At 71.9% G+C, this 114,486-nt stretch carries 102 protein-coding genes, 8 tRNA genes and 1 riboswitch (2 of these 111 only partly in view); of the genes, 71 read left to right on the top strand and 39 right to left on the bottom strand.

The genetic code is table 11. The features are described from left to right. Positions 1–1,248, top strand: the 3' portion of a protein-coding gene (gene glgP / locus GLX25_RS15265) for an alpha-glucan family phosphorylase (protein ID WP_166548884.1). It extends 1,317 nt beyond the left edge of the window; 1,248 of the gene's 2,565 nt are visible here — the last part of the coding sequence; its start codon lies beyond the left edge, outside the window; it ends in the stop codon at positions 1,246–1,248. Positions 1,249–1,375: 127 nt separating this feature from the next. On the opposite strand, the gene ybaK is transcribed toward glgP, so the two are convergent. Further along, positions 1,376–1,873 (bottom strand): Cys-tRNA(Pro) deacylase, encoded by a 498-nt coding sequence (gene ybaK, locus GLX25_RS15260; RefSeq protein WP_155843370.1) that lies wholly within the window; start codon positions 1,871–1,873, stop codon positions 1,376–1,378. Then, complete coding sequence (gene glgX / locus GLX25_RS15255; RefSeq protein WP_155843369.1) at positions 1,873–4,047, bottom strand: glycogen debranching protein GlgX; 2,175 nt, start codon at positions 4,045–4,047, stop codon at positions 1,873–1,875. Before glgX ends, ybaK begins: the two co-directional genes overlap by 1 nt. A 50-nt stretch (positions 4,048–4,097) precedes the next feature. Between glgX and GLX25_RS15250 the strand changes: the two genes are divergently transcribed. Beyond that, positions 4,098–5,333: a cysteine desulfurase family protein gene (locus tag GLX25_RS15250; protein WP_155843368.1), complete on the top strand. Its 1,236-nt coding sequence runs from the start codon at positions 4,098–4,100 to the stop codon at positions 5,331–5,333. Positions 5,334–5,396: 63 nt separating this feature from the next. On the opposite strand, the gene GLX25_RS15245 is transcribed toward GLX25_RS15250, so the two are convergent. Continuing rightward, positions 5,397–5,960, bottom strand: coding sequence for a class I SAM-dependent methyltransferase (locus tag GLX25_RS15245; RefSeq protein ID WP_205719910.1), 564 nt, complete (start codon positions 5,958–5,960; stop codon positions 5,397–5,399). Positions 5,961–6,164: 204 nt separating this feature from the next. Between GLX25_RS15245 and mnmA the strand changes: the two genes are divergently transcribed. The 16 genes from mnmA (at position 6,165) to GLX25_RS15165 (ending at position 23,428) form a co-directional block, all read left to right on the top strand. Further along, positions 6,165–7,304 carry a tRNA 2-thiouridine(34) synthase MnmA gene (gene mnmA, locus GLX25_RS15240; RefSeq protein WP_155843366.1) on the top strand — a complete coding sequence of 380 codons (1,140 nt, stop codon included), beginning with the start codon at positions 6,165–6,167 and terminating at the stop codon, positions 7,302–7,304. Between the two features lie 88 nt (positions 7,305–7,392). Continuing rightward, positions 7,393–8,133 carry a hypothetical protein gene (locus GLX25_RS15235; RefSeq protein WP_155843365.1) on the top strand — a complete coding sequence of 247 codons (741 nt, stop codon included), beginning with the start codon at positions 7,393–7,395 and terminating at the stop codon, positions 8,131–8,133. Between the two features lie 192 nt (positions 8,134–8,325). Continuing rightward, on the top strand, positions 8,326–9,135 hold the full coding sequence (locus tag GLX25_RS15230; RefSeq protein ID WP_155843364.1) for a hypothetical protein: 810 nt from the start codon (positions 8,326–8,328) through the stop codon (positions 9,133–9,135). 158 nt (positions 9,136–9,293) lie between these two features. After that, the gene (ligA, locus tag GLX25_RS15225; protein ID WP_166548883.1) at positions 9,294–11,627 is read left to right on the top strand and encodes an NAD-dependent DNA ligase LigA; all 2,334 of its coding nucleotides are present in this window, start codon (positions 9,294–9,296) and stop codon (positions 11,625–11,627) included. A gap of 13 nt (positions 11,628–11,640) precedes the next feature. Next, positions 11,641–13,416, top strand: a complete 1,776-nt coding sequence (locus GLX25_RS15220) for an alkaline phosphatase family protein (RefSeq protein ID WP_155843363.1) — start codon at positions 11,641–11,643, stop codon at positions 13,414–13,416. 36 nt (positions 13,417–13,452) lie between these two features. Beyond that, positions 13,453–13,752, top strand: coding sequence for an Asp-tRNA(Asn)/Glu-tRNA(Gln) amidotransferase subunit GatC (gene gatC / locus GLX25_RS15215; protein ID WP_155843362.1), 300 nt, complete (start codon positions 13,453–13,455; stop codon positions 13,750–13,752). Then, the gene (gatA, locus tag GLX25_RS15210; RefSeq protein WP_166548882.1) at positions 13,749–15,278 is read left to right on the top strand and encodes an Asp-tRNA(Asn)/Glu-tRNA(Gln) amidotransferase subunit GatA; all 1,530 of its coding nucleotides are present in this window, start codon (positions 13,749–13,751) and stop codon (positions 15,276–15,278) included. Before gatC ends, gatA begins: the two co-directional genes overlap by 4 nt. Further along, complete coding sequence (gene gatB / locus GLX25_RS15205) at positions 15,278–16,795, top strand: Asp-tRNA(Asn)/Glu-tRNA(Gln) amidotransferase subunit GatB (RefSeq protein WP_155843361.1); 1,518 nt, start codon at positions 15,278–15,280, stop codon at positions 16,793–16,795. Before gatA ends, gatB begins: the two co-directional genes overlap by 1 nt. Positions 16,796–16,914: 119 nt before the next feature. Beyond that, on the top strand, positions 16,915–17,610 hold the full coding sequence (locus GLX25_RS15200) for a hypothetical protein (protein WP_155843360.1): 696 nt from the start codon (positions 16,915–16,917) through the stop codon (positions 17,608–17,610). Between the two features lie 32 nt (positions 17,611–17,642). Next, positions 17,643–18,929 (top strand): DNA polymerase IV, encoded by a 1,287-nt coding sequence (locus GLX25_RS15195; protein WP_166548881.1) that lies wholly within the window; start codon positions 17,643–17,645, stop codon positions 18,927–18,929. 115 nt (positions 18,930–19,044) lie between these two features. After that, positions 19,045–19,377 (top strand): hypothetical protein, encoded by a 333-nt coding sequence (locus tag GLX25_RS15190; RefSeq protein WP_155843359.1) that lies wholly within the window; start codon positions 19,045–19,047, stop codon positions 19,375–19,377. An 86-nt stretch (positions 19,378–19,463) separates the two neighbouring features. Continuing rightward, a riboswitch (TPP riboswitch) is annotated at positions 19,464–19,574 on the top strand. Between the two features lie 37 nt (positions 19,575–19,611). Continuing rightward, complete coding sequence (locus GLX25_RS15185; protein ID WP_271192383.1) at positions 19,612–20,265, top strand: ECF transporter S component; 654 nt, start codon at positions 19,612–19,614, stop codon at positions 20,263–20,265. A 3-nt stretch (positions 20,266–20,268) separates the two neighbouring features. Continuing rightward, positions 20,269–21,780 (top strand): ABC transporter ATP-binding protein, encoded by a 1,512-nt coding sequence (locus GLX25_RS15180; protein ID WP_166548880.1) that lies wholly within the window; start codon positions 20,269–20,271, stop codon positions 21,778–21,780. Next, a complete protein-coding gene (locus GLX25_RS15175; RefSeq protein ID WP_155843357.1) occupies positions 21,777–22,574 on the top strand; it encodes an energy-coupling factor transporter transmembrane component T family protein in 798 nt (265 codons plus the stop codon). The genes GLX25_RS15180 and GLX25_RS15175 overlap by 4 nt, the downstream gene beginning before the upstream one ends. Then, positions 22,571–23,134 carry an AAA family ATPase gene (locus GLX25_RS15170; RefSeq protein WP_155843356.1) on the top strand — a complete coding sequence of 188 codons (564 nt, stop codon included), beginning with the start codon at positions 22,571–22,573 and terminating at the stop codon, positions 23,132–23,134. Before GLX25_RS15175 ends, GLX25_RS15170 begins: the two co-directional genes overlap by 4 nt. A gap of 48 nt (positions 23,135–23,182) precedes the next feature. Continuing rightward, positions 23,183–23,428 carry a hypothetical protein gene (locus tag GLX25_RS15165; protein WP_155843355.1) on the top strand — a complete coding sequence of 82 codons (246 nt, stop codon included), beginning with the start codon at positions 23,183–23,185 and terminating at the stop codon, positions 23,426–23,428. A gap of 1 nt (position 23,429) precedes the next feature. Here GLX25_RS15165 and GLX25_RS15160 read toward each other — a convergent pair whose 3' ends face one another. From GLX25_RS15160 to orn, 4 genes are all read right to left on the bottom strand, one after another. After that, a complete protein-coding gene (locus GLX25_RS15160) occupies positions 23,430–24,680 on the bottom strand; it encodes a D-alanyl-D-alanine carboxypeptidase family protein (RefSeq protein ID WP_166548879.1) in 1,251 nt (416 codons plus the stop codon). A 25-nt stretch (positions 24,681–24,705) separates the two neighbouring features. Next, complete coding sequence (locus tag GLX25_RS15155; RefSeq protein ID WP_155843353.1) at positions 24,706–25,053, bottom strand: metallopeptidase family protein; 348 nt, start codon at positions 25,051–25,053, stop codon at positions 24,706–24,708. Between the two features lie 25 nt (positions 25,054–25,078). Further along, positions 25,079–25,154 (bottom strand) — tRNA-His (locus tag GLX25_RS15150). 40 nt (positions 25,155–25,194) lie between these two features. Further along, a complete protein-coding gene (gene orn / locus GLX25_RS15145; protein WP_155843352.1) occupies positions 25,195–25,836 on the bottom strand; it encodes an oligoribonuclease in 642 nt (213 codons plus the stop codon). Between the two features lie 88 nt (positions 25,837–25,924). On the opposite strand from orn, the gene GLX25_RS15140 reads away from it, so the two are divergent. Then, positions 25,925–25,997 (top strand) — tRNA-Arg (locus GLX25_RS15140). Here the strand turns inward: GLX25_RS15140 and GLX25_RS15135 are convergent. Next, on the bottom strand, positions 25,959–27,140 hold the full coding sequence (locus tag GLX25_RS15135) for a cation:proton antiporter (RefSeq protein WP_271192403.1): 1,182 nt from the start codon (positions 27,138–27,140) through the stop codon (positions 25,959–25,961). The genes GLX25_RS15140 and GLX25_RS15135 overlap by 39 nt on opposite strands. A gap of 133 nt (positions 27,141–27,273) precedes the next feature. Between GLX25_RS15135 and nadE the strand changes: the two genes are divergently transcribed. Then, positions 27,274–28,098, top strand: a complete 825-nt coding sequence (nadE, locus tag GLX25_RS15130) for an ammonia-dependent NAD(+) synthetase (protein WP_155843865.1) — start codon at positions 27,274–27,276, stop codon at positions 28,096–28,098. Between the two features lie 45 nt (positions 28,099–28,143). On the opposite strand, the gene GLX25_RS15125 is transcribed toward nadE, so the two are convergent. Together GLX25_RS15125 and GLX25_RS15120 are read right to left on the bottom strand one after the other, a co-directional pair. Continuing rightward, a complete protein-coding gene (locus GLX25_RS15125) occupies positions 28,144–28,827 on the bottom strand; it encodes a cation:proton antiporter (protein ID WP_155843351.1) in 684 nt (227 codons plus the stop codon). Positions 28,828–28,928: 101 nt separating this feature from the next. Next, positions 28,929–29,936 carry an aldo/keto reductase gene (locus GLX25_RS15120; protein ID WP_155843350.1) on the bottom strand — a complete coding sequence of 336 codons (1,008 nt, stop codon included), beginning with the start codon at positions 29,934–29,936 and terminating at the stop codon, positions 28,929–28,931. Positions 29,937–29,956: 20 nt separating this feature from the next. Here GLX25_RS15120 and msrA point away from each other — a divergent pair, with 20 nt between their 5' ends. The 5 genes from msrA to GLX25_RS15095 all read left to right on the top strand — a co-directional run bounded on the left by msrA (position 29,957) and on the right by GLX25_RS15095 (position 34,070). Continuing rightward, complete coding sequence (gene msrA / locus GLX25_RS15115; RefSeq protein WP_155843349.1) at positions 29,957–30,481, top strand: peptide-methionine (S)-S-oxide reductase MsrA; 525 nt, start codon at positions 29,957–29,959, stop codon at positions 30,479–30,481. Between the two features lie 179 nt (positions 30,482–30,660). Beyond that, positions 30,661–31,233, top strand: a complete 573-nt coding sequence (locus tag GLX25_RS18620; protein WP_205719909.1) for a single-stranded DNA-binding protein — start codon at positions 30,661–30,663, stop codon at positions 31,231–31,233. Between the two features lie 49 nt (positions 31,234–31,282). Next, positions 31,283–31,819, top strand: a complete 537-nt coding sequence (locus tag GLX25_RS15105; RefSeq protein WP_205719908.1) for a DUF6993 domain-containing protein — start codon at positions 31,283–31,285, stop codon at positions 31,817–31,819. A gap of 87 nt (positions 31,820–31,906) precedes the next feature. Further along, on the top strand, positions 31,907–33,589 hold the full coding sequence (ettA, locus tag GLX25_RS15100; protein ID WP_166548878.1) for an energy-dependent translational throttle protein EttA: 1,683 nt from the start codon (positions 31,907–31,909) through the stop codon (positions 33,587–33,589). 1 nt (position 33,590) lies between these two features. Then, positions 33,591–34,070 carry an acyl-CoA thioesterase gene (locus GLX25_RS15095; protein WP_155843348.1) on the top strand — a complete coding sequence of 160 codons (480 nt, stop codon included), beginning with the start codon at positions 33,591–33,593 and terminating at the stop codon, positions 34,068–34,070. 73 nt (positions 34,071–34,143) lie between these two features. Here the strand turns inward: GLX25_RS15095 and GLX25_RS15090 are convergent, their stop codons facing one another. The 3 genes from GLX25_RS15090 to GLX25_RS15080 all read right to left on the bottom strand — a co-directional run bounded on the left by GLX25_RS15090 (position 34,144) and on the right by GLX25_RS15080 (position 36,170). After that, a complete protein-coding gene (locus tag GLX25_RS15090) occupies positions 34,144–34,704 on the bottom strand; it encodes a hypothetical protein (RefSeq protein WP_155843347.1) in 561 nt (186 codons plus the stop codon). Next, positions 34,701–35,177: a Rieske (2Fe-2S) protein gene (locus GLX25_RS15085; RefSeq protein WP_155843346.1), complete on the bottom strand. Its 477-nt coding sequence runs from the start codon at positions 35,175–35,177 to the stop codon at positions 34,701–34,703. The genes GLX25_RS15090 and GLX25_RS15085 overlap by 4 nt, the downstream gene beginning before the upstream one ends. A gap of 111 nt (positions 35,178–35,288) precedes the next feature. Then, positions 35,289–36,170, bottom strand: coding sequence for an acyl-CoA thioesterase (locus GLX25_RS15080; protein WP_155843345.1), 882 nt, complete (start codon positions 36,168–36,170; stop codon positions 35,289–35,291). Between the two features lie 94 nt (positions 36,171–36,264). Here GLX25_RS15080 and GLX25_RS15075 point away from each other — a divergent pair, with 94 nt between their 5' ends. Beyond that, positions 36,265–36,945 (top strand): DUF8185 domain-containing protein, encoded by a 681-nt coding sequence (locus tag GLX25_RS15075; RefSeq protein ID WP_155843344.1) that lies wholly within the window; start codon positions 36,265–36,267, stop codon positions 36,943–36,945. 19 nt (positions 36,946–36,964) lie between these two features. Here the strand turns inward: GLX25_RS15075 and GLX25_RS15070 are convergent, their stop codons facing one another. The 5 genes from GLX25_RS15070 to pepN (GLX25_RS15050) form a co-directional block, all read right to left on the bottom strand. Further along, complete coding sequence (locus tag GLX25_RS15070; RefSeq protein ID WP_166548877.1) at positions 36,965–38,650, bottom strand: FAD-binding dehydrogenase; 1,686 nt, start codon at positions 38,648–38,650, stop codon at positions 36,965–36,967. Positions 38,651–38,680: 30 nt separating this feature from the next. Continuing rightward, complete coding sequence (locus GLX25_RS15065) at positions 38,681–39,064, bottom strand: globin (protein ID WP_155843862.1); 384 nt, start codon at positions 39,062–39,064, stop codon at positions 38,681–38,683. Between the two features lie 14 nt (positions 39,065–39,078). After that, the gene (locus tag GLX25_RS15060) at positions 39,079–40,194 is read right to left on the bottom strand and encodes a mechanosensitive ion channel family protein (RefSeq protein ID WP_155843343.1); all 1,116 of its coding nucleotides are present in this window, start codon (positions 40,192–40,194) and stop codon (positions 39,079–39,081) included. A 114-nt stretch (positions 40,195–40,308) separates the two neighbouring features. Further along, positions 40,309–42,861: an aminopeptidase N gene (gene pepN / locus GLX25_RS15055; protein WP_155843342.1), complete on the bottom strand. Its 2,553-nt coding sequence runs from the start codon at positions 42,859–42,861 to the stop codon at positions 40,309–40,311. Next, positions 42,862–45,414 carry an aminopeptidase N gene (pepN, locus tag GLX25_RS15050; RefSeq protein WP_166548876.1) on the bottom strand — a complete coding sequence of 851 codons (2,553 nt, stop codon included), beginning with the start codon at positions 45,412–45,414 and terminating at the stop codon, positions 42,862–42,864. 121 nt (positions 45,415–45,535) lie between these two features. Between pepN (GLX25_RS15050) and GLX25_RS15045 the strand changes: the two genes are divergently transcribed. The 7 genes from GLX25_RS15045 (at position 45,536) to GLX25_RS15015 (ending at position 53,061) form a co-directional block, all read left to right on the top strand. Continuing rightward, positions 45,536–46,063, top strand: coding sequence for a ribose-5-phosphate isomerase (locus GLX25_RS15045; RefSeq protein WP_155843341.1), 528 nt, complete (start codon positions 45,536–45,538; stop codon positions 46,061–46,063). Between the two features lie 3 nt (positions 46,064–46,066). After that, on the top strand, positions 46,067–47,071 hold the full coding sequence (locus GLX25_RS15040) for an Fpg/Nei family DNA glycosylase (protein ID WP_166548875.1): 1,005 nt from the start codon (positions 46,067–46,069) through the stop codon (positions 47,069–47,071). Between the two features lie 12 nt (positions 47,072–47,083). Next, positions 47,084–47,785 (top strand): FMN-binding negative transcriptional regulator, encoded by a 702-nt coding sequence (locus GLX25_RS15035; protein WP_155843340.1) that lies wholly within the window; start codon positions 47,084–47,086, stop codon positions 47,783–47,785. Further along, complete coding sequence (locus tag GLX25_RS15030) at positions 47,782–49,311, top strand: amidohydrolase (protein ID WP_155843339.1); 1,530 nt, start codon at positions 47,782–47,784, stop codon at positions 49,309–49,311. Before GLX25_RS15035 ends, GLX25_RS15030 begins: the two co-directional genes overlap by 4 nt. 117 nt (positions 49,312–49,428) lie before the next feature. Continuing rightward, the gene (locus GLX25_RS15025; RefSeq protein ID WP_155843338.1) at positions 49,429–50,997 is read left to right on the top strand and encodes a multicopper oxidase family protein; all 1,569 of its coding nucleotides are present in this window, start codon (positions 49,429–49,431) and stop codon (positions 50,995–50,997) included. After that, positions 50,981–52,396 carry a sensor histidine kinase gene (locus GLX25_RS15020; protein ID WP_155843337.1) on the top strand — a complete coding sequence of 472 codons (1,416 nt, stop codon included), beginning with the start codon at positions 50,981–50,983 and terminating at the stop codon, positions 52,394–52,396. The genes GLX25_RS15025 and GLX25_RS15020 overlap by 17 nt, the downstream gene beginning before the upstream one ends. Continuing rightward, the gene (locus GLX25_RS15015) at positions 52,393–53,061 is read left to right on the top strand and encodes a response regulator transcription factor (protein WP_271192381.1); all 669 of its coding nucleotides are present in this window, start codon (positions 52,393–52,395) and stop codon (positions 53,059–53,061) included. The genes GLX25_RS15020 and GLX25_RS15015 overlap by 4 nt, the downstream gene beginning before the upstream one ends. A gap of 22 nt (positions 53,062–53,083) precedes the next feature. Here GLX25_RS15015 and GLX25_RS15010 read toward each other — a convergent pair whose 3' ends face one another. From GLX25_RS15010 to GLX25_RS14995, 4 genes are all read right to left on the bottom strand, one after another. Then, positions 53,084–53,794: a hypothetical protein gene (locus GLX25_RS15010; RefSeq protein WP_240898387.1), complete on the bottom strand. Its 711-nt coding sequence runs from the start codon at positions 53,792–53,794 to the stop codon at positions 53,084–53,086. Between the two features lie 69 nt (positions 53,795–53,863). After that, positions 53,864–54,370, bottom strand: a complete 507-nt coding sequence (locus tag GLX25_RS15005; RefSeq protein WP_155843335.1) for a Dps family protein — start codon at positions 54,368–54,370, stop codon at positions 53,864–53,866. 120 nt (positions 54,371–54,490) lie between these two features. Beyond that, positions 54,491–54,561: transfer RNA gene (locus GLX25_RS15000), tRNA-Gly, on the bottom strand. 106 nt (positions 54,562–54,667) lie between these two features. Beyond that, a complete protein-coding gene (locus tag GLX25_RS14995; protein WP_155843333.1) occupies positions 54,668–58,351 on the bottom strand; it encodes an SCO7613 C-terminal domain-containing membrane protein in 3,684 nt (1,227 codons plus the stop codon). 197 nt (positions 58,352–58,548) lie between these two features. Between GLX25_RS14995 and GLX25_RS14990 the strand changes: the two genes are divergently transcribed. The 6 genes from GLX25_RS14990 to clpX all read left to right on the top strand — a co-directional run bounded on the left by GLX25_RS14990 (position 58,549) and on the right by clpX (position 63,504). Beyond that, positions 58,549–58,623, top strand: a tRNA-Pro gene (locus GLX25_RS14990). A gap of 52 nt (positions 58,624–58,675) precedes the next feature. Beyond that, complete coding sequence (gene tig / locus GLX25_RS18960) at positions 58,676–60,097, top strand: trigger factor (RefSeq protein WP_155843331.1); 1,422 nt, start codon at positions 58,676–58,678, stop codon at positions 60,095–60,097. A 94-nt stretch (positions 60,098–60,191) separates the two neighbouring features. Then, positions 60,192–60,698: a tetratricopeptide repeat protein gene (locus GLX25_RS18955; RefSeq protein WP_166548874.1), complete on the top strand. Its 507-nt coding sequence runs from the start codon at positions 60,192–60,194 to the stop codon at positions 60,696–60,698. A gap of 64 nt (positions 60,699–60,762) precedes the next feature. After that, positions 60,763–61,395, top strand: a complete 633-nt coding sequence (locus GLX25_RS14975; RefSeq protein ID WP_271192402.1) for an ATP-dependent Clp protease proteolytic subunit — start codon at positions 60,763–60,765, stop codon at positions 61,393–61,395. Positions 61,396–61,414: 19 nt separating this feature from the next. Further along, positions 61,415–62,086 carry an ATP-dependent Clp protease proteolytic subunit gene (locus GLX25_RS14970; RefSeq protein WP_155843329.1) on the top strand — a complete coding sequence of 224 codons (672 nt, stop codon included), beginning with the start codon at positions 61,415–61,417 and terminating at the stop codon, positions 62,084–62,086. A 140-nt stretch (positions 62,087–62,226) separates the two neighbouring features. Next, positions 62,227–63,504: an ATP-dependent Clp protease ATP-binding subunit ClpX gene (clpX, locus tag GLX25_RS14965; protein WP_155843327.1), complete on the top strand. Its 1,278-nt coding sequence runs from the start codon at positions 62,227–62,229 to the stop codon at positions 63,502–63,504. 67 nt (positions 63,505–63,571) lie between these two features. Here clpX and GLX25_RS14960 read toward each other — a convergent pair whose 3' ends face one another. After that, on the bottom strand, positions 63,572–63,856 hold the full coding sequence (locus tag GLX25_RS14960; protein WP_155843325.1) for a hypothetical protein: 285 nt from the start codon (positions 63,854–63,856) through the stop codon (positions 63,572–63,574). 153 nt (positions 63,857–64,009) lie between these two features. Next, a complete protein-coding gene (gene sepH, locus GLX25_RS14955) occupies positions 64,010–65,149 on the bottom strand; it encodes a septation protein SepH (RefSeq protein ID WP_155843323.1) in 1,140 nt (379 codons plus the stop codon). Between the two features lie 193 nt (positions 65,150–65,342). On the opposite strand from sepH, the gene GLX25_RS14950 reads away from it, so the two are divergent. Then, positions 65,343–65,636, top strand: coding sequence for a DUF4193 domain-containing protein (locus tag GLX25_RS14950; RefSeq protein ID WP_129233012.1), 294 nt, complete (start codon positions 65,343–65,345; stop codon positions 65,634–65,636). Here GLX25_RS14950 and GLX25_RS14945 read toward each other — a convergent pair. Beyond that, positions 65,633–66,097 (bottom strand): DUF3093 domain-containing protein, encoded by a 465-nt coding sequence (locus GLX25_RS14945; RefSeq protein ID WP_155843321.1) that lies wholly within the window; start codon positions 66,095–66,097, stop codon positions 65,633–65,635. The genes GLX25_RS14950 and GLX25_RS14945 overlap by 4 nt on opposite strands. A 38-nt stretch (positions 66,098–66,135) precedes the next feature. On the opposite strand from GLX25_RS14945, the gene dut reads away from it, so the two are divergent. The 5 genes from dut to dxs all read left to right on the top strand — a co-directional run bounded on the left by dut (position 66,136) and on the right by dxs (position 73,033). Then, positions 66,136–66,594 carry a dUTP diphosphatase gene (dut, locus tag GLX25_RS14940; RefSeq protein ID WP_166548873.1) on the top strand — a complete coding sequence of 153 codons (459 nt, stop codon included), beginning with the start codon at positions 66,136–66,138 and terminating at the stop codon, positions 66,592–66,594. Further along, positions 66,591–67,211 carry a DUF3710 domain-containing protein gene (locus GLX25_RS14935; protein WP_166548872.1) on the top strand — a complete coding sequence of 207 codons (621 nt, stop codon included), beginning with the start codon at positions 66,591–66,593 and terminating at the stop codon, positions 67,209–67,211. The genes dut and GLX25_RS14935 overlap by 4 nt, the downstream gene beginning before the upstream one ends. Beyond that, positions 67,208–67,972 carry a DUF3159 domain-containing protein gene (locus tag GLX25_RS14930; protein WP_166548871.1) on the top strand — a complete coding sequence of 255 codons (765 nt, stop codon included), beginning with the start codon at positions 67,208–67,210 and terminating at the stop codon, positions 67,970–67,972. The genes GLX25_RS14935 and GLX25_RS14930 overlap by 4 nt, the downstream gene beginning before the upstream one ends. Before the next feature lie 157 nt (positions 67,973–68,129). Further along, positions 68,130–70,958 (top strand): aconitate hydratase, encoded by a 2,829-nt coding sequence (locus tag GLX25_RS14925; RefSeq protein ID WP_166548870.1) that lies wholly within the window; start codon positions 68,130–68,132, stop codon positions 70,956–70,958. A gap of 131 nt (positions 70,959–71,089) precedes the next feature. After that, the gene (dxs, locus tag GLX25_RS14920) at positions 71,090–73,033 is read left to right on the top strand and encodes a 1-deoxy-D-xylulose-5-phosphate synthase (protein WP_155843317.1); all 1,944 of its coding nucleotides are present in this window, start codon (positions 71,090–71,092) and stop codon (positions 73,031–73,033) included. Positions 73,034–73,086: 53 nt separating this feature from the next. On the opposite strand, the gene GLX25_RS14915 is transcribed toward dxs, so the two are convergent. The 5 genes from GLX25_RS14915 to GLX25_RS14895 all read right to left on the bottom strand — a co-directional run bounded on the left by GLX25_RS14915 (position 73,087) and on the right by GLX25_RS14895 (position 78,895). Continuing rightward, entirely contained in the window at positions 73,087–73,617 is a 531-nt protein-coding gene (locus GLX25_RS14915; RefSeq protein WP_271192380.1) for a dihydrofolate reductase family protein, read from the bottom strand. A 64-nt stretch (positions 73,618–73,681) separates the two neighbouring features. Continuing rightward, the gene (locus GLX25_RS14910) at positions 73,682–75,820 is read right to left on the bottom strand and encodes a 3-hydroxyacyl-CoA dehydrogenase NAD-binding domain-containing protein (protein ID WP_155843313.1); all 2,139 of its coding nucleotides are present in this window, start codon (positions 75,818–75,820) and stop codon (positions 73,682–73,684) included. An 11-nt stretch (positions 75,821–75,831) separates the two neighbouring features. Continuing rightward, positions 75,832–77,040: a thiolase family protein gene (locus tag GLX25_RS14905; protein ID WP_166548869.1), complete on the bottom strand. Its 1,209-nt coding sequence runs from the start codon at positions 77,038–77,040 to the stop codon at positions 75,832–75,834. A gap of 78 nt (positions 77,041–77,118) precedes the next feature. Then, positions 77,119–78,315, bottom strand: a complete 1,197-nt coding sequence (locus GLX25_RS14900; RefSeq protein WP_166548868.1) for a ribonuclease D — start codon at positions 78,313–78,315, stop codon at positions 77,119–77,121. After that, positions 78,308–78,895: a DUF3000 domain-containing protein gene (locus GLX25_RS14895; protein WP_166548867.1), complete on the bottom strand. Its 588-nt coding sequence runs from the start codon at positions 78,893–78,895 to the stop codon at positions 78,308–78,310. The genes GLX25_RS14900 and GLX25_RS14895 overlap by 8 nt, the downstream gene beginning before the upstream one ends. 102 nt (positions 78,896–78,997) lie before the next feature. Between GLX25_RS14895 and GLX25_RS14890 the strand changes: the two genes are divergently transcribed. Beyond that, the gene (locus GLX25_RS14890) at positions 78,998–80,179 is read left to right on the top strand and encodes an alpha/beta hydrolase family protein (protein WP_155843311.1); all 1,182 of its coding nucleotides are present in this window, start codon (positions 78,998–79,000) and stop codon (positions 80,177–80,179) included. A gap of 42 nt (positions 80,180–80,221) precedes the next feature. Here the strand turns inward: GLX25_RS14890 and GLX25_RS14885 are convergent, their stop codons facing one another. Together GLX25_RS14885 and GLX25_RS14880 are read right to left on the bottom strand one after the other, a co-directional pair. Next, positions 80,222–80,662: a SufE family protein gene (locus tag GLX25_RS14885; RefSeq protein WP_155843309.1), complete on the bottom strand. Its 441-nt coding sequence runs from the start codon at positions 80,660–80,662 to the stop codon at positions 80,222–80,224. A gap of 36 nt (positions 80,663–80,698) precedes the next feature. Next, the gene (locus GLX25_RS14880; RefSeq protein WP_155843307.1) at positions 80,699–81,598 is read right to left on the bottom strand and encodes a sulfurtransferase; all 900 of its coding nucleotides are present in this window, start codon (positions 81,596–81,598) and stop codon (positions 80,699–80,701) included. A 144-nt stretch (positions 81,599–81,742) separates the two neighbouring features. On the opposite strand from GLX25_RS14880, the gene zapE reads away from it, so the two are divergent. The 3 genes from zapE (at position 81,743) to GLX25_RS14865 (ending at position 84,855) form a co-directional block, all read left to right on the top strand. Next, positions 81,743–82,798, top strand: coding sequence for a cell division protein ZapE (gene zapE, locus GLX25_RS14875; protein WP_155843305.1), 1,056 nt, complete (start codon positions 81,743–81,745; stop codon positions 82,796–82,798). A 231-nt stretch (positions 82,799–83,029) separates the two neighbouring features. Next, positions 83,030–84,253: an ammonium transporter gene (locus tag GLX25_RS14870; protein ID WP_155843303.1), complete on the top strand. Its 1,224-nt coding sequence runs from the start codon at positions 83,030–83,032 to the stop codon at positions 84,251–84,253. Between the two features lie 41 nt (positions 84,254–84,294). Further along, positions 84,295–84,855, top strand: a complete 561-nt coding sequence (locus tag GLX25_RS14865; RefSeq protein ID WP_271192379.1) for a type II toxin-antitoxin system PemK/MazF family toxin — start codon at positions 84,295–84,297, stop codon at positions 84,853–84,855. Positions 84,856–84,922: 67 nt separating this feature from the next. On the opposite strand, the gene GLX25_RS14860 is transcribed toward GLX25_RS14865, so the two are convergent. Next, positions 84,923–84,998 (bottom strand) — tRNA-Val (locus GLX25_RS14860). Between the two features lie 294 nt (positions 84,999–85,292). Here GLX25_RS14860 and GLX25_RS14855 point away from each other — a divergent pair. The 3 genes from GLX25_RS14855 to GLX25_RS14845 all read left to right on the top strand — a co-directional run bounded on the left by GLX25_RS14855 (position 85,293) and on the right by GLX25_RS14845 (position 85,594). Further along, positions 85,293–85,365: transfer RNA gene (locus GLX25_RS14855), tRNA-Gly, on the top strand. Positions 85,366–85,417: 52 nt separating this feature from the next. Beyond that, positions 85,418–85,488: transfer RNA gene (locus tag GLX25_RS14850), tRNA-Cys, on the top strand. 31 nt (positions 85,489–85,519) lie between these two features. Continuing rightward, positions 85,520–85,594, top strand: a tRNA-Val gene (locus GLX25_RS14845). A gap of 46 nt (positions 85,595–85,640) precedes the next feature. Here the strand turns inward: GLX25_RS14845 and GLX25_RS14840 are convergent. Further along, on the bottom strand, positions 85,641–87,701 hold the full coding sequence (locus GLX25_RS14840; RefSeq protein ID WP_155843302.1) for a glycosyl hydrolase family 28-related protein: 2,061 nt from the start codon (positions 87,699–87,701) through the stop codon (positions 85,641–85,643). A 354-nt stretch (positions 87,702–88,055) separates the two neighbouring features. Here GLX25_RS14840 and thrS point away from each other — a divergent pair, with 354 nt between their 5' ends. Next, positions 88,056–89,966: a threonine--tRNA ligase gene (thrS, locus tag GLX25_RS14835; protein ID WP_240898412.1), complete on the top strand. Its 1,911-nt coding sequence runs from the start codon at positions 88,056–88,058 to the stop codon at positions 89,964–89,966. After that, positions 89,963–90,526 carry an HIT family protein gene (locus GLX25_RS14830; RefSeq protein ID WP_155843298.1) on the top strand — a complete coding sequence of 188 codons (564 nt, stop codon included), beginning with the start codon at positions 89,963–89,965 and terminating at the stop codon, positions 90,524–90,526. The genes thrS and GLX25_RS14830 overlap by 4 nt, the downstream gene beginning before the upstream one ends. A gap of 104 nt (positions 90,527–90,630) precedes the next feature. On the opposite strand, the gene pdxY is transcribed toward GLX25_RS14830, so the two are convergent. Then, positions 90,631–91,482 carry a pyridoxal kinase PdxY gene (pdxY, locus tag GLX25_RS14825; RefSeq protein ID WP_166548866.1) on the bottom strand — a complete coding sequence of 284 codons (852 nt, stop codon included), beginning with the start codon at positions 91,480–91,482 and terminating at the stop codon, positions 90,631–90,633. A gap of 7 nt (positions 91,483–91,489) precedes the next feature. After that, positions 91,490–92,830, bottom strand: a complete 1,341-nt coding sequence (locus GLX25_RS14820; RefSeq protein ID WP_240898385.1) for an aminotransferase class I/II-fold pyridoxal phosphate-dependent enzyme — start codon at positions 92,828–92,830, stop codon at positions 91,490–91,492. Positions 92,831–92,952: 122 nt separating this feature from the next. On the opposite strand from GLX25_RS14820, the gene pdxS reads away from it, so the two are divergent. From pdxS to GLX25_RS14770, 10 genes are all read left to right on the top strand, one after another. After that, a complete protein-coding gene (gene pdxS, locus GLX25_RS14815) occupies positions 92,953–93,843 on the top strand; it encodes a pyridoxal 5'-phosphate synthase lyase subunit PdxS (RefSeq protein ID WP_155843292.1) in 891 nt (296 codons plus the stop codon). Then, positions 93,837–94,481 (top strand): pyridoxal 5'-phosphate synthase glutaminase subunit PdxT, encoded by a 645-nt coding sequence (gene pdxT, locus GLX25_RS14810; RefSeq protein ID WP_155843290.1) that lies wholly within the window; start codon positions 93,837–93,839, stop codon positions 94,479–94,481. The genes pdxS and pdxT overlap by 7 nt, the downstream gene beginning before the upstream one ends. Before the next feature lie 81 nt (positions 94,482–94,562). Continuing rightward, on the top strand, positions 94,563–95,321 hold the full coding sequence (locus tag GLX25_RS14805; RefSeq protein ID WP_155843288.1) for a YebC/PmpR family DNA-binding transcriptional regulator: 759 nt from the start codon (positions 94,563–94,565) through the stop codon (positions 95,319–95,321). Positions 95,322–95,331: 10 nt separating this feature from the next. Then, entirely contained in the window at positions 95,332–95,967 is a 636-nt protein-coding gene (gene ruvC, locus GLX25_RS14800) for a crossover junction endodeoxyribonuclease RuvC (RefSeq protein WP_271192378.1), read from the top strand. After that, on the top strand, positions 95,964–96,584 hold the full coding sequence (ruvA, locus tag GLX25_RS14795; RefSeq protein ID WP_166548865.1) for a Holliday junction branch migration protein RuvA: 621 nt from the start codon (positions 95,964–95,966) through the stop codon (positions 96,582–96,584). The genes ruvC and ruvA overlap by 4 nt, the downstream gene beginning before the upstream one ends. Further along, the gene (gene ruvB, locus GLX25_RS14790) at positions 96,581–97,624 is read left to right on the top strand and encodes a Holliday junction branch migration DNA helicase RuvB (protein ID WP_155843286.1); all 1,044 of its coding nucleotides are present in this window, start codon (positions 96,581–96,583) and stop codon (positions 97,622–97,624) included. Before ruvA ends, ruvB begins: the two co-directional genes overlap by 4 nt. Before the next feature lie 69 nt (positions 97,625–97,693). Further along, positions 97,694–98,071: a preprotein translocase subunit YajC gene (yajC, locus tag GLX25_RS14785; protein ID WP_155052134.1), complete on the top strand. Its 378-nt coding sequence runs from the start codon at positions 97,694–97,696 to the stop codon at positions 98,069–98,071. 62 nt (positions 98,072–98,133) lie between these two features. Continuing rightward, entirely contained in the window at positions 98,134–99,876 is a 1,743-nt protein-coding gene (gene secD / locus GLX25_RS14780) for a protein translocase subunit SecD (protein WP_166548864.1), read from the top strand. After that, the gene (gene secF, locus GLX25_RS14775) at positions 99,876–100,889 is read left to right on the top strand and encodes a protein translocase subunit SecF (protein WP_155843284.1); all 1,014 of its coding nucleotides are present in this window, start codon (positions 99,876–99,878) and stop codon (positions 100,887–100,889) included. Before secD ends, secF begins: the two co-directional genes overlap by 1 nt. Before the next feature lie 74 nt (positions 100,890–100,963). Next, complete coding sequence (locus GLX25_RS14770) at positions 100,964–103,219, top strand: RelA/SpoT family protein (RefSeq protein ID WP_155843282.1); 2,256 nt, start codon at positions 100,964–100,966, stop codon at positions 103,217–103,219. Here GLX25_RS14770 and GLX25_RS14765 read toward each other — a convergent pair. From GLX25_RS14765 to GLX25_RS14755, 3 genes are all read right to left on the bottom strand, one after another. Further along, positions 103,189–103,773 (bottom strand): type IV toxin-antitoxin system AbiEi family antitoxin, encoded by a 585-nt coding sequence (locus tag GLX25_RS14765; protein WP_166548863.1) that lies wholly within the window; start codon positions 103,771–103,773, stop codon positions 103,189–103,191. The two genes, GLX25_RS14770 and GLX25_RS14765, sit on opposite strands and share 31 nt — an antisense overlap. A 156-nt stretch (positions 103,774–103,929) precedes the next feature. Next, positions 103,930–105,162, bottom strand: coding sequence for a DUF349 domain-containing protein (locus GLX25_RS14760; protein ID WP_271192377.1), 1,233 nt, complete (start codon positions 105,160–105,162; stop codon positions 103,930–103,932). A 109-nt stretch (positions 105,163–105,271) separates the two neighbouring features. Then, positions 105,272–106,039, bottom strand: coding sequence for a peptidylprolyl isomerase (locus GLX25_RS14755; RefSeq protein WP_166548862.1), 768 nt, complete (start codon positions 106,037–106,039; stop codon positions 105,272–105,274). A gap of 118 nt (positions 106,040–106,157) precedes the next feature. Between GLX25_RS14755 and GLX25_RS14750 the strand changes: the two genes are divergently transcribed. The 7 genes from GLX25_RS14750 to GLX25_RS14720 all read left to right on the top strand — a co-directional run. Beyond that, complete coding sequence (locus GLX25_RS14750; RefSeq protein WP_155843274.1) at positions 106,158–107,627, top strand: replication-associated recombination protein A; 1,470 nt, start codon at positions 106,158–106,160, stop codon at positions 107,625–107,627. Positions 107,628–107,812: 185 nt separating this feature from the next. Then, complete coding sequence (gene rpsD, locus GLX25_RS14745; protein WP_166548861.1) at positions 107,813–108,436, top strand: 30S ribosomal protein S4; 624 nt, start codon at positions 107,813–107,815, stop codon at positions 108,434–108,436. Positions 108,437–108,573: 137 nt separating this feature from the next. Continuing rightward, on the top strand, positions 108,574–108,762 hold the full coding sequence (locus tag GLX25_RS14740) for a hypothetical protein (RefSeq protein ID WP_155843270.1): 189 nt from the start codon (positions 108,574–108,576) through the stop codon (positions 108,760–108,762). Between the two features lie 69 nt (positions 108,763–108,831). Then, a complete protein-coding gene (gene alaS / locus GLX25_RS14735; protein WP_155843268.1) occupies positions 108,832–111,489 on the top strand; it encodes an alanine--tRNA ligase in 2,658 nt (885 codons plus the stop codon). A 2-nt stretch (positions 111,490–111,491) separates the two neighbouring features. Further along, positions 111,492–111,962 carry a Holliday junction resolvase RuvX gene (ruvX, locus tag GLX25_RS14730; RefSeq protein WP_166548860.1) on the top strand — a complete coding sequence of 157 codons (471 nt, stop codon included), beginning with the start codon at positions 111,492–111,494 and terminating at the stop codon, positions 111,960–111,962. 136 nt (positions 111,963–112,098) lie between these two features. Then, positions 112,099–113,703: an endolytic transglycosylase MltG gene (gene mltG / locus GLX25_RS14725; RefSeq protein ID WP_166548859.1), complete on the top strand. Its 1,605-nt coding sequence runs from the start codon at positions 112,099–112,101 to the stop codon at positions 113,701–113,703. Positions 113,704–113,709: 6 nt separating this feature from the next. After that, on the top strand, positions 113,710–114,486 hold the 5' portion of the coding sequence (locus tag GLX25_RS14720; protein ID WP_155843262.1) for a shikimate dehydrogenase. 99 nt of this gene lie beyond the right edge of the window; 777 of the gene's 876 nt are visible here — the first part of the coding sequence; the start codon lies at positions 113,710–113,712; its stop codon lies beyond the right edge, outside the window.

Below are 114,486 nucleotides of genomic sequence, written 5' to 3'. Positions count from 1 at the left end.
CACGCCGACTGGATGAGCGCCGCGGTCAGCGACGCCGAGCTGTGGGGCGTGAAGCGCGGCATGCGGCTGCAGCTCGTGGAGGACGCCCGTCGACGCCTCGCGAGCGCCTGGGCCGACCAGCACGGCGGCGCCGTGGCGCCCGACTGGGTGCGCCGCGTGCTCGACCCCGACGTGCTGACCATCGGGTTCGCCCGTCGCGTGCCCACCTACAAGCGGCTGACGCTCATGCTGCAGGACCCGGACCGCTTCGCGGCGATCCTCGCGAACCCCGACCGCCCGGTGCAGTTCGTGATCGCCGGCAAGGCGCACCCGGCCGACGACGAGGGCAAGCGGCTCATCCAGCGCCTCGTGCAGTTCGCGCAGCGGCCCGAGCTCCGCGAGCGCATCGTGTTCCTGCCCGACTACGACATGGGCATGGCCGAGCGGCTGTACCCGGGATGCGACGTCTGGATGAACAACCCGCTCCGCCCGCTCGAGGCCTGCGGCACGTCGGGCATGAAGGCCGCCATGAACGGCGCCCTCAACCTGTCGATCCTCGACGGCTGGTGGGCCGAGTACGCCGCCGACGACCACGGGTGGGTGATCCCGACGGCGGATGCCGCGGGCGACCAGGCCGAGCGCGACCGGCTCGAGGCATCCGCCCTCTACGACCTCATCGAGCACCGCATCACGCGGCTGTTCTACGACCGCGACCGCGACGGCGTTCCGACCGAGTGGATGGCGCGCGTGCGCCGCACGCTCGCGCACCTCTCGCCGGAGCTCGGAGCCGACCGCATGGTGCGCGAGTACGTCGAGCGGCTGTACCGCCCGGCGGCCGAGCACGCCGCCGTGGTCGGCGCGGACGGGGCGAAGCCCGCGCGCGAACTCGCCGCGTGGGGCGCGCGCGTGCGCGCGGCCTGGCCGGGCGTCCACGTGGCACACGTCGAGTCGGGCGGCCTCGAGTCGACGCCGCACGTCGGCGACGAGCTGCACCTCCGCGCGCACGTCGCGCTGGGCGCGCTGACGGAGGCGGACGTGGCCGTCGAGGTCGTCTACGGCCACTCGCACGGCGACGACCGCATCGACGACGCGCGCGTCGCCGACCTCGTGCCCGACGGGGCGTCGACGACGGATGCCGCGACCCGCGTCTACGTCGGCACGGTCACGCTCGACCGGGCCGGCGCGTTCGGCTACACCGTGCGGGTCGTGCCGCGGCATCCGCTGCTCGTCTCGCCGGCCGAGCTGGGCCTCGTCGCCGCCGCCGGCTGAGCCCTCCGGCCGGTCGTCGGACGTGCCTGCCGGCGCGCCGACGAGGGTCGGCGTGTCGCGCGGATCGTCCGACGACCGGCCGCCACGCGACCGCGACCGCGACCGCGACCATGAGCGGGTCAGCGGGTCAGCGGGCCCGGGCGATCGGGGCGTAGCGGCCCTTCACGACCGCGAGGAGGTCGTCGGGCGCGAGCTCCAGGTCGAGCCCGCGGCGCCCGCCCGAGACGAGGATCGTCTCGAACAGGATCGCGCTCTCGTCGAGCACGGTCGGCAGCGCGGCCTTCTGGCCGATCGGGCTGATGCCGCCGACGACGTAGCCCGTCTTCCGCTCCGCGAGCGAGGGATCGGCCATCTCGGCGCGCTTGCCGCCGAGGGCCGCGGCGAGCGCCTTGAGGTCGAGCTGGTCGGCGACCGGGACGATGCCGACGGCGAGCGCGCCGTCGACGCTCGCGAGGAGCGTCTTGAAGACGCGCTCGGGCTCGATGCCGAGCTTCTCGGCGGCCTCGAGGCCGTACGCGGCGGCCCGCGGGTCGTGCTCGTACGGGTGCGCCGTGAAGCGGATGCCCGCACGTGTCAGCGCGACCGTCGCGGGCGTGCCGGCCGAGGCATCCGCTCGCTTCGCCATCAGCGGCGCGGCTCCGGGGCGTCGTCGGCGCGGCGTCCGTCGCCCGCGTCATCGGCCTCGTCGGCCCCGGCGCCGAGCGAGCCGGCCGCGGCATCCACCAGCACCGGCGCCGGGTCGCCCGACGCCAAGAAGAGCCGCATCGACTGCGGCGCCATCGCGAGGCGGGTGCCGGGCTCGTGCCGTGCGCCGAGTTCGTCGCCGGGCTCGTCCACCGCCGAGTCCCACAGCAGTTCGTAGTCGTCGACGCCGGGGTGCTCGGGGAGCAGCACCTCGACCTCGCGCTCCGAGGCGTGCACGACGAGGAGGATGCGGTTGAACCCCTCGAACTCCGGCGTCGAGGCCGCGAGGAACTGCAGGGTGCGCTGCGACGGGTCGTGCCAGTGCTCGATCGTCATGGTCTCGCCGTCGGCGTTGTACCAGTCCATCTGCGACGCGCTCGGCACTCGCTCGCCGAACCGGCCGTAGCGCACGGGCCGCAGCGCGGGGTGCTCGCGGCGCAGGCGGAGCAGGTGCCGGGTGGTCGCCTCGAGCGCGGCATCCCGTTCGCCCGCCGACCACGCGAGCCAGGTCAGCTCGGAGTCGTGGCAGTACGCGTTGTTGTTGCCGCGCTGGCTGCGGCCGTACTCGTCGCCGGCCGTGAGCATGGGCACGCCCGCCGAGAGCAGCAGGGTACCGAGCAGGTTCCGGATGCTGCGGCGTCGCGCCGACACGACGTCCGGGTCGTCCGTGGGGCCCTCCACGCCGTGGTTGTACGAGTTGTTGTGATCGGCGCCGTCGCGGTTGTGCTCGCCGTTGCCGAGGTTGTGCTTGACGTCGTAGGCGGTGAGGTCGGCGAGCGTGAAGCCGTCGTGCGCGGTGATGAAGTTCAGGCTCGCGAGGGGGCCGCGCTCGGCGGCGAACGTGTTCGACGAGCCCGCGAGGCGGGTCGCGAAGCGGCCGATGCCGCTGCCGTGCTCGCCGTGGCGTTCGCGTCGCAGGTCGCCGAGCCAGAAGTCGCGCATGCGGTCGCGGTAGCGGTCGTTCCATTCGCTGAAGCCGGGCGCGAAGTTGCCGGTCTGCCATCCGAACGGACCGACGTCCCACGGCTCGGCGATGAGCTTGCCCGCGCCGATCACGGGATCGGCGAGTATCGCCGCGAGCAGCGGATGGTGGGGGGAGTAGGCGCCGAGCGCGTCGCGGCCGAGGGTCGCGGCGAGGTCGAGGCGGAAGCCGTCGACCTGCAGCTCCTCGGCCCAGTACCGGAGGGAGTCGAGGACGAGGCGCGCGGGCGCGTCGTGGCCGAAGTCGAGCGTGTTGCCGCAGCCCGTGGTGTCGACGTACCGTCCGTGCGCGTCGTGCCGGTAGTAGGAGGCGTTGTCGATGCCGCGGAAGCTGTACGTCGGCCCCTGCCGGCCCTCTTCCGCGGTGTGGTTGTAGACGACGTCGAGCACGACCTCGAGGCCCGCCTCGTGCAGGCGCTTGACCATGCCCGCGAACTCGCGCCGCACGGCGGCCGGCCCGGCGGCCTGCGCTGCGGCGCTCGCATACGGCGCGTGCGGCGCGAAGAAGCCGAGCGTGTTGTAGCCCCAGTAGTTGACCTGCCCTTGGCGGACCAGCCGTTCCTCGGCGACGAACGCCTGCACCGGCAGCAGCTCGACCGTCGTGACCCCGAGGCCGGCCAGGTACTCGAGCGACGCGTCGTGCGCGAGTCCGGCGTAGGTGCCGCGCAGCGGCTCGGGGATGCGCTCGTTGAGGCGGCTGAACCCCTTCGGGTGCGCCTCGTAGACGACGGTGTGGTCGAGGGGCACACGGGGCTTGCCGACGCCGCCCCAGTCGAAGCCCTCCGACGCGAGCGAGTCCATCACGACCCCGCGCCACGACCCGTCCGCCGCGGCCTGCAGGCCCCGCGCCCACGGGTCGAGCAGGGTGTGCGCGGGATTGAATGCGTGCTCGAGCCCGGCCGGTCCGTCGACGCGCAGCCCGTACCGGGCACCGGGCACCAGCCCGGCGGAGGTCGCCTCCCACACGCCGTCGGCGCCGCGCATGAGCGGCAGCCGTTCGACCGCCCAGTCCAGGTCCTCGGCGGCGAAGACCTCGAGGTCCACGGAGGTCGCGTGCTCGGACCAGACGCGGATCGTGCCGCCGCCCGGTCCGGTGCGCACGCCCATGTCGCGGAGCGGATCGGCCGGAGACATGCGAACTACAGTAGTTCGTGGGGAACCGGTTCCCGGTCAGGAGGTGCTCGATGCCCCGCCCCGACCCCGTCTACCTCGACCACGCCGCCACGACGCCGCTCCGGCCGGAGGCGATCGACGCGATCACGCATGCGCTGCGGCTCGTCGGGAACCCGGCCTCGATCCACAGCGCCGGGCAGCACGCGAAGCGGCTCCTCGAGGAGTCCCGCGAGCAGGTCGCCGCGACGCTCGGCGCCGACCCCATCGAGGTCGTCTTCACCGGCAGCGGCACCGAGGCCGTGAACCTCGCGATCAAGGGCCTCTTCTGGCGACGACGTGCGGAGGCATCCGCTCGTCGCATCCTGCTGCCGGGCGGCGAGCACCACGCCACGCTCGACACGGTCGAGTGGCTCGCGGGCATGGACGGCGCCGAGGTGGTCGAGCTGCCGCTCGACGGGCTCGGGCGGCTGCGGATCGACGCGCTCGCCGCCGAGCTCGCGCGGGACGCGGCATCCGTCGCCCTCGTCACGATGCTCTGGGCGAACAACGAGGTCGGCACGATCGAGCCCGTGCTCGAGGTCGCCGAGCTGTGCGCCCGCGCGAGCGTGCCGCTGCACGTCGACGCGATCGCCGCGTACGGGCACGTGCCCGTCGACCTGCACGCGATCCGTCGCGAGACCGCGGCGCCCGCCGGTGCCGGGCTCGTGGCGATCAGCGTGTCGGCGCACAAGATCGGCGGGCCGGTCGGCATCGGCGCGCTCGTGCTCGACCGGTCGACGCGCATCGAGCCGCTCCTGCACGGCGGCGGACAGCAGCGACGCATCCGCTCGGGCACGCAGGACGTCGCGGCGGCCGCCGGGTTCGCGGCGGCGGCCGTGGCGACGGCGGCGCGCGCCGCGGAGGAGGACGAGCGGATGTCGCGGCTCCGCGACCGGCTCGTGGCGGGGGTCGCGGCATCCGTGCCCGACGCGCGCCTCTCGGGCGACCCCGACCCCGCCGGGCGGCTGCCCGGCAACGCGCACTTCTCCTTCCCCGGGTGCGAGGGCGACTCGCTGCTGTTCCTGCTGGATGCCGCGGGCGTCGCGGTCTCGACCGGGTCGGCGTGCCAGGCGGGCGTGCCCGAGCCCTCGCACGTGCTGCTCGCGATGGGCCGCACCGAGCCGGAGGCGCGCGGCGCGCTGCGCATCACCGTCGGCCGCACGACCACCGACGCCGACGTCGACGCCGTGCTCGAGGCGCTGCCCGCCGCGGTCGACCGCGCGACCCGCGCCGGCATGGCCGACCGCGTGACGAGCTTCGACCGCTGAGCTGCCGCACCGCGAGCGCGGCGATACCCGAGATCGACAGGCGCTCCGCCGCCGCGGCCCACGTCACCGAAGGCGGAACAGATACGCGAACGCGGAGCGCGTGTAGGCGATGCCGCGGCCGGTTCGGCGGATGAGATCGGGGTCGGCCGCGGCCGGCTTCTTCGGAACGAGGTACCCGTCCAGACTCCGAGCATCGAGGCGATATCGATCGCCGCGGTGGTGCACGGCGGCGACCAACTCGACGTCGGGATCCAGCGCGGCGAGACTGGCATCGCCATGGCTCGTGTTCGCGAGCAGCAGGCCGTGCGCGCGGAGATGGCGCCGGCAGTGTTCCCAGACCGGACCTGCGTAGAGGGAGATGAGGAGATCGAACGCGCCATCCGCGAGCGGAAGCGACATGGTGTAGTCGGCGTGCAGGAAATCGACCCGGGCCGCCGATTCCGTCCTCATCGCACGGGCGAGCTCCGCGCGGACGAAATCGGAATCGGCGAAGTAGCGCGCGGCGCGGCGGTCGGTGTCGACATAGGTGACCGACGGGATCGCCGTGGACGGCGAGAGGTCGAGGTAGGAGCCGGGATACAGCGCGTTCTCGACATGCCAGGTCTCGGCGATCGCCGCGAACATCATCGATCGGTCGCCGATCGACGTCCGATACGACTCCCACGACGGCGACGGCGCGGGAGTCATCCGGCCCTCCGCGGACGAGGTCGACGCAGGGTGCGTTCCGGCGGCCCGTGGTCAGTCACCTGCATCCGCCAACGCTATCGTCGCGGCGATGGGTCGGCACGCGGTGCGGCATCCGCTCAGGAGGGGGTTCGTAGACTGGGACGCATGCGAGTCCTGGCAGCGATGAGCGGCGGCGTCGACAGCGCCGTCGCGGCCGCGCGCGCCGTCGAGGCCGGGCACGACGTCGTCGGCGTGCACCTCGCGCTCAGCCGCATGCCGGGCACGCTCCGCACCGGCAGCCGCGGCTGCTGCACGATCGAGGACTCGATGGACGCCCAGCGCGCCGCGAACGTCCTCGGCATCCCGTACTACGTGTGGGACTTCTCCGAGCGCTTCAAGGCCGACGTCGTCGACGACTTCATCGCCGAGTACGCTGCGGGCCGCACGCCGAACCCGTGCATGCGCTGCAACGAGCGCATCAAGTTCGCCGCGCTCCTCGAGAAGGCGCTCGCGCTCGGCTTCGACGCCGTGGCCACGGGCCACTACGCGAAGATCACGACGGATGCCGCGGGCCGCCGCGAGCTCCACCGCGCGAGCGCGGAGGCGAAGGACCAGAGCTACGTGCTCGGCGTCCTCACCGCCGAGCAGCTCGCGCACGCGTACTTCCCGCTCGGCGACACGCCGTCGAAGCAGCTCGTGCGCGAGGAGGCCGCGCGCCGCGGCCTGTCGGTCGCGCAGAAGCCCGACTCGTACGACATCTGCTTCATCTCCGACGGCGATACGAAGGGCTGGCTCGCCGAGAAGGTCGGCACCGCGCCGGGCGACATCGTCGACCGCTCCGGTGCCGTCGTCGGCGCGCACGAGGGTGCGCACGCCTACACGGTCGGCCAGCGGCGCGGGCTCCGGCTCGGCACGCCCGCGGCCGACGGCAAGCCGCGGTTCGTGCTGGAGGTGCGCCCGAAGGAGCGCACGGTGGTCGTGGGCCCGAAGGAGGCGCTCGCGGTCGGGCTCATCGCGGGATCGCGATACTCGTGGGCGGGCGCCGACCCGGTGGCATCCGGTCTCGTCGCCGCCGACGGCGACGACTTCCACTGCGAGGTGCAGATCAGGGCGCACGCCGACCCGGTCCCGGCGGTCGCGAAGGTCGCGACGGATGCCGCCGGCGCCGCCGAGCTCGTGATCACGCCCGCGTCGCCCCTCGACGGCGTCGCGCCGGGCCAGACCGCCGTCGTGTACGTCGGCACGCGCGTGCTCGGCCAGTGCACGATCGACCGCACTGTGAGCGCGGTCCCGGTCGACGCCTGACGGAATCTGTACCCCATTCGGGGGACGAATCGCGTAGGGTCGGCTCGGTGGCGTCGCATCCCCCGGCGACGTGCCGTGAGGAGTTGCCGTGACCTATCCGCTGTACCCCGCCGACGCGGCGAACGACGTCGCAGACCCGTTCCGCAACCTCGACCCGCCGCCGACCACGGGATCGACGGCGGTCATCGACGCCGGCCCCGACGGGTTCGACGGCCTCGTCGAGCGGCCGCCCACCCGGGAGGAGATCGCCGAGCGCCAGGCCGAGGAGTTCGGCGGGCCGAAGGTCGGCGCGGGCTTCTTCGGCGTGCTGGTCGCCGTCGCGACGGGCTCCGGGCTCGTCGGTGCCCTGGTGCTCGCAGACGCGCTGCTCGGCGTCGGCGTGATCCCCGATCCGTGGGGAACGGGCGGGATCGGTCCGCTCGACCCGACCACGGTCGGTTGGGTCGTCGTCGGCGTCCTGCTCGCGATCGTGCTCGCCGCCTCGTACTGCGGCGGGTACGTGGCGGGACGGATGGCGCGCTTCAGCGGCGTCGCGCAGGGCCTCGCCGTCTGGGTGTGGGCGATCGCGATCGCCATCGCCGCGGCCATCGGCGTCGTGCTGCTCGACGACCGGTACGATCTCCTCGCGCGTGCCATGGCGGCGCTCCCGAGCCTCCCCGTGCCGCCGGACGCCCTCGTGGTCGTGGGCGTCGTCGCCGCGGCCTCGGTCGCCGCGATCACGCTCGGCGGCGCCGTGCTGGGCGGGGTCGTCGGAGTCCGGTTCCACCGGCGCGTCGACCGCGTCGGGTCGGACGACTCGGCCGGACGTCCGGCGTCGGCCGGGTGGTGAGCGGGCGGGGATCGGTCCCGCACGCAGGGAGCCGTCGACGCCTGAGCGCCCGCTGAACGTTCACTGCACGTGCCGAGTGCGCCATCGCGCGCTTTGTCAAGGCCTGCGCGCGTCGCGCGAGTGCCGCGTATGGTCTCAGGCGCGCCGACGGGGCATCCTCCTGCGGCGACGACGACGAGAGGGGACCACGACATGAGTACCTCCACCAACCGCCCCGGATCGGATCCGGACCGCGATCCGCGCACGGGAGCGACGCGCACGGACCGGCCGGTCGACGCGGACGGCGACGGCATCCGCGACGATCGCGAGGTCGCGGCATCCGATCGGGCCGACGGCCGCACCGCCGCCCACGATCGCACCCTCGACGAGCGGGCCGCGGAATCCGACCGCGGCCCGGCCGACCGGCACGCGGTGCGCGACGACCGGCTCGTCGCCGATCCCGCGGTGCGGGCCGCGGTCATCGACCGCGAGCGCGAGCGGTTCGGCGGCATCAAGTTCGGCGCCGCGTTCTTCGGCTGGCTCACCGCGCTCGGGCTGGGCGCACTGCTCACCGCGCTCCTCGCGGGCACCGGTGCCGCGCTCGGACTCGGCGACGTCGGGGCCGCGGTCGACGAGGCGGTCGCGGAGGACCCGCAGACGATCGGCGTGATCGGGGCGATCGCCCTGCTCGTCGTGCTGTTCGTCGCGTATTTCGCGGGCGGCTACGTGGCCGGGCGGATGGCGCGCTTCAACGGGCTGAAGCAGGGCGTCGCGGTCTGGCTGTGGGCGATCGTCATGGCGGTCGTCGGCGCGGCGATCGCGGCGCTCGCGGGCACGCGCTACGACGTGCTCGCCACGCTCAACACCTTCCCGCGCATCCCCGTCAACGAGGGCGAGTTGACGGTGGCGGGCATCGTCACCCTGCTGCTCCTCGTCGTCGTCACGCTCGGCGGCGCGATCCTCGGCGGCAAGGCGGGCACCCGCTACCACCGCAAGGTCGACGCCGCCGGGTTCGGCGCGTAGCCGGCAGGGCGTCGACGACGGTCGGGGCGCGCGGGGATCCGCGCGTCCCGATCCGCGTTCCCGGGCGATGGGCACCGCGCACCGCGCACCGCGCACCGGCCGTCGCGCCGCGCGCCGACCTCCGCTCCGACGTCGGTGGAGGCTCCTAGGATGACTGCGTGAGCGACATCCCCACCGAGTTCGACGACGCCCGCAGCGAGTCCGAGGCGCTCCGCGAGCGCATCGAGCGGTACCGGACGACGTACTACTCCGAGGGCGTGAGCCTCGTCAGCGACGCCGAGTACGACGCCGACTTCCATCGGCTCGAGGCGCTCGAGCGGGCGTTCCCCGAACTGGCCGGGCAGGACAGCCCGACCCAGCAGGTCGGCGCGGCGCTGGTCTCCGTCGGCTTCCCGTCGCACGAGCACGCGGAGCGGATGCTGAGCCTCGACAACGTGTTCAGCCTAGACGAGTTCGCCGAATGGGCGACGAAGGCGCAGTCCGCCGCCGGGCGCCCGGTGCGCTGGCTCTCCGAGCTCAAGATCGACGGGCTCGCGATCAGCCTCGCGTATCGCGACGGCGTGCTCGAGACCGCGACGACGCGCGGCGACGGCCGCGTCGGCGAAGACATCACCGAGAACGTCGAGTTCATCCCGGCGATCCCGCGCCGGCTCGACGGCGAGGGGTTCCCGTCGTTCTTCGAGGTGCGGGGCGAGGTCTTCCTCCGATCCGAGGACTTCGAGGCGCTCAACGAGCGGCAGCACGCACTCCAGGCCGAATTCGCCGCCGAACAGCGCGCGAAGGGGCGGGCGGAGGAGGCGATCCCGACCCGCTTCCCGGAGTTCGCCAACGCCCGCAACACCGCCGCGGGCAGCCTGCGGCAGCGCCGCGAGAACAAGTCCCCGCTCCAACTCGAGCTCATGCGCGATCGGCTCGGCCGCCTCGCCCTCTACCTGCACGGCATCGGCGCGTGGGAGCGCCCGCCCGTGTCGAGCCAGTCCGACGTCTACGGGCTGCTGTCCGGGTGGGGGCTGCCCGTCTCACCGCACTCGCGCGTGTTCGACACGATCGACGAGGTCACGGCCTTCATCGCCGATCGCGGCGAGCACCGTCACGACGTCGAGCACGAGATCGACGGCATCGTCGTCAAGATCGACGAGCTCGCCCTGCACGACGAGCTCGGCGCGACGAGCCGGGCGCCGCGGTGGGCCATCGCCTACAAGTACCCTCCGGAGGAGGTGCACACGAAGCTCCTCGACATCCGCGTCGGCGTGGGCCGTACGGGCCGGGCGACGCCGTACGCGGTCATGGCGCCCGTGAAGGTGCAGGGCAGCACGGTGGAGCAGGCGACGCTCCACAACCAGGAGGTCGTGAAGGCCAAGGGCGTCCTGATCGGCGACACGGTCGTCCTGCGCAAGGCGGGCGACGTCATTCCCGAGATCCTCGGCGCGGTCGAGGAGCTGCGCGACGGCAGCGAGCGCGAATGGCGGATGCCGGAGCGCTGCCCCGAGTGCGGCACGCCGCTCCGCCCAGCCAAGGCGGGCGACATCGACCTCCGGTGCCCGAACGCCCGCAGCTGCCCGGCGCAGGTCCGCGGCCGGGTGGAGCACATCGGCTCGCGCGGCGCGCTCGACATCGAGGCGCTCGGCGAGGTCACCGCCGCCGCGCTCACCCAGCCGTTCGTGCCGTCCACGCCGCCGCTCGTGACCGAGGCGGGGCTCTTCGACCTCACCGTCGACGAGCTCGTCCCGATCGAGGTCGTCGTCCGCGACGCCGAGACCGGCGAGCCGCGGACCGACCCGGTCACCGGCGAGGAGATCCGGCGCGCGCCGTTCCAGAAGGTCCGGATCACCTATCCGCCGGGCAGCGAGCGGATGTCGGCCGCCGAGCGGCGGGCCGCCGGGATCCGGAAGGACCATCGCGAGCTGCTCCCGTCGGAGGCGGCCACGAAGCTCCTCTCCGAGCTCGAGAAGGCCAAGACCAAGCCGCTCTGGCGGATCCTGGTCTCGCTCAACGTCCGGCACGTCGGACCGGTCGCGGCGCGCGCGCTCGCCGACCACTTCGGCTCGCTCGCGGCGATCCGCGCCGCGAGCCGTGAGGAGCTCGCGGAGGTCGAGGGCGTGGGCGGCATCATCGCCGATTCGCTCATCGAGTGGTTCGGCGTCGACTGGCACCAGGAGATCGTCGATCGGTGGCAGGCGGCGGGCGTGCAGTTCGCGACGCCCGGACACCCTGGCCCGGGGCGGGCCGCCGACGCCGGCGGCGTGCTCGCCGGGCTCACCGTCGTCGCCACCGGCAGCCTCGAGGGCTTCACGCGCGAGGGGGCGCAGGAGGCGATCATCGCGGCGGGCGGCAAGGCGGCGTCGAGCGTGTCGAAGAAGACCGACTTCGTCGCGGCGGGCCCCGGTGCCGGATCGAAGCTCGCGAAGGCAGAGGAGCTCGGCGTTCGGGTCATCGATGCCGCCCAGTTCGCGATCCTGGTGACGGAGGGGCCCGACGCGCTCGTCGGGTGAGAGGGGGCGGGGGATGCAGGCCGAGGAGCACGACGAGTCGCCCGAGGCCGCGCGCCCGGAGGGCGCCCCGGGCACCACGCGCCGCGACTTCCTGCGCTACGGCGGCGTGGCGGGGGCGAGCGCGATCGTCGCGGGCGGCGGAGCCGCCGCGATCGCCGCCTCGGCCGGGCACTCGGCCGGAGTCGAGCAGGGAGCGGCCGGGGTCGCCGCGTTGCCGCCCCCGCCGCCCATCCGATCGAAGCCCGGCTTCGACCACCTCGTCGTCGTGATGGGCGAGAACCGGTCGTTCGACAACCTCCTCGGCTGGCTCTACGACACCGGCGACCTTCCGGACGGCGTGACCTACGACGGCCTCGCGTTCGGCGAGTTCGCGAATGCGACCGCCGACGGCGAGCAGATCCCCGCGCACGTCTACGACGGCCCGACCGACTCCATCATGCGGCGCCCCGACCCCGACCCGGGCGAGGAGTACCCCCACGTCAACACGCAGCTCTTCGGCACCATCCGTCCCGCCTCGAACGCGACCGCGGAGGTCGACGACATGAGCGCACCGTTCAATGCGCCGGATGCCGGCGCGACGCCGGGCATGGACGGCTTCGTGATCGACTACGCCGACCACGTCGAGCATCGTCGTCGCGACCCGGAGGACCGCGACATCCGGCAGATCATGGGCTCGTTCTCGCCCGAGATGCTGCCCGTGCTCTCCACGCTCGCGAAGGGGTTCGCGGTCTACGACGCCTGGCACTGCGCGGTGCCGTCGCAGACCTTCTGCAATCGGTCGTTCTTCCACGCGTCGACCTCGCACGGATTCGTGACCAACCGGGGCGACGGCGGCTACCGCAAGTGGCTCGACGCCGACGCGAGCCCCACGATCTTCAACCGGCTCGACGACGCGGGCATCGACTGGCGGATCTACTTCGACGACCTGCAACTCGTCTCGATGACGGGGATCATCCACGCGCCCGCGCTCGAGGAGTTCTGGCGCACCGCCCACTTCGCGCCGATGTCGCAGTTCTGGAGCGACGTCGCAGACGGCGAGCTGGCGCCGTACAGCTTCGTCGAACCGCGCATGATCTTCGACCACAACGACTTCCACCCGCCGGTCGGGCGGCTGCGCGAGTCCGACGTCGACGGCGACGAGGTGACGGACGGCGCGATCTCCGACGTCCGGGCGGGAGAGGCCCTCCTGCACTCGATCTACTCCGCGATCCGCGAGAGCGCGGCCGACTCCGGCTCCAACGCGATGAACACCATGCTCCTCGTGACCTTCGACGAGCACGGCGGCACGTACGACCACGTGCCGCCGCCCGGCGCCACGCCGCCGGGCGCGAGCGACGGCGCCGGCGAGATGGGCTTCACGTTCGACCGGCTCGGATGCCGCGTCCCCGCCATCGCGATCTCGGCGTACACGGCCGAGGGCACCGTCATCCACGACCCCATGCACCACGGCTCGGTCATCGCCACGCTGTGCGCGGCCCACGGGCTCGACCCGCTCACCGACCGGGACGACGGCGCGCCCACCATCCGGAACGCCGTGACGCTCGACGCGCCGAGGCATCCGCTCACCTGGCCGGCCACCACGCCGCAGTACACGCCGCCGAACCCCGAGGCCGAACCGCTCCACCCCGGCGACGCGCACCGCACCGCCCCGCTCAGCCCGCCCGCGAAGGGGCTCCTCGGCCTCCTCATCGCGAAGTACGGCGACGGCGAACCCGAGCCGACGACGTACGGCGAGGCGTACGAGCTGCTGCAGAAGTACGGCGTCGGCCTGTTCGGCACGCCTCGGTAGGATTGCTGCATCCCCATTCCCGGACGACGGAGCAGCATGTCTGAAATCAGCGCCGAGCAGGTCGCGCATCTCGCGAACCTCGCACGCATCGCGCTCACGGAGGAAGAGATCGAGCACCTCACGACGGAGCTCGGCCAGATCATGCAGGCGGTCGAGAAGGTGAGCGAGGTGGCCACGCCCGACGTGGTGCCGACCAGCCACCCGATCCCGCTGCACAACCCGCTTCGCGAGGACGTGCCGGCCGACGTGCTGAGCGTCGAGGAGGCGCTCTCGGGCGCCCCGGAGCACGACGGCACGCGCTTCGTGGTCTCGGCGATCCTGGGGGAGGAGCAGTGAGCGACCTGATCCGGCTGAGCGCCGCCGACCTCGCCGCGAAGCTCGCCTCCGGCGAGGTCTCGTCGGTCGAGGCGACCAAGGCCCACCTCGACCGCATCGCCGCCGTCGACGGCGCGGTGCACGCGTTCCTCCACGTGAACGCCCAGGCACTCGAGACCGCCGCCGACGTCGATCGCCGTCGCGCGGCCGGCGAGGCGCTCGGTCCCCTCGCGGGCGTGCCGATCGCCGTGAAGGACGTGCTCGTCACCGAGGGCATGCCGTCGACGTCGGGCTCGCGCATCCTCGAGGGCTGGATCCCGCCCTACGACGCCACCCCGGTGCGCAAGGTCCGCGAGGCCGGCATGGTCCCGCTCGGCAAGACCAACATGGACGAGTTCGCCATGGGCTCGTCGACCGAGCACTCGGCCTACGGCCCCACCCACAACCCGTGGGACCTCGACCGCATCCCCGGCGGCTCCGGTGGCGGCTCGGCCGCGGCCGTCGCGGCCTTCGAGGCGCCGCTCGCGCTCGGCAGCGACACGGGCGGCTCGATCCGCCAGCCCGCGCACGTCACGGGCACCGTCGGCACCAAGCCCACCTACGGCGGCGTCAGCCGGTACGGCTCGATCGCCCTCGCGTCCTCGCTCGACCAGGTCGGCCCCGTGAGCCGCACGGTGCTCGACGCGGCGCTGCTGCACGACGTCATCGCCGGGCACGACCCGCACGACCAGACCTCGATCCCCGACGCGTGGCCGTCGATGGCCGAGGCGGTGCGGCGGGCGGATGTCTCGGGCCTCCGCATCGGCGTCGTCAAGGAGCTCGACTCCGACGGCTTCCAGGCGGGCGTCCGCCAGCGCTTCCACGAGTCGCTCGAGCTGCTCGCGGCGAACGGCGCGGAGATCGTCGAGGTGAGCGCGCCGAACTTCGAGTACGCGATCGCCGCGTACTACCTGATCCTGCCCGCCGAGGCGTCGTCCAACCTCGCGAAGTTCGACTCGGTGCGCTTCGGCCTCCGCGTCGTCCCCGAGGGCGGCGGAACGGTCGAGGAGGTCATGGCGGCCACGCGCGAGGCGGGCTTCGGCCCCGAGGTCAAGCGCCGCATCATCCTCGGCACCTACGCCCTGTCGGCCGGCTACTACGACGCCTACTACGGCAGCGCCCAGAAGGTGCGCACGCTCGTGCAGCAGGACTTCGACGCCGCGTTCGCGAAGGTCGACGTGCTCGCGACGCCGACGGCGCCGACCACGGCGTTCAAGCTCGGCGAGAAGCTGCACGACCCGCTGTCGATGTACCTGAACGACGTCGCCACGATCCCCGCGAACCTCGCGGGCGTGCCCGGCATCTCGGTGCCCGCGGGCCTCGCGCCGGAGGACGGCCTGCCGGTCGGCATCCAGTTCCTCGCGCCGGCTCGCGAGGACGCGCGCCTGTACAACGTCGGCGGTGCGCTCGAGGCGCTCCTCGTCGACCGCTGGGGCGGCCCGCTGCTCGCGCAGGCGCCCGACCTGTCCACCCACGAACTCATGGCGACCGAGGAGGGCGTGGTCTGATGGCACGCGCGGCACTGATGGACTTCGACGAGGCACTCGAACGCTTCGATCCGGTGATCGGCCTCGAGGTGCACGTCGAGCTCAACACGAGGACGAAGATGTTCTCGTCGGCGCCGAACCCGGCGAACGACGAGTTCCACGGCGCGGAGCCGAACACGCTCGTCGCGCCCGTCGACATGGGCTTGCCGGGGTCGCTCCCGGCCGTCAACGGCACCGCGGTGCGCTACTCGATCTCGCTCGGGCTCGCCCTGGGCTGCGGGATCGCGCCGTCGAGCCGCTTCGCGCGGAAGAACTACTTCTACCCCGACCTCGGCAAGAACTACCAGATCTCGCAGTACGACGAGCCGATCGCCTTCGAGGGCACGGTCGAGGTCGAGCTCGAGAACGGGCGCACCTTCGAGGTCGCGATCGAGCGCGCGCACATGGAGGAGGACGCCGGGAAGCTCACGCACGTGGGCTCGACGGGCCGCATCCACGGTGCCGAGTACTCGCTCGTCGACTACAACCGCGCGGGCGTTCCGCTCGTCGAGATCGTGACGAAGCCGATCGTTGGGGCCGGGGCGGATGCTCCGGCGCTCGCCCGCGCGTACGTGGCGACGATCCGCGACATCGTGCTCTCGCTCGGCATCTCCGAGGCGCGCATGGAGCGCGGCAACCTCCGCTGCGACGCGAACGTCTCGCTGCGCCCGAAGGGCCAGGAGAAGTTCGGCACGCGCACCGAGACGAAGAACGTCAACTCGATGCGCTCGGTCGAGCGCGCGGTGCGCCACGAGATCCAGCGCCAGGCGGCGATCCTCGCCGACGGCGGCACCATCACGCAGGAGACGCGGCACTGGCACGAGGACACCGGGACGACGAGCCCGGGTCGTCCGAAGTCCGACGCCGACGACTACCGCTACTTCCCCGAGCCCGACCTGCTGCCGGTCGAGCCCGACCCGGCCGTCATCGAGGAGCTCCGTGCGGCGCTGCCCGAGCCGCCGGCCGCGCGTCGTCGTCGGCTGAAGGCCGAGTGGGGCTTCACCGACCTCGAGTTCCAGGACGTCGCCAACGGCGGGCTGCTGAACGAGGTCGCCGCCACCGTCGAGGCCGGTGCGACGCCGGCCGCCGCCCGCAAGTGGTGGACGGGCGAGCTCACCCGCATCGCGAACGCGCAGGGCGCGGATGCCGCGGGCCTCGCCGAGCCGGCGCACGTCGCCGAGCTCGCGGCGCTCGTCGACGAGGGCACCCTCACCGATCGCCTCGCCCGCCAGGTGCTCGAGGGCGTCATCGCCGGCGAAGGCTCGCCGCGCGAGATCGTCGACGCCCGCGGCCTCGCGGTCGTCTCCGACGACGGCGCGCTGATCGCCGCGATCGACGAGGCGCTCGCCGCGCAGCCCGATGTGCTCGCGAAGATCCGCGACGGCAAGGTCCAGGCCGCCGGCGCCGTGATCGGCGCGGTCATGAAGGCCATGCAGGGCAAGGCCGACGCGGCGCGCGTGCGCGAGCTCGTGCTCGAACGGGCGGCCGCCGACAGCTAGGTCGACACCGTCGACGGCTGCCGCGGCGCGCGAGTTCGCGCCGCGGCATCCGTCGTCTCACAGCCCGTTCTTGGCCGGCGTCAGTAGCCTGAGCCACCCCGAACACTTGCGAGGACATCATGGGATTCCTGGACCGACTCTTCGGCGGCGGCGACCGCACCGCACGACCGGCCCCGCCCGTGCCGCAGGCGCCTCAGGCGAACCGGCTCAGCGAGGACGAGCTCGCGATCGAGCGCTACCGCTACCTGCTCCGCACGGCCCCGCCCGAGTCGATCGAGGCGGTGCACGCCGAGGCGTTCGCGAAGCTCACCCCCGAGCAGCGGCAGCAGGTGTTCCGATCGCTCGCCGAGCAGGCGCCCGAGGGGGAGCGCGTGGCCTCCGACGACCCGAACGCGCTCGCTCGCGCCGCGACGCGGCAGGAACTGCGGCAGCCGGGCTCGATGGAGCGGGCGTTCGCGGGCGCTCCCGGTGCGGCCGGCGCCGCGCCGGGCGGCGGCGGACGCGGTGCCGGCCCGTCGTTCGGGTCGATGGTGGGCGGCTCGATGCTCGGCACGATCGCGGGCGTCGTGGTCGGTTCGGCGATCGCGCAGGCGTTCCTGCCCGACCCGTCGGCGTTCGATGCGGCCGGGGCGACGGATGGCGGCGCCGATGCGGGCGCGGACGCCGGCGCGGACGCCGGTGCCGACCCGGGTGCCGATGCGGGGTCGGTCGACGCCGCCGGCGCCGGCGACGCGGGCGGCGACTGGGGCGGATTCGGCGACTTCGGCGGCGGCGGGGACTTCGGCGGCGGCGACTTCGGCGACTTCGGGTTCTGACCGTTGTCGGCGGCGGGCGCTAGGGTCGCTGCGTGAGCAAGCAGGACGGCTCGTCGAGGCAGGTCACGACCGGGCCGGTCGACGACTCGGCGACGCCCATCCTGCACGTCGACATGGATGCGTTCTTCGTGTCCGTCGAACTCCTGAGTCGACCCGAGCTGCGCGGCAAGCCGGTGCTCGTCGGCGGCACCGCGGGGCGCGGCGTCGTCGCCGCCGCGAGCTACGAGGCGAGGCGCTTCGGCGTGAACTCGGCGATGCCGATGTCGGTCGCGCTGCAGCGCTGCCCGAACGCCGTCGTGCTCCGCGGCGACTACCGACGCTACTCCGAGTACTCCGAGCGGGTGATGACGATCTTCCGCGAGCTCACGCCGCTCGTGGAGCCGCTGTCGATCGACGAGGCGTTCCTCGACGTCTCGGGGGCGCGTCGCCTGCACGGCAGCCCGGCCGAGATCGCCTGGACGCTCCGGCGCCGCGTGCGCGACGAGACGGGCCTCACGTGCTCGGTCGGCGTCGCGGCGAGCAAGTACGTCGCGAAGGTCGCGTCCTCTCGCGCCAAGCCCGACGGCATGCTCGTGGTGCCGGCCGTCGAGACGACCGCGTTCCTCCACCCGCTCCCCGTGTCGGCACTCTGGGGCGTCGGCCGCGTGACCGAGGAGTCGCTCCTGAAGCTGGGGCTCCGCACGGTCGGCGACGTGGCCGAGATGCCCGAGGACGCGCTGGCCAGAGCGGTCGGCCCGGCGCTCGCGGCACGGCTGACCCGGTTGGCGAACGGCATCGACCCGCGCGACGTCGAGACGCGGCGGGTCGAGAAGAGCATCGGGCACGAGACGACGTTCCACCACGACCTGGTGGCGCACGACGAGATCGCACGCGAACTCCTGCGACTCGCGACCGACGTCGGGGTGCGCCTGCGCCGCGCCGGCATGCTCGCGCGCACGGTGACGTTGAAGCTCCGGTACGGCGACTTCACGACGGTCACGCGGTCGCGCACGCTCGCCGAGCCCACCGACGTCGCGCGGCGCATCTACGAGGAGGCGCTGGTTCCGCTCGGCGACCTCGTCGGCGACGGGCGCCGCGTCCGGCTCGTCGGGGTGCGTGCCGAGCACCTGCGGCACGCCGGCGACGGCGCGCCGCTCTGGGACCCCGACGAGGAGTGGCGCGACGCCGAGCGGACGATCGACGAGGTCGTGCGGCGGTTCGGCCGCGGCGCCGTGCGGCCAGCAGCGCTCGTCAGACCGGCGGTCGAATCGGCGGCGCCCACCGTGCGCGATGGCGCAGAGGAGGAGGAACCGCCGCCGGGGCCGCGGTCGTTCTGGTGACGTGGCGCCCCGCGCTCGCACGGCGCGCGTGATCGCCGGACATCCGGGCGGGCACGGGCCCGCGGCATCCGTCAACGCCCTTCCCGGTGCCGCGCGGCCCCGGTAGCGTGGCCGCATGGCTGATTTCGTGCTCGAGCTCGCAGACAAGGTCGCCGGCGTCGGCGTCCGCACCTCCTACGCCGACAAGGTCGAGATCGGCGGTGCCGAGGTCGTGCCGGTCGCGCTCGGCGCGTACGGCTTCGGCGGGGGCGCCGGCACCGACGACGAGCAGAACGAGGGCTCCGGTGGCGGTGGCGGCGGCTGGTCCGTCCCGCTGGGCGCGTACGTGGGGCGCGGCGGCGACGTCCGGTTCGAGCCGAACGTGCTCGGCCTCCTCATCGTGTCCATCCCGCTCGTGGTGGTGACCGGGAAGGCGCTCCGCATGGTGATCCGCGCGCTGAAGAAGTAGCGCGCGCCGGCGGCATCCGCCCACCGCGCCCGCGAAGGCGCACGGCGTCATCGACGACGTGAGGCCCTCGCGGCGCGCGTATACTCGTGCTCGAACACGGGAGTCCGGTGAGCCGGGCTGAGAGGAAGGTTCTCCAACCTTCGACCGTCGAACCTGATCTGGGTCATGCCAGCGCAGGGAGGGCATTCGATCTCATTTCCCGTGCCGCTTTCCACGAGACGAAAGGGCACGACAGTGCACGATTCATCCACCGACCAGACCCCCACGGCCGGCACGACCGACGCGCGCGAGGGCGCGGCGCCCCGCAGCACCCGCTGGCGGGTCGTCGACATCGTCGTCGCGAGCGTGATCGGCGTCGCGACGGGACTGGTCTTCCTCTTCTGGAACAACGTCGGCTACGCGTGGTTCAGCGCCGCCGACGCACTGACCCCGGGTCTCGGCGGCATCGCCGTCGGCATCTGGCTCATCGGCGGCGTGCTCGGCGGGCTGATCATCCGCAAGCCCGGCGCGGCGCTCTACGTCGAACTGCTCGCCGCGATCGTCTCGGCGCTCGTCGGCAACCAGTGGGGCATCGAGACGATCTACTCCGGCCTCGCGCAGGGCCTCGGTGCCGAGCTGGTCTTCCTCGCGACCGGGTACCGCCGGTTCGGCGTCGTGACCGCGATGCTCGCGGGTGCCGCGGCGGGTGCCGCGGCGTGGGTCCTCGAGCTGTTCCTCTCGGGCAACCTGCAGAAGTCGGCCGAGTTCCTCGCGCTCTACTTCGGCACCGTCGTGGTCTCCGGGGCGGTCCTCGCGGGCCTCCTGGGCTGGATCGTGGTGCGCGCGCTCGCGGCGACCGGCGCGCTCAGCCGGTTCGGCGCGGGACGGGACGTCACCGGGCGGGTCTGACCCGTGGACCGATCACCGGGAGCCGCCGGTCCCGCCCGCGTGGATGCCACGGGGTGGGGCTGGCGGCACGCCGGCCGCCGTCGTGCGGCGCTCCGGGGCATCGACCTCCGCATCCACCCGGGGGAGCGGGTGCTGCTGCTCGGCCCGTCCGGGTCGGGGAAGTCGACGCTGCTGCACGCCCTCGCGGGCGTGCTCGGCGGCGACGACGAGGGCGAGCACCACGGTCGGCTGCTCATCGACGGCCGGCCGGCGTCCGAGGCGCGCGGACGAGCGGGCCTCGTCCTGCAGGACCCGGACTCGCAGGTGGTCCTCGCCCGCGTCGGCGACGACGTCGCGTTCGGCTGCGAGAACCTCGGCATCCCGCGCGAGGAGATCTGGGACCGCGTGCGCGCGGCGATCGACGCGGTCGGCCTCGACCTGCCGCTCGCCCATCCCACGTCGCGACTGTCGGGCGGCCAGAAGCAACGGATGGCGCTCGCCGGCGCGATCGCGATGCGTCCGGGCCTGCTGCTGCTCGACGAGCCCACGGCGAACCTCGATCCGGCCGGCGTCGCCGAGGTGCGCGACGCCGTCGCGCGCGTGCTGGATCGCACCGGCGCGACCCTCGTCGTCGTCGAGCACCGCGTCGACGTCTGGCTCGACCTCGTCGACCGGGTCGTGGTGCTCGGCGCCGATGGTCGGCTGCTCGCCGACGGCCCGCCCTCGGTCGTGCTCGACGAGCGGCGCGAGGCGCTCGCCGCCGCCGGCGTGTGGGTGCCCGGCGTGCCGCTCGAGGTGCCCGATGCGACGGATGCCGCGGCCCCCGACGCGCGGCCCGCCCTCTCGACCGAGTCTCTCGCGATCGGGCGGCCGCGCGGCGCGGTGCTCCACGAACGGCTCGGACTCGTGGTGCCCGAGGCGTCCTCGACCGTGCTCACGGGCCCGAACGGCGCGGGCAAGTCCACGCTCGCGCTCACGCTCGGCGGCCTGCTCGCGCCCCGCGCCGGTCGCGTCATCGCGGCACCGGCCCTCGCGCGAGGCATCGGCGACGCACCCCTCCGATGGCGTTCGCGGGAACTGCTGACGCGGATCGGCACGGTGTTCCAGGAGCCCGAGCACCAGTTCGTCGCCTCGACCGTCCGCGACGAGGTCGCGGTCGCTCCGCGGGCACTCGGACTCGGGGCGGCCGACGTGGACGCGCGCGTCGACGAGGTGCTCCAGCGCCTCCGCCTCGACCACCTCGCGGCCGCGAACCCCTTCACGCTCTCGGGCGGGGAGGCGCGCCGGCTCACGGTCGGCGCGGTGCTCGCGACCCGTCCGGGCGCAGTCATCCTCGACGAGCCGACCTTCGGCCAGGACCGCCTCGGCTGGGTGGAACTGGTCCGGCTGCTGCACGAACTCGTCCGGGAGGGCACGACGCTGCTCTCGGTGACCCACGATGCGGCGTACATCGCGTCGCTCGGAGCCCACCGGATCCGGCTCGACGCGCGCGCCGCAGCGGGAACCGGCGTCGCGACACGGGGCGGACCCGCATGAGCGCGATCGACGTCGCCGAACCGGCCCCCGCACCGACCCTGCGATTCGTCGACCGGGTGAACCCCGCAACGCGACTCGCCGCCGCGATGGTGCTCACGACGCCCCTGCTCGTCACGGTCGACTGGGTCAGTGCCGCGATCGCGCTCGCGATCCAGCTCGTGCTCTTCGCCCTGGCGGGCGTGACGCCGGCCCTGCTCGTGCGACGCACGTGGCCGATCCTCATCGCCGCGCCGCTCGCCGGCATCAGCATGCTGCTCTACGGACGCCCGTCGGGCACCGTCTACTGGGAGTTCTGGCTGGCGAAGGTCACGGACGGCTCGATCCAGCTCGCGATCGCGGTCACCCTCCGCGTGCTCGCCATCGGCCTGCCGGCGGCGCTCCTGTTCCTCCGGGTCGACCCGACCGACCTCGCCGACGGGCTCGCGCAGGTGTGGCGCCTGCCGGCGAGGTTCGTGCTCGGCGCCCTGGCGGCGACGCGGCTCGTCGGCCTCTTCGTCGAGGACTGGCGTGCCATGGCGCTCGCCCGCCGGGCCCGCGGCATCGGGGACCACGGCGCGGTGCGGCGCGCGGCGACGATGGCCTTCGCACTGCTCGTGCTCGCCATCCGACGCGGCTCGAAGCTCGCGACCGCGATGGAGGCCCGCGGCTTCGGCGCGGACACCCCGCGGACGTGGGCGCGCCCGTCCACCGTCGGCGCGCCCGACGCCGTGCTCGTCCTGATCGCGGCCGCGGTCGCGGCGATCGCGATCGCGGGTGCCGTCTGGGCGGGGACCTACCATCCGGTGTGGGCGTGAAGGCGCGGGAGGCGCTGGCCCTCCGTCCCGCGCTCGACGTCGTGCTGCGTGCGACGCGCGCACGGAGTCATCCGCTCGTCCTCGTCGACGGGCCCAGCGGAGCCGGGAAGAGCACGTTCGCGGCCGCGCTGGTCGCCGCCTGGCCGGGACGGCCCCCGCGCCTCGTCCGCGTCGACGAGGCGATCCCCGGATGGCGCGGGCTCCGTCGCGGTGCCGCAGCCCTCGGTCCTCGACTCGTGCGCCCGCACGGGGCCGACCTCGTCGGCGCGCTCGACCGCTGGGACTGGCACGCCGACCGCCGGGGAGCCGTCGAACGCGTCCCGCCGGGCCGCCCGCTCGTGCTCGAGGGGTGCGGCGCCTTCCTCGCCGGCGCCGAGGCGACCGACGCCGTCCGCGTCTGGCTCGACGCGCCGTACGAGACGCGGCGCGAACGGGCGCTCGAACGCGACGCGGGCGCGTTCGACGAGTTCTGGGCATCGTGGGAGTCCGACTGGCGACGGTACCGACGCCAGTCCGGCGCCGACCGACGGCCGGCGATCCGCGTGCGACTCGGAGCCTGATCAGCGCGGATGCTGTGCCGCGGACCCGGCCGGGACTACGCTCGGCACATGGGTGATGCGACGTATGTGGCGGAGTTCATCGACGGTCCGCTCGAGGGCGACTTCGAGCAGCGGGCCCTCGTCCGCGGCGAGCCGGAGAAGCGGGTCGGCATGGTCGCCGCCGTCGACGGGCTCGAGTCCCTGTTCTGGTACGACGCCGTCGAGCAGAAGGATGTGGGCGGCCAGCTGCGCGTCCGCTTCCGCTTCGACGCGTCGGACTCCGATCCCGTCGAGTCCGACGAGGAGAACGACTGACTCAGGCGTTCCCGTCGAGGAACGCCCCGATGAGCAGGCCCGGGTGGGTGAGTCGCCAGATCGGACCGGGATCGGTGATCGCCCGGTCGAGTTCGAGCGCGGAACTCACCTCCCGCTCGCCGATCGCGACCGTCACGGTGCCCACCTGACGCCCCACCGGTGAGGTCGTGAAGGGCTCCACGTCGACGCTGGCGTCCTCCGCGACCGCCCCGAACGCGGCATCCGTGCGCCCGGCCGTGGCGATCAGCTGCGCGCGGTCGCCCCACGCCGAGGTGACCTCGCCGTAGCTCGCGCCGGCGGCGATGACCTCGATCGGCTCGGATGCCGCCTGCATGCCCTCCACGGCGGCGATCACCGCGGGGTCGAGGGTGTCGTAGTCGTCGACGCCCGTCATCGCCCCGACCATCGTGCGTCGCTCGTCGCCGGAGCGCAGCTCGGCGGTCCACACGAACGTGATGGCCGCCTCGTCGGTGAAGCTCCGGCTGATGGCGCGGATCCCCTCGTCGCCGAGGTGGGCGATCGCGTCGGGGATCCGCCGATCGTCGCTCGGCGTCGGCGCACCCGAGTCGCCCTCCAGCATCGCGGCGAGGGTCGGTTCCGCGAGCGCGAGCCCGGCGAGGCGCGTGAGCTCCGTCGCGGTGCCGACGTTGTCGCCCGAGAGTCCGGTGGCGTCCGCGACCGAGGTCGAGGTCAGCCCCTGCTCGTCGAGCCATTCGTTGGCCGTCGTCACGTAGGCGTCCACGCTGCCGAACGCCCACCGGGCAAGCGTGTCGGCGTGGTTGTTGCTCGAGGCCAGGAGGACGGCGCGGACCACGTCGCGCTCGGTCCAGGAGTCGCCGGGGGAGACCTGCACGGTCCGCGACCCCTCGGCGGAGTACCTGAGGTAATCGGTGTAGTCCTCCGGCCCGATCCGGATGTCCGGGCCGTCGTCGTCTGCCGTGAGCGGGAGGGTGTCGAGCACCACCAGCGCCGTGACGAGCTTCGCCGCGCCGCCGATGGGGGCGGCCTCGTCGTCGGCGGAGGCAGCGACGAGTGCGGCCTGGCCGTCGTCCTCGATGAAGGCGACCGCCGACGCGTCGTCCGCGGGGAGGACGACCGAGGTCGTCGCCGGCGCGGACGCCTGCGCCGTGTCGACGCGGACCTGGACGTCGGGGAGCGGGCCGAGCAGCATCGCCGGGCCGTACACGCCGATGCCGAGGATCGCGAGCGCGCCGACGGCGATGCCGATGACGCGTCCGGGGGAGGGACTCATGCGAATCAGGCTAGCGCGGCTTCGCTCACGCCCAGCCGAGCTCGTGCAGCCGGTCGTCGTCGATGCCGTAGAAATGCGCGATCTCATGCACGAGCGTGACGTGGATCTCGTCGCGGAGCTCGTCCTCGGTGTCGGCGATCGCGAGCAGCGGCTCGCGGTAGAGCACGATCCGGTCGGGCATCTCGCCGAAGCCGTACCGGTCGCGCTCCGTCAGCGAGACCCCCTCGTAGAGGCCGAGGAGGTCGAGGGAGCCGTCCTCCGGGCGGTCCTCGACCACGAAGACGATGTTCTCGAGGCCCTCGACCATGTCGTCGGGCAGTTCGTCGAGTTCGTCGACCACGAGCCGTTCGAAGGCTTCGGCGTCGAGCTCCACGACTGGCTCCGATCTGGAGTCGAATTGGGGTGAGTAACGGGGCTTGAACCCGCGACCTCCTGGACCACAACCAGGCGCTCTACCGACTGAGCTATACCCACCATGCACCGACTCGTTCGCACGAGCGGCAACCCTACGAGATTACACCACGTTCGGGGCGCTCGTTGACACGGCGGCCCCCTCGGCGGCCACCTCGGCGGAGATCGCCTGCAGTTCCTGGCTGGTCGGCCCGGGGTCGCCGACGAACACCGCACGCCGGTAGTACTGCAGTTCTCGGATGGACTCGAGGATGTCGGCGAGCGCTCGGTGCCCGCCGTCCTTGGCGGGCGCGTTGAAGTACGCCCGCGGGAACCAGCGCTTCGCCAGCTCCTTGATCGAGGAGACGTCGACGTTGCGGTAGTGCAGGTGCGCGTCGAGTCGGGGCATGAACCGGCTGATGAAGGCACGATCGGTGCCGATCGAGTTGCCGGCCAGCGGTGCCCGCTGCTCCTCGGGGACGTGCTTCAGGACGTACTCGAGCACCTGGTACTCGGCGTCGGCGACCGACACGCCGTTCGGGATCTCCTCGATGAGTCCGGACTGCGTGTGCATGGCGCGGACGAAGTCGCCCATCGCCTCGAGCGCGCTCGCGTCGGGCTTGATGACGATGTCGAGGCCCTCGTCGACCGGTCGGAGGTCGTAGTCGGTGATCACGACCGCGATCTCGACCAGTTCGTCGACCTCGAGGTCGAGCCCGGTCATCTCGCAGTCGATCCAGACCAGTCGGTCGCTCGAGGATGCCATGCGGCGAGTCTAGCCGCGCGGGCCGACACGGCCGCGTCCGGCGTGCCCGGGGAGCGCCCGGAACCCTGGGGTATCGTGGTGGCGATCGGCCCTCGTAGCTCAGCGGATAGAGCAGGAGCCTTCTAATCTCTTGGTCGCAGGTTCGATTCCTGCCGAGGGCGCCGGGACGCGGCGCGGGTGATCGCGATCGCGATGAGCGGGTAGAGCACGAGCGAGAGCAGGCCCGCCCCGACGAGCGCCGAGGCCGTGCCCGAGTCCATGTCGCCGGCCTCCACGCCGATCGTGGTCACGGCGACGATGATCGGCAGGGCGGTGGCCCCGAACAGCCCGGTGGCGATCCGGTCTCGCAGGTGCGAGCCGGGCGGTGCGAGCAGCGCCGACGGCACTCCGCGGACCACGAGCAGCAGCCCCGTGAAGAGCGGCAGCAGGAGGAAGGTCCGCGCGTCCTCGACGAGCGCCTCCAGGTCGAACGTGACGCCGGTGTAGATGAAGAAGACGGGCACGAAGACGCCGAAGCCGATGCCGTCGAGCTTCACCTCGATGGTGCGGCGGTCCTGCTCGGGAGCGCCCTCGAGCAGGAGCCGTGCGATCACGCCCGCGGCGAAGGCGCCGAGCAGCATGTCGATGTCGAGCACGATCGAGAGCCCCACGAGCGCGAGCATGACCATGATCACCAGGCGGATCGCGAACTGCCCGCTGGTGTGGAGCGTCGCGCCGATCGCCGCGTGCAGCCGGCGGCCGTCGCCCCTCGAGGCGCGCCAGATCGCGAGGCCCGTGATCACGGCGAAGGCCAGCAGGACGATCGTGGCGTGCAGCGGCGAGCGCCCCGAGAGGAAGATCGAGATCGCGATCAGCGGCAGGAACTCGCCCGCCGCCCCGACCGCGAACACCGAGACGCCGAAGGGCGTCCGGAGCATGCCCGCGTCCCGCAGGATCGGCAGCAGTGCGCCGAGCGCGGTCGACGTGAGCGCGATGCCGATGAACACCGCGCCGGCGTCGGGATCGACCAACCACCCTGCGGCGAGGCCGAGCGGCACGGAGATCAGCCAACCGAGGCTCGCCCGGACGAGCGGCCGCCCGCGGATCGCCTCGAAGTCGATCTCCTGCCCCGCGAGGAAGAAGAGCATCGCGAGCCCGAAGTCGGAGAGCAGCTCGATGAACGGGTCCGGCTGGACCCAGCCGAGCACCGACGGGCCGAGCGCGATGCCCAGCACCAACTCGAAGATGACGACGGGGATCGCGATCCACTTGCCGAACGCCCTCGTGGCGAGCGGCGCGATCGCGGCGATCGCCGGGATGAGCACCAGTGTGGGTACGTCGACCTCCACGCGGACCCCCTTCGTCGGTGGGAATGCTATCCGACGGCACGGTCGGAGCCCCGGAGGGCGGGGGCGGATGCGTCATCCGCTCGTCACACGCGTGTCGTATCGTCGTGGCATGCGCGACCTCCAGGCACGGATCATCGAAGAACTGCACGTCGAGCCCACGATCGACCCGGCCGAGCAGGTCCGTCGACGCGTCGACTTCCTCAAGGCCTACCTCGCCGCCTCCGGCGCGAACGGCCTCGTCCTCGGCATCAGCGGCGGGCAGGACTCCTCGCTCGCCGGTCGGCTCTGCCAGCTCGCCGTGGAGGAGCTCGCAGCCGAGGGGCGCCCGGCACGGTTCATCGCCGTCCGGCTGCCGTACGGCGTGCAGCACGACGCCGCCGACGCCGCCGTCGCGCTCGGATTCATCCGCCCGTCGGAGACGGTGGAGTTCAACATCAAGGGCGGGGTCGACGGGCTCGCGGCCGAGTTCGAGGCCGCCGTCGGCGGCCCGGTCAGCGACTTCGGCAAGGGCAACGTCAAGGCGCGCATGCGGATGGTCGCGCAGTACGCGCTCGCGGGCGAGGGAGCCCTGCTCGTGGTCGGCACCGACCACGCGGCCGAGGCGGTCACAGGCTTCTTCACGAAGTTCGGCGACGGCGGCGCCGACCTGCTGCCGTTGTCCGGGCTCACGAAACGCCAGGGGCGATCGATCCTGGAGCACCTCGGCGCGCCCGAGCGCCTGTACCTGAAGACCCCGACGGCCGACCTCCTCGACCACGATCCCGGTCAGGCCGACGAGGCCAACCTCGGGCTGTCCTACCGCGACATCGACGACTTCCTCGAAGGTCGGCGGGTCGACGACCTGGTCGCCGAGCAGATCGAGGCGCGCTTCCTTCAGACCCGGCACAAGCGGGCGGAGCCGGTCACGATGTTCGACGCGTGGTGGCGCGCCTGACGCGATGAGTGGGGCCGGCAGGCCTCGAACCCGAGGCGGCGGCCGTCAGTCGCGCTGGGGGACCGCTCGGCGGTCCGTGTCCGCGTCGGCGACCTCGTCTGCGGGCTCCTCGGTCGAGGTCGTGACGGGCTGCGTCGCGGCGTCCTCGACGAGGGGAGGCTGCGCGTAGCGCTCGTGGTGCTGTTCGGCGACCCAGGTGTCCTGCTCCGCCGCGAGCTCCTGGACCGGCTCGTCGCGCTGCAGCCGCCACCGCTCGAGGTCGTTGCGGAAGTCGCGACGGGTCCGCGACGGATGCCGCTGCCACTCGAGCATGCGCTCGCGGAACTCGGCGACCGCCGGGTCGAGCTGGTAGCCGAACGTCGCCGAGGCGCGCTTCAGCTCGTGCAGCTGGTGCGCCGCCCAGTCGGCGGCGACGTCGGCGCCGCGGAGCGGCAGCAGGCGGACCTGGATGTCCGCCTGGCCGACCGCGCGGTCGGCGAGGACCTGCTCCTGGGGGGTGAGCGAGTTCCAGACGGATGCCTCGGTCGCGGCGTCGATGAGAGTCGCGATCGCGGCGCGGCGCAGTTCGCGGTCCCGCTGCCGGATGAGGCCGCGCACGGCCGATCGGGCGATCCACGCCGAGAGCACGCCGGAGACGAGGACCGAGACGAACACGACGCCGGCCGTGAACAGCACGGGACGGTTCTCGTCCGAGAGGAGCCAGGCGACGAAGTCATTCCACCACTGCATGTGCGCAGGCTAGCGCTGCGCGGCACCGGCGGGACGCAGCCGGCCCGGCGTGCCTCGCGACCGTCGCAGGCCGCGAGGCGCGCCGGGCTCGCGGCATCCGCTCAGCCCAGGGCCGTGCCGTCGGCGGCGTGCGGTTCGATCGCGGCGATCTCGTCGTCGGCGAGCGGCGCCGCATCGAGCGCGGCGACGTTCTGCTCGAGCTGCGCGACGCTCGAGGCGCCGATCAGGGCGCTGGCGACCTGCGGCACCCGGAGCACCCACGACAGGGCGAGCTGGGCGAGCGACTGGCCGCGACCCTCGGCGATCGCGTTCAGGGCGCGAGCGCGCTCGAGGTACTCCTCGCTGATGCGCTCGGCCGGCAGGAAGTGGCTCGTCGCGGCACGCGATCCCGCGGGCACGTCGCCCGAGAGGTAGCGATCGGTGAGCAGGCCCTGCGCGAGCGGCGAGAAGACGATCGCCGACGCGCCCACCTCGTCGAGCGCCGGGAAGAGGCCGCCTTCGATGTGCCGGTCGAACATCGAGTAGCGGGGCTGGTGGATCGTGAGCGGCACGCCCTCGGCGGCGAGCGCCTCGGCGGCGGCGATCGTCTGCTCGGGCGAGTAGTTCGAGATGCCCGCGTACAGCGCCTTGCCCTGTCGGACCGCGTGCGCGAGCGCGCCCATGGTCTCCTCGATCGGCGTCTCGGGGTCGGGCCGGTGCGAGTAGAACACGTCGACGTAGTCGAGGCCGAGCCGGCCGAGGCTCTGGTCGAGCGAGGCGAGCAGGTTCTTGCGCGAACCCCACTCGCCGTACGGGCCATCCCACATCAGGTAGCCCGCCTTGGACGAGACGATGAGCTCGTCGCGATAGGGCTTCAGGTCGGTCGCGAGCAGGCGGCCGAAGTTCTCCTCGGCGCTTCCGGGAGGGGGGCCGTAGTTGTTCGCGAGGTCGAAGTGCGTGATGCCGAGGTCGAACGCGCGGCGGACGATGGCGCGCTGGGTGTCGAGCGGACGGTCGTGGCCGAAGTTGTGCCAGAGCCCGAGGGAGAGTGCGGGCAACTTCAGGCCGCTCCGCCCGATCCGGTTGTAGGTCATCTGGTCGTAGCGGTCGGGGGAGGCGACGAAGGTCATGCCGGTAGCCTATGGCCGTGATGGAAAGCTTCGTTCTCGCCGGCGGCTGCTTCTGGTGCCTGGATGCCGTCTACCGCACGCTCCGCGGCGTGCACGACGTGGTGTCGGGCTACACGGGCGGTGCGATGCCGAACCCGTCGTACGAACTCGTCTGCACGGGTGCGACCGGGCACGCCGAGGCGGTGCGCGTCGACTTCGACCCCGAGGTGCTCCCGCGCGAGGTCGTGCTCGACGTCTTCTTCACCCTGCACGACCCGACGCAGTTGAACCGCCAGGGCGCGGACGTCGGCACGCAGTACCGCTCGGCGATATTCTTCGCCGGGGACGAGCAGCGCGAGCTCTTCGAGGCGGCGCGCACGCGCGCGGCCGACTGGTGGCCGGGCGAGGTGGTGACGACCATCGAGCCGCTCGGCGACTTCTTCCCGGCCGAGGAGTACCACCAGGACTTCTTCGCGAAGAACCCCGGCCAAGGCTACTGCCTCGCGGTCGCCCTGCCGAAGGTGAACAAGATCCGCCGCTCGTACGCAGACTACATCGTCGCCTGACTCCTCCTCACCATCTCGGCAGGGGAGCGACGCCGTCCACGGTCCGGATGCCCGCCCGCGGATGCCGCATCCCCGGCCGCCACGCTGTGGTGAGCGGCATCCGGGGTCGTTCCGGCACGAGGGCCCCGGATGCCGCGAGCCGCCGATCCGCGGCGGCGTCGAGCCCTGAGGAGCACCCCATGTCCGACCTCGTGACCATCACCGGCGTCATCGGCAGCGATCCCCGACACACCGTCACCGCGACCGGCCTGCCGATCACCAACTTCCGACTCGCCTCGACGCGGCGGTTCTTCGATCGCGCCACCGGGGCCTGGACCGACGGGGAGACCAACTGGTACACGGTCTCGTCGTTCCGGCAGCTCGCCCTCAACACCGCGCGCTCGCTCCGCAAGGGCGAGCGCGTCGTCGTGCACGGCCGTCTCCGCATCCGGGCGTGGGAGACGGGCGAGCGCTCGGGCACCGCGATCGAGATCGATGCGGACGCGATCGGCCACGACCTGTCGTGGGGCGTCGCGGTGTATTCGAAGACCTCAGGGGCCCGCCTCGTCGACCCGGCCGGCGAGGCCGAGGAGACCGCGGCGATCGCCGAGGGCGACGCGATCGCCGAGGGCGACGCCGTCGCCGAGGGCCGCACCGACGTGCCCGACTGGGCCGAGGGCGCCGACTGGTCGGTGCCGTCGGTCGACGGCGACGACGAGCCCCGCGCGCTCGGAGCCGACGACGCCGTGCTCGAACCGATGTCGGGGTCCTGATCCGCACGTCCCCCGGTCCCGCGGGCGCCGCGTCGTAGACTCGGCCTCCGTGGAGACCGATCGGGAGCGGAAGGCGGATGGGGCCCGCCGACGCGCGCGCCGATCGACGATCGCGGCGTGCGTCGCGGCGTGCGTCGCGGCCGCCGGGGTGGCGCTCGCCCTCGCGGGATGCACCGGCTCCGATGCGCGCGACGCGGCGTCGACGCCCGGGCCCCCGACGTCGCCGGCTCCGACGGCGACGGACGGCGACGCACCGGCCGACGAGCCGGCGACGGGAGCCCTCGACGAGCTCGGCCGCTTCGACGAGGTGAACCGCGCCGTCATCGCCGCGGACGCCGCGGCCGGCGGGCGCGCCTTCCTCGACGCGCTCGCCGCGGCGGGGTTCGACCGCTCGGCGATGCAGGTCACCTCCGACACCACGACGCTCGGCGAGCCGGCCGATTCGATCCAGTTCTCCGTCCGGATCGGCGACCGGTGCCTCATCGGCCAGTACGGTCCGGCCTCCGACGGCTACCGGAGCGCCGAGCGTCCCGGCCTCGGCTCGGGCGGATGCCTCGTCGGTGCGACCGTCGACACCGGCGGGTAGTGCGGGGCGGACCGTCACGGCTCGACCCGCCGACGCGGGCCGCTAGGCTGGAGGGCTGAACCGCGCACTCCCGACGTGAGGAACCCAGTGGCTGACTACATTTACTCGATGGTCCGCGCCCGCAAGGCGGTCGGTGACAAGGTGATCCTCGACGACGTCACGATGGCGTTCCTCCCCGGAGCGAAGATCGGCGTCGTCGGCCCGAACGGCGCCGGCAAGTCGACGATCCTGAAGATCATGGCCGGACTCGACCAGCCCTCGAACGGCGAGGCTCGACTCACCCCCGGCTACTCTGTCGGCATCCTCATGCAGGAGCCCGAGCTCGACGAGACCAAGACCGTGCTCGAGAACGTGCAGGAGGGCGTCGGTCCGATCAAGGCGAAGATCGACCGGTTCAACGAGATCTCCGCCGAGATGGCGAACCCCGACGCCGACTTCGACACGCTGCTCGCCGAGATGGGCACGCTCCAGGAGGAGATCGACGCCGCGGACGCGTGGGACCTCGACTCGCAGCTCGACCAGGCGATGGACGCCCTGCGGTGCCCGCCGAGCGACACGCCCGTCTCGGTGCTGTCGGGTGGTGAGAAGCGACGCGTCGCGCTCTGCAAGCTGCTGCTGCAGAAGCCCGACCTGCTGCTGCTCGACGAGCCCACGAACCACCTCGACGCGGAGAGCGTGCTGTGGCTCGAGCAGCACCTCGCCAAGTACCCCGGCGCCGTGCTCGCGGTCACGCACGACCGGTACTTCCTCGACCACGTCGCCGAGTGGATCTGCGAGGTCGACCGCGGCCGGCTCTACCCGTACGAGGGCAACTACTCGACGTACCTCGAGAAGAAGGCCGAGCGCCTGCAGGTGCAGGGTAAGAAGGACCAGAAGCTCCAGAAGCGCCTGAAGGACGAGCTCGAGTGGGTCCGCTCGAACGCGAAGGGGCGCCAGGCGAAGTCGAAGGCCCGACTCGCGCGGTACGAGGAGATGGCGGCGGAGGCCGAGCGCACGCGGAAGCTCGACTTCGAGGAGATCCAGATCCCGGCGGGTCCGCGCCTCGGCGACGTCGTGCTCGAGGCGAAGAAGCTCGAGAAGGGCTTCGGCGACCGCCTGCTCATCGACGGGCTCAGCTTCACGCTCCCGCGCAACGGCATCGTCGGGATCATCGGTCCGAACGGCGTCGGCAAGACCACGCTCTTCAAGAGCATCGTCGGCTTCGAGCCCCTCGACGGCGGGAACCTCAAGATTGGCGAGACCGTGAAGATCTCGTACGTCGACCAATCGCGGACGGGCATCGACCCGAACAAGACGCTGTGGGAGGTCGTCTCCGACGGGCTCGACTACATCCAGGTCGGCAAGACCGAGGTGCCGAGCCGAGCGTACGTCTCGACCTTCGGCTTCAAGGGCCCCGACCAGCAGAAGCGGGCCGGCGTCCTGTCGGGCGGTGAGCGCAACCGCCTGAACCTCGCGCTGACGCTCAAGCAGGGCGGCAACCTGCTGCTCCTCGACGAGCCGACCAACGACCTCGACGTCGAGACGCTCTCGAGCCTCGAGAACGCGCTGCTCGAGTTCCCGGGCTGCGCCGTGGTCATCACCCACGACCGGTGGTTCCTCGACCGCATCGCGACGCACATCCTCGCGTACGAGGGCACCGACGAGAGCCCGGCCGACTGGTACTGGTTCGAGGGCAACTTCGAGGCGTACGAGGCCAACAAGGTCGAGCGACTCGGCCCCGAGGCGGCCAAGCCCCACCGCTCCACCTACCGCAAGCTCACGAGGGACTGAGATGCGCCTGCACGTGCCGACGCCGCTCCGCTGGAGCGATCTCGACGCGTACGGCCACGTGAACAACGCCCGGATGCTGAGCCTCCTCGAGGAGGCTCGCATCCAGGCGTTCTGGGTCAACGACGACGGCACCGCCGAGCACGCCGTCGGCGCCTCGACCGCGGTGATCGACGCATCGCCGGGCTCGGCGACCCTCTCGCTCATCGCGCGACAGGAGGTCGAGTACCTCGCGCCGATCCCGTACCAGCGGCTGCCGCTCGACATCGAGCTGTGGATCGGCCGGATGGGCGGCGCGAGCCTCGAGGTCTGTTACGAGGTGTACTCGCCCGAGGGCGCCGCGCCGCGCACGCTCTACACGCGCGCCGCGACGACGATCGTCCTCGTGGATGCCGCGACCGAGAAGCCGCGGCGCATCACCGACGCCGAGCGGGTGGCGTGGGAGCCGTACCTCGGCGACCCGATCGGGTTCCGGCGACGCTGATCCCGCCCGCGGCTGCGCGGTCGCGCCCCCGCGCGACGGGTCGCCCGAACGGGCCGCGCCGCGGCATCCGCCCCTACCGGTCCTCGAGCGGCTCGTCGCTGAAGGAGCCCTCCCAGACGGCACGGCTGCCCGCCTCGCCGATCCGGACCGTGGTCCAGACGGCGCCGACGCCGACGCCGACCGTCGCGACGAGCAGCAGGATCGCGATCACGATGCGGGCGGGGCTCCGTCGCGCAGGCGTCGACACGCCGCGTGCGGCGGCGACCTCGGCGTCGGTGACCCGGCGGTCCGCGGAACGCTCGACGAGCGCGAGTGCGCCGATGAGGGCGGCGACCACCGCGAGCGCGACGACCCACGGCAGGATGTCCTCGCCCTGGTCCGCGTGCTCCTCGATGAGCGGCGTCTCGGGGACCCGCTCGACGAGCCACTTGCCGGCCTCGACGGTGAGCCAGGTCAGGCCGAGCAGGGCGACGGCGCCGACGAGCGTCGGGATCCAGAGCACGCGTCGAGCGGCCGGCCAGGCGGCGAGCACGACGAGCAGCACGGCGAGCAGCGGCACGCCGACCACGACGACGTGCACGAGCAGGACGTGCACCGGCAGGCCGGCGACCTGGAAGTCGAAGAGCTCGCTCATCCGGCGATCACGCGATCCCCGTCGACGCTGACCGGCACCGACGGCAGCGGGTCGAGCGCCGGGCCCTGTTCGACGTCGCCGGTCGCGGCATCGAAGGTCGAGCCGTGGCACGGGCACACGAAGGTCGCCCCCTCGGCCGCGACCGTGCAGGCCTGATGCGTGCAGACCGCGCTGAAGGCGACGACCTCTCCGGCCGTCGGCTGCGACAGCAGCACCGGTTCGCCGCCGATGGTCGCGCTGATGCTGCCGCCGACGGGGATGTCGGCGAGGGCGGCGACGTCCTCGCCCGCGGCATCCGTCGGAGTCGAGCCGCCGCCGGCGTCGGCTCCCGTGCCGTCGGAGGCGCCGGAGTCGTCGCCGCCGTCGGAATCGGAGCCGGGCGCGCACCCGGCGAGGATCAGCGCGCCGCCGAGCGCACCCGTCCCGCCCAGGGCGAGCGCCGTGCGGCGCGAGAGTTCACGAGCGTCGTCCATGTGCTGCCTCCTCATCGGCCGCGCGGCGCGGCGGTGGTGCCCATTCTGCGGCACCGCGCACGGCGGATGCCGCATTCGCCGCGATCGCTCAGGGATCGCGGCGGCCATCGGTCAGCCGAGCGCGTCCGGATCGGGCACGCGGACCATGCCCTCCTGCGCCACGCTCGCGACGAGCACGCCGTCGCGCGTGTAGATGCGGCCGAGCGAGAGACCCCGGCCGCCGCCGGCCGACGGCGAGTCCATCGTGAACAGCAGCCACTCGTCGACGCGCGCATCGCGGTGCCACCACATGGCGTGGTCGAGGCTCGCGACCTTGAGTCCCGGCGTCGCCCACGCGACGCCGTGCGCGCGCAGCACCGGCTCGAGGATCGAGTAGTCGCTCGCGTAGGCGAGGGCCGCGCGGTGCTGTCGCAGGTCGTCGGGCAGGCGGCCGAACGCCTTCATCCAGACGACCTGGTGCGGCAGTCGTTCGCCCTCGACCGTGAGGTACACGGGCGACGGGATGTGCCGGACGTCGAAGGCCCGTTCGCTCGACCAGTACCGGGCGACGTCGTGGTCGAGGTGGCCGAGCACGTCGGCGGTCGACGGCAGCGTGTCGGGTTCGGGCAGGTCGTGCGGCATCCCGATCTGGTGCTCGAAGCCGTCGTCGCGGGTCTGGAACGACGCGATCAGCGAGAGGATGGGCAGGCCGTGCTGGAACGCCTGCGTGCGCCGCGTCGAGAACGAGCGGCCGTCGTGGATGCGGTCGACCGAGAACGTGATCGGGTGCTGCACGTCGCCCGGCCGGAGGAAGTAGCCGTGCATCGAGTGGATCGGACGCTCGTCGGGCACCGTCTGGGTCGCGGCGATGATCGACTGGGCGAGCACCTGTCCGCCGAAGACGCGGCCGCGCGGCATCCACTGCGAGGGCCCCGTGAAGATGTCCTCGTCGGTGCGGGCCCCGGTGTCGGTGAGCCGCAGCGTGCTCAGCAGGCCCTCGATCGAACCGCTCATCGTTCCTCCGTCTGGTCGGTCGGCCATCGCGCGGCCGATCGGCGGGTGGGCGACGGGCGGGGCCGCGGCGCTCTCTCGGTAGTCTAGACAGGCCATGGTCCAGCAATTCACGCTTGCCGACAGCCTGTCGCTCGGCGATCTGCACACGTACCTCCAGCGCGCGTCGCGCGTCGAGGACGGCTCCGTGCGCCTCGTCGCGGCGAACGGGATCCTGGCCGTGTACACCGCGATCCTGTACCCGCGCGGCATCCTCGACGAGAGCCCGACCGTGCTGGGGCTCCGGACCTTCCAGCTGTTCGAGACCGACGACTTCGACGTCGTCGTCCCGATGCGCTCGGTCGTCGACCGCATCGTCCGCGCGCGCGGCGAGCTCGGCGACGACGACGAGTCGCGTCCGGTCACCATGACCCGACCTCCCGAGGTGAACACCGTCACCTGGGCGGGCATCTCGCCGCCGCGGGGTGGCTGGCGACCGCTCGGCGAGACGGATGCCGCGACGCTCGAGCGCGCGGCCCGGGCGGGCATCGACGAGGTCGCGGCGACGATCCCCGACGGCACCGGCGAGCAGCTCGTGCAGCGCGTGCGCTCCGAGGTGTGGGGGCGCGGCATCGAGGGGCTGGAGTACGTGCCGGCCGGCGCGGCGTTCGCGGCGTTCAGCCTCGGCTTCCTCGGCGACGACCCGACGGCGCTGTTCGAGACCGGACCGTGGACGCGCCTGAGCTCCCGGCGGGGGCACGTGCTCGTGCGGCGGAAGGCCTGGACGCTGAAGGCGTAGCCGAGGCATCCGCCCCGGCTCACCGCGCGGCGATCGCGCGTCCCGCCGCGCGTCCCGTGAACAGGCAGCCGCCGAGGAACGTGCCCTCGAGCGCGCGGTAGCCGTGCACGCCGCCGCCGCCGAAGCCGGCGGCCTCGCCGACCGCGTACAGGCCGGGCACCGGTGCGCCGTCGGCGCCGAGCGCACGCGAGTCGAGGTCGGTCTGGATGCCGCCGAGGCTCTTGCGCGTCAGGATGTGCAGTTTCACGGCGATGAGCGGGCCGGCCTTCGGATCGAGCAAGCGGTGCGGGGGCGCCACGCGGATGAGCTTGTCCCCGCGGTAGTTCCGGGCGCCTCGCACGGCCGTCAGCTGCAGGTCCTTCGAGAACTCGTGCTCGACCTCGCGGTCGCGGGCGACGACCTCGCGCTCGACGTTGTCCGTGTCGAGGACGTCGCCGGGGGAGAGCCGGCGCATCCCGTCGAGGAGTTCCGGGAGGGTGTCGGCGACCACGAAGTCGACGCCGTGCTGCTTGAAGGCCTCGACCGGGCCGGGCGCGCCCGAGCCGAGGCGGTCCGCGAGCAGGCGAAGGTCCTTGTTCGTCAGGTCCGGGTTCTGCTCGCTGCCGGAGAGCGCGAACTCCTTCTCGATGATGCGCTGCGTGAGCACGAACCAGGAGTGCCCGTGGCCGGTGTGCGAGAGGTGCTCGAGCGTGCCGAGCGTGTCGAAGCCCGGGAAGAGGGGCGCCGGCAGCCGTGCGCCGGTCGCGTCGAACCACATCGAGGAGGGGCCGGGGAGGATGCGGATGCCGTGGCGGGCCCACACCGGATCCCAGTTCGTGATGCCCTCGGTGTAGTGCCACATGCGGTCCCCGTTGACGAGGCGCGCACCGGATGCCGCGGCGATGCCGAGCATTCGCCCGTCGACGTGCGCCGGCACGCCCGAGAGCATCTCCGCCGGCGGAGTGCCGAGGCGCTCCGGCCACGCCGCGCGCACGAGGTCGTGGTCGCCGCCGATGCCGCCGGAGGCGACCACGACGGCGGGCGCGCGGAGCTCGAAGTCGCCCACGACGTCGCGGTTCGAGCCGACGCCGCGCTCGACGTCGTCGGGTGCCAGGCGTGCACCGCGCACGCCGACGACCCCGCCGTCCTCCACGACGAGCTCGTCGACCCGGTGGCGGAACCGCAGCGACACGAGCCCGGCGGCCTCGCCCGCCCGCACGCGCGCGATGAACGGCTCGAGGACGCCCGGACCCGTGCCCCAGGTGATGTGGAACCGCGGCACCGAGTTGCCGTGCCCGACGGCCATGCCCGCCCCGCGTTCGGCCCAGCCGACGACCGGGAAGAACTTCAGGCCCTTCTCGCGGAGCCACGACCGCTTCTCGCCGGCCGCGAACTCGAGGTACGCCTCCGCCCACCGTCGGCCCCATTCGTCCTCGTCCCGGTCGAACGCGGCCGTGCCGAGCCAGTCCTGGCGGGCGAGCTCGAGCGAGTCGCGGACGCCGAGCCGCCGCTGCTCGGGCGAGTCGACGAGGAACAAGCCGCCGAACGACCACCACGCCTGCCCGCCGAGGCTCGCCTCGGGCTCCTGGTCGACGATGACGACGCGCCTGCCGGCGTCGACGAGCTCTGCGGCGGCGACGAGGCCGGACAGGCCGCCGCCGACGACCACGGCGTCGAACTCGGTGCGTGCGGCGGGCGCCGCCGGGGGAGTGGTCGGGTCGGCCACGGGGGGACTCCTTCGTCTCGGGCGGGGCGGCTACTCCTCGAAGGTGTTCACCATCGCGAAGGCCGCACGCTGGAGATAGTCCCACAGCGTGGCCTCGGCAACCGGCGGCAGGTCGAGCGTGTCGACGGCCGCGCGCATGTGCGCGAGCCAGCGGTCGCGCGCCTCGGGGTTCACCTTGAACGGCTGGTGGCGGAGCCGGAGCCGGGGGTGGCCGCGCTGTTCGCCGTACGCGGTCGGTCCGCCCCAGTACTGCTCGAGGAACATGAGCAGGCGCTCCTCGGCGGGGCCGAGGTCCTCCTCCGGGTACATGGGCTTCAGCACCGGGTCGCCGGCCACGCCGCGGTAGAACTCGTGGACGAGCCGCGCGAAGGTCTCGTGGCCGCCGACCTGGTCGTAGAAGCTCGGCGAGGGCAGGTTGTCGGGCAGGCTCACGGCGTGTCCTTCGGGGTCGGGTCGTCGGTCGCGGTCGGGACGCTTCCCGTGCCCGTCACGGTGTTCGCGGCGCGCATCGCGCGGAGCAGGCGCTTGCTCGGCGCCTTCCGCTCCACGACCGGGCTCGGTTCGGTCTTCGGCGGCTTCGCACCCTTCACGCGCGTGACGCCGTCGAAGCCGGAGAGCACGACGCTCGACAGGCTCGGCAGCGTCAGGTCCATGTCGTCGAGCGTGCGCTTCAGTCGCATCCGCAGTTCCCGGGCGACGTCGTCCTTCGACGACGTGCGGACCTTCATGACGATGCGGATGACCATGGCGTCGGCCGAGACGGACTCGAGACCCCAGACCTCGGGCTTCTCGAGCACGCGCGAGCGCCACTTGCCCGACCGGGCCATCTCGTTCGCCGTGCCGAGCATGGCCGCCTCGACCTCGTCGACGTCGGCCGTGTACGGCACCGCGAGGTCGATGATCACGCGCGCCCACCCCTGCGACATGTTGCCGACGCGCGTGATCTCGCCGTTGCGCACGAACCAGAGCGTGCCGTTGACGTCGCGGACCGAGGTCACGCGGATCCGGACCTCCTCGACGATGCCCGACGCGTGGCCGAGGTCCACGATGTCGCCCACGCCGAGCTGGTCCTCGACGACCATGAACATGCCGTTCAGGGCATCCTTCACGATGTTCTGCGCGCCGAAGCCGAGGCCGGCGCCGATCGCCGCCGAGAGCAGCGTGAACGAGCCGAGGATGTCGGGCCAGAGCGTGCCGACCACGAGGATCACCACGAGGATGCCGATCGTCACGTTGACGATGTTCTTCAGCACGGACCCGAGCGTGCGCGTGCGCTGGACGACGCGCACGGCGGCGAGCGGGGAGGCGGCGTTCAGCGCCTGCGTGTCGGAGACGTCCTGCTTGCGCTTCACGCCGGTGACGACCTGGTTCACCGTGCGTCGGATCACGAAGTGCAGGAGCCAGCGGATGAGGAGCGCGACCGCGACGATGATGGCGATGTCGATGACGTTGAAGAGGGCCTGGCCGTACCAGGTCTCCTGGAAGGCGTCGATCTGCACGGAGATGTCGACCTGCTCGGGGCCGGGTTCTTCGAACGGTCGCATGATGAGACGAAGTGTATCCGCGGTCGACCGGGCGCACGCTGGGACGGCGCACGACGCGGGGCCCGTCGGGTCCGATGCGGTGCCCGACGGGCCTCGGCAGTGCGAGGCGACGGCCTACGCGGTCGTGGCGTCCCGATCCCGTGCGGCCAGCGCACGCTCGAGCTCGCTCAGCTGCTCCGCCACGAGCCGGTGCAGCGGCGCCGGCTCGTCGTGGACGTCCAGCCAGGCGCGGACGCGGCCGGCGAGTCCGGCATCGACGACCGGCGCCGGGAACAGCCTCCGCACGATGAGCGAGGCCATCGTGAAGCTCCGCTCGGCCCAGACGCGTTCGAGCAGGGCGAGGTAGTCGTCGGCGGTGCCGGCGAGGAGCGACGGGTCGGTCGTCCGCTGCCAGCCGTCGGCGATCGCGCGCGCGAGGTCGTTCGACAGCGTCGTGTCGGTCGCGACCCGCCGCCACGCGGCATCCTTCACCGCCTGGTCGGGGCGCGCGGCGCGCGCGGTCTCGGCGAGCTGGCGGCCCTTCGCGGTGTCGTCCGCGGCGAGCGCCGCGTCGACCTCGTCGTCGGTCGCCGCGCCGAGCGCCGCCCGGGCGATCGTGATCTCCCAGCGCAGGTCGAGGTCCACGACGAGGCCCGGGAGCCTCGTCTCGCCGCCGGCGAGCGACTCGAGGACGTCGGCGTGCGCGGGCACGCAGGCGAGTCGCGTGAACGCCTTCACGAACTGCAGCTGCGCATCCGAGCCCTCTGGCGCGAGTTCGGCGAGCGCCCAGACGGCGTCGGCGGCCTCCTCGGCCAGCACGTCGCGGTGGTGGTCGGCGAGGTAGCGCGACACGGCGAGCTCGAGTCGGGACAGCGCGAGGCCGCGGGCGGCCGACTGCGTCTCGTGCCCGACGTTCGCCACGACGAGGCGCACGAAGTCCGCCGCGGGGATCTCCGCGTCGCGGACCCCGTCCCATGCCGATCCGAAGACGACCGCGCGGGCCACGGGGTCGACGAGGTCGGACAGCCGGTCGCGCGCGACCGCGAACGACGGTTCGTCGAGGCGGACCTTCGCGTAGGTCAGGTCGTCGTCGTTCACCAGCAGCAGCGCAGGGCGCGGACGACCGACGAGCTCCGGCACGTCGGTCGAGGCGCCGTCGACGTCGAGCTCGACCCGGTGCACGCGCTCGAGCGACCCGTCGACGTCGTCGTAGGACCCGATCGCGACGCGGTGCGGGCGGAGGGTCGGGTGCGAGGCGGCCGCGGTCTGCACCACGCGCGCCGCGGTCACGAGCCCCGCGGCATCCGTCTCGACCTCGAGCCGCAGCGTGTTCACGCCCGCGGTCTCGAGCCATTTCGCCGACCAGTCCGCGAGGTCGCGGCCGCTCGCGCCCTCGAGCTCGACCAGCAGGTCGGCGAGGGTGGCGTTGCCGCCCGAGTGCCGGGCGAGGTAGGCGCCGACGCCGCGCTGGAACGCCTCGAGTCCGACCCACGCGACGAGCTGCTTCAGCACCGACGCACCCTTGTCGTAGGTGATCGCGTCGAAGTTCACCTCGACGTCGCCGAGGTCGTGGATCTCGGCGACGATCGGATGCGTCGAGGGCAGCTGGTCCTGCTCGGCCGCGTGCGTCTTCTCGTCGGTCGCGAACGTCGCCCAGACGTCGGTGAACTCGGTGACCCGCGACGTGGCGAGGGTCGACGCCCACGTCGCGAACGACTCGTTCAGCCAGAGGTCGTTCCACCAGCGCATCGTCACCGAGTTGCCGAACCACATGTGGCTGAGCTCGTGCAGCACGACGATCGCGCGCTGCTCGCGCCGGGCGTCGGACACGCGCGAGCGGAACAGGTAGCCCTCGTTGAAGGTGACCGCGCCGACGTTCTCCATCGCACCCCAGTTGTACTCGGGCACGAAGACCTGGTCGTACTTGCCGTACGGGTACGGCACGCCGAACGCGTCCTCGTAGAACGCGAGCCCGCCCTGCACGAGCTCGAACATGACCTCGGGCTCGGCGTACTGCGCGAGCGATTCGCGCGTGAAGAGGCCGAGGGGCACCTCGCGCCCGTCGCGGCTCGTCGCCGACGATCGCCATGAGGCGTAGGGGCCGGCGATGATCGCGACGATGTAGCTCGAGATGACCGGCCCGGTCTCGAAGGCCCACACCGCGGTGCCGGATGCCGCGGGGTGCGGCTCGGGCGTGGGCGCGTTGCTCAGCACGCTCCAGTGGTCGGGCGCGGTGATCGTGAAGCGCACGGACGCCTTGAGGTCGGGCTGGTCGAAGACGGCGTACACGCGGTTCGCCTCGGCGACCGCGAACTCGGTGTAGAGGTAGGCCTCGCCGTCGACGGGGTCGACGAAGCGGTGCAGTCCCTCGCCGGTGTTCGTGTACTCGCGCGTCGACACGACGAGCAGTTCGTTCTCGGCGTCGAGGCCGTCCAGGCGGATCCGGTAGCCGTCCGACACGGATGCCGCATCGAGCGGCCGTCCGTTCAGGACCACCTCGTGCAGTTCGGCGGTGGTGGCCTCGATGAACGTCGACGCACCCGGCGTCGCGGTGAACCGCACGAGCGTGTCGGACCGGAACCGGCCGTCGTCGCCCGTGAGGTCGAGCGTGACCTCGTACGCGGCGGGGCCGAGGAGCGACGCGCGCTCCTCGGCCTCCGACCGCGTCAGGTCGGGGCGCCCCGACATTCAGGCCTCCCGCGCGTCGCGCGCCTGCGCGGCCAGCGCGCGGTCGACGCCGGCGAGCCTCTCGACGACGAGTCGGCGCAGCGCCGCCGGAGCGTCCGGGTGCCCGTCGAGCCAGGCGCGGCTCGCGTCGGCGAGACCCCGGTTCGCGAGCGGCGACGGGTAGAGCCCGTCGACGAGCTTCTCGGCGATCGCGTAGCTGCGAGCCTCCCAGATGCCCTCGAGCATGCCGAAGTACCGCGTGACGAAGGCCTCGAGCAGGGCGGGGTCCGAGGCACGGAGGAACCCCTCGGCCGTGTCGCGCACCACCGAGTTCGACGCGGTGTCCGAGTCGACGATCGACGCCCAGGCACGCTCCTTGGCGGCGGACGTCGGGATCGCCGCACGTGCCTTCGCGGCGGCCTCGCGCCCGGTCACGGTGTCGTCCTCGGCGAGGCGGGCGTCGATCTCGGGGTCGGCCGAGCGACCGGCGGCGGCCAGCGCGATGAGCAGCTCCCAGCCGAGGTCGGTGTCGACCGCGAGCCCCTCGAGTGAGATCGTGCCGGCGTAGAGCTCCTCGAGCGCGTCGAGGTTCGAGCCGTGCTCGGCGATCGCGGCGAACGACTTGACGAACTGGAACTGCGCGTCGCTGCCGGCCTCGGCCTCGTTCGCGAGGTCCCAGAACCCGTCGGCGAGGAGGCGCAGCGCGTCGTGCCGTCGCCCGGGCTCGGTGTACGCGTTCGCCGCGAGGATCGCGTTCGCCAGGACGATGCGCAGGGTCGTCGACTCGGTCTCGCTCGCGATGTTGCCGAGCACGAGTGCGAGGTAGTCGCTCGCGCGCGTCTCGGCGTCGCGCGTGGCATCCCAGACGGAGCTCCAGACGAGGGCGCGCGCGAGCGGGTCCTCGATCTCGGACAGGTTCGCGAGGGCGACGCCGTGCGAGGCGCCGTCGAGGCGGATCTTCGCGTACGCGAGGTCGTCGTCGTTCAGCAGCACGAGGTCCGGGCGCTCGAGGCCGACGAGGTCTGCGACCTCCGTGCGCTCGCCGTCGACGTCGAGCTCGACGCGGTGGTCGCGCACGAGCTTGCCGCCGGTGAGGCTGTAGAAGCCGATCGCGAGGCGGTGCGGACGGATGGTCGGGTGCTCCTCGATCGCCGACTGGAGCACGGCGAACGAGGTGATCCGACCGTCGTGGTCGGTCTCGATCTCGGGGCGCAGCGTGTTCACGCCGGCCGTCTCGAGCCAGAGCCCGCCCCACTCGGACAGGTCGCGGCCGCTCGCGGCCTCGAGCTCGGCGAGCAGGTCGGCCAGGGTCGTGTTGCCCCAGGCGTGCTTCCGGAAGTACGCCGAGACGCCGGCGAAGAAGGCCTCGACGCCGACCCAGGCGGCCAGCTGCTTGAGCACCGACCCGCCCTTGGCGTAGGTGATGCCGTCGAAGTTCACGAGCACGTCCTCGAGGTCGCGGATCTCCGCGACGATCGGGTGCGTCGAGGGCAGCTGGTCCTGTCGGTAGGCCCAGGCCTTCTCCATCGAGTTGAAGGTCGTCCACGCGTTCTTCCACTCGGTGGCCTCGGCGGTCGCGATCGTCGACGCCCACTCGGCGAACGACTCGTTCAGCCAGAGGTCGTTCCACCACTTCATGGTCACGAGGTCGCCGAACCACATGTGGGCGAGCTCGTGCAGGATCGTCACCACCCGGCGCTCGCGGACGGCATCCGTCACCTTCGAACGGAACACGTAGAACTCGGTGAACGTGACCGCGCCCGCGTTCTCCATGGCGCCAGCGTTGTACTCGGGCACGAACAGCTGGTCGTACTTGGCGAACGGGTAGGGCACGCCGAACTTCGCCTCGAAGTACTCGAAGCCCTGCTTGGTCTTCTCGAACACGTAGTCCGCGTCGAGGTACTCCGAGAGGCTCTTGCGTGCGAACACGCCGAGCGGGATGACGCGGCCGTCGGCGCTCGTGAGCTCGTCGCGCACGACGTCGTAGGGGCCGGCGACGAGCGCGGTGATGTAGCTGGAGATGCGCGGGGTCGGCTCGAACGCCCAGGTCTTCGCACCCTCGTGCGCGTCGACGGGCTCCGGCGTCGGCGAGTTCGACACGACCTGCCAGTGCGCGGGCGCGGTGACCGTGAACCGGAACGCGGCCTTCAGGTCGGGCTGCTCGAACACCGCGTACATGCGGCGCGAGTCGGGCACCTCGAACTGGGTGTACAGGTAGACCTCGTCGTCGACCGGGTCGACGAAGCGGTGCAGGCCCTCGCCCGTGTGCATGTATCGGCCGTCGGCGACGACGGTCAGCTCGTTCTCGTCCTCGAGGTCGGCGAGCCGGATGCGCACGCCGTCGCTGACCTCGGCCGGGTCGAGCTCGCGGCCGTTGAGCGTGACCGAGTGCACGGTCGCGGTGATCGCGTCGATGAAGGTCGACGCACCCGTCCGGGCGGCGAAGCGCACCGTGGTCTCCGAGCGGAACACCTCCGGCCCGGTGGTGACGTCCAGGCGGACGTCGTAGTCGTGCACCGTGACGAGCGCGGCGCGCTCCTCGGCCTCGATGCGGGTGAGGTTCTCTCCAGGCACTCAGGTCTCCATCTGCGTCGAACGGATGCGTCGGCCCCGCGTTCGTGGCGCGGGCAACCCGATCAGCCTAGTCGCGCGACATGCGGCCCGGGAGGGGAGCGGCGATCCCTAGACTTGCCGCATGCGCATCCACATCGCGACCGACCATGCCGGCCTCGAGTTCAGCCGGACGCTCCAGGCGCACCTCGTCAACGGCGGCCACGAGGTCGTCGACCACGGCCCCGTCGAGTACGACGCGCTCGACGACTACCCGGCCTTCTGCATCAACGCCGCGCTCGCCGTGGCGCGCGACCAGGCCGCGGGCGTGAAGACGCTCGGCGTGGTCTTCGGCGGTTCGGGCAACGGCGAGCAGATCGCCGCGAACAAGGTGGCGGGCATCCGCGCGGCCCTCGTGTGGAGCATGGACACCGCGATCCTCGCGCGCCAGCACAACGACGCGAACGTCATCTCGATCGGCGCGCGCCAGCACACCGTGGAGGAGGCGATCCGCTACATCGACGCCTTCATCGCCGAGCCGTTCTCGGGCGACGAGCGGCACGTGCGCCGCATCGGGCAGCTCGCCGAGTACGAGACGACGGGCGACATCGCCGGCAAGGGCGTCGACGTCGACGGTTCGACCGGTCGCGTCGTCGGCGCGCCCGCGGAGTAGCCGGTGCCCGAGGGCCATTCCGTCCACCGCATCACCCGCCAGTTCGAGCGCAACTTCGTCGGCCGCATCGTGCGCGCCTCGAGCCCGCAGGGCCGGTTCGCCGAGGGCGCGGCCGACCTCGACGGGCGACGGATGGTCGACGCCCGTGCCGTCGGCAAGCAGATGTTCCTCGGCTTCGAGGGCGACCGCTGGCTCAGGGTCCACCTCGGCATGTACGGGGCGTGGGACTTCGCGGGCGACATCCTGATGGATGCCACGATCGCCTCGTCGAACGGGCGCATGGGGCAGACGAACCAGAAGGGCACCTTCCTCGACGGCCCCAACCCCGACGCGGTCGTGTTCGACACCGCGGGCGAGAACTCGGTCACCTCGATCGGCGCGCCCCGCCGCACGAGGCTGCGCATGTCGGAGTCGGAGAAGGAGGGGGCGGCGCTCGAGACCTTCCCGCCCGAGCCGATCGGGCAGGTGCGCGTGCGCCTCCTCACCGACGCCGTCGTCGCCGACCTCCGCGGGCCCACCGCGTGCGAGGTGCTCGACCCCGCGCAGGTCGAGTCGGTCGTCGGCAGGCTCGGCCCCGACCCGCTCATCGACGTCGGTGCCGACGCCGAGGAGCGCTTCACGAGCGTCGTCCGCCGGAAGCCCACGCCCATCGGCCTGCTGCTCATGGACCAGAACGTCGTCTCCGGCATCGGCAACGTCTACCGTGCCGAGCTGCTCTTCCGGGCCCGCCTGAACCCGCACACGCCCGGCCGGATCGTGCCCGAGGACACCGTCCGCGAGCTCTGGCGCGACTGGTCGAGGCTCCTCCGCATCGGCGTCGAGACCGGCCAGATGATGACGATGGACGGGCTCGAGGGCGAGGCCTGGCGCGCCGCCATGGCCAACCGCGACGACCGCCACTGGGTGTACAAGCGCGAGGGCCTGCCCTGCCGGGTGTGCGGTACGAACATCGCCCTCGAGGAGATGGGCGCCCGCAAGCTGTACTGGTGCCCGAACTGCCAGGCCTAGGAGTCGAACCGCATGAGACAGAACCCGAGCTTCACCCTCGCGAGTGAGGAGGGCGTCAAGCGCCTGGTCCGCGAGCACCCGTGGGCGATCATCGTGTCGATGACGGATGCCTCGGGACTCGTGGCCTCCCACTACCCGGTGCTCCTCGACGAGACCGCCGAGGGCATCGTGCTCCTCACCCACGTCGGACGCCCCGACGAGGTCGTCCACGAGCTCGGCCGGCACGAGGTGCTCGTCATCATCCAGGGGCCGCACGGGTACATCTCACCGGGGTGGTACGACGCGAACCCCGCGGTGCCGACCTGGAACTTCGTCACCGCGCACCTGCACGGCACCCCCGAGCTGCTCGAGCCCGACGAGAACCTCCGGGTGCTCGACGCGCTCGTCGACCACTTCGAACAGCGGATGCCCGAGCCGCGCAGCATGCGATCGACCCCCGAGAACGCCGCCTACGCCGAGCGCATCGCCGCGGGCACCGTCGGCCTCCGCATCCCGGTCGCGCGGTTCGTCGCCAAGAACAAGATGAGCCAGAACCGGCCCGACGAGACGGTCGACCGCATCATCGCCGAACTCGACGGTGACGGGCCGTACGCGAGCCCCGCGCTCGCCGAGGAGATGCGTCGCACGCACGAGGTGCTGCGCGCCGCGCGCGCAGAGCGGGCCGGTGCGACGAGTGCTGACGCGTCGGCGCCGGCAGTGGGGGAGCGCGCATGACCGGGGCGGATGCCGCGGCGCGCCGCTCGGCCCCGAAGTCGCTCGTGCTCGCCGGCGGGCGCCTCCCCGGCGAGGCGCTGCCCGTCGACCTGCACCTGGACGGCGGCGTCGTCCGCGCCGTCGCGCCGGCGGGAAGCCTGCCACCCGCCCCCGGCGCCCGGCGCCTCGAGCTGGCCGGACGCTGGGTCGTGCCCGGGCTGTGGGACCGTCACGTGCACCTCTCGCAGTGGGCCATGGTGTCGCGGCGGCTCGACCTCGGCGACGTCGGGTCGGCGGCCGAGGCGGTCGCGCTCGTCGCGGCATCCGTCACCGGCGGAGACGACGAGATCGTCGGCTTCGGCTACCGCGACGGCCTCTGGCCCGACGCGCCGACGATCGACGCGCTCGACGCCGTATCGGGCGACGTGCCGGTCGTGCTCGTCTCCGCCGACCTGCACTCGTGCTGGGTGAACCGCACTGCGGCGCGGCGGCACGGGCTCGCCGAGGCGGCGGGGGAGAGCGGGGTGCTCCGCGAGGACGACTGCTTCCGGCTCGTGCGCGAACTCGACGACCTCCCCGACGACGTGCTCGACGCGTGGGTCGACGAGGCGTCGCGCGCGGCGGCGGCACGGGGCGTGGTCGGTGTGGTCGACCTCGAGATGCGCTGGAACCGCGACGACTGGGCGCGCCGCGCGGCGAACGGCGCCGATGCGCTTCGCGTGCGGTTCGGCGTCTACACGCGCGACCTCGACCGCGCCGAGGCCGAGGGCCTCCGCACCGGCGACGAGGTGGCGGGCACCGGCGGGCTCGTCCGCGTCGGCCCGTACAAGGTGATCACCGACGGCTCGCTGAACACGCGCACCGCGTGGTGCGTCGACCCGTACCCCGGGCTCGGGCCCGACGAGCACCCGTACGGCCTCGTGAACGTGCCCTACGACGAGCTCGTGCCCCACCTGCGGCGCGCCGACCGGATCGGCCTCGCACCGGCCGTCCACGCGATCGGCGACCGGGCGAACGAGCGCGCGCTCGACGCGCTCGAGGCCGTGCGGCACGGCGGATGGCACGGGCGTGCGTCGATCGAGCACGCGCAGCTGCTCCGACGCGACGACCTGGCCCGCTTCGCCGCGCTGGGCATCGTCGCGAGCGTGCAGCCCGAGCACGCCATGGACGACCGCGACGTCGCCGACGTCTACTGGGCGGGGCGCACCGACCGTGCGTTCATGCTGCGCGACCTCGCCGCGGCGGGCGTCGACCTCGCGCTCGGCTCGGACGCGCCCGTGGCACCGCTCGACCCGTGGATCGCGATCGCCGCGGCGGTCGGCCGCTCGCGCGCCGGGCGCGAGCCGTGGCATCCGGAGCAGTCCCTCGACGCCCGCGCGGCACTCGACGCCTCGACCGACGGCGTCGGCGCCGAGGTGCGCGAGGGCATGGTCGCCGACCTCGCCGTCGTCGAGCACGATCCGCTCGCGGCATCCGTCGACGACCTCAGGGGGATGCCCGTGGCGCTCACGCTGCTCGGCGGACGCGCGACGCACGACGCCCTCTGATCCGCCGGCACGCGCGCCTGCCTCCGGTCCACCCCCGCGCCGAGGGGGGCGAACCCCCGTGCCGATCCGGGTGGCCGTCGGCTGGGGCGCGTGCGCGTCGCCCGCGAGGCTCGAAGCATGATCCACCGGACCGCCCGACCACCCCGCCCCGAACCCCCGCGACCCCGCCCGCGACGGCCCCGCGCGCTCGCCGTCACGGCCGCGTCGGTCGCCGTCGGCGCGGGCGTCGCCCTCGCCTTCGCGGGCTGCGGACTGGTCGGCCCGACCCCGGTCTCCACGATCGGGATGGTCGACTTCGACACCCCGCTTCCCGTGCCGCCGATCGCCGAGTCGACCGTCGCCGCCGACGGCACGCGCGTGTTCTCGCTCGAGGCGCAGGCCGGCACGACCGAGTTCGCGCCGGGCGTGCCGAGCGAGACCTGGGGCTTCGACGGCGCCTACCTCGGCCCCACGATCGTCGCCGAGCGCGGCGAGCGGATCCGCGTCGACGTCGCCAACGCGCTCGACGAGCCCACGACCGTGCACTGGCACGGCATGCACCTGCCCGCCGAGATGGACGGCGGACCGCACCAGATGGTCGACCCCGGCGAGACCTGGTCGCCCGAGTGGGAGGTCGACCAGCAGGCTGCGACGCTCTGGTACCACCCGCACCCGCACGGCGAGACCGAGCAGCACGTCGCGCGCGGCCTCGCGGGCATGTTCCTCGTCCGCGACGACGTCGAGGCGGCACTGCCGCTGCCGCGCGAGTACGGCGTCGACGACCTTCCCGTCATCGTGCAGGACGCCGCGTTCACGGACGACGGCCGGCTCGAGTCGGCACCGCGAGGGTTCGCGGGCCGCATGGGCGACGAACTCGTCGTCAACGGCGCCCGCGCCCCGTACGCGGAGGTCGAGGCCGAGGTCGTGCGGCTCCGCCTCCTCAACGCCTCGACCGCGCGCACCTACGCCTTCGGTTGGGAGGACGGGCGGGCGGTCGACGTCATCGCGACCGACGGCGGGCTGCTCGAGGCATCCGTCGCCCTCGACCGCGTCGTGCTCTCGCCCGGCGAGCGCGCCGAGGTGCTCGTGCGGATGACGCCCGGCGAGGAGCTGCGACTGCAGTCGGTGATGACGCCCGAGGCGGCGGGCCTGAAGCCGCCCATCGCGGCGATGAACGGCGCGACCGACGCGTTCGACGTGCTCGAGCTGCGCGCGGCCGAGGCACTCGATCCGGCGCCGGACCTGCCCGAGCGGCTCCGCGAGCTGCCGGAGGTCGCCGAGGACGCCGTCGCGACGACGCGCACCTTCCGGCTCGACGGGTTCGAGATCAACGGCGGCACCATGCGCATGGACCACGTCGACGAGACCGTCACGCTCGACACCACCGAGCGCTGGATCGTGGAGAACGCCGGCGAGATGCCGCACAGCTTCCACGTGCACGACGTGCAGTTCCGCATCGGGGCGATCGACGCCGCGCCGCCGCCCGCCGAGCTCGCCGGGTGGAAGGACACGATCCTCGTCCGGCCCGGGAGCCGCTACGAGCTGATCCTCCGGTTCGAGGACTTCGCCGACCCGGCGACGCCGTACATGTACCACTGCCACCTGCTGCAGCACGAGGACCAGGGGATGATGGGCCAGTTCGTGGTCGTCGAACCCGGTCAGCGTGCGACGATGACCGAGGAGACGAACGATGACCACGCTCACTGACCCCGCTGCGACCGGCCCGACGGTGCCGGCGACGTCGACGGATGCCGCGCCCCGGCGCCGCGGGTACGGCCGCCTCTGGGCGGGCCTGCCGCGCGAGCTCGGCTACCTGCTCCTCGGATTCCCCGTCGCGCTCGTCGCCTTCGTCACGCTCGTGACGCTGTTCTCGACCGGTGTGAGCCTGCTCGTCGTCGTCGTCGGACTCGTCATCGTCGTCGCCTCGCTGTACACGGCGCGCGGGTTCGGCATGTTCGAGCTCGTCCGCCTCGGCTGGGCGGGGCGGCCCGCGATCCGCCGCCCCCAGTGGGATGCCGCGGCACCCGTCGGCGACGGGCCGTGGCGGGCGTTCTTCGCCCCGTTCGTCGACGGCCACTACTGGCTGTACCTGCTGCACGGCATGGTCGTCGCGCCGATCGTGTCGCTGTTCAGCTGGACGGTGACCGTCGTGTGGCTCTCCGTCGCGCTCGGCGGCGTGACGTACTGGATCTGGGCCCTGTTCCTCCCGCAGGGATCGCGCGACGTATGGCCGGTCGAGTGGTTCCTCGATCGCGTCTGGCCCGGCGGTTCCGCGGCGGTCGCCCTCGACCCGCTGGCGATCGAGGTCATCGCGCAGTTCGCGCTCGGCCTCGCCTTCCTGCTCACGCTGCCGCTCGTGACCGCCGGACTGACGTTGATGCACGACGGCATCGGTCGGGGCATGCTCGGCGCCTGGCGGTCCGAAGCGCTCGAGCGCCAGGTGCAGCACCTCGCCGCCTCGCGCGGCGCCGCGGTGCAGGCCGAGGACGCCGCACTGCGACGCCTCGAACGCGACATCCACGACGGCCCGCAGCAGCGGCTCGTGCGCCTGCAGATGGACCTCGCGGCGATCGAGCGCAAGCTCGACGCCGATCCCGACGCCGCGAAGGGCCTGCTCTCGGAGGCGCGCGACCAGGCGCGCGACACCCTCGACGAGCTCCGGGCGCTGTCGCGCGGGTTCGCGCCGCCGCTGCTCCAGGATCGCGGGCTCGCCAGCGCGCTCGAATCGCTCGCCGCGCGGAGCCCGGTGCCGGTCGAGCTCGAGTGGCTGCTCCCGACGGATGCCGCGCTGCCCGCCGCCATCGAACGCAACGCCTACTTCATCGCCGCAGAGCTCCTGACGAACGCGGCCAAGCACTCGGGTGCGAGCGCCATCCGGCTGCGCCTCGCCCAGCGCGACACCGGTGCGACGGGGTTGTGGCTCGACCTCTGGGTGACCGACAACGGGCACGGGGGAGCGGTGGCGCTCCCGGGGCACGGGCTGGCGGGCCTCGACGAGCGCGTGCGCGGCCTCGGCGGCGTGCTGCTCGTGGACAGCCCGAGCGGCGGCCCCACCATCATCGGCGCCCACTTCCCGTTCACGCCCGTCGATAGGGTGGGCGCGTGAGCGAGACCGCACCGCCCGCCCGGCCGATCCGCGTGGTCCTCGCGGAGGACTCGATGCTCCTCCGCGAGGGGCTCGTGCGGCTCTTCGACGAGGCCGGGTTCGAGACGGTCGGCGCGTACGGCGACGCCGAGGCGCTGCTCGACGACCTCGAGTCGGTGGAACCGGATGTCGCGGTGCTCGACGTGCGCATGCCGCCGACCTTCCGCGACGAGGGCGTGCGAGCCGCGATCGAGCTTCGTCGGCGACGCCCGGGGACGGGGGTGCTCCTGCTCAGCCAGTACGTCGAGGGCACGTACGCGCACGAGCTCCTGTCGTCGGCCGACGGCGGGATGGGCTATCTCCTGAAGGACCGCGTCGCCTCGCTCGACGACCTGCAGGACGCGGTGCTGCGCATCCGCGACGGCGGCACGGTGCTCGACCCGCAGGTCGTGCGCGAGCTGCTGGCGCGCCGCGGCGACCCGCTCGCCTCGCTCACTCCGCGCGAGCGCGAGGTGCTCGAGCTCATGGCGGAGGGGCGCACGAACGCCGGCATCGCGTCGCAGTTGTTCATCGGCGTGGGCGCGGTCGAGAAGAACGTCACCTCGATCTTCCAGAAGCTCGCGCTCGAGGACTCGGGCACCGATCACCGCCGCGTGCTGGCGGTGCTCGCCTGGCTGCGGCGCTAGATCCGTCGAGCGGTGGTCTCCTTCACGCGTCGCTCGCGGTTCGCAGGGGCTCATGCCGTTCGAAGAGATCGCGATATCCGCGGAAGCCGACCACCATCCAGATGATGAGCGACCCGACGCCGGCGATCGCGCCGAGCGTGATCGCCAGCCAGATCGCGCCGCCGAGGCCGAGCACGACCCCGCCGGCGAAGAGCCCCAGCACGGCTGCCTCGACCACGGAGATGATCATCGCGGAACTCGCCAGGATCTGCCCGGGACGCGGACCGAACGCGTAGTACGTGCGGATGCTGCCCGCTTCGTCGTCGTCCGCCGAGGAGATGAAGTAGGGCGCGAGGCCGGGATCGAGGTCGAGGTACGCCCCGCGCAGGCGATTCATCGCGACGACGTACATGAGGTCGTCGAGCGATGCATTGAATGCCCGCTTCTGCGTGATCAGGCCCAGGATCACGAGCAGCAGCAGCACCCCGAGGGCGGCGACGCCGAACCAGCCGCGGAACTGCGTGGCGTTGCCGAGCACGCCGAGCGTCACGAGGCCCGCGGAGACGAGCGTCAGGAAGATCGCGATGCGGGTGAGCACCTCGCTCTGCGTCGTGCTGCGCGATGCCAGGAGGCTCCAGTGCTCGGTCGCGAGCATCTGCGCGCGCAGCGACTTCTGCGCGTCGGTCAGCCCGCTGGTCTCCGGAGGGCTCGCCTCCGACTCGTGAGACGGCTCGGGCCCGGATGCGTCCGCCATGTCGGCATTCTGCACCCGGGCCCGTCGAACCGCGGCCTTCGGCCCGGAGTTTCGGGGCTCGCGCCTCGTCTACTTCACGCTGACGTGCGCCGCGAGGAACCACCGGTCCTTGTCGAGGCCCTGGCGGATCGCGATCGCCACGTCCTGGCTCGCCGGGTCGAGCTCCTCGAGGCCCTTGATCGCGGCGTTCACGCGCGCCGTGGCGACGTCGATCTGCGCGACGACGTCGGCGATCGTGTCATCCGACTGCTTGAAGCCGGCCTTCGGGTTCGCGGCCTCGGTGTCGGAGGCGATCGTCGCGAGGCGCGCGTCGATCGGCAGCCCGAGTGCGACGACGCGCTCCGCAGCGAGGTCGGCCCACTCCTGCGCGTGGTCGACGACCGTGTCGAGGAACTCGTGGACCTCGAGGAAGTCGCGGCCCCGCACGTTCCAGTGCGCCTGCTTGCCGTTGACCGCCAGCACCGTGAGCTCGTGGACGAGCGGCGTGAAGAACTGTGAGACGCCCGAGGCGACCTCGGGGTCGGCGCCGCTCATCGGCGCCGTGGTGGACTTCGATGCGGTCTTCGAGTCGGTCATGTGGTCCCCTTCCACTCGTATCCGTACGGATGCCACGGTAGGGCCAACGCCGAGCGCTGTCGCGGGATTCCCCACGGACTCGCAGGGGCTTGACACACGACGGGTCAGGACATCGATCGGAGGGGATGACGGGAATCGAACCCGCACCATCAGTTTGGAAGACTGAGGCTCTACCATTGAGCTACATCCCCGAGCGCCCGCACGCGGGCACCCGATCATGGTACACGTCGGCAGGCCCGTGGTCGTGCACGGCGACCGGCCGGTGCGTCCGTCGCGAGCCCGTTCGCCGTCTGTGCGTCAACGCAGCGCCGCGATGCTCCGGAACACGCCGCGGGCCACGCGCATCTGCCGTTCGTACGTCGCGGCGATCGCGATCAGCAGTGCACCGGCGATCCCGAGCCACAGCCACCACCAGACCGCCTCGTAGAGGCGCGTGATCCACGGCCAGAGCTGCGCGACGGCGTGGACGAGCAGCACGCCGCCACCCAGGAGCAGCGGCGCCTGGAGCCGGAACGCCGCGCCGGCGACGACGGCCACGACCGCGGCCACCCCGAGCGCGACGAGGCGCCAGAGCACCGGATCGGTCCAGTCCGCGATGAGCGCGGGGACGAGCAGCACCGCGAGCCCGGGTCCGAGCGTCGGCCAGCTGCCGTGGTCGGGCGAACGACGAAGGCGGATGGCCCCGGCCGCGACGAGCGTCGCGCCGATCGGCACGGTCACCAGGTCGAACGGATCGACCGCGCCCGAGGTGATCGCGAGCCCGCCGGCGATGACGGCCACGGCCAGGCTGGTCCAGCCGAGCACGGGCCCGGCGAACGGGCGCGCCCGGACGGCCGTGCTGACGACGTGCGCGGCCCCGACGACGAGCAGGAGCACCAGGGCTCGCGTGTCGGCATCCACGCCGCCGGCGATCGCCAGGGTGGTCGGCACCGCGGCTGCGGCCAGTGACGCCGCGAGCGCCGCCTCGGCGGCGACGGTCGGCTCCACCCGGTCCCGAACCCACAGCAGGCTCGCCACGAGTCCGATCGACAGGGCGATCACCGGCCAGAACTCGACCGGGAGGTCGCCCGGGCGACCGGTGGCGATGGCCGACCCCCGGACGAGCGCCGCGCCCGTCGCGGCCACCCATCCGGTGCCCACGACGAGCATGCGGATGGGGACGCCGCGCACCAGGTCGGGTGCGAAGCTCCCGGCGATCACGAGCACGGCGCCCGCCGCGACGAGCACGAGCGTGCGCAGTTCGGACCCGCCCGAGAGGGCCACGCTCGGCAGGACGGCCACCGCCGCCGCCGCCGCGAGGAGCGCCGTCCGCCCCGCAGCCGTCGAGTCGGGGACGGTGCGCCTCCAGGTCAGCAGTCCCGCCGTCACCAGGAGGCCGGCCGCGAGCGGCAGCGTGTACGGCTCGACGTCGTCGATGCCGCGATCGCCCGTCCACGCCCAGACGGTCCCGACGCCGAGCACGAGCGATCCCCACGACGCGTTCACCGCGGGCGAACGACCCGCGATCGGATCCCCGAACAGCGTGGCGATGAGCACGGGAACGGGTGTCAGCAGCAGGAGGACCAACCAAGCCTCGCCGGAGGGCACGGATCCCGACAGGCCGACGACCGTCGCCGCCATCGCGACCACACCGATCGTGCCGCCCCAGACGCGTCGCACGAGCTGATCCGCCGCGAGCGCGAGCGGCGCGACGCCGGCGGCCGCGAGGATCGCGGCGGCGAGCCCGATCGCGACGTTGCCGTCCTCGAGGTCCGCGCTGATCCCCGCACCCGCGAAGACGGCGGCGAGCGGGACGCCCCCGGCGAACAGCACGCGCATGGGCGGGAGATCCGAGCGGACCCAGACGAGTCCGACGACGGCGAGGGCGATCGCCGGCGCCCAGGCCCACGGCGTGGAGAAGGTCACGGCGAGCCAGGTCGTCCCGATCATCGCCCCGGTGAACGACGCGGCGGCGGCCGTCAGTCGATCGTCCTCCGGCAGCCGGCGCGCGACGACGAGGAGGCCGAGTGCGAGCGTCGCGACCGCGGCGGAGAGGAACGCGGGTTGGTCCCAGGGCGTCGGGATCGCCATGCCGTCGGCTTCGGCCCGACTCGGGAAGGCGACCGTGGCCAGCAGGGCGACGAGCGCTGCGGCGATCACGTGCAGGATCCGCGTGGTCGGCGCCGCCACCCGTGACACACGATCGGCGAGCACCCGACCCGCGATCGAGATCGCGAACACGGCCGGAACCACCCACCACCAGAGGCTCGTCGCGGCGTGCGCGAGCCCCCAGGCGAGCACGGCCGCCGGGATCCCACCCGCCGCGAGCACCGGCGTCGCGCCGGTGACGCGCCGAACCGCCGGGATCGCCGCGGCCGACAGCGCGGCGGCGGCGACGACGAGGAGCGCGGTCGTCGCCGCGGCCACCGTCGGCATGAGCACGGAGGCGGCGAGTGCGGTCGCGAGTCCCGTGGCGATCGCCGTTGCGACGAAGCGCCGCAGGCGACCCGCCAGGGCGAGCACGCCCACCAGCGCGAGGGTCGCGATGCCGAGCGCGAGCACCGCACCTCCCGCCTCGTCGGGCAGGTCCCGCGGCGCGGTCGCACCGAGTTCGCCCATGCCCATCGCCTCCGACGTGAGGGTGCCGAGGCCCCCCAGCGCGACCACCAGCGCCGGAAGCGTCGCGACGACCGCGACCGCGGAGGCGGTGAGGAGTGCGGGGAGTGCGTTGCGGCGCGCTGCGCGGATCCTCATCGCCGCCGCGATGGCGCAGGCCACGAGTGCCGCGAGCCCGGGCGCGAGCCAGATGGACGTCGCGGTCTCCCGGTCGAGTGCGATGCCGAGGACGAATGCGAGCGGGACGCTCAGGCCGATGGCGACGGACGAGAGCACGCGCCATCCACCGGGGCCGGTCACGGATGACGGCAGCGAGAGGAGGACGACGACCCAGACGCCTGCGACCGCGAGGAAGGACCACATCGTGCCGAGTCCGACGGTGGGGAGCGCCCACGCGGCGGCCGCGAGGGCGATGCCGCCGCCGGCGAAGCCGAACGTGCGGACGATGGTCCGCTCGGCCTCGGGCCGGATGAACCGGGATGCGGTGCCGACGAGGGCGAGCGCCAGCCCGCCGAGCCACAGCCCGGTAGCGCCCTCGTCGTCGTGTGCGATGGCGTAGGCGCCGACGAACGCGCCCGCCGGTGCGAGCGCCGACGCCGCGAGCCTCGGGAGACGCAGGCGGCTGACGATCCCCGCGCCGGCGAGGACCGCCGCGACGACGAGCAGGGCCACGCCCCAGTAGGCGGCGGCGTCGACGCGGTCGGCCCCGAAGAGGCCGTTGGCCTGGACGATCCACGCGTCGAGGACGAGCAGGACCGCGCCGACGGCGGACACGCCCTCGGCCGTGCCGGGGAGGCGTCGGGCGCGGAGGAACCAGGCGAGGACGAGGACGATCACGCTCACGACGGCGGTGATGAGCGAGCGCAACTCGAGGTCGGCGACGACGAACGCGAAGAAGAGGAAGACCATCGCCGCGACCGAGAGCAGCACGACCCCGAGGGTGAGGAGCAGCAGTTGGACCCCGGAACGGCGGGGAGCCGCCGGGGGCATGGCGATCGGTTCCGCAACGGGGTCGGAGCCGTCGGGGATGGGCGGCGCCGGCGACGGCAGCGGCGGGGCGGCCACCGGAGGCACCGCGATCGGCACCTCGATAGAGGACACGGCGCCGGTCGTCGGGGTCGCCGGGGTCGCAGTCGTCGGCACGGCCTGCTCCGCGCGCATGCGCGTGATGATCGACTGCCGATCGGCCTCGGCCTCGCGCACGCGCACGCCCGCGGCGAGGAGGTCGCTCGCCGCCGCCACGTCGAGCCGGAGCCCGCAGACGTCGCAGGCGGCTCCGAGGAGGCGCGAGAAGCACGCGGGGCAGAGGGTCGTGTCGGCGAACCGGGCGGGATCGTCCGGCCATCGACGCAGGTCGGGCGCGGCGGGGCGCGACGGGTCGGTCATGGCCACACTCTGGCACCGGGAGGGAACCGGGCACCATAGGGACCGCACTGAGCGTGTTCTCCACAGGTCTCGCGGGCGGGTCGGGCCGGCGCTTCGGGCGCACCACGCCTCGTGCAGTAGACTTTCCCGGGTCCATTCCGCGCTACGTCGTGCTTCGGCGCGCCGACGCGCAGGACCGGCGAGTCAAGCCGGCGACTCGGGGCGTAGCTCAGCTTGGCTAGAGCGCCCGCTTTGGGAGCGGGAGGTCGCAGGTTCGAATCCTGTCGCCCCGACGAGTCGCATCGGCTCGACCACGTACTTCCACCAAACAGGAGAAACTTCCCCATGCCGACCACTTCGGTTGAGAAGCTGAGCCCGACGCGCGCCAAGCTCACCATCTCGGTGACGCCCGAGGAGCTGAAGCCCAGCATCGCCCACGCCTACGAGCACATCGCCGAGCAGATCAACGTTCCCGGCTTCCGCAAGGGCAAGGTGCCCGCGCCCGTCATCGACCAGCGCGTCGGCAAGGCCGCCGTCCTCGAGCACGCGGTCAACGAGGGTCTCGACAGCTTCTACCGCGCCGCCGTCACCGAGCACGAGCTGCGCCCGCTCGGCCGCCCGTCGGCCGACATCGTCGAGTGGCCGAACGAGAAGGACTTCTCCGGCGACCTGCTCCTCTCGATCGAGGTCGACGTCCGCCCCGAGATCGAGCTGCCCGAGTACGCGGGCCTCGAGGTGACCGTGGACTCGGTCGAGGTCGCCGACGACGAGGTCACCGCAGAGCTCGAGCGCCTCCGCAGCCGGTTCGGCACGCTGATCACGGTCGACCGCCCGGCGAAGACGGGCGACTTCGTGACGCTCGACCTCGTCGCGAAGATCGAGGAGGCCGAGGTCGACACCGCCAGCGGCGTGTCGTACGAGCTGGGCTCCGGCGAACTGCTCGAGGGCATCGACGAGGCGCTCGACTCGCTGACCGCCGGTGAGACCACCACCTTCTCGTCGAAGCTGCTCGGCGGCGACCACGAGGGCGAGACCGCCGAGATCACCGTCACCGTCACCGCGGTCAAGGAGCGCGAGCTCCCGGAGGCCGACGACGACTTCGCCCAGATCGCGAGCGAGTTCGACACGCTCGACGAGCTGACCGCGAGCCTCAAGGACCAGGTGGCGAAGAACAAGTCGTTCGGCCAGGGCACGCAGGCCCGCGACCTGCTCGTCGACAAGCTCCTCGAGCTCGTCGAGGTCCCGGTCGCCGACAGCGTCATCGAGGACGAGGTGCACCGCCACCTCGAGTCCGAGGGTCGCCTGGAAGACGATGAGCACCGCGCCGAGGTGACCGAGGCCAGCACGAAGGCCTTCAAGACCCAGATCGTGCTCGACGCGATCGCCGAGGCCGAGAAGGTCCAGGTCAGCCAGGAGGAGCTCACGCAGTACCTCGTGCAGGGCGCCGCGCAGTACGGCATGGACCCGAACGAGTTCGTGCAGGTCCTGAGCCAGAACGGCCAGATCCCGGCGATGGTCGGCGAGGTCGCGCGCAACAAGGCGCTCGCGATCGCGCTGGGCAAGGCGAAGGTCGCGGATGCCGCGGGCAACGCGGTCGACCTGTCGGAGTTCACCGCCGTCGCGGGCGACGACGAGGCCGCCGAGGAGGCGACGACCGACGCCGCTGCCGGGGAGACTCCGGCCGAGGAGGCTCCCGCCGAGGAGGCTCCCGCCGAGGAGAAGAAGCCGGCGCGCAAGCGCACCGCCAAGAAGGCCGACGCCGAGTAGTCGGCGGTCGAGGCGAGCGGGGTCGGGCAGCACTGCCCGGCCCCGTCGTCGTCTTCCGGCGGAGTCGGAGCGATCGAGGGAACGAGGACGAGTGGTGGACGATTGGCAGCGACGGGTCGACGAGGTCTGGGGCGCGGCATCCGAGCTGGGGGAGCACGGGGTGATCGAGCGGATCGACGCACTCGCCGCCGAGCTTCCCGACGACGACCCTCGCGGGCCGTTCGAGGCGGCAGGCGCCCGCGACTCGGCCGGGCTCGAGGAGGAGGCCGAGCCGCGCTACCGCCGCGCGCTCGAGCTCGGGCTGTCGGGGCGCGCCAGGGTCGAGGCGCACATCCAGCTCGCCTCGACGGTCCGCAACCTCGGCCGCCCTGCCGAGTCCCTCGCCCTGCTCGACGAGGTGGCGGACGACGCGGGCGACCTCGCCGACGCCGTGGCGGCGTTCCGCGCGCTCGCGCTCGCCTCGAGGGGTGAGGCGGATGCCGCGGCATCCGTCGCCCTCGTCGCCCTCGCCCCGCACCTGACGCAGTACCGCCGCGCGGTCGACGCCTACGCGCGCGATCTCGTCGCGCGAGCGCAGGAGGGCCGGCGGCCCGGCGCCTGACGCGCCTCGCCGCGGCGCGGCATCCGCCGACGGCGAACAGCCCGGTTCCCGCGTGTTGCACCGGATAGATTCGAGACCAACGAAGCAACGGAACGGAGCGAAATCCATGGCCGAACCGACACTGCAGCCCAGTGTGTTCGATCGACTGCTGAAGGACCGCATCATCTGGCTCGGCTCCGAGGTGCGCGACGACAACGCGAACGAGATCGCCGCGAAGCTGCTGCTCCTCGCCGCCGAGGACCCGAAGAAGGACATCTACCTCTACATCAACTCGCCCGGCGGCTCGATCACGGCGGGCATGGCGATCTACGACACCATGCAGTTCGTCCCGAACGACATCGTCACGGTCGGCATCGGCATGGCGGCCTCCATGGGGCAGCTGCTCCTCACGGCCGGAACGAAGGGCAAGCGCTACATCACCCCGAACGCGCGGGTGCTGCTGCACCAGCCGCACGGCGGGTTCGGCGGCACCGCGAGCGACATCCAGACGCAGGCGCAGCTGATCCTCGACATGAAGAAGCGACTCGCCGAGATCACGGCGGCGCAGACCGGCAAGACCGTCGAGCAGATCAACGCCGACGGCGACCGCGACCGCTGGTTCAACGCGCAGGAGGCGCTCGAGTACGGCTTCGTCGACCACATCCGCGAGTCGGCGCTCGACGTCTCGGGCGGCGGCGGGACCGACCAGGCTGCGTAGGAAGAGAGAGACAGTGAGCATGAACATCCCCGCCTTCGGCGGCACCGCCTTCTCGGGTGGTCGGCAGGCCCCGGGCTCGCGCTACATCCTGCCGAGCTTCGAGGAGCGCACGGCGTACGGCTACAAGCGCCAGGACCCCTACGCGAAGCTGTTCGAGGACCGCATCATCTTCCTCGGCGTGCAGGTCGACGACGCGTCGGCCGACGACATCATGGCGCAGCTGCTGGTGCTGGAGTCGATGGACCCCGACCGCGACATCATGATGTACATCAACTCGCCGGGTGGATCGTTCACCGCGATGACGGCGATCTACGACACGATGCAGTACATCCGGCCGCAGATCCAGACGGTCGTGCTCGGGCAGGCCGCGTCGGCCGCGGCCGTGATCGCCGCGGCGGGCACGCCGGGCCGTCGCCTCGCGCTTCCGAACGCGCGCGTGCTGATCCACCAGCCCGCGATGGGCGAGGCCGGGCACGGCCAGGCCTCCGACATCGAGATCCAGGCGGCGGAGATCCTGCGGATGCGCACGTGGCTCGAGGAGACGCTCTCGCGGCACTCGAACCGCACGATCGAGCAGGTGAACGCCGACATCGACCGCGACAAGATCCTCTCGGCCGAGGAGGCGCACGAGTACGGCCTCATCGACCAGGTGCTCTCGTCGCGCAAGACGCTGCCGGCGCTGAGCCGCTGACCCTGAGCGACCGACGAGGGGCGGGTGCGGATGACGCATCCGCCCCTCGTCGTGTCGTTTCCGCCAAACCGCGGCGGATCGGCCCCGGGCGCCCCACGTCCGGCTAGGCTCGGAGCAGACTCGGTTCGAGGGAGGAAGCGATGGCACGCATCGGGGAGAGTGCTGACCTCTTGAAGTGCTCCTTCTGCGGCAAGAGCCAGAAGCAGGTGCAGCAGCTCATCGCCGGTCCCGGCGTGTACATCTGCGACGAGTGCGTCGAACTGTGCAACGAGATCATCGAGGAGCGTCTCGCCGAGGCCGGGGAGCCCGAGTCGGGCGAGTTCGAACTGCCGAAGCCGAAGGAGATCTTCTCCTTCCTGGAGGAGTACGTCATCGGGCAGGACGCGGCCAAGCGCGCCCTCGCCGTCGCGGTCTACAACCACTACAAGCGCGTCCGCGCGAAGGCCGCGATCACGCCCGCCGACCGCGCGCACGACGACGTCGAGATCGCGAAGTCGAACATCCTGCTCATCGGCCCGACGGGGTGCGGCAAGACCTATCTCGCGCAGACGCTCGCGAAGCAGCTCAACGTGCCCTTCGCGGTGGCCGATGCCACGGCCCTGACCGAAGCCGGGTACGTCGGCGAAGACGTCGAGAACATCCTCCTGAAGCTCATCCAGGCCGCCGACTACGACGTCAAGCGCGCCGAGACGGGCATCATCTACATCGACGAGGTCGACAAGATCGCGCGAAAGGCCGAGAATCCCTCGATCACACGCGACGTGTCGGGCGAGGGCGTGCAGCAGGCGCTGCTGAAGATCCTCGAGGGCACGGTCGCCTCCGTCCCTCCGCAGGGCGGGCGCAAGCACCCCCACCAGGAGTTCATCCAGATCGACACGACGAACGTCCTCTTCATCGTCGCCGGCGCGTTCGCCGGCCTCGAGGAGATCATCTCCTCGCGCGCGGGCAAGCGCGGCATCGGCTTCGGGGCCCCGTTGCACTCCAAGCAGGACGAAGCCGAGCTCTTCAGCGAGGTCCTTCCGGAGGACCTGCACAAGTTCGGCCTGATCCCGGAGTTCATCGGCCGCCTGCCCGTCGTCGCGACGGTGACCCCGCTCGACCGCGCCGCGCTCATGGAGATCCTCACCGAACCGCGCAACGCGCTCGTCAAGCAGTACCAGCGGATGTTCGAGCTCGACGGCGTGCAGCTCGACTTCGACCACGCCGCTCTCGAGGCGATCGCCGACCTGGCGGTGCTGCGTCAGACCGGCGCCCGCGGTCTGCGCGCCATCATGGAGGAGGTGCTCGGGCCGATCATGTTCGAGGTGCCGTCCTCGACCGGGGTCGCCCGGGTGGTCGTCACGAAGGAGACGGTCATCGACAACGCCGCCCCGACCATCGTGCCCTCGAAGCCGCGCCGGGCCGAGAAGTCGGCCTGACCCGCCGGTCCCGGGACCGGGCAGGCGAACTGCGGCCGCACCGGCGCTCTCGCCGGAGCGGATCGGTTCAGTCGAACACCCGCAGCACGTGCCAGTGCGTGCCGTCGTGGCCGACGTCGAACACGTGCGTCTCGCCCTCGGGGCTGCTCGCCTGGAAGCGCCATCCGGTGATCGCCAGCGGCGCGCGCCCCGCGCCCGTATCGCTTCCCGCGAACGCGAGCCACCAGTCCGCCGGCCCGACGAGCGGCGTGGGCATGTCGTCGACCCGGAAGCGGCGAGCGCGCCACACGAGCCGCTCGGGAGCGCCCGAGGCGCTCGTCCACACTTCCGCCGGTTCCGTCGTCCGCTGCATCCCGACCTCCGACATTCGAAACTCTGTTCGAATGGTAGCACCGGTGGCCGAGTGACGGAACGGCTCGAGCCGGCCCGTTCGGGGATGCCGGGACCCGTCGCCGACCGGGGTCGGCCGCCCGAGGCTCCGCGCCCCGCGCGTGCGTCTCGTGGACTACGCCAGGTCGTCGTCGCTGCGGGCGCCGAAGACGATCTCGTCCCAACTCGGCATGGCGGCGCGACCCTTCTTCTGGCGGGTCGACTGGCCGGGCTTCCCGCCCCACAGCGCCCGCGCCGCGGCGCCGGCACGCTGCTGGGCCTCGTCCGACTCGGCCTCGGCCTCCGGGGCCGTTCGATGCTCGGCATCCGCCCGCGGCGATGCCGCCTCCGGGGTCGCGTCCGGCGATTCCGGGGCCACGGGCGCCTGGACCGTCGCGATCCGCTCCGGCACCGGGCCCGTCTCGCGCTCGCCGCGCCGTCGGCGGAGCGCCTCCAGCAGGTCGGCCGTCTCGCCCGTCGGCGGTGCCGGCTCGTCGGCTCGCTTGATCGCGGCGCGAGCGACGGCGGCGCTCGAGGCGGCGCCCGTCGCCGACGCGCCGGGCGCGGTCGGGGCGGACGTCGGTCGGGCGACCAAGAGCTCCGGCTGCGGAGCGGTGTCGTCGTCCGCGGTGTCGCCGACGTCGAACGTGAACGCGCCGCTGTCGAAGCGGGAGGCGTCGTCCGACGCGGAGACCGCGCGCAGTCGCGGGATCATCCCGCCGCGCACCTCGCCCTGCTTCGAGAGCGTCGTCGCATCCGCGTTCTGGGGGTGCAGCGCCTGCTTGCGGGGCTCGAAGGACCATCTCGCGTCGTGGTCGATGCCGTCCGCCGTGAACTCGAGCTTGACCATCCAGCCACGCTCCTCGTCCTTCCAGCTGGCCCAGCGCTCGCCGTGAGCGCCGAGGCCGGCGAGGCGCTCGCGCACCATCGAGCCGAACGACGTCGGTTCGTCGCCCTCGGCGACCTCGCCGTGGGTCGGGACGGCCAGCGCCGAGGTGACCATGTGTTCGCGCTCGGCGATCACGGGTCCCTCGAATCGCCGGATGTACTCCACCGACGCGCCGGTGAGCTCGGCGACCTCCTCGGCCGACAGGCCGGAGCGGATGTGCGCCTGCACCTCGCGCGGGGAGAGCTTCGGTCCGGTGTGCGTCTCGGGCACCGCCTGGCGGATCCGCGACTGCAGCACTTCGTCGACCTCGATCCGGAATCGCGCGCCCTCGTCGGAGGCCGCGATGAGGGCGCCGCTCTCGACCCCGATCACCTTGAGTTCCTGCATGGCGAGAAGCCCTTCCGTGCCCTTGATCTCCGCCCAAGGATGCCACGCGGGTTCCGGTCGCGCTGGGAATACGCCGGGCGTGCCGTGAGTTGTGCATTCCGACGGTTCGGACGGCCGACGGATGGTTTGCTTACGCACTTGATTTCGTGCAGACTATGGCCGCCGAATCCTCGGCAACGGAAAAAGGATGGGAATGGCAACGGATTACGACGCGCCGCGGAAGACCGAAGACGACTCGGAGTCGATCGAGGCCCTCAAGGAGCGCGTGCCCGACAAGATGTCGGGAAGCGTCGACGTCGAGGACGCCGACAACCCCGGCAGCTTCGACCTGGCGGGAGCCGACCTGTCCGACGTCGAGCTCGACGTCGTCGTGCTGCCGCCGCAGGCGGACGAGTTCACCTGCGTCAGCTGCTTCCTCGTGAAGCACCGCTCGCAGATCGACCACGAGACCAAGCTCGGGCCGATCTGCCTGGAGTGCGCCGCCTAGGCAGGCTCCCCACCGACACGAGGCCGTCGCGATCCGTTGATCGCGGCGGCCATTTCGTGCGGATGCCGCGTCGAGACGAGCCAGTACGGCGCCGGGTCCGCGGCATCCTCGATCGGCACTCGCACGACGTCGCGGATCCAGCCGCGGATCACGAGGAACGCCCGCGCGTCGAGGCCCGTGCCGCGCTCGGTCCGGGCGGCCTCGCCCTCGGCGGCGAAGGCCCGCCCGGTGAGCTCGAGCGGGACCACGGCGCGTCCCGCGCGGAGCCGGCCGTCGGCGACCTCGATCACCGGCGAGGTGAGCGTCAGCGAGCCCGCGACCGCGACGTAGAGGATCACGCCTGTGACGATCCCGGCGGGCAGCGACACCGGCGCGAGCACGAGGATGCTCGCGGGCACGAGCAGGAGGCTGATGAGGTAGATCCAGGGCGTCGGCCAGAGCCGTTCGCGGTAGTCGGGCATGGAACTATCAGACCAGACTTCTGCACTACCCTCGAACGGTGACCGATTCCGTCGATGTGCTGATCACGGCCGACCACGTCCCCTCCTACGCCCATCCGGGCGATGCCGGGGCCGACCTCCACGCCGCCGAGTCCGTGGTACTCGAGCCGGGGGAGCGCGCCACCGTGGGCACGGGCGTCGCGATCGCGCTGCCCGACGGCTACGTCGCCTTCGTGGTGCCGCGGTCGGGGCTGGCGTTCAAGCACGGCCTCACGATCGTGAACGCGCCCGGCACCGTCGACGCCGGCTACCGGGGCGAGATCAAGGTCGCACTGCTGAACACCGACGCCCGCGAGGCGTACCGGATCGAAGCCGGCGACCGCATCGCCCAGCTGGTGGTCATGCCGGTCAGCCGAGCGCGTTTCGTCGAGGTCGAGAAGCTGCCCGGGAGCCTTCGCGGCGAGGGAGGATTCGGGTCCACCGGATTCGGGGCGAACCAGTCAGGAGCACACGCGTGAGCGACATCGAGAACATCGACGACATCCCCGTCGACCACCCCAAGTCCGCGCCGGAGGACCGCGCGACGAACGGCCCCCTGGACGAGGCCGAGGCCAACCCGGTCCGCCCGTACGTCGACCTCGGCGGCGTCAAGGTCCTGCCCCGCGAGGGGCTGCACCTCCGCCTCGAGGTCGAGGAGGGCACGAAGCGCGTCGTCGCGGTCGGCCTCGACTACGCCAACTCGACGCTGCAGGTCCAGCCCTTCTCGGCTCCCCGCTCGAGCGGCCTCTGGCACGAGATCCGCGGCCAGATCGCCGACCAGATCGCGCGGCAGGGCGGCACCACGCAGGTCCGCGAGGGCACGTTCGGCCCAGAGCTGCTCGCGCAGATCCCCGTCACGACGGCCGACGGGCAGGCCGGCCAGATGCGACTCGCGCGCTTCATCGGCGTCGACGGTCCGCGCTGGTTCCTGCGCGGCGTGATCGCGGGCGAGGCTGCGGCCGACCCCGTGGCCGCCGCGAAGATCGAGGACCTGTTCCGCTCAATCGTCGTCGTGCGCGGCAACACGCCCATGCCGCCGCGCGACCTGATCCCGCTGCGGATGCCGGCGCCGTCCTCGGGCGGTCAGCCCGCGTGAGCGAGGACCACGCCGCGGACGACGCGGACCGGGTTCGGCCCGACTCGGCGGGGCGCTCGAACGGCGAGACGGATGACGCGGCCGGCGAGTTCGGACGCCAGGTCGCCGCGGCCGCCGAGAAGTCCGGCCTCGGCCGGATCGCGCGCGACGAGACCCTGACCCCGGCCGACCTCGTCGGGGCGCTCGGCGGCATCCGGGGTCTCGCCGAGGCGATCCTGCCCGGCCTCGTCTTCCTCGTCGTCTACACGTTCACGCGCGAGCTCGGCTGGGCGCTCGGGGCCTCGCTCGGTCTCGCGGTGGTGTTCACCGCGGTTCGCCTCTTCGCGCGGAGCCAGCCGACGCAGGCGATCGCCGGGCTCATCGGCGTCGCGGCATCCGCTGCACTCTCGCTCTGGACGGGTCGGGCCGAGGACAACTACGTCATCGGCTTCTACACGAATGCGGCGTACGCCGTCGCCATCCTCATCTCGTTGCTCGTGCGATGGCCGCTCGTCGGCCTCGTCGTCGGCTTCCTGATGGGCGACGGCACCGCATGGCGCGGCGAGCGTCGGAAGTACCGGGCCCTGCAGTTCCTGACCGTCGTCTGGCTCGGCATGTTCGTCGCACGCCTGCTGGTGCAGGTGCCGTTCTACTACGCGGGCAACGTCGAGGCGCTCGGCGCGACGCGGCTGCTCATGGGCGTGCCGCTGTACGCGCTGCTGCTGGTGTTCTCGTGGTTGGTCGTGCGCGCGGTGTACCCCGCGAAGCGCGCCGCCGAGTGATACAGTTATCTCGACATCAAGATAAATCACGGGTGCGGCCGGCGGCCTGTCGGCCGGTGACGCGGTTGGGCTAGCCTTGCTGGGGCGGGCCCCGGCGAACCTCGGCGGGTGACGCCGGAAGGGCCGCGTCCGCGGCATCCGCGAAGGAGAGGACATCGTGTCTGCAGTGAACAGTTTCGGGGCGAAGGACACGCTCCAGGTCGGGGACACCTCCTATGAGATCTTCCGGATCGACACCGTCCCCGGGTACGAGAAGCTCCCGTTCAGCCTGAAGGTCCTCCTCGAGAACCTGCTGCGCACCGAGGACGGCGCGAACGTCACGCGGGAGCAGATCGAGGCGCTCGGCTCGTGGGTCCCGACGGCCGAGCCCGACACCGAGATCCAGTTCACCCCCGCACGCGTCGTGATGCAGGACTTCACCGGCGTGCCCTGCATCGTCGACCTCGCCACGATGCGCGAGGCGGTCACGGCGCTCGGCGGCGACCCGAACAGGATCAACCCGCTCTCGCCCGCCGAGATGGTCATCGACCACTCGGTCATCGCCGACCTCTTCGGCACCGAGAACGCGCTCGAGCGCAACGTCGAGATCGAGTACGAGCGCAACGGCGAGCGCTACCAGTTCCTCCGCTGGGGCCAGACGGCGTTCGACGACTTCAAGGTCGTGCCGCCGGGCACGGGCATCGTGCACCAGGTCAACATCGAGCACCTCGCCAAGGTCATCTACGACCGCACCGTCGACGGCGTGCTGCGCGCCTACCCCGACACGTGCGTCGGCACCGACTCGCACACCACGATGGTCAACGGCCTCGGGGTCCTCGGCTGGGGCGTCGGCGGCATCGAGGCGGAGGCGGCCATGCTGGGCCAGCCCGTGTCCATGCTGATCCCGCGCGTCGTCGGCTTCAAGCTGAGCGGCGAGATCCCCGCGGGCGTCACCGCGACCGATGTCGTCCTCACGATCACCGACATGCTCCGCAAGCACGGCGTGGTCGGCAAGTTCGTGGAGTTCTACGGCGCCGGCGTCGCCTCGGTGCCGCTCGCCAACCGCGCCACGATCGGCAACATGAGCCCGGAGTTCGGCTCGACCGCGGCGATCTTCCCGATCGACGACGTCACGCTCGAGTACCTGCGCCTCACCGGCCGCGACGAGCAGACCGTCGCCCTCGTCGAGCAGTACGCGAAGCTGCAGTCTCTGTGGCACGACGCCGACAACGAGCCCGCCTACAGCGAGTACCTCGAACTCGACCTCGGCACGGTCGTGCCGTCGATCGCCGGGCCGAAGCGTCCCCAGGACCGCATCCTGCTCTCCAACGCCAAGGAGCAGTTCAACGCCGACCTGACCAACTACGCCGACGCCGACCACGACCTCGTCGACCTCACGATCTCCGAGTCGTTCCCGGCCTCCGACCCGCCCGGCTTCACGCCGGAGGACGAGCACAGCCACCACGAGCACCACCACCACTCGCACGCACCGCACACGGTCTCGAAGCCGACGCCGGTCACGCTCGCTGACGGCCCGTCGTTCACGCTGAACCACGGCTCGGTCGCGCTCGCGGCGATCACGTCGTGCACGAACACCTCGAACCCGTCGGTCATGATCGCCGCCGGCCTCCTCGCGAAGAAGGCGCTCGACAAGGGCCTGACGTCGAAGCCGTGGGTCAAGACCACGCTCGGCCCGGGTTCGAAGGTCGTCACCGACTACTACGAGAAGTCGGGCCTCGACAAGTCCCTCGAGGGCCTCGGCTTCTACACCGTCGGCTACGGCTGCACGATCTGCATCGGCAACTCGGGTCCGCTGATCGAGGAGGTCTCCTCGGCGATCAACGACAACGACCTGGCGGTCACCGCGGTGCTCTCGGGCAACCGCAACTTCGAGGGCCGCATCAGCCCCGACGTGAAGATGAACTACCTCGCGTCGCCGCCGCTCGTCGTCGCCTACGCCCTCGCCGGATCGATGAACTTCGACTTCGAGACCGACCCGCTCGGGACCGACGCCGACGGCAACGACGTGTTCCTCAAGGACGTCTGGCCCGCGCCCGAGGAGGTCCAGGAGATCATCGACTCCTCGATCTCCCGCGAGCAGTTCATCAAGCAGTACGCCACCGTGTTCGACGGCGACGAGCGCTGGAAGAGCCTGCCGACGCCGGCCGGTCCGGTCTTCGAGTGGGACGACTCGTCGACGTACGTGCGCAAGGCGCCCTACTTCGACGGCATGTCGATGGACCTCACGCCGGTGGCCGACATCACGGGCGCGCGTGTCATGGCCACGCTCGGCGACTCGGTCACCACCGACCACATCAGCCCGGCGGGCAACATCAAGGCCGGCACCCCGGCCGCGCAGTACCTGACCGAGCACGGCGTGGCGCAGAAGGACTTCAACTCCTACGGCTCGCGACGCGGCAACCACGAGGTGATGATCCGCGGCACGTTCGCGAACATCCGACTGAAGAACGAGCTCGTCGCCGCGGTCAACGACGGCCAGGTCGTCGAAGGCGGCTTCACGCGCGACTTCACGCAGGAGGGCGGCCCGCAGTCGTTCATCTACGACGCGTGCATGAACTACCAGGCGCAGGGCACGCCGCTCGTCGTCTTCGGCGGCAAGGAGTACGGCTCGGGCTCGTCGCGCGACTGGGCGGCGAAGGGCACCAACCTGCTCGGCGTGAAGGCCGTCATCACCGAGAGCTTCGAGCGGATCCACCGCTCGAACCTCATCGGCATGGGCGTCGTCCCGCTGCAGTTCCCGGCGGGCGAGAGCTGGAAGTCGCTCGGCCTCGACGGCACCGAGGTCGTCTCGATCACGGGCCTCGAGCAGCTGAACGAGGGCGTCACGCCGAAGACCGTGCGCGTCACGGCCGAGCCGAGCGAGTTCTCGCCCGAGGGCAAGCAGACGGTGGAGTTCGACGCGGTCGTCCGCATCGACACGCCGGGTGAGGCCGACTACTACCGCAACGGCGGCATCCTGCAGTACGTGCTGCGCAGCCTCGTCTGACGACGGCGCGCGACGGGGGCGACGGGCTTCGGCTCGCCGCCCCCGATCTCTGCCCGGGCTCTCAGGTCGCCCGGCGTACACTCGAACGAAACCCGGGCGCACGGCGCCCCTCGCACCCGGAGGCACGACGGATGAGGCTGCTCGACACGATCCGCGGACCGCGCGACCTCGATGCGCTGTCCTACGACCAGGTGGAGGAGCTCGCCCGCGAGATCCGCGAGGTGCTCGTCGCCGACGTCTCGAAGACGGGTGGGCATCTCGGTCCGAACCTCGGCGTCGTCGAGCTCACGCTCGCGATCCACCGCGTGTTCCAGTCGCCCCGCGACCCGATCATCTTCGACACCGGTCACCAGTCGTACGTGCACAAGCTCCTCACCGGACGCAAGGACTTCTCGACCCTTCGGCAGACCGGCGGCCTCGCCGGGTACCCGCAGCGCTCCGAGTCGGAGCACGACGTGGTCGAGAGCTCGCATGCCTCCAGTTCCCTGTCGTGGGCCGACGGCATCTCGAAGGCCTTCGAGATGACCGGCCAGGGCGACCGCCACGTCGTCGCCGTCGTCGGCGACGGCGCCCTCACGGGTGGCATGACGTGGGAGGCGCTGAACAACATCTCCGACGACAACACCCGCAACCTCGTCGTCGTGGTCAACGACAACGGGCGCTCCTACGCGCCGACGATCGGCGGGATGGCGCGTTTCCTGAACTCGGTGCGGACCAAGCAGTCCTACCGATCGCTGCACCTGAAGAGCCGGAGCGCCTTCGACCGACTCGGCTCCCCGGGCCAGGCGATCTATCGCGGCGTCCGCGGCGGCCTGCACGGGTTCCTCAGCCGGGTCAGCGGCAACGAGGCGCTGTACTCGAACCTCGACATCAAGTACATCGGCCCGATCGACGGCCACGACGAGCGCGCCCTCGAGGAGGCGCTGCGCCAGGCCAAGGACTACGGGGCGCCCGTGATCGTCCACACCATCACCGAGAAGGGGCGCGGGTACGAGCCGGCTCGACGCGACGCCGCCGACCAGTTCCACGCGGTCGGCCAGATCGACCCCGAGACGGGCGAGTCGCTCGAGACGGCCTCGGCGCCGTCGTGGACGAGCGTGTTCGCCGACGAGCTCGTCACGCTCGCCGAGCGCGACGAGCGTCTCGTGGGCATCACCGCGGCGATGCTCCGCCCGACGGGCCTGCACCGCATGGCCGAGCGCTTCCCCGGCCGGGTGTTCGACGTCGGCATCGCCGAGCAGCACGCGGTCACCTCCGCGGCGGGCCTCGCCTTCGGCGGCCTGCACCCGGTCGTCGCCGTGTACGCGACCTTCATCAACCGCGCGTTCGACCAGGTCCTGATGGACGTCGCGCTGCACCGGGCCGGAGTGACGTTCGTGCTCGACCGGGCCGGCGTCACCGGGCCGGACGGGCCCAGCCACCACGGCGTCTGGGACCTCTCGATCCTGCAGGTCGTCCCCGGCATCCGCCTCGCCGCGCCGCGCGACTCGGTGCGGCTGGCCGAGGAACTCGCCGAGGCCGTGCGGATCGGCGATGCGCCGACCGTCCTGCGGTTCCCGAAGGGCACGGTCGGCACCGAGTACGACGCCGTCCGCCGCACCTACGACGGCGTCGACGTCCTCGCCGAGTCGGATCGTCGCGACGTGCTCATCGTGACCGTCGGCCCGATGGCCGGGATCGGCCTCGAGGTCGCGAGCAAGCTGGAGGCGCAGGGGATCGGTGCGACGGTCGTCGACCCGCGGTGGGTCGTGCCCGTGCCCGAGAGCGTCGTCTCGCTCGCGGGGGAGTACCGCATCGTGGTGAGCATCGAGGACGGGATCCGGGTCGGCGGCATCGGCACCCGCATCCGCCAGGACCTGCGCGAGGCCGGCGTCGACACGGCCGTCACGGAGGTCGGCCTGCCCGACGAGTTCCTGGACCACGGCTCGCGCGCCGACATCCTCGAGCGGGTCGGCCTGACCCCGCAGCACATCGCCCGCGACGTGACCGGGATGGTCCTCGGGAGCAAGCTCCCGCACGCGCGCAACGCGGGCATCGACGTGCCGACGGACACGGGCGCGCAGCCCAGAGTCTGAGCTCGGGGCCGACCTTCGGCCGCGGGCCTGGCGGCAGCGCGGTCGCTCCGCGGTCAGCCGATTCGGTAGACGTGCTCGACCGCGTCGCCGAGCCGGGTGACACCGGTCAACGTGAGCACGGGCGTGACCTCGGAGACCGGCAGCAGCGGTCGTCCGCGCCCGAGCGCGACCGGCATGTAGGTCACGTGCAGCTCGTCGAGTCGTCCGGCCGCGAGGAACTGCGCGGCGACGGGTCCGCCGCCGACGACCCACACGTTCCGTCCGCCTGCGGCCGCGGTCGCGGCATCCGCAATCGCCCCGACGTCGCCCTGGGCGAAGCGGATGTCGGCCCCCTCGGGCGCCTCGAGAGTTCGGTGCGTGAGCACCCAGGTGGGCATCTCGCCGTACGGCCAGCCACCGCCCTCGCGGAGCACCCACTCGAAGGTGGTCGCACCGAGCACGAGCGCCCCGACCGAGGCGAAGAAGCGCTCGTAGTGGTCGCTGAAGTCGGCCATGCCGAACTGGAGGAGCCACTCGAGCCCGTCGTGTTCGTCGGCGATGAACCCGTCGAGGGTGGCGGCCACGTAGTACTGGATGCGCGTCACGACCCCGAGCATACGAACGGCCCCCGACATCGCGTCGGGGGCCGTTCTGCGGATCAGGCGGGGGTCAGGACTCGACACCCCGGATCGGCGGGTGGTGGAACGTGTCTCCGAACACGCGCTCCGAGGCGCCGACCCGGTCGAGGTAGGGCGTCAGGCCGCCCATCTGGAACGGGAAGCCGGCGCCGAGGACCATGCAGAGGTCGATGTCCTCGGCCGCCGCGACGACCTCGCCGTCGAGCATGAGCTTCGTCTCGCGCGCGAGGCCGTCCTGCAGGCGGGTGAGGATCTCCTCGGGGCTCGACGGGTTCGTGCCGCCGGCCACGATCTTCAGGGCGCCCTTGTCGAAGCCCTTGACCTTGCCCTTGTCGTCCTTGTCGAGCAGCGTGCCGTACTCGGCGAGCGCGTGCAGGTTCTCCGAACGGTAGAACCGGTCGGGGAACGCCGCGTGATGGGTGTCGAGCACGTGCGCGCCCACCTTGAGGCCGACCAGGTCGAGCAGCGCCGACGGCGCCATCGGGAGGCCGAGCGGCGCCATGGCCTGGTCGACCGTCTCGAAGGACGTCCCCTCGTCGACCGCGCGCATCGCCTCGCCGAGGAGCACGGCGAGGAGGCGGTTGACGACGAAGCCCGGGGTGTCCGCCGTGATGACGGCGTTCTTCTTGAGCTTCGCGGCGGTGACCATCGCGGTCGAGAGCGTCGCGTCATCCGTCTTCGTCGTCTTCACGACCTCGATGAGGGGCATGACCGCCACGGGCGTGAAGAAGTGGAAGCCGACGACCCGCTCGGGGTGCTCGAGCTTCGCGCCGATCTCCTCGACCGACAGCGACGAGGTGTTCGTGGCGAGCACGGCCTCGGGGGAGACGACCTTCTCGATCTCGGCGAACACGTCCTGCTTGATCGTGAGCTCCTCGAAGACGGCCTCGATCACCCAGTCGCAGTCCGCGAACTCCGACTTGTCGGTCGTGCCGTGCACGAGGGCCTTCAGGCGGTTCGCCTCGTCGGGGGAGATGCGCCCCTTGCCGAGCAGGGCGTCGATCTCGCCGGTGATGTAGGCCACGCCCTTGTCGACGCGTTCCTGGTCGAGGTCGGTGATGATCACCGGCACCTGGAGACGGCGGAGGAAGAGCAGTGCGAACTGGCTCGCCATGTACCCGGCGCCGAGGACGCCGACCTTGGTGACGGGCTTCGCGAGCGCCTTGTCGGGAGCCCCGGCCGGGCGCTTGGCCCGCTTCTGCACGAGGTTGAAGGCGTACATCGACGCGTGGAACTGGTCGCCCGAGACGAGGTCTGCGAGCATCTCGTCCTCGCGGGCGAAGCCCTCCTCGCGCGTGCCGGACTTCGCGGCCTTGAGCAGCTCGAGCGCGGCGTACGGCGACTTCGGCACGGTGCCGATGCGGCTCTGCAGCATCTTCTTCGCGATGGCGATCGCCGCGTCCCACTTGACCATGCGCTCGAGCTTGCCGGGCTCGTTGGGTCGCTTGACCTTCACGCGGCCCGAGATGACGTCGTCGGCCCAGCGGATCGAGTCCTCGAGGTAGTTCACCGAGGGGAACATCACGTCGGCGATGCCGAGCTCGAGCACCTCGGGGGCCTTGATGGTCCGGTTCTGCTTGAGCGGGTTCTCGACGACGATCTTCAGCGCGTTCTCGATGCCGATGAGGTTGGGCAGCAGGGTCGCGCCGCCCCAGCCGGGGATCATGCCGAGGAAGACCTCGGGCAGCGCGAGGGCGGGCAGCGAGGCGTCGACCGTGCGGTAGTCGGCGTGCAGTCCGATCTCGACGCCGCCGCCGAGCGCGAGCCCGTTGACGAAGGCGAACGAGGGCACGCCCACGGTCGCGAGCTTGCCGAGCGCGTGGTGACCGAGCTGTGCGATCCGCAGGCCGGCCTCGCGGTTCGGCAGCTGCGAGACCTTCGAGAGGTCCGCGCCCGCGGCGAGGATGAAGGGCTTCCCCGTCACCGCGACGGCGTGGATCTCGCCGGCGGCGGCCCGGGCGGTCAGTCCGTCGAGCGCCGCGGCGTACTCGAGCAGGGTGTTCGGGCCGAGCGTGTTCGGGCGCGTGTGGTCGCGCCCGTTGTCCAGCGTGACGAGCGCCAGGGTGCGCCCCTCCGAGAGGGGGATGTCGCGCACGTACGAGTGCGTGACGACCTCGTCGTCGAACATGCCCGCGAGCTCGGTGAAGTCGATCTGCGTGTAGTCGGTCATCGTCGTCGTCCTCAGGCCTTCTTCGCGGCCTTGCGCGAGTAGTTCGGGTTCTCCCAGACCATCGTTCCGCCCTGGCCGAGGCCGACGCACATGGTCGTGATGCCGTAGCGCACGTCGGGGCGCTCGGCGAACTGGCTGGCGAGCTGGTTCATCAGGCGCACGCCCGAGGAGGCGAGCGGGTGGCCGACGGCGATCGCCCCGCCCCAGGGATTGACCCGCGGGTCGTCGTCGTCGATGCCGTAGTGGTCGAGGAGCGAGAGCACCTGCACGGCGAACGCCTCGTTGACCTCGAGGATGCCGATGTCGTCCATCGTCAGGCCCGCGATGCGCAGCGCCTTCTCGGTCGCCGGCACCGGGCCGATGCCCATGATGGCCGGGTCGACGCCCGCGAAGGCGTAGCTCACGAGCTTCATCTTGACGTTCAGGCCGTACTCCTTCGCGGCGTCGTCGCTTGCGAGGAGGGCGGCGGTGGCGCCGTCGTTCAGGCCCGACGCGTTGCCGGCGGTCACGCGCCCGTGGGGGCGGAACGGGGTCTTCAGGGTCGCGAGCCCCTCGAGGGTGGTCTCGGGACGCATGACCTCGTCGCGCGTGGCCAGGCCCCAGCCCTCACCGGTGCGGATGGCGACGGGAACGAGGTCCTGCTGGATCCTGCCCGCCTCGTAGGCCGCCGCGGTCCGCTGCTGGCTGCCCATCGCGTACCGGTCGGCCCGCTCCTTGGTCAGGTGCGGGAAGCGGTCGTGGATGCGCTCCGCGGTGGCGCCCATGACGAGCGCGTCCTCCGAGACCATCTTCTCGGCGACGAAGCGGGGGTTCGGGTCGACGCCCGAGCCCATCGGGTGGTGGCCCATGTGCTCGACGCCGCCGCCGATCGCGAGGCGGTACTGCCCGTAGCCGATCGAGCCGGCGAGCATCGCGACCGAGGTCATCGCGCCGGCGCACATGCGGTCGATCGCGAAGCCGGGAACGGACTTCGGCAGGCCCGCGAGGATCGCGGCGCTCCGGCCGATCGTGAGTCCCTGGTCGCCCGTCTGGGTGGTGGCCGCGATGGCCACGTCGTCGATCTGGTCCTTCGGCGCGTTCGGGTTGCGCTCGAGGAGCCCGACGATCGCCTTCACCACCAGGTCGTCGGCCCGGGTGTTCCAGTACATGCCCTTTTCGCCGGCCTTGCCGAAGGGGGTACGGACCCCGTCGACGAACACGACGTCAGCTCGTTCAGCCACGCTGCAGCTCCCTTTCGAATGGAGGATCACCCGATCCTAGGAACGCGCTCCGCGGCCGCCGGAATCGGTTGCCGGTTCCTACGAAGCGTCGTGTGCGGCGTCTTCGAGCGATTGTGCGGCCTGCACAAACGCGGTTGCGATTATCTGTGAGGTAGCGGCAACCTGCCAGGGTCGTGCGCCGAGCTCCTCGAGGGCCGCGCCGATCGCCTCCGGGGTGGCGTCGGTGGGCGGATGCCACGCCAGCCGCCGCAGGTGGTCGGGCGTCAGGAGGTTCTCGACCGGCATGCCGACCTCCTCGGCCACGTCGCCGACGGCCGCCTTCGCCAGTCGGAGCCGGGCATCGGCCTCCGGGTTCCGCGACGCCCAGGCCCGCGGGGGCGGCGGCGCGTCGCTCGGCACGCGCGAGGCGGGCGGTTCGGCGGTGCGGGCGTCCTCGATCGCGGCCCACCATCGGTCGATCTCGGTACGGCTCGCGCGACCGTTGAAGGCCTTGAGGTCGGCGAGCGCTCGCTTGGACTCGGGGAGGGTCTTCGCGACCGCGAGGATCGAGGCATCCGGCACGAGGCGTCCCGGCGCGACATCCGTCTCGGCGGCGAGGTCGTCGCGCGCGTGCCAGAGCGCGCGCGCGACCGCGAGATTGCGTGGCGAGCGCAGCGCGTGGATGCCGCTCAGGCGGCGCCACGGCTCGGCGGCCGGGGGCTTCGCGGCGCGATGGACGGTGGCGTCGAACTCCTGGCGCGCGATCTCCTCCTTGCCCGCGTCGACGAGGCGCTCGGCGAGCCGGTCGCGGACGTCGACGAGGAGCTCGACGTCGAGCGCGGCGTAGCGGAGCCACGACTGGGGGAGCGGTCGCGTCGACCAGTCGGCTGCCGAGTGCTCCTTGGCGAGGCGGATGCCGAGGAGCTCCTCGACCACCGACGCCAGGCCGACGCGCGGCATCCCGAGCAGCCGCGCCGCAAGTTCGGTGTCGAAGATCCCGGACGGGTCGAGCCCGACCTCGCGGAGGCACGCCAGGTCCTGGCTGGCCGCATGCAGCACCCACTCCTCGTCGCGGATCGCCTGCTGGAGGCTCGCGAAGTCGCCGACCATCGTGGGGTCGAACAGGAACGTGCCGGCGTCGCGGCGGAACAGCTGGATCAGGTACGCGCGCTGCGAGTAGCGGAACCCGCTCGCCCGCTCGGCGTCGACGGCGACCGGACCCACGCCCCCCGCGATGGCCTCGACCGCGTCGTCGTAGGCCTCGAGGGAGTCGATCACGTGGAACTCGTCAGCCACGTCTCCTCCTCCGTGGAAGGGCCGTCACCCCCTCCGAGCTCGGAGGCAGGCCGGCCAGCATGCACAGCAACTCACTCCACCCTTCCACATGCGGCGCGATCGCGGCGTCGAGCGGCGTCCACGACGCGCGCAGCTCGAGCTCGGCGCCGTCCCCCTGGCGTGCGAGTTCTCCGTACCCCGTCGAGAGGATCTTCGTGACGGTGCCCGAGGCGGCGACATACCGCGCGCCGTGGGCATCGAGCGCGTCGACGAGCCACGACCAGGCGACGTCGGCGAGGAAGGGATCGACGCCGATGTCGGTCTCGAGCGGGGCCTGCGCGAAGCAGACGACCCGGAAGCGCCCGCCCCACGACTCGGGCTCGGACGGATCGTGGAGGAGCACGAAGCGACCGGTTCCGAGGTCCGAGTCCTCCGCGTGGCGCCCGGGGATCAGGTCCGCCGCGAGCGCGACCGCCCACGGCGCCAGCGAGGAGGGCGCGGCGATCTCCGACACGCGCAGTTCGGCTCGCGGTGTCGCGGACCGCAGCGATTCCAGCGCTGCGGCGAACTCAGGGGGAGGCGTGGTCGCCGAGTCGGACACGTGTGCAGACTAGAGTCTCGATCACGGGGCCGGGTGGCGGCGCGCCGCGAGACGGCCCGTACCGCGTCCGCACGGACGGCGGCGACGGAGACTGGAGGCGGGATGTCGAGGCTCGAGCGCACGGTTGGACCGATCGGTGCGGTCCTCGGCGGCGTCGCCATCGTGGGTGCGGCGTTCGCGGCGGCGACCGCGGCGACCGCGATCGTCTTCGCACGGCGCGTCGTGACGCCCGAGCCGGATCGCGAGGACGACATCCGCATCGACCGCGTCGACCTCGCGGCCGGCGAGGTGGTGCTGTCGGGGTCCGAGGACGCGAGGATGCGCGGCCGGTACGGCCTCTGGTTCGAGCACGACTCGGGCTACGCGCGCGTCGGCGACGTGCTGCACGACGACGGGCACCGGGTCCGGCGCGTCATCGAGTCGGTGGAGTTCGGCCGCCTGGACCGGGCCGCGCGCGGTCGCATCAGCGGGTGGGTGCACCTCGGTCCGTGGGAGGTCGCCGAGCGGTACGAGAACGTGCTCGTCCCGACCCCGCTCGGCCCCGCCCCGGCGTGGTTCGTCCCGGCGACGGATGCCACGGGCGCGCTGTCGACGGACTGGGTCGTCGTCGTGCACGGCCGCGGCGCCAAGCGCCACGAGGGCCTGCGCGCGGTCGAGCCCGCGACCCGGGCGGGATGGTCGTCGCTCCTCGTGTCGTACCGCAACGACGGCGAGGCGCCCGCGAGCGAGGACCGCCGGTACGGCCTCGGCGGCACGGAGTGGGAGGACGTGGTGTCCGCGGTCCGCTTCGCGGTGGAACGCGGCGCCCGGCGCGTGGTCCTCATGGGCTGGTCGATGGGCGGATCCATCGCGTTGCAGACCGTGCTGCGGTCCGACGAGGTCCGCGAGCACCTCGTCGGCGTCATCCTCGAATCCCCGGCGGTCGACTGGCCGGACATCCTGCGCTTCCAGGGACGGGCCCTCGGGCTGCCGGCCGAACTCGGCGGCGCGGTCGCGCGCGTGCTCAGCGCCCCGATCGCGGGGACGCTCACCGGCTTGGCCGCTCCGATCGACCTCGAGGCGCTCGACGCGGTCGCCCGAGCGGACGAGCTGGACGTGCCGATCCTGCTGATGCACAGCGAGGACGACGGATTCGTCCCCATCGACGGATCCCGACGGCTCGCCGAGGTGCGTTCCGACCTCGTGCAGTTCGAGGTGTTCGAGGGCGCGCGGCACACGAAGCTGTGGAACCACGACGCCCCGCGCTGGACGATGCTCGTCCACGACTGGCTGGCCGGCCGCTAGCGCGAACGCCTCGCCGGCGTCGAGCCCCGCTCGCGCCGCCGCTCAGGCGGAGATGCGCTCGGAGAGCTGACGCTTCGCGCGAGCGAGCATGCCCGACATCCCGCGCACGCGGAGCGGCGAGACGGCCTCGCCCAGGCCGAGCGACTGCGGGTAGTCCGCGGGGATCGCGAACACCTCGTCGGGTGTGAGGCCCTCCAGGCCCTGCGCGAGGATCGACGCGAAACCGCGGGTCGTGGGCGCCTCCGCCGGCGCGGTGGCGTGCATGTGCACGACGCCCTCCGGATCGACCTCGACGAAGATGTACACGGGCGACTGGCACTCCTCGACGCGCTCGAGCAGGTCGGGGTGGTCGCGATAGCGCTCCGGCAGCTCCGGCAGTTCGTTGGAGAAGTCGAGCAGCAGCGTCAGCCGGTCCTTCACGCCGAGCGCGAGGAAGTCCTCGCGCGTCTCGGCGAGCGCCGGGGGCAGGGTCGTGGCATCCATCGGATCCATTCTCCCACCCGGCGCCGGGCCGACGCCCTAGCGGGCCGGCGCCTCGCCGCGCTCAGGACCGGTCGCGATCGGCACGCGCACCGCGCTGCCCCATTCCGTCCACGACCCGTCGTAGTTGCGGACGCCCTCGAACCCGAGCAGGTGCGTCAGGACGAACCACGTGTGGCTCGAGCGCTCCCCGATGCGGCAGTAGGCGATGACGTCGTCGCCGTCCGCCAGCCCGACCTCGTCGCGGTAGATCGCGTCGAGTTCGGCGCGCGTGCGGAACGTGCCGTCCTCGGCGGCGGCGCGGGCCCATGGCACGGATGCCGCGGTGGGGATGTGGCCCCCGCGGAGCGCCCCCTCCTCGGGGTAGGCCGGCATGTGCGTGCGCTCGCCCGTGTACTCCTCGGGCGAGCGGACGTCGATGAGCGGGTTGCCGAAGTGCGCGAGCACGTCCTCCTTGAAGGCGCGGATGGCGGTGTCGTCGCGTTCCACGACCGGGTACTCGACGGGCTCGCGGGCGGGCGCGTCGGTGGTCAGCGGGCGGCCCTCGGCGATCCACTTGTCGCGACCGCCGTCGAGGAGGCGGACGTCCTCGTGTCCGAAGAGCGTGAAGACCCAGAGCGCGTACGCGGCCCACCAGTTGTTCTTGTCGCCGTAGATCACGACGGTGTCGTCGCGTGCGATGCCCTTCGCGGAGAGCAGTTCGGCGAACTGCTCGCCGGAGAGGTAGTCGCGCACGACCGGGTCGTTGAGCTCGGTGTGCCAGTCGACCTTCACGGCGCCCGGGATGTGGCCGACCTCGTAGAGCAGGACGTCCTCGTCGGACTCCACGACGACGAGTCCCGGCTCCCCGAGGCGTTCGGCGAGCCAGTCCGTGGTGACGAGCCGCTCGGGGTGGGCGTACTCGGCCAGCTTGGCGGCGGGGTCGAACTCGACGGACATGGGGAACCTCCAGTGGTCGCCCGGTCGGGCGAGTGCGGATCGGGGAGCGGACTAGGCTGGTGACCCGTCCACCACCGAATCTACGCGCCATGCCGGTCGTCGTCACCGCGCACGTCACGAGGTGCAACAGGAGATCCCACGCCGATGACCACTGCCGCGGCATCCGCTCTCGAGCGACTCGTCGACCGCAACCCGTCGATCACGGGCGCCGAGATCGCCTCGGAGCTGGTGCCGCCGCCGCAGTTCGAGCACGCCTCGTTCGAGTCGTACCGGCCGGACCACGACTTCCCGTCGCAGCAGGCCGCCCTCGACCGGCTGAACGCGTTCGCCGGCGCGTGGCGGGCCGCACAGCGGCCCGGGGGGTTCTTCTCGCGCAAGCGCCCGGCCCGCATCGAGCTGCCCGGCGTCTACCTCGACGGCGGCTTCGGCGTCGGCAAGACGCACCTCCTCGCCGCGCTCTGGCACGTCGCGCACGGTCCGAAGTACTTCGGCACGTTCATCGAGTACACCGCACTCGTCGGCGCCCTGGGATACGCGCAGGCGGTGGAACTGCTGCGCGGCGCCCGCCTGGTCTGCATCGACGAGTTCGAGCTCGACGACCCGGGCGACACCATGCTCATGACCCGGTTCCTCGGCGAGCTCATGGCCGGCGGCACCAGGGTCGCGGCGACGAGCAACACGCCGCCGAACGCGCTCGGCGAGGGGCGCTTCGCCGCCGCCGACTTCCTCCGCGAGATCCACGCGCTGTCGTCGAACTTCGAGACGCTGCGCATCGACGGGCTCGACTACCGCCGGCGCGACACCGAGGGGCACGCCGAGGCGCTCGCCGACGACGCCGCGGTCGAGCACGCGGCGGCGACCCTCGCCTCCCGGGGGCACCGCGTGTCGCTCGACGGATTCGACGCCCTGCTGGCGCACCTGTCGACCGTGCACCCGTCGAAGTACATCAAGCTCATCGAGGGCCTCGAGTTCATCGCGCTCACCGGCGTCCGCGAGCTCACGGACCAGAACGCCGCGCTCCGCCTGGTCGCCTTCATCGACCGGGTGTACGACGCCGAGGTCCCGATCCTCGCGAGCGGGCTCGCACTCGACGAGGTGTTCGGCGGCGACATGCTCTCGGGTGGCTACCGTAAGAAGTACCTGCGCTCGATGTCGCGCATGATCGCCCTCACCACGGGCGAGCTCCCTCCGCACGACTGAGCGGTCGGCGCACGCCCGGCACACGTGCTCGGCAGCGATTTCGGAGGCTCGTCGCGGCATCCGGAAACATGCTCGTTACATCGCGCGCGATTCCGTAACCGTTGCGAAACGCAGGGTGCCCCGTGGGCGAAACGTTCCCGCACCATTCTGAACGTCGTACCTCGAGACGAGCCCCAGTCTCATCCCCCTCGCGGTACGTCCCCTGCAAACCAAGAGGTGTGAGGATTACCTATGGATAGCGGCAACATCGCGTGGGCCGTCACGGCATCCGCGCTCGTGCTCTTCATGACGCCGGGCGTCGCGTTCTTCTACGGCGGCCTGGTCAAGGCGAAGAGCGTCGTCAGCATGATGATGATGAGCTTCGGCGCAATGGGACTGATCAGCGTCCTGTGGGTGCTGTACGGCTTCAACATGAGCGCGGTCGGCAGCGCCTGGGAGTTCTCGGGCAACCCCTTCGCCGACTTCGGGCTCGCGAGCCTCGCCGGCGGTGAGTCGGCCAACGCCGACCTGCTCGGCGTGATCTTCGGCGCGACGTTCGCCATCATCACCGTCGCGCTCATCTCGGGCGCCATCGCGGACCGCGCGAAGTTCGGCGCGTGGATGATCTTCGCCGGCATCTGGGCGACGCTCGTGTACTTCCCGGTCGCGGCCTGGGTCTGGGGCGGCGGCTGGATCCTCTCGCTCGGCGACACCCTGGGCCTCCCGGGCGTCATCGACTACGCCGGTGGAACCGCGGTGCACATCAACGCCGGTGCGGCGGCGCTCGCGCTCGCGCTCGTCCTCGGCAAGCGCGTCGGCTTCCAGAAGGGCATGGACAAGCCGCACAACGTGCCGCTGACCCTGCTCGGCGCCTCGATCCTCTGGTTCGGCTGGTTCGGCTTCAACGCCGGCGCGGAGTTCCTCGCCGAGGGCATGCCCGGCGTCGGCCTCATCGCGGTCAACACGCTGGTCGCCACGGCCGCGGCCATCCTCGCGTGGATGATCGTCGAGAAGATCAAGGACGGCAAGCCGACCTCGGTCGGTGCCGCATCGGGCGCCGTCGCGGGTCTCGTCGCGATCACCCCGGCCTGTGCCAACCTGACCCCGGGCTGGGCGACGGTCCTCGGCGTCGTCGCGGGTGCGGTCTGCGCCATCGCGATCGAGCTGAAGTTCAAGTGGGGCTTCGACGACTCGCTCGACGTGGTGGGCATCCACCTGGTCGGCGGCCTCATCGGTACGCTCTACCTCGGCTTCTTCGCGACCGGCACCGGCCTCTTCGTCGGTGGCGACGCCGGCCAGCTGGCCGTCCAGGCGATCGCCGCCGTCGGCGTCCTGCTCTACTCGTTCATCGTCGCCTTCGTGGTCGGCTTCGCGATCGAGAAGACCATCGGCTTCCGCGTGAAGAACGAGGACGAGCTGGCGGGCATCGACACGATCGTCCACGGCGAAGAGGGCTACAAGCTCGAGTCCGTCTGATCCTGCGATCACCGCGAGGGCGGTGAGGATAGTGTGCGGGTGTGCCTGACACCCACCGCTTCCTCACCGCCCTCCGGCGTGTCATCCGCCCGTTCCCGACGTCGCCGGCCGGTCGCCCCGACCGACCTGCGCCGACCGTGACGGATGCCGCGTCGCCGCCGCGAGCCGACGACGAGGAGTGGCCCGGGCGCTCGGGACCGTCGGCGACGGTCGAGCTGGATCCCGCCGGCATCCGTCGCGTGCGGTTCGCCTACACCCCGGAGCGGGACGGCGAACCGGACCCGGGCGAGGTCGTCTGGACCTGGGTGCCCTACGAGGAACGAGACGGTCGGGGCAAGGATCGGCCCGTGGTCGTCGTGGCGGCGGGCACCGAGGGGCGCTTCCTGGCCGTGCAGCTGACGAGCAGGCCGCAGGACGGCAACGGCGACGCCGTCGCGCTCGGCGCGGGGGCGTGGGACGGCGAGGGCCGGCCGAGCTGGGCTCGGATCGATCGCGTCTTCCTCGTGCACACGGACGGGATGCGGCGTGAAGCAGCGTCGCTCGACGCGGACCGGTACGGCCGGGTCGTGGACGCCCTCGCCGCGCGGTACGGGTGGGGGTAGCGCACGCCCGCCGAGACCCGCCCGCCGAAACGAGGAACGCCCCCGGGGAGCCGGGGGCGTTTCGTCGTGGTGGGCGATGCCGGGCTCGAACCGACGACCTCTTCCGTGTGAAGGAAGCGCGCTACCAGCTGCGCCAATCGCCCATGTGGGATCGCGGGCCCGATCGGATCGTGACCGCGGAGTCGATACTAGCCCACGCGGCGGGTCGATTGCACATCGGCGCGCGGGCGCATCCGAGCGCGGGTGAGGACCCGGAACGAGCGTGCGGGTCGGCGTCGGATGTCGCGCCCGTCAGACACCCCGTTGGTCGACGACACGCCCGGGTTGCGCGGTTCGATTGGCCTCCTGATCGGCCGGAATCGGCGGGCAGGGGGCCTCGGTTTGTCAATCGTTCACGTCATCGGTTAGAGTCTCTCTGTCGCCGAAACAGCGACAACGCGGATGTGGCGCAGTTGGTAGCGCATCACCTTGCCAAGGTGAGGGTCGCGAGTTCGAGTCTCGTCATCCGCTCTGACCAAGCCGGCGAAAGCCGGTTTGTTCTTTGGTGGTGAACCCAAGCAACGGTGGATTGGCCGAGAGGCGAGGCAGCGGCCTGCAAAGCCGTATACACGGGTTCGAATCCCGTATCCACCTCGAGACGAGTTCGCAGAGCTCACTCGCATCCGGGCGATTGGCGCAGCGGTAGCGCGCTTCCCTGACACGGAAGAGGTCACTGGTTCGATCCCAGTATCGCCCACCAGCACGAAGGCCCCGGCAGCAGCCGGGGCCTTCGTCGCATCCGGATCTCACCAGGGCGACGGCGCGGGCGGCGCGACCACCGGCGGCCGGTCGTCGCACGTGATCGTGTTCGGCAGCTCCCACGGCGCCATCCACGGGCCGGTGGTGTTCACGCCGCTCGAGTCGTTCCCTCCGAGGTCGACGACCGAGAACTCGGAGCCCGCGGGCGTGAAGTGGAACGTGCCGCAGTTGTTGATGCCGACGGCGCCCACGTTGCGAGCATCCACGTTCTCGAACGAGGCCGACCCCGCGACTCGCGCGCTCAGGACGGACGTGCCGGTGCCGTCGACGCGCACGTCGGCGAAGTGCACGTTCGAGATCGAGACCTGGTCCTTCACGGGCCAATCGGAGACGAGCATGATCGCGTTGTACGTGCTGTCGAGGTAGTGGTCGCCCGTGACCCTGACATCGGCCAGGTCGATCGACCGGTCGAGCGCGTAGAGCCAGATCGAGCCGAGGCCGATGTTCCAGTTGAGCTCGTAGGTGCCGGCGCGGACCGTCGTGTTGTCGGTGAACTCGAGCGAACCGGTGAAGGGCTCGGCGCCGAACCGCGAGCCGGCGTGCAGGGCGCTGCCCTCGCGGATCGGATCGGCGACGAGGTTGCCCTCGACCGTCGTGTCGGCGCCGCCGTAGATCGCGATGCCGTTCGCGAGCGTCGGCGTCTGGACGGTGTTCCGCACGAACACGTTCCCGGCGTTCGGGACGCCCTCCGACCACATCGCGAGCCCGTCGTCGCCGGTGTTGCGGACGAAGTTGCGCTCGGCGACCGAGTCGGTGACGCCGGTGTGGAAGTTCAGGCCGTCGGCGACCTGGTCGACGATCACGTTGTCGCGTACCACGACGTTGTTCATCGGGCCGTCGAACCAGAGCCCGACCTTGGTGTGCTCGATGTGGAGGCGCTCGATCGTCGAGTCGCTCATGGCTCCGCCGACGCCGTTGACCTGGTCGGTGTCGATCCGCTCCCGGACGTCGCCGCGGATGGCGAAGTCGGACAGGTGCACGTTCGAGCTGCCGCCGTCGGCGGCGTCCCTCCCGTAGAAGCCCACGCCGGTGTGCACGGAGCCATCGGCGGTCGGCTTCTTCAGCGCGACCTCCTCGCCGAATACGATCGAGTGCCAGTTGCCGGCGCCGCGGATCGTGACCTCGTCGACGATGAGGTGCTCGCTGACCCGGAACTCGCCGGCGGGGATGAACACCTCGACCCCGTGCCGCTGCGCCCATCGGATCGCGGTGCGGAAGGCCGGGGCGGAATCGCGTACGCCGTCCGGGTCGGCCCCGAACTTCAGGACGCTGACCGAATCGTCGGGCTGCTCCGAGGGCGGTGCGACGAGCTCGGAGTCGAGGAGGTCGATGACCGTCCACGCGGCATCCGTGCCCTCGGGGGCGGTCAGGCGGACGACGGCGCCGGCCGGGAAGGTCTGGCCCAGGAGCATCCGCTGCTCGTCGTAGAAGTGCATCGGGCGGAACGGCTTCGCGACCTCGTAGCCCTCGCCGGGGACGCATCCGCACTCGGTGATCCACCAGTCCGGGTGCAGGAGGTCGGCGTCCGGGTCGTTCGTGAACGGGTACTGGTTGTAGAGCCACGAGTACTCGGACGTGAGGGGCATCACGGCCGGTTCGCCGCCGTCGACGGCGACCTCCAGCGGCGCGGTGATCCCGCCCCCGCCCGGCGCGTCGGGGATGCTGTAGCGCACCGTGATGGCATTCGCCGCCTGGGGCAGCGTGAACTCGACGTACTCGCCGGGATCGAGCCGCACGGCGGAGCGGCCGGAGGCCTCGGCCTCGATCGTGTAGGCGGTGCGATCGGGACCGATCACCTCGCCGCTCGTCGACGCGTGCTCGGCCTCCTGCTCGAGGAACGGGACGTCTGCGCCTCGGCCCGCGACGAGCGCCGGGTCGATGGCGGCGCGGGTGACGACCGGTTCCGGAGCGGCCGAGGCCGGGGCGGGGCCGAGGACCGCGGCGCCGACGGCCAGCACCGCGGTCGCGGCGACCGCGAGCGGGGTGCGTCCTGGCCTCGGGCCGGTTCCGCGCTGCGGCGGTGGGACGGGGGTGGTGGGCCGTGTCATCGTCGACTCGTTTCCTCTCGTTGTGCACGCCTGCGGGCACTGCGGGCGTCGCGGTGCCCTCGAGTGAGGCGAGGCTATGGCGGCGCGCGAGATCCGCACAAGGTGGTGCGAGGAAATGTCTGGCAAATGTCGAGTTCTTGCGATACTTCGCGCAAGGTCGCGCAAACGACGACGGGATGGCACCTCTGCTTGCGTGGTCGAGCGCAAACCGGGGCCGGCGGTCGGGCGACGCCGCCTGCGCGCGCCGCGGCCGTCGCTCGCGACTACAGTTGAGGGGTTGCGTCTCACACTGCAGGGGAGTGGATCCACTTGGCCGACGGCTTCGAGCTCTTCACCGATCGTTCCGTTGTCGCGATGCGCGTCAACGGCGAGCTGAAGGACCTCGCGACGACGGTGACCGACACCGACGTCGTCGAGCCGGTCACGATCGACTCGCCCGACGGGCTCGCGATCCTCCGCCACTCGACGGCCCACGTCCTCGCCCAGGCCGTGCAGAAGGTCAACCCCGACGCGAAGCTCGGGATCGGCCCGCCCGTCACCGACGGCTTCTACTACGACTTCGACGTCGCCGAGCCCTTCACGCCCGAAGACCTGAAGGTGCTCGACAAGGAGATGGCGCGGATCATCCGCTCGGGCCAGCGTTTCGTGCGCCGCGTCGTCACCGACGACGAGGCCCGCGCCGAGCTCGGGGCCGAGCCGTACAAGCTCGAGCTCATCGGGCTGAAGGGCCACCCGACCGGCGGCGAGGGCGGCCAGGACGACAACGAGTCGGTCGAGGTCGGCGGCGCCGAGCTCACCATCTACGACAACGTCGACCCGAAGACCGGCGAGGTCGCCTGGAAGGACCTCTGCCGCGGCCCGCACCTGCCGAGCACGCGCATGATCGGGAACGGCTGGGCCCTCATGCGGGTCGCGGCCGCCTACTGGCGCGGGTCCGAGAAGAACCCGCAGCTGCAGCGGATCTACGGCACCGCGTGGCCGACCAAGGACGAGCTCCGCGCCTACCAGCACCGGCTCGAGGAGGCCGCCCGCCGCGACCACCGCAAGCTCGGCGTCGAGCTCGACCTGTTCAGCTTCCCCGACGAGATCGGCTCGGGCCTGCCCGTGTTCCACCCCAAGGGCGGCGTGATCAAGCGCGAGATGGAGGACTACGTCCGCCGGCGCCACATCGAGGAGGGCTTCCAGTACGTCTCGACGCCGCACATCACGAAGGCGCATGTCTTCGAGCTGTCCGGGCACCTGCCGTACTACAAGGACACGATGTTCCCGCCGATGGAGCTCGAGAACAGCGAGTACTACCTCAAGGCGATGAACTGCCCGATGCAGAACCTGATCTTCCGCTCGCGCGGGCGGTCGTACCGCGAGCTCCCGCTGCGGTTCTTCGAGTTCGGCACCGTGTACCGCTACGAGAAGTCGGGCGTCGTGCAGGGCCTCACGCGCGTGCGCGGCCTCACGCAGGACGACTCGCACAGCTACGTCACGCCCGAGCAGGCGCCCGGCGAGATCAAGCACCTGCTCGACTTCGTGCTCGGCCTCCTGCGCGACTTCGGCCTCGACGACTACTACCTCGAGCTCTCGACGCGCGATGCCGACTCCGAGAAGTTCAAGGGCAGCGACGAGCAGTGGGAGGTCGCGACCGACGTGCTGCGAGAGGTCGCCGAGGAGTCCGGGCTCGAGCTCGTGATGGACCCGGGCGGCGCCGCGTTCTACGGCCCGAAGATCTCGGTCCAGGCGCGCGACGCGATCGGCCGCACCTGGCAGATGTCGACGATCCAGTACGACTTCAACCAGCCCGAGGGCTTCGGCCTCGAGTACACCGCGGCCGACGGCACCCACCAGCAGCCCGTCATGATCCACTCCGCGAAGTTCGGATCCATCGAGCGCTTCTTCGGCGTGCTCACCGAGCACTACGCGGGCGCGTTCCCGCTCTGGCTCTCGCCGGTGCAGGTCGTCGGCATCCCCGTCGCCGACGAGTACGCGCCGTACCTCGGCGGCATCCTCACGCAGCTCGCGGGCTCGGGCGTGCGCACCGAGCTCGACACGAGCGACGACCGCATGCAGAAGAAGATCCGCACCCACACGACGCAGAAGGTGCCGATCCAGCTCATCGCGGGCGAGAACGACCGCACGGCCGAGACCGTGAGCTTCCGCTTCCGGGACGGCACGCAGGAGAACGGCGTGCCGATCGCCGAGGCCGAGCTTCGCATCCGCGAGGCGATCGCGGATCGCCGCCAGGTGACCACCCGGGACGACCTGTTCGCATGACCTCGTACCAGGGCGACGAGTTCGACGGCGTTCCGACGGATGCCGCGGCCGACCTCGCCGGCGTGCCCGACGCGTTCCAGCGGCTCTGGACCCCGCACCGCCTCGTCTACATCCAGCACGGGCAGCAGCCCGACGAGCACGCCTGCCCGTTCTGCCGCGCGCCGCAGCTCAGCGACGAGCAGTCGCTCATCGTCGCGCGCGGCGAGCACGCCTACGTGCTGCTGAACCTGTACCCCTACAACAGCGGCCACCTGCTCGTCTGCCCGTACCGGCACATCGCCACCTACGACGAGGCGACCCCCGACGAGGTCGCCGAGATCGGGGAGCTCACGCAGGTCGCGATGCGGACGGTGAAGCAGGTCTCGCGCTGCGACGGATTCAACATCGGCATGAACCAGGGCCGCATCGCCGGCGCCGGCATCGCCGAGCACCTGCACCAGCACATCGTGCCGCGATGGGCGCTCGACGCGAACTTCTTCCCGATCATCGCGGGCACGAAGGCGCTCCCGCGCCTCCTCGGCGAGGTGCGGGAGGAGATCGCGGAGGCATGGCCGCGCTGAGCGGCGTCCTCTCGGTGGTCGAGTAGCGGCGCAGCCGCGTATCGAGACCTCGCGACCGGTCTCGATACGGCGCTGCGCGCCTACTCGACCACCGAGCGTGTGCGTCAGCGGACCCGGCGGACCTCGAACTGCATGCGCGGGTTCGCGTACGCCTCCTGGGACTCGACGAGCCGCAGCTCGCGCTCACCCGACTCGTGGGTGGTGGCCAGCAGGTCGAAGACGCTCGACGCGGTGCGTGCGAGCGCGCCGGATGCGTCGCCCGTGCGGCGGTAGTGCGCCGTGAAGAGGGCGGCCGTGACATCCCCCGAGCCGTTCGCCTTCATCGGGAGGCGCGGCGTCTCCACGATCCACGCACCGTCGTCGTCGACCGCGAGCATCTCGATCGTGCCGTCCGCGCGGTCGGGGCGCTCGACGCTCGTCACGAGCACGGTCCGAGGACCCATGCCCCGCGCGAGGTCGACCGACTCGAGCGTCGACTCGAGCGAGTCGGGCTCGGTCCCGGTGAGGTAGCCCAGTTCGAACTGGTTCGGGGTGATGAGGTCGGCGGCCGGCACCACGCGGTCGCGGAGCAGCACCGGGATCGTCGGCGCCACGAAGCATCCGCTCTTCGCATTGCCCATGACCGGGTCGCACGAGTAGATCGCGTCGGGGTTCGCGGTCTTGATCCGCGCGACGGCGTCGAGGATGACGTCGGCGATGCCCTCGGAGCCCTGGTAGCCCGAGAGGATCACGTCGACCTTCGGGAAGGCCCCGCGGTCCTCGATGCCGGAGATGACGTCGGCGACGTCGGTCGGTGCGATCAGCGGACCGCGCCAAGCGCCGTAGCCGGTGTGGTTCGAGAAGTTGACGGTGTAGACGGGCATGACCTCGACCCCGATGCGCTGGAGCGGGAACACGGCCGCGGAGTTGCCGACGTGGCCGTAGGCGACGGCGGACTGGATCGAGAGGACCTTCACCCCTCGATCATTCCATCCCGGGCGGAGTGAGCCGTCCGCCCGCGGCGCGGACGGCGGCCGCGATATCGGCGGCGAGCCGCTCGGCGTCGGCATCGGCGAGGTCGTGCACCGTCAGGCGCAGGCGGCGCGCGGCCGGGGCCTCCGACAGCACGAACTCGTCGCCGGCTCGCACGAGCCAGCCGCGGCGCATGAGCTGCTCGGAGACGTCGCGGGCGGGCACCGGCAGGGCGACCCAGAGGTTCAGCCCGTCGCCGGCCGTCGCGGGCACGCCGAGCGCGGTGAGGCGTGAAGCGAACGCGGCGTTCCGTTCGGCGTAGTGCGATCCCGCTGCCTCGATGCCCGAGACGACGCCGGGGTCGGTCACCAGCGCGAGCGCGAGGCGCTGGAGGAGGTGGCTCACCCAGGTCGTGCCAGGGGTGAGCCGCATCGCGAGCCGATCGGCCGTCTCGGGGTCGGACGCGGTGACCGCGAGGCACATGTCGGGCCCGAGGAACTTCGACACCGAGCGCACGAGCGCCCAGCGGCGGTGGTCGGGGCCGATGAGGGAGCGGTACGGGCTCCGGGAGAGCATCGAGAAGTGGTCGTCCTCGATGACGAGGACGTACGGGTGGTCGGCGAGCACCTCGCGCAGGTCGGCGGCGCGGCGATCGGAGAGGCTCGCCCCGGTCGGGTTCTGCGCGCGCGGCGTGCAGACCACGGCGCGCACGCCCTGCTCGAGCGCCGAGCGCAACCCGTCGACGGTCATCCCCTCGTCGTCGACCGGGACCGGCACGGGGCGGTAGCCGCCCACGCGTACCGTGTGGATGCTCGTGAGGAAGCACGGATCCTCGAGCGCGACCGCGTCGTCGCGCACGAGCGCCTGCGCGAGGAGGCGCTCGACCGCGTCGGCCGCGCCGCTCGTGATCGTGAGCCGCACGTCGGAGGGTGCGAGGTCGGCGCCCACCCACTCGTGCGCCCAGCGTTCGAGGTCGGGGTCGATGACGGGTTCGCCGTAGAGCACCGGCCGGCCCGCCATGCCCGCGAGGGCACGGGACGGGTCCGGGATGAGGTCGGGGTCGGGGTTGCCGGTCGCGACGTCGCGGAGCACGCTGTCGGCCGCGAAGCCCTCCTGCGCGACGGGCGACCGGTCGGCGACGCGCGTGCCGCCGCGGCCGCGGGTGACGACCATGCCGGCCGTGGTGAGCTGCCGGTAGGCGGCGACGGCCGTGTTGCGGTTGACGCCGAGGTCGTCGGCGAGGCCCCGCACCGGCGGCAGCGGATCGCCGGGGAGCAGGATGCCGCGCTCGATGAGCGCGCGGACGCTCGCGGCGATGTCGGCGGCCGAACGACCGGTGATCTCGAGGGTCATGTCACGATCCATCACTGTTCCGAAGGGAGGACTCGGCCCATGCTATCTTTTGGCCTAGGCCAAGCCAACGTCTTGTCCGCGAAGTTGCGCGAGTGCGCGCCATCCGTCGAAGGGAACCACCCATGAGCACGTCCGAGACCGGCTCGAGCCGCGTGAAGCGCGGCCTCGCCGAGATGCTGAAGGGCGGCGTCATCATGGACGTCGTCACGCCCGAGCAGGCGCGCATCGCCGAGGACGCCGGTGCGGTCGCCGTCATGGCCCTCGAGCGCGTCCCCGCCGACATCCGCGCCCAGGGCGGCGTCGCCCGCATGAGCGACCCCGACCTCATCGAGGCGATCATCGCCGAGGTCTCCATCCCGGTCATGGCCAAGGCCCGCATCGGCCACTTCGTCGAGGCGCAGGTGCTCCAGGCGCTCGACGTCGACTACATCGACGAGTCCGAGGTGCTCTCGCCCGCCGACTACGTCAACCACATCGACAAGTGGGGCTTCACCACCCCCTTCGTCTGCGGTGCCACCAACCTCGGCGAGGCCCTGCGCCGCATCAACGAGGGCGCGGCGATGATCCGCTCGAAGGGCGAGGCCGGCACGGGCGACGTCTCCGAGGCGACCAAGCACATCCGCAAGATCACCTCCGAGATCAACCAGCTGAAGTCGATGACGCGCGACGAGCTCTACGTCGCCGCGAAGGAGCTGCAGGCGCCGTACGAGCTCGTCCTCGAGGTCGCCGAGACCGGCAAGCTCCCCGTCGTCCTCTTCACCGCGGGCGGCGTCGCGACGCCGGCCGATGCCGCGATGATGATGCAGCTCGGCGCCGACGGCGTCTTCGTGGGCTCCGGCATCTTCAAGTCGGGCAACCCCGAGCAGCGCGCCGCCGCGATCGTCAAGGCCACGACCTTCTACGACGACCCCAAGGTGGTCGCCGAGGTGTCGCGCGGCCTCGGCGAGGCCATGGTCGGCATCAACGTCGGCGACCTGCCCGCACCGCACCGGCTCGCCGAGCGCGGATGGTGAGTCTCCGCGACGAGTCCCTGGGGGCGACGGATGCCGCGGGGCCGACCGTCGGCGTCCTCGCCCTCCAGGGCGACTTCCGCGAGCACGCGCGCGTGCTGGGCGAGCTCGGCGCGCGCGTCGTGCTCGTCCGCCGGCCCGAGGACGTCGAGGGCATCGACGGGCTCGTGATCCCCGGCGGCGAGTCGACCGTCATGGACAAGCTGTCGCGCGCGTTCGGAGTCGCCGAGCCGCTCAAGCGCCGGATCGCGGAGGGCCTCCCGGTCTACGGCACGTGCGCCGGCCTCATCATGATCGCCGACACGCTGCTCGACACGATCGAGGGGCAGCGGAACCTCGGCGGGCTCGACGTGGTCGTCCGGCGGAACGCCTTCGGCTCGCAGAACCAGTCGTTCGAGACCGACCTCGACGTGCCGGCGCTCGGCGAGCGGCCGGTGCACGCCGTCTTCATCCGCGGCCCGGTGGTCGAGGCGGTGGGGGAGCGCGCGACGCCCCTCGCCACGCTCGCCGACGGGCGCGTGGTGGCCGTCGAGCAGGGGAACCTCGTCGGGACGAGCTTCCACCCCGAGATCCAGGGCGACCACCGGTTCCACGAGTACTTCCTGGCGAAGGTCCGCGCGGCGGTGACCGCCGCGGCGTAGCGCCCGACCTGCGTGGACGCGGGGGCCGGCGTGCGCGCTGGCCTAGAATGTCGGGGTACTGATCACCGTGACGGGAGAGGCATGTCCGGGCATTCCAAGTGGGCGACGACCAAGCACAAGAAGGCCGTCATCGACGCACGCCGTGCGAAGTCGTTCGCCAAGCTCATCAAGAACATCGAGGTCGCGGCCAAGCTCGGCGGCCCCGACCTGGGCGGCAACCCGACGCTGTACGACGCGGTGCAGAAGGCCAAGAAGACGTCGGTGCCGAACGACAACATCGACCGCGCCATCAAGCGCGGGGCCGGCATCGGCGGCGAGGCCGTCGAGTACCAGAACATCACCTACGAGGCGTACGGCCCGAACGGCGTCGCGCTCATGATCGAGGTGCTCACCGACAACAAGAACCGCGCGGCCGCCGAGGTCCGCACGGGGCTCAGCCGCAACGGCGGCACGCTGGCCGACCCCGGCTCGGTCGCCTACAACTTCACGCGCAAGGGCGTCATCGTCGTGACCGGCGAGGGCACGACCGAGGACGACGTCATGATGGCGGCGCTCGAGGCCGGCGCCGAGGAGATCGAGCCGCACGCCCAGGGCTTCGAGGTCATCACCGACCCGTCGTCGATGGTGGACACGCGCAAGGCGCTGCAGGATGCCGGGCTCGACTACGAGTCCGCCGACATCGAGTTCGTGCCGAACCTCAAGGTCGAGATCGACGCCGACACGGCCCGCAAGGTGTTCCGCCTGATCGACGCGCTGGAGGACAGCGACGACGTGCAGAACGTCTACAGCAACTTCGACCTGACCGCCGAGGTCCAGGCCGAGCTCGAGGACGAGGACTAGGCCGATCGCCGTGCGCGTGCTCGGCATCGACCCGGGACTCACGCGCTGCGGCGTGGGCGTGGTCGACGTCGAGCCGAACCGCACGGCGACGCTCGTCGACGTGGTGGTCCTGCGATCGCCGGCCGACCTCGACACGCCGAGGCGCCTGGCGCGCATCGCCGACGGGCTGGAGGCGATCCTCGAGGAGCATCGGCCGCAGGCCGTCGCACTGGAGCGAGTCTTCGCGCGATCGGACGTGTCGACGATCATGGGTACCGCGCAGATCTCGGGCGTCGCGATGCTCATCGCCGCTCGTCGCGCGCTGCCGGTGGCGCTGCACACGCCGAGCGAGGTGAAGGCGGCGATCACCGGCTACGGCCGAGCCGACAAGGCGCAGGTCGGCGCGATGGTCGCGCGCATCCTGGGGCTCGAGGCGGTGCCGAAGCCGGCGGATGCCGCGGACGCCCTCGCCCTCGCGATCTGCCACGCCTGGCGCACCGGGGGAGCCGCGGGCGCCGCGATCGCCGATGCCCGGGGCGGCGCCGGCGCGGCGGCGCGGGCCGGGGGCGAGGCATCCGGCGGCGCGTTGACGCCCGCCCAGCAGGCGTGGCTCGCCGCGGAGCGCGCCGCGGCCGTGTCGGGGGCAGCCCGTAGGGTGAAGGAGTGATCTCCTCACTCCGCGGCCGCGTGCTGCATGCCTCCGGCAGCTCGCTCGTCGTCGAGGTCTCCGGGGTGGGCTACCTCGTCAACGCGACGCCGGCCTTCGTGCTCGCGAGCCGGGTCGGCGACGAGGTCATCGTGCACACGTCGCTCGTCGTCCGCGAGGACTCGCTCACCCTCTTCGGCTTCGCCTCGCGAGACGAACTCGAGGTCTTCGAGCTGCTCATCGGCGTCACGGGCGTCGGGCCCAAGTCCGGCCTCGGAGTGCTCTCGGCGATGTCGCCCACCGACGTCGCCCGCGCGGTGCAGGCCGACGACGACGCCGCGTTCCGACGCGTCAGCGGCATCGGGCCGAAGACCGCGAAGCTCATCACCGTCTCGTTGTCGGGCAAGCTCGTCGCGCCGGCCGTCGCCGCGAGTGGCGCGCCCGTCGCGACGGGCGGCGTGGCCGACGACGTGCTCGCCGCGCTGACCGGCCTGGGCTGGTCCGAGAAGCTCGCGGGCGAGGCGCTCGCCGAGACGCTCGAGACGGCGGATGACTCGGCCGCGACCTCGGTGCCCGTCCTGCTGCGGCTCACGCTCGCCCGGCTCGGCCCGGCGCAGCAGGGGGCGCGGGCGCGATGACCGATGACGACCTCGACCTGACCGATCCCGAACTCGCCTCCGAGGCAGAGCTCGCGTTCGAAGGCGCGCTGCGGCCGAGGAGCCTCGAGGAGTTCGTGGGGCAGACCCGCGTTCGAGGGCAGCTGCAGCTGCTCCTGTCGGCCGCCGCGATGCAGCAGCGGACCCCCGATCACATCCTGCTGGCCGGCCCGCCCGGGCTCGGCAAGACGACGCTCGCCATGATCGTCGCGCACGAGGGCGGCCGGCCGCTCCGCATGTCGAGCGGCCCCGCGATCCAGCACGCCGGCGACCTCGCGGCGATCCTGTCCTCACTCGTCCCCGGCGAGGTGCTGTTCATCGACGAGATCCACCGCATGGCTCGCTCCGCGGAGGAGATGCTGTACCTCGCGATGGAGGACTTCCGCATCGACATCATGGTCGGCAAGGGCGCTGGGGCGACATCCGTGCCCCTCGACCTCGCGCCGTTCACGCTCGTCGGGGCGACCACGCGCGCGGGCCTGCTGCCGAACCCGCTGCGCGATCGCTTCGGCTTCACCGCCCACCTGGAGTTCTACGACGAGGCCGAGCTCGAGCAGGTCCTCGGGCGAGCCGCCGTCATGCTCGGGCTCGACATCGACCGGGCGGCGATCGCCGAGATCGCCGGACGGTGCCGAGGAACGCCGCGCATCGCGAACCGCCTGCTGCGCCGAGTGCGCGACTACGCGCTCGTGCACGGCGGGCGGGCCGACATCGACGCCGTGCGCGCCGCGCTCGAGCTCTACGACGTCGACCCGGTCGGGCTCGACCGCCTCGATCGCGCCGTGATGATGACGATCCTCACGAGGTTCGGCGGCGGTCCCGTCGGCCTCAACACGCTCGCCGTGTCCGTGGGAGAGGAGGCCGAGACCATCGAGGCGGTCGTCGAACCGTTCCTCGTGCGCATCGGCCTCGTCACCCGGACCCCGCGCGGTCGGATGGCGACGCCCGCCGCCTGGCGCCACTTCGGACTCGTCCGCGAGGCCGAGGGCACCGGGGTGGCGCTGCCCATCGATGACCTATAATCCTTTGAGGCTCCGGCCACCCCGCCCCTGATCGTGCGCATGGCGCGCACACCGGAAGGTTCCCACCCCATGGTCCTTGATCCGCTGACTCTCATCATGCTCGCCGTCCTGGCGGTGCTGATCTTCTTCATGTTCCGGAACTCGCGGAAGCGCCAGGCGGAGCAGCGCGAACTGCAGACGAAGGTCGTTCCGGGCGCGACGGTGATGACGAACTTCGGGGTGTTCGGCACCATCCTCTCGATCGACGAGGAGGAGAACCGCGTCGAGCTCGAGTCGTCGCCGGGCACCGTCCTCACGGTGCACCGCCAGACCATCGCCCGCGTGGTGGAGCCGGTCGAGGCGCCCGCCGAGGCTGCCGCTGCGATCGAGGGTGAGCCCGAGTTCGGCGAGCGCGTCGACGAGTCGCCGAACGACGAGACGCCCGACACCAAGAAGTCGGACGACTGAGGCCCACCCCATAGCTCTGCCCGCGCGATGCTGCGCGGGCTCCCTGCAGAGAAGGCACAACCGTGGCTGCACCATCCAAGCGGTCCTCGCGACCGACGCCCGTCCGGAAGGCCGTGCGATCACTGACCTGGCTCGGCGTCCTCATCGTCGCGCTGTTCGGCATCAACGCGGCCGGCGTCATCTGGGGCGGCGGCTCCTGGACGCCGAAGCTCGCGCTCGACCTCGAGGGCGGCACGCAGATCATCCTGGCGCCGCAGGTCGCCGAGGGTGAGACCGTGTCGCAGGAGCAGCTCGACCAGGCGGTCTCGATCATCCGCCAGCGCGTCGACGCGTCCGGTGTCTCCGAGGCCGACATCACGACGCAGGGCGGCCAGAACGTCGTCGTCGCCATCCCGGGCGAGCTCGACGAGCAGACGCGCAACCGGATCGAGTCGTCGGCGAAGCTCGAGCTCCGGCCGGTGCTGCTCGCGGATGCCGCGACCAACCAGTCGATCGACCCGAGCGAGAGCCCCGAGCCGACCGACGGCGCAGAGGAGGAGCTCTCCGCGACGCCGAGCGTCGAGCCGACGGACGCGAGCGACCCGAACTGGGTGACGCCCGCCCTGCAGGACGAGTTCGACACGTTCGACTGCGCGACGCTCGACGAGAGCGGGGCGAACGTCGCCCCGTCCGACGAGCCGCTCGTCACCTGCGACTCCACGCGCACCATCAAGTACCTGCTCGGTCCGGTCGAGGTCAGCGGTGAGGACATCGTCGACGCGACCAACGGCATGGTCCAGACGCAGACCGGTGCGACCACCGGCCAGTGGGCCGTCAACATCGTCTTCAACGAGCGCGGCACCGAGGCGTTCTCGGAGGTCAGCCAGCGGCTGTTCGCACTCAACGGCCAGACGCCTCGCGACCAGTTCGCATTCGTGCTCGACGGCGCGGTGCTCTCGGCGCCGCAGATGAACGGCGTCATCACCGACGGTCGTCCGCAGGTGACCGGCAACTTCACCCAGGAGTCGTCGAAGGCGCTCGCGGACCAGCTGAAGTTCGGCGCCCTCCCGATCAGCTTCGAGGTGCAATCCTCCGACACGATCTCCGCGACGCTCGGCACCTCGCAGCTGCAGTCGGGCCTCATCGCGGGCATCATCGGCCTCATCCTCGTCGTGATCTACACGCTGTTCCAGTACCGCGCGCTCGGTTCGGTGACGATCGCCTCGCTGATCATCGCCGGTGTCATCACGTACCTGATGATCACGATCCTCGGTTGGTACCAGGGCTATCGCCTGTCGCTGGCCGGCATCGCGGGCCTGATCGTCGCGATCGGCTTCACGGCCGACTCGTTCATCGTCTACTTCGAACGCGTTCGCGACGAGTTGCGCGACGGCCGGCCCCTCGTCGGGGCCGTCGAGGCGGGCTGGAAGCGCGCCCTGCGCACCGTCCTGTCGTCGAAGTCGATGAACCTGCTCGCGGCGGTCGTCCTCTACATCCTCGCGGTCGGCAGCGTTCGCGGCTTCGCGTTCACGCTCGGCCTGACCACGATCATCGACGTCATCGTCGTGATCCTCTTCACGCATCCGATGCTGCAGCTGCTCGCGCAGACGCGGTTCTTCTCCAGCGGCCACTCGTGGTCGGGGCTCGACCCGCAGGCGCTCGGCGCGGTCTACCGCGGCCGCGCGGAGTTCCGCAAGCCGGTCGCCGTCCCGGCGAAGAAGGCGGCATCCAGCTCGCGCGAGGCGCAGAAGCGCCAGACCATCGCCGAGCGCAAGGCCGCGCAGGCCGACGCCACCGTCGGCGCCGGCGAGAGCAAGGAGTCCTGATGGCCAACCGACTCACCACGTTCGGCAACGACCTCTACACGGGCAAGCGCTCGTTCAACTTCGTCGGCGGGCGCAAGAAGTGGTACACGGTCGCGGCCGTGCTCATCATCCTCTCGGTGCTCATCCCCGTCGTGCGCGGCTTCAACTTCGGCATCGAGTTCCGCGGCGGCTCGCAGTTCCAGATCTCCGGAGTCCAGAACGCGACCGAGCAGCCCGCGATCGACGCGGTCGCCGAGGTCGTCCCCGGAGCCGTCGCCCGCGTGACCATCGTGGGCGAGGACGGCGTGCGCGTGCAGACCGACCAGCTCGAGCAGGCGGAGTCGCGCGAACTCACCGCGGTCCTCGCCGATGCCTACGGCGTGCCCGAGTCCGAGGTGACCTCCTCGTTCATCGGCGCGAGCTGGGGTGCGGACATCACCAGGCAGGCGCTCCTCGGCCTCGCAGCGTTCCTGTTGCTCGCCGCCGTCATCATGGCGTTGTACTTCCGAACATGGAAGATGTCGCTCGCCGCGATCCTGTCGCTCCTCGGCGACCTGGTCGTGACGGCGGGGCTCTACGCCGCGGTCGGCTTCGAGGTGACCCCGGCGGCGGTGATCGGCATCCTGACGATCCTCAGCTACTCGCTCTACGACACGGTCGTGGTCTTCGACAAGATCCGCGAGAACACGTCGGAGGACGGCCAGGAGTCGCGTCGCACGTTCGCCGAGTCGGTGAACCTCGCCGTGAACCAGACGCTGGTCCGTTCGATCAACACGAGCGTGGTGGCGGCGCTGCCCGTCGCGGCCATCCTGTTCATCGGTGCGGGCGTGCTCGGCGCCGACACGCTGCGAGACATCTCGCTCGCGCTGCTCATCGGCATCCTCGTCGGCACCTGGTCCACGGTCTTCATCGCCGCGCCGCTCTACTCGCAGCTGCGCGAGGGGGAGCCCGCGATCAAGCGCCACGACCAGAAGGTGCTCAAGGAGCGGGAGCGCGCGGGCGGGTCGACGGCCGAGGCCCTGCCGGTCGCCTGAAGCGTCCTCCGGACCTCGATGGCGCGCGACCGTTTCGGAAGCGGTGATAATTGAGGTCTGGAGGTGCGGGGCTCATGACCGATACCGGTGTCAACTCGACGGCGTCACTGCGTCGACTCGTGCCACGGATCTTCTCCAAGGCGCTGCCCGCCGGGGCGGTCGACAGCGTCATGCGGACGGTGCGCATGCACCATCCGAAAGCCGACCTCTCGGTCATCGAGCGTGCGTACACGGTCGCCGAGCGCGCCCATGAGGGCCAGAAGCGGCGCAGCGGCGAGCCGTACATCACGCACCCGATCGCGGTGGCCCAGATCCTCGCCGACCTCGGCATCGGGTCGAAGGCCGTCGCAGCCGCCCTCCTCCACGACACCGTGGAGGACACCGCGTACACGCTCGATCAGCTTCGCGCCGACTTCGGCGACGAGATCGCGATGCTGGTCGACGGCGTCACCAAGCTCGACAAGGTCAAGTACGGCGACTCGACGCAGGCGGAGACCGTCCGCAAGATGATCGTCGCGATGTCGAAGGACATCCGCGTCCTGATCATCAAGCTCGCGGACCGCCTGCACAACGCGCGCACCTGGGGCTTCGTGCCCGCGGCCTCCGCTTCGCGCAAGGCGACCGAGACGCTTGAGATCTACGCGCCCCTCGCGCACCGCCTCGGCATCCAGACCATCAAGTGGGAACTCGAGGACCTCTCGTTCGCGGTGCTGTACCCCAAGCTCTACGCCGAGATCGAGAGCCTCGTCAAGCAGCGCACCCCGCAGCGCGAGGAGTACGTCCAGTCGGTCATCGACCTCGTCTCCGACGACCTCAAGGCGGCGCGCATCCGCGGCAAGGTCGTCGGTCGGCCCAAGCAGTACTACTCCATCTACCAGAAGATGATCGTCCGCGGTCGGGACTTCGACGACATCTACGACCTCGTCGGCATCCGCATCCTCGTGAACTCGGTCCGCGACTGCTACGCCGTGCTCGGTTCGATCCACGCGCGCTGGACGCCGGTGCCGGGACGATTCAAGGACTACATCGCGACGCCGAAGTTCAACCTGTACCAGTCGTTGCACACGACGGTGATCGGGCCGAAGGGCCGCCCCGTCGAGATCCAGATCCGCACGCACGACATGCACCAGCGCGCCGAGTACGGCGTGGCGGCGCACTGGAAGTACAAGGAGCGGATGGCTGCCGGCCATGCCGACGGCGGGACGACGCGCGGTGACGCCGACATGGCCTGGCTCGCCCACATCTCGGACTGGCAGGCCGAGACGGCCGATCCCGGCGAGTTCCTCGACTCGCTGCGGTTCGAGATCGGCGCGAAGGAGGTCTACGTCTTCACCCCGAAGGGCCGCGTCATCGGCCTGCCGGCCGGCGCGACCCCGGTCGACTTCGCCTACGCGGTGCACACCGAGGTCGGTCACCGGACGATGGGGGCGAAGGTCAACGGTCGGCTGGTGCCGCTCGAGAGCGAGCTGGTGAGCGGCGATGTCGTCGAGGTCTTCACGTCGAAGAATCCCGACTCGGGACCGAGCAAGGACTGGCTGACCTTCGTCAAGAGCCCTCGCGCGCGGAGCAAGATCCGCCAGTGGTTCACCAAGGAGCGCCGCGACGAGGCGATCGAACACGGCCGCGACGCGATCGCGCGCGCGATGCGCAAGCAGAACCTCCCGCTCCAGAAGCTCATGAGCCAGGAGTCGTTCGCCGAGGTGGCCGCCCAACTGCGCTACGACGACGTCTCGGCGTTGTACGCCGCCGTCGGCGAGGGGCACGTCTCGACGCAGTCGGTCATCGAGAAGGTCATCGCGCTCGTGCGCGACGTGGACGATGCCGACGAGCCCGAACTGCCCGCGATCCCGGTCCGCTCGCGACCGCTCCCGCGGACCAGCGACTCGGGCGTGCTCGTGCGCGGCGCGCCCGACATCCTCGTCAAGATCGCGCGGTGCTGCACGCCGGTGCCGGGCGACGACATCATCGGATTCATCACGCGCGGCTCGGGCGTCTCGGTGCACCAGGCGTCGTGCCACAACGTGCAGTCGCTGCTCCGCGAGCCCGATCGCATGATCGATGTCGAGTGGGCGCCGAGCTCCAAGAGCGTGTTCCTCGTGCAGATCCAGATCGAGGCCCTCGATCGTGCCGGGCTGCTCTCGGACGTGACCCGGGTCCTCAGCGAGCATCACGTGAACATCCTGTCGGCGAACGTATCCACCTCCGCCGATCGGCTCGCGATCAGCCGGTTCGTCTTCGAGATGGGCGACACCACGCACCTCGACCGCGTGCTGAACGCCGTCCGCCGCATCGACGCCGTCTACGACGTGTACCGGGTCAGCGACGGCTGATCCGCCGCGGCGTCCTCGGCTGCGGCCAGGCGCGACAGCGCGGCCGCCTTGTGCGGCAGCCGGTGCGCGAGTTCCAGGCGCGACCTGACGCGTCCGGCCGCGTCCGCGTCCGCTGCGAACAGTGCGGCCACGATGCCCACGGCGCCGGGAACCGGCTCCGCCTCACGGACCAGGTCGAAGGCCGTCCGGTCGGGGCTGGTGCAGCGGACGCCGCCGATCACGACGATGTCGGCGGCCGTGATCGCGACTTCGCGGAGCAGCATCCCAGCCGGCAGCGAGCGTGTCGACACGCGCGCGGAGTGCGGCACGCAGCACTCCGCGACGGGCGGGGGCACCGGAAGCGCGCCGTGCACCCACGCGGCGGAACGGCGCTCGATCACGAACGGCGACGGCAGGCCCGGTGCCACCGCAGCAGCGCGGAGGCTCGGCAGGTCGGGTTCGTCGACCGGGCACCAGCCGTGTCCGATCCGCATCACCTCGCCATCGAGCCTCGCCGCGCAGAGCTCGGCCATGGGGAGGTCGTCCGGATCGAGGACCGAGGGGAGTCGCGCCATGCGACCCATGTTCCGGCATCCGTCGAGACCGACGGCGTCGATGCCGCAGGTTGTGGATGATCGCTCCACCCGGTCCGGTGTGCAGGAGTCGAGCGGAACGGATTCGACCCGCCGCCGCGGTGCGGTGACGGGTCGAATGACGAGGGAGGCGGACGCTCAGCCGCCCACGGCCTTGAGCCACGCGCGGCGCGCATCGAGCGCCTCGCGCGCCTCGGCGACGGCCTTGGCATCGCCGGCGGCCTCCGCTTCGGCGAGTTCGGCCTCGAGCTTCGCGATCGCATCGTGCAGCTGGCCGAGCATGCCCTCCGAGCGCGCCTTCTTCTCGGGGTCGTCGCGCTCCCAGCGCTCGTCCTCGAGGGCGCGGACGTGGTTCTCGACCTTGCGCAGGCGGTCCTCGACGGTGCGCACCTGGTCGCGCGGGACGCGGCCGATCTCGTCCCAGCGGCGCTGGATGCCGTTCAGCGTGGACCGTGCCGCCCGCGCGTCCTTCGCGGTGAGCAGCGCGTCGGCCTCGTCGAGCAGTGCGAGCTTCTGCGTGAGGTTCGCGCGGTACTCCTCGTCGTCCTTCGCGTCGATCTCGGCCTTGGCCTGGAAGAGCACGTCGCCGGCGGCCTTGAACTTCGCCCAGAGCGCGTCGTCGACCTTCTTGCCCGCGCGTCCCGCCTGCTTCCACTCGTCGAGCAGCGCCCGATACTCGACGACGCCGTCGGCGCCGCGAGGGGCCAGGGCCTCGGCGCGCTCGATGAGCCGCTGCTTGCGCTGGCGCACCTCGCGGTGCGCGGCGTCGAGCTCCGCGAAGAACGCCTTCCGATGCTGCTCGATCGTCGAGCGTGCGGCGCGGAATCGCTTCCAGAGTTCGTTGGCCTCGCCCTTCGGCAGTCGCGGGCCCTCCTGCTGGTGCTGCTGCCAGCGCGCGAACAGCGCGTCGAGGTCGGCGGAGGTCTGCTTCCACTGGGTCTTCGCGGGGTCCTGCGCGGCGAGGGCCTCGGCCTCCTCGACGATGCGGGTGCGCTCGGCGATCGCGTCGGCGAGCGCGGCCTTCGCCTCGGCCTGCTGCTGCGCGGTGAGCTCCTGCGTCGTGCCGGACAGGGCCTCGAGTCGGCGAGTGAGCGCGTCGAGGTCGCCGACGGCGTGGGCGTCGGCGACGCTCGCCTGGAGGGTGGCGACGGCCTTGGCGACATCCGCTGCCGGTGCACCGCGGCGCACGCGCTGCTCGAGCAGTCCGACCGCGCCGGCGAGGTCGGCGTACTTGCGTTCGAAGTAGGCCAGCGCCTCCTCGGGGGTCGCATCGGGGTACTGCCCGACCTCGCGCTCGCCCTCGCCGGTCCGCACGAAGACGGTGCCCGTCTCGTCGACGCGGCCCCACGGTTGCTGTGCTGAATCGGTCACGAACCCACCCTGTCGTCGTGCGGATGCCGCGTGCGCGGCGGATGACGGCATCAAGCCTATTGCACCCCCGGGGACGGCGTCGGTCGCGACCGGACCCGGACGCGCGCGCTCACTCGACGACGAACGACGTGATGCTCACCGGCCGGACCGGCGCACCGTCGGTGGCGTCCTCGGCGACGCCCTGGTCGGTGATGTCGGCTCGCAGCGCATCGAGCCCGTCGGTCACGCGGCCGATCACCGTGTAGCCCCCTGCGGCGTCGGAGGGGATCGTCGAGTCCTCGTACACGATGAAGAACTGGCTGCCCTGGCTCTCGGCGACCCCGCCCTGGCGGGCCATGGCGATGGTGCCCGCCGGGTAGACGTCGTCGGCCGGAGCGTTCTCGATGGGGCCGTAGCTGTACCCGGGGCCGCCCGAGCCGTCGCCGTTCGGGTCGCCGCACTGGAGCACGAAGATGCCCTCGGTCGTGAGGCGGTGGCAGGTGAGTCCGTCGTAGAACCCGGAGTCGACGAGGCTCACGGTGCTCGCGACGCCCTGCGGCGCGGCGGCTCCGTCGAGCTCGATCGAGAGCGCGGTGTCGTTGAGCGTGATCGCGCCGACCCAGGTGCGACCCTCGGCGAGGTCGGGCGACGGGACCTCGGCGGCCTCCGCCGTCGGCGTCGGCGTGGGGGTGGGCTCCGCCGCGGGCGTGCCGGGGCCGCCGGAGAAGTAGAAGAGCTGCGCGCCCGTCGCGAGTGCGAGCACCACGACGAGGCCGATGCCGGCGAGCACGTTGTCCCGCGTCCGGCGGCGGACCGCGCGGCGGTGCACCTCCTGGCGGGCCTGGTAGGTGCGGAGGCGCGAGCGCTCCTCGCGCGCCTGACGGTCGTTCGTTGCCACGCTGCTCCTTCGGGGGAATCCTGCGGAGGAGAGCCTACGCAACCGCGGCGCGCCCGGGCGAATCGGGCCCGCCCGTCCGGGTGCGGGCGGTGTCGGTCGCCGCGATTACGCTGTCCGCATGGTGGATTCGGCCCAGGGGTTGCGTGCGGGCGCGACCCCGCTCGCGGTGCGCATGCGACCGCGGAGCCTCGATGAGGTGGCCGGCCAGCGGCACCTCCTGACGCCGGGGTCACCGCTCGTGGCGCTCGCGGCCGACCGTACCGGGGAGTCCGGCGCGGTCTCGGTGATCCTGTGGGGGCCGCCGGGCACCGGCAAGACCACGCTCGCCCAGGCGATCGCGCGGTCGTCGGGGCGCAAGTTCGTCGAGCTCTCGGCCGTGACGGCCGGCGTCCGCGACGTCCGGCAGGTGATGGAGGCCGCGCGCGCCGATCGCGACCTGTACGGCGTCTCCACGGTGCTCTTCCTCGACGAGATCCACCGGTTCACCAAGGCCCAGCAGGACGCGCTCCTGCCCGGCGTGGAGAACGGCTGGGTGATCCTCGTGGCGGCGACCACTGAGAACCCGTCCTTCTCCGTGATCTCGCCGCTGCTCTCGCGCTCGCTGCTGCTCACCCTCGAGACGCTCGACGACGACGACCTCGGGATGCTCGTCGATCGGGCCGTCGCCGACCCGCGCGGCCTCGGCGGCCGCGTCGAGCTCGCGTCGGAGGCGCGTGCGGCCATCGTGCGCCTCGCCTCGGGCGACGCGCGACGCGCGCTGACCGCCCTCGAGGCGGCATCGACCTCGGCCATCAGCGCGGCCGCGCACGCGACGTCGGCGGATGCCTCGGGCGATGCCGATGGCCTCGACGACGATGCCGAAGGCGAATCGGCCGATGGCGGATCGGCCGATGACGACGACAGCGACGGCGCCGGGGGAGACGGAGTCGAGGCCGGCGGCCAGCCGCTCCCGCTGATCACGCCTGAGGTGGTCGCGCGGGCCGTGGACCGCGCCCTCCTCCGCTACGACCGCGACGGCGACGAGCACTACGACGTGATCAGCGCGTTCATCAAGTCCGTGCGCGGCAGCGACGTCGATGCCGCGCTGCACTACCTCGCTCGCATGATCGAGGCCGGGGAGGACCCGCGCTTCATCGCCCGTCGGATCATCGTGCTGGCGTCGGAGGACATCGGCATGGCCGACCCGACGGCACTCGGCGTCGCGGTCGCCGCCGCCGACGCCGTGCAGTACATCGGCATGCCCGAGGGGCGGATCCCGCTCGCCCAGGCGGTCGTGCACCTCGCGACCGCGCCGAAGTCCAATGCGGCGTACCTCGGGATCGACGCCGCGCTGGCCGACGTCCGGGCGGGCCGTGCCGGGCGCGTCCCGAAGCACCTCCGCGACGCGCACTACCCCGGCGCGAAGCGGCTCGGGCACGGCACGGGCTACGCGTACCCGCACGACGACCCGATCGGCGTGGTGCCGCAGGAGTACCTGCCCGATCCGCTCCGCGGCGCCGTGTACTACACGCCGACCGAGCACGGCAACGAGCGCGAGGTGTCGGCCCGGCTCGCGAAACTGCGCCGGATCGTGCGCGGTCAGCGCTGACCGGGCGCTCGTGGTAGGATCGTCGCTGGCCTGAAGCCAGATTCTCGCGTGCGGCTGCGCGGTCTCCACGGCGAAGGGACGCGACCTGTAGCCGGTCGCCCCGTGGCGAACCCCTCTGAACATCGTCTTTCCGGCGCCGAGCGCGCCCGGAACCACACCGTTTGAGAATCCTCCGAAAGGACATCGTGACCAACCAGTCCCGAAGCAAGACCCGCCTCTCCCGTGCGCTCGGCGTCGCCCTCACCCCGAAGGCCGCCAAGTACATGGAGAAGCGTCCGTACGCTCCCGGTGAGCACGGCCGCACCAAGCGCAAGCAGGACTCCGACTACGCCGTGCGCCTCCGCGAGAAGCAGCGCCTGCGCGCCCAGTACGGCATCCGCGAGAAGCAGCTCCGCATCGCGTTCAACGAGGCCCGCCGCACCGACGGCCTGACCGGTGAGAACCTGGTCGAGCTGCTCGAGATGCGCCTCGACGCCCTCGTGCTCCGCGCCGGCTTCGCCCGCACCATCTCGCAGGCCCGCCAGTTCGTCGTGCACCGCCACATCACCGTCGACGGCAAGCTCGTCGACCGTCCGTCCTTCCGCGTGAAGCCGGGCCAGGTCGTGGGCGTCAAGCAGCGCTCCGAGGGCACCGAGCCCTTCCAGGTCGCGGCCGCCGGCGGTCACGTCGACGTGCTCCCCAAGACCCCGGGCTACCTCGAGGTCGAGCTCGACAAGCTGCAGGCCACCCTCGTGCGTCGCCCGAAGCGCGCCGAGGTGCCCGTCACGTGCGACGTCCAGCTCGTCGTCGAGTACTACGCCGCCCGCTAGTCGGCGGTACGCCCGAACGGGGTCGCGGTTCGCCGCGGCCCCGTTCGTCGTCTCCCCGCGGCATCCGTCGCACGCCCTAGACTGAGGAGATGCGTGCGCACCGCGCGGCGCGAGCACGACCCATCGAGGAGTGAGACGTGAAGAGCATCCTGTGGTTCACCGTCGGCGTCGCGGCCGGATTCGCCGTCGCGCACCAGGTCAACCGCACGGCCCAGGGCCGTGAGTTCTTCTCGGGGATCGACGCCAAGGCGCGTGCGTTCGGACGCGCGGTGGCCGAGGGCTACCACGCCCGCGAGGCCGAGCTCCGGGCGGCCGACGACCACTAGTCGCGGCGCGCGACGCATCCCGCGCCACGCGCGGGACGTTCCACCATCCCCACGAACCAGAACGGAACCATGCAGACTGCCGAGATCCGCCAGCGCTGGCTGGACTTCTTCGCCGAGCGCGGCCACACGGTCGTGCCGTCGGCCTCGCTCGTGTCCGACGACCCGTCGCTGCTCTTCACGGTCGCCGGCATGGTCCCGTTCGTGCCGTACCTGACCGGCGTGGTCCCCGCGCCGTACCCGCGCGCGACGAGCGTGCAGAAGTGCATCCGCACGAACGACATCGAGGAAGTGGGCAAGACGCCTCGCCACGGCACGTTCTTCCAGATGAACGGCAACTTCTCGTTCGGCGACTACTTCAAGGAGGGGGCGATCACGGCGGCGTGGGAGCTCCTGACCACCTCCGAGGCCGAGGGAGGCTACGGCTTCGACCCGAAGGATCTCTGGGTCACGGTCTACGAGGACGACGACGAGGCGCGCGAGATCTGGAAGCGCGTCGCGGGCCTTCCGGACGAGCGGATCCAGGGGCTCGGCAAGGACACGAACTACTGGCACACGGGGCAGCCCGGCCCTGCGGGCCCCTGCTCGGAGATCTTCTTCGACCGCGGGCCCGAGTACGGCATCGACGGCGGTCCGGCCACGGACGACGACCGGTACGTCGAGATCTGGAACCTCGTGTTCATGCAGTACCTCATCGCCGACGTGAAGTCGAAGGTCGACTTCACGATCGTGAAGGAGCTGCCGAAGAAGAACATCGACACCGGCATGGGCCTCGAGCGCGTCGCGTTCATCAAGCAGGGCGTCGACAACATGTACGAGATCGACCAGGTCCGGCCGGTGCTCGACGCGGCAGCGCGCCTCTCCGGCCGTCGCTACGGCGCCGACCACGAGGACGACGTGCGCATGCGCGTCATCGCCGACCACATCCGCTCGTCGCTCATGCTCATGAGCGACGGCGTGACGCCGTCCAACGAGGGCCGGGGTTACATCCTGCGTCGCCTGCTCCGCCGCAGCATCCGCGCGATGCGCCTGCTCGGCGTCGAGGGGCCGACCTTCCGCGAGCTGTTCGCGGCGTCGCGCGACGCGATGAAGGCGGCCTACCCCGAGGTCGCGACGAGCTACACGCAGATCGAGCAGCTCGCCCTCGGCGAGGAGGCGACCTTCCTCCGCACGCTCACGGCGGGGACGGCGATCCTCGACACCGCGGTCGCGAAGACGAAGGCGGATGGCGCGGCCGAACTCGCCGGCGACACCGCCTTCCTGCTCCACGACACCTACGGCTTCCCGATCGAGCTCACGCTCGAGATGGCCGAGGAGGCCGGGCTCGCGGTCGACCGCCCGGCGTTCGACACGCTCATGGCCGACCAGCGCTCGCGCGCGAAGGCCGATGCGAAGTCGAAGAAGAAGGTGCTCGCCGACCTCTCGGTCTACAGCGACTTCCGCGCCAGGGGCGAGACCGTGTTCACGGGGTACACCGACCTCGTGACCGACTCGAGCGTGCTCGGCATCCTGGTCGACGGCCGACCCGTGGCCTCGGCGATCGCCGGGCAGACGGCCGAGGTCATCCTCGCGGAGACGTCCCTGTACGCCGAGTCCGGCGGCCAGGCGCCCGACCAGGGCCGCATCGTCGGCGACGGCTTCGAGCTGAAGGTGCTCGACGTGCAGAAGCCCGTCAAGGGGCTCATCAGCCACACCGTGTCGGTGACGACCGGCGAGGTCGGCGTCGGGGTCCCGGCGACGAGCATCGTCGACGAGGACTACCGCCGCGGCGCGACGCAGGCCCACTCCGGCACGCACCTCGTGCACGCGGCGCTCCGACAGGTCCTCGGGCCGACCGCGCACCAGTCCGGCTCGTTCAACAAGGCGGGCTACCTGCGCCTCGACTACGGCTGGAACCAGGCGCTGTCGGCCGAGACCCGCAGCGAGATCGAGGAGGTCGCGAACGGCGCCGTGCGCGAGAACCTCGAGGTCGTCACGCGCGAGATGCCGATCGACGAGGCCAAGGCCCTCGGGGCGATGGCGCTGTTCGGCGAGAAGTACGGCGACGTCGTGCGCGTCGTCGACATCGGCGGCCCGTGGTCGCGTGAGCTCTGCGCGGGCACGCACGTGGCGCGCAGTGCCGAGGTCGGCATGATCAACATCGTCGGCGAGTCCTCGGTCGGTGCGTCGAACCGTCGCGTCGAGTCGCTCGTCGGCAAGGACGCGTTCCAGCGGTTCGCCGCCGAGCGCGCCCTCGTGCAGGAGCTCACCGGGACGCTGAAGACGCGTCCGGAGCTGCTGGTCGACCGGGTCGGCGAGCTCGTCGCGAGCCTCAAGGCGGCCGAGAAGAAGATCCAGGCGTTCGAGGCGAAGGCGCTGAACGACCGTGTCCCGGACCTCGCCTCGAAGGCGGAGCGCGTCGGCGACCTGCTGCTCGTGACCGAGGCCGTCGGCCGGCTCGGATCGGGCGATGAGCTGCGTTCGCTCGCCACGGCCGTGCGCGGCCGGCTCGGCGACGCGGCCTCCGTCGTCGCGCTCGTCGGCGAGGTCGGCGGGAAGCCGCTCGCGATCGCCGCGACGTCGCCGGCTGCGCGCGACGCGGGAGCGAACGCCGGCACGATCGCGAAGGCCATGGCCGCGGCGCTCGGCGGCGGCGGCGGCGGGAAGCCCGACCTCGCGCAGGGCGGCGGCACCGACCTCGGCGCGATCCCGGCGGCGCTCGGCGCCGCGCGGACCGCATCGGGAGCCTGATCGTGCGATCGGGCGCGCGACTCGGCATCGACGTCGGCCGGGCGCGGATCGGCGTCGCACGGTGCGACCCCTCGGCGATCCTCGCGGTGCCCGTCGAGACGGTCGCCCGGAGCGCCGACGACGACGGCACCGACCTCCGTCGCGTGCTCGAGCTCGCGGCCGAGTTCGAGGCCGTCGAGCTCGTGGTCGGGCACCCGCTCTCGCTCTCCGGCCAGGCGACCGCGTCGACCGCCGACGCCGTCGGGTTCGCCGAGCGACTCGCGGCGGCCGGGGCGTCGGTGCGACTGGTCGACGAGCGGATGTCGACGGTGAGTGCGCAGCAGGCGCTGCGCTCGGCCGGCAAGTCGTCGAAGAAGCAGCGTCCGATCATCGACCAAGCTGCAGCCGTTATCATTCTGCAACACGCCATCGATGCCGAACGGGCATCGGGTTCCGCCCCCGGACGCACGATCTCCGTCGAGGAAGGCCCCTGACCTCGTGACCCAGCTCCCCCCAGAGCGCCGAAACGGCTCCGCGCCGGTGCCGTCGCCATCCGACCCCTCCGGGGCCGATCGCGGCACCGCACCCGGTCCGACGCCCGCGCCGAGGACCAGGCGGGAGCTGCGGGAGATGGAGCAGCGGCAGGCGGCGGAGGCCGCCGAGCGCGAGGCCGCCATCGAGGCCCGACGTGCCGCGGCCGAGGAGGCGGAGCGGGTCGCCGAGGCCGAATGGCGTGCCGCGCAGGAGGCCCGGCGCGTCGAGGCGCAGGCCCCGCGCCGCCCGCAGGTCCCGCCGCCGCAGTCCGCCCGCGCCGCGGCGACCGGCCCGATGGGGTTGCCCGGCCAGCACCCCGTCCAGTCGCCGGCGCGCGAGCAGGCGGGCCACTGGGACGACGAGGGCGTGCACGGGCACGAGGCCTACGACGATGTCTACGACGATGCCCGCTACGCCGTCGACGACACGCTCGCCGCGGCATCCGCCGCACCGGCCCGCGGGCGCGCCGGCGGCTCGCCGGAGGAGTGGCCGCCGACCGGCGGTCGCGGGCTCGTCACCGAGGCCGACCCGCACGACCTGGACCCGTTCGCCGACATCGACGACGACGCGACGCGCCCGTCGCGCGCCGACCGGCGCGCCGCCGCGGCATGGGAGTTCGAGGAGCACGAGCGAGAGCCGAACCGCCGCCGACGCGGCGCGTGGGGCTGCCTCATCGCGCTGATCGTGCTGGGTGCGCTCGTCGCCGGTGCCGCGTTCTTCCTCCAGGGGCCGATCACGTCGCTCATGGAGCGCTTCCAGCCGCCGGAGGACTACACGGGCGCCGGCACCGGCGAGGTGGTCTTCATGATCAACGAGGGCGACGGCGGCGAGACCATCGCGGGCAACCTCGAGGAGCAGGACATCGTCGCCTCGTCGGAGGCCTTCATCGAGGAGGTCACGAGCCGGTCCGAGCAGCCGATCTTCTACCCCGGCGCGTACCGGATGGCGAACCAGATGAGCGCCTCGGACGCGCTGGACGCGCTGCTCGACCCCGAGAACAAGCTCGAGAACACGTTCGTGATCCAGGAGGGGCTCTGGGCTCGCGACGCCCTGGCGAACGCGTCGGCCGCGACCGGGATCCCGATCGAGGAGCTCGAGGCCGCCGCATCCGACCCGCAGGCCCTCGGCCTGCCGGCCGAGGCCACGAGCGTCGAGGGCTTCCTCTTCCCGGCGACCTACACATTCGGGCCCGACGTCACCGCCGACGAGGTCGTGCAGACGCTCGTCGACCGCTCCTTCCAGTCGCTCGACGAGGCCGGGGTGGCGCCGGAGGACCGTTGGGAGACCGTGATCATCGCCTCCCTCATCGAGCGCGAGGCGGGGTCCGAGGCCGATGCGTACAAGGTGTCCCGGGTCATCCGGAACCGCCTCGACGAGAACCAGTTCCCGACCCGGCTGCTGCAGTTCGACTCGACGGTGCACTACGGGACCGGCGACGACACCCTCGTCACGACCACCGACGCCGAGCGCGCCGACGCCTCGAACCCGTACAACACGTACGTGCATCCGGGGCTCCCGCCGGGGCCGATCGGCAACCCGGGCGACGTCGCGATCGACGCGGCACAGCATCCGGAGGACGGGCCCTGGCTGTACTTCGTGACGGTGAACCTCGAGACCGGCGAGACCGTGTTCTCCGCGACCTTCGAGGAGCACGAGGCGGCCGTCGAGCAGTTCCTGCGCTACCTCGACGAGAACGGATAGCAAGCGATGGCGACGCCCGGCACGACGAGCGCGACGACGGGGGAGCGACCGGTCCGGCTGGCCGTGCTGGGCTCGCCGATCGCGCACTCGAAGAGCCCGGCGCTGCACCGGTCGGCGTACGACCGCCTCGGCCTCGAGTGGCGCTACGACGCGATCGAGGTGCGATCGGGGGAGCTCGGGGCGTTCCTCGCGCGCGTGCGAGGCGATGCGGATGCCGCGTGGCGCGGCCTCTCGCTGACGATGCCGCTGAAGCACGAGGTGCTCGAGCACCTCGACGGGGCCGACCGCCTCGTCGACCTCGCCGGCGCGGCGAACACCGTGCGGTTCGCCGACGACGGCTCCCTGCAGGGGTTCAACACCGACATCGGCGGCATCGTCCGGACGCTCGGTGAGGCCGACCTGCGCCGGGTGCACCGCGGCGTGCTGATCGGCGGCGGGGCGACGGCGTCGTCGGCGCTCGTGGCCCTCGCCGAGCTCGGCGCCGCCGAGGTCGACGTGCTGGTGCGGAACCCCGACCGGGCGGTCGGCGTCCAGGACCTCGGGCGACGGCTCGGGCTCGTGGTCCGGGTGCGACCGCTCTCGGAGCTCGCGGATGTGGCATCCGCCGACCTGGTCGTGAGCACGGCGCCGGGCGGCTCCGACCTCGGCGTCGTGCCGTCCGACGAGCTGGCCGGCGCGGCGCTGCTGCTCGACGTGGCCTACGACCCGTGGCCGTCGACGCTCGCGACCGCCTGGCTCGAACGCGACGGGCGGGTGACGCACGGGCTCGGGATGCTCCTCCAC

Origin of the sequence: Agromyces luteolus, from assembly GCF_009729855.1 — a bacterium.
GTDB classification, from domain to species: Bacteria; Actinomycetota; Actinomycetes; order Actinomycetales; family Microbacteriaceae; genus Agromyces; species Agromyces luteolus.
Note: the sequence above shows the minus strand (reverse complement) of the source record. Positions and strands in the feature narration are given on the sequence as shown.

Bases quoted from the DNA above. Each gene is read 5' to 3' on its own strand.
- ybaK (WP_155843370.1), bottom strand. From the start codon at position 1,873: ATGGCGAAGCGAGCGGATGCCTCGGCCGGCACGCCCGCGACGGTCGCG.
- glgX (WP_155843369.1), bottom strand. From the start codon at position 4,047: ATGTCTCCGGCCGATCCGCTCCGCGACATGGGCGTGCGCACCGGACCG.
- GLX25_RS15250 (WP_155843368.1), top strand. From the start codon at position 4,098: ATGCCCCGCCCCGACCCCGTCTACCTCGACCACGCCGCCACGACGCCG.
- GLX25_RS15245 (WP_205719910.1), bottom strand. From the start codon at position 5,960: ATGATGTTCGCGGCGATCGCCGAGACCTGGCATGTCGAGAACGCGCTG.
- mnmA (WP_155843366.1), top strand. From the start codon at position 6,165: ATGCGAGTCCTGGCAGCGATGAGCGGCGGCGTCGACAGCGCCGTCGCG.
- GLX25_RS15230 (WP_155843364.1), top strand. From the start codon at position 8,326: ATGAGTACCTCCACCAACCGCCCCGGATCGGATCCGGACCGCGATCCG.
- GLX25_RS15220 (WP_155843363.1), top strand. From the start codon at position 11,641: ATGCAGGCCGAGGAGCACGACGAGTCGCCCGAGGCCGCGCGCCCGGAG.
- gatC (WP_155843362.1), top strand. From the start codon at position 13,453: ATGTCTGAAATCAGCGCCGAGCAGGTCGCGCATCTCGCGAACCTCGCA.
- gatB (WP_155843361.1), top strand. From the start codon at position 15,278: ATGGCACGCGCGGCACTGATGGACTTCGACGAGGCACTCGAACGCTTC.
- GLX25_RS15200 (WP_155843360.1), top strand. From the start codon at position 16,915: ATGGGATTCCTGGACCGACTCTTCGGCGGCGGCGACCGCACCGCACGA.
- GLX25_RS15190 (WP_155843359.1), top strand. From the start codon at position 19,045: ATGGCTGATTTCGTGCTCGAGCTCGCAGACAAGGTCGCCGGCGTCGGC.
- GLX25_RS15175 (WP_155843357.1), top strand. From the start codon at position 21,777: ATGAGCGCGATCGACGTCGCCGAACCGGCCCCCGCACCGACCCTGCGA.
- GLX25_RS15165 (WP_155843355.1), top strand. From the start codon at position 23,183: ATGGGTGATGCGACGTATGTGGCGGAGTTCATCGACGGTCCGCTCGAG.
- GLX25_RS15160 (WP_166548879.1), bottom strand. From the start codon at position 24,680: ATGAGTCCCTCCCCCGGACGCGTCATCGGCATCGCCGTCGGCGCGCTC.
- orn (WP_155843352.1), bottom strand. From the start codon at position 25,836: ATGGCATCCTCGAGCGACCGACTGGTCTGGATCGACTGCGAGATGACC.
- nadE (WP_155843865.1), top strand. From the start codon at position 27,274: ATGCGCGACCTCCAGGCACGGATCATCGAAGAACTGCACGTCGAGCCC.
- GLX25_RS15125 (WP_155843351.1), bottom strand. From the start codon at position 28,827: ATGCAGTGGTGGAATGACTTCGTCGCCTGGCTCCTCTCGGACGAGAAC.
- GLX25_RS15120 (WP_155843350.1), bottom strand. From the start codon at position 29,936: ATGACCTTCGTCGCCTCCCCCGACCGCTACGACCAGATGACCTACAAC.
- msrA (WP_155843349.1), top strand. From the start codon at position 29,957: ATGGAAAGCTTCGTTCTCGCCGGCGGCTGCTTCTGGTGCCTGGATGCC.
- GLX25_RS18620 (WP_205719909.1), top strand. From the start codon at position 30,661: ATGTCCGACCTCGTGACCATCACCGGCGTCATCGGCAGCGATCCCCGA.
- GLX25_RS15095 (WP_155843348.1), top strand. From the start codon at position 33,591: ATGCGCCTGCACGTGCCGACGCCGCTCCGCTGGAGCGATCTCGACGCG.
- GLX25_RS15090 (WP_155843347.1), bottom strand. From the start codon at position 34,704: ATGAGCGAGCTCTTCGACTTCCAGGTCGCCGGCCTGCCGGTGCACGTC.
- GLX25_RS15085 (WP_155843346.1), bottom strand. From the start codon at position 35,177: ATGGACGACGCTCGTGAACTCTCGCGCCGCACGGCGCTCGCCCTGGGC.
- GLX25_RS15080 (WP_155843345.1), bottom strand. From the start codon at position 36,170: ATGAGCGGTTCGATCGAGGGCCTGCTGAGCACGCTGCGGCTCACCGAC.
- GLX25_RS15075 (WP_155843344.1), top strand. From the start codon at position 36,265: ATGGTCCAGCAATTCACGCTTGCCGACAGCCTGTCGCTCGGCGATCTG.
- GLX25_RS15060 (WP_155843343.1), bottom strand. From the start codon at position 40,194: ATGCGACCGTTCGAAGAACCCGGCCCCGAGCAGGTCGACATCTCCGTG.
- pepN (WP_155843342.1), bottom strand. From the start codon at position 42,861: ATGTCGGGGCGCCCCGACCTGACGCGGTCGGAGGCCGAGGAGCGCGCG.
- GLX25_RS15045 (WP_155843341.1), top strand. From the start codon at position 45,536: ATGCGCATCCACATCGCGACCGACCATGCCGGCCTCGAGTTCAGCCGG.
- GLX25_RS15035 (WP_155843340.1), top strand. From the start codon at position 47,084: ATGAGACAGAACCCGAGCTTCACCCTCGCGAGTGAGGAGGGCGTCAAG.
- GLX25_RS15030 (WP_155843339.1), top strand. From the start codon at position 47,782: ATGACCGGGGCGGATGCCGCGGCGCGCCGCTCGGCCCCGAAGTCGCTC.
- GLX25_RS15025 (WP_155843338.1), top strand. From the start codon at position 49,429: ATGATCCACCGGACCGCCCGACCACCCCGCCCCGAACCCCCGCGACCC.
- GLX25_RS15020 (WP_155843337.1), top strand. From the start codon at position 50,981: ATGACCACGCTCACTGACCCCGCTGCGACCGGCCCGACGGTGCCGGCG.
- GLX25_RS15010 (WP_240898387.1), bottom strand. From the start codon at position 53,794: ATGGCGGACGCATCCGGGCCCGAGCCGTCTCACGAGTCGGAGGCGAGC.
- GLX25_RS15005 (WP_155843335.1), bottom strand. From the start codon at position 54,370: ATGACCGACTCGAAGACCGCATCGAAGTCCACCACGGCGCCGATGAGC.
- GLX25_RS14995 (WP_155843333.1), bottom strand. From the start codon at position 58,351: ATGACCGACCCGTCGCGCCCCGCCGCGCCCGACCTGCGTCGATGGCCG.
- tig (WP_155843331.1), top strand. From the start codon at position 58,676: ATGCCGACCACTTCGGTTGAGAAGCTGAGCCCGACGCGCGCCAAGCTC.
- GLX25_RS14970 (WP_155843329.1), top strand. From the start codon at position 61,415: ATGAACATCCCCGCCTTCGGCGGCACCGCCTTCTCGGGTGGTCGGCAG.
- clpX (WP_155843327.1), top strand. From the start codon at position 62,227: ATGGCACGCATCGGGGAGAGTGCTGACCTCTTGAAGTGCTCCTTCTGC.
- GLX25_RS14960 (WP_155843325.1), bottom strand. From the start codon at position 63,856: ATGCAGCGGACGACGGAACCGGCGGAAGTGTGGACGAGCGCCTCGGGC.
- sepH (WP_155843323.1), bottom strand. From the start codon at position 65,149: ATGCAGGAACTCAAGGTGATCGGGGTCGAGAGCGGCGCCCTCATCGCG.
- GLX25_RS14950 (WP_129233012.1), top strand. From the start codon at position 65,343: ATGGCAACGGATTACGACGCGCCGCGGAAGACCGAAGACGACTCGGAG.
- GLX25_RS14945 (WP_155843321.1), bottom strand. From the start codon at position 66,097: ATGCCCGACTACCGCGAACGGCTCTGGCCGACGCCCTGGATCTACCTC.
- dxs (WP_155843317.1), top strand. From the start codon at position 71,090: ATGAGGCTGCTCGACACGATCCGCGGACCGCGCGACCTCGATGCGCTG.
- GLX25_RS14910 (WP_155843313.1), bottom strand. From the start codon at position 75,820: ATGACCGACTACACGCAGATCGACTTCACCGAGCTCGCGGGCATGTTC.
- GLX25_RS14890 (WP_155843311.1), top strand. From the start codon at position 78,998: ATGTCGAGGCTCGAGCGCACGGTTGGACCGATCGGTGCGGTCCTCGGC.
- GLX25_RS14885 (WP_155843309.1), bottom strand. From the start codon at position 80,662: ATGGATGCCACGACCCTGCCCCCGGCGCTCGCCGAGACGCGCGAGGAC.
- GLX25_RS14880 (WP_155843307.1), bottom strand. From the start codon at position 81,598: ATGTCCGTCGAGTTCGACCCCGCCGCCAAGCTGGCCGAGTACGCCCAC.
- zapE (WP_155843305.1), top strand. From the start codon at position 81,743: ATGACCACTGCCGCGGCATCCGCTCTCGAGCGACTCGTCGACCGCAAC.
- GLX25_RS14870 (WP_155843303.1), top strand. From the start codon at position 83,030: ATGGATAGCGGCAACATCGCGTGGGCCGTCACGGCATCCGCGCTCGTG.
- GLX25_RS14840 (WP_155843302.1), bottom strand. From the start codon at position 87,701: ATGACACGGCCCACCACCCCCGTCCCACCGCCGCAGCGCGGAACCGGC.
- thrS (WP_240898412.1), top strand. From the start codon at position 88,056: ATGCGCGTCAACGGCGAGCTGAAGGACCTCGCGACGACGGTGACCGAC.
- GLX25_RS14830 (WP_155843298.1), top strand. From the start codon at position 89,963: ATGACCTCGTACCAGGGCGACGAGTTCGACGGCGTTCCGACGGATGCC.
- GLX25_RS14820 (WP_240898385.1), bottom strand. From the start codon at position 92,830: ATGACCCTCGAGATCACCGGTCGTTCGGCCGCCGACATCGCCGCGAGC.
- pdxS (WP_155843292.1), top strand. From the start codon at position 92,953: ATGAGCACGTCCGAGACCGGCTCGAGCCGCGTGAAGCGCGGCCTCGCC.
- pdxT (WP_155843290.1), top strand. From the start codon at position 93,837: ATGGTGAGTCTCCGCGACGAGTCCCTGGGGGCGACGGATGCCGCGGGG.
- GLX25_RS14805 (WP_155843288.1), top strand. From the start codon at position 94,563: ATGTCCGGGCATTCCAAGTGGGCGACGACCAAGCACAAGAAGGCCGTC.
- ruvB (WP_155843286.1), top strand. From the start codon at position 96,581: ATGACCGATGACGACCTCGACCTGACCGATCCCGAACTCGCCTCCGAG.
- yajC (WP_155052134.1), top strand. From the start codon at position 97,694: ATGGTCCTTGATCCGCTGACTCTCATCATGCTCGCCGTCCTGGCGGTG.
- secF (WP_155843284.1), top strand. From the start codon at position 99,876: ATGGCCAACCGACTCACCACGTTCGGCAACGACCTCTACACGGGCAAG.
- GLX25_RS14770 (WP_155843282.1), top strand. From the start codon at position 100,964: ATGACCGATACCGGTGTCAACTCGACGGCGTCACTGCGTCGACTCGTG.
- GLX25_RS14765 (WP_166548863.1), bottom strand. From the start codon at position 103,773: ATGGCGCGACTCCCCTCGGTCCTCGATCCGGACGACCTCCCCATGGCC.
- GLX25_RS14750 (WP_155843274.1), top strand. From the start codon at position 106,158: ATGGTGGATTCGGCCCAGGGGTTGCGTGCGGGCGCGACCCCGCTCGCG.
- alaS (WP_155843268.1), top strand. From the start codon at position 108,832: ATGCAGACTGCCGAGATCCGCCAGCGCTGGCTGGACTTCTTCGCCGAG.
- mltG (WP_166548859.1), top strand. From the start codon at position 112,099: ATGGAGCAGCGGCAGGCGGCGGAGGCCGCCGAGCGCGAGGCCGCCATC.